Origin of the sequence: Collinsella sp. TM10-22, assembly GCF_003466125.1 — a bacterium.
Lineage (GTDB): Bacteria > Actinomycetota > Coriobacteriia > Coriobacteriales > Coriobacteriaceae > Collinsella.
In genome coordinates, this window is sequence record NZ_QSOC01000005.1 from 29,030 (window position 1) to 144,372 (window position 115,343).

94 protein-coding genes and 7 tRNA genes are annotated in these 115,343 nt (G+C 60.5%); 84 read left to right on the forward strand and 17 right to left on the reverse strand.

Annotation, left to right across the window (positions count from 1 at the left end):
- The 4 genes from mfd to DXD94_RS06155 all read left to right on the forward strand — a co-directional run.
- Window positions 1-2,201 (forward strand): transcription-repair coupling factor (gene mfd, locus DXD94_RS09825; RefSeq protein ID WP_233540331.1); only part of this gene is annotated, 2,201 nt, incomplete at its 5' end.
- A 154-nt stretch (window positions 2,202-2,355) separates the two neighbouring features.
- On the forward strand, window positions 2,356-3,219 hold the full coding sequence (locus tag DXD94_RS06145) for a phosphatase PAP2 family protein (RefSeq protein WP_117763536.1): 864 nt from the start codon (window positions 2,356-2,358) through the stop codon (window positions 3,217-3,219).
- Window positions 3,220-3,264: 45 nt separating this feature from the next.
- Window positions 3,265-4,290 (forward strand): low specificity L-threonine aldolase, encoded by a 1,026-nt coding sequence (locus DXD94_RS06150; protein ID WP_117763537.1) that lies wholly within the window; start codon window positions 3,265-3,267, stop codon window positions 4,288-4,290.
- Between the two features lie 78 nt (window positions 4,291-4,368).
- Window positions 4,369-4,971, forward strand: a complete 603-nt coding sequence (locus DXD94_RS06155; RefSeq protein WP_117763538.1) for a GNAT family N-acetyltransferase — start codon at window positions 4,369-4,371, stop codon at window positions 4,969-4,971.
- A 374-nt stretch (window positions 4,972-5,345) separates the two neighbouring features.
- On the opposite strand, the gene DXD94_RS06160 is transcribed toward DXD94_RS06155, so the two are convergent.
- Window positions 5,346-6,068 (reverse strand): GntR family transcriptional regulator, encoded by a 723-nt coding sequence (locus tag DXD94_RS06160; RefSeq protein ID WP_117763539.1) that lies wholly within the window; start codon window positions 6,066-6,068, stop codon window positions 5,346-5,348.
- Window positions 6,069-6,273: 205 nt separating this feature from the next.
- Here DXD94_RS06160 and DXD94_RS06165 point away from each other — a divergent pair, with 205 nt between their 5' ends.
- The 12 genes from DXD94_RS06165 (at window position 6,274) to DXD94_RS06220 (ending at window position 19,620) form a co-directional block, all read left to right on the forward strand.
- Window positions 6,274-7,266, forward strand: a complete 993-nt coding sequence (locus DXD94_RS06165; RefSeq protein ID WP_117648180.1) for an SIS domain-containing protein — start codon at window positions 6,274-6,276, stop codon at window positions 7,264-7,266.
- Between the two features lie 259 nt (window positions 7,267-7,525).
- Window positions 7,526-8,608, forward strand: coding sequence for a DMT family transporter (locus DXD94_RS06170; RefSeq protein ID WP_158550244.1), 1,083 nt, complete (start codon window positions 7,526-7,528; stop codon window positions 8,606-8,608).
- Between the two features lie 183 nt (window positions 8,609-8,791).
- Window positions 8,792-9,715 (forward strand): PTS mannose/fructose/sorbose transporter subunit IIAB, encoded by a 924-nt coding sequence (locus DXD94_RS06175; protein ID WP_117735437.1) that lies wholly within the window; start codon window positions 8,792-8,794, stop codon window positions 9,713-9,715.
- Between the two features lie 36 nt (window positions 9,716-9,751).
- A complete protein-coding gene (locus DXD94_RS06180) occupies window positions 9,752-10,546 on the forward strand; it encodes a PTS sugar transporter subunit IIC (protein WP_022095161.1) in 795 nt (264 codons plus the stop codon).
- Window positions 10,547-10,559: 13 nt separating this feature from the next.
- Window positions 10,560-11,393: a PTS system mannose/fructose/sorbose family transporter subunit IID gene (locus tag DXD94_RS06185; RefSeq protein WP_117763540.1), complete on the forward strand. Its 834-nt coding sequence runs from the start codon at window positions 10,560-10,562 to the stop codon at window positions 11,391-11,393.
- Window positions 11,394-11,592: 199 nt separating this feature from the next.
- Window positions 11,593-12,576 (forward strand): SIS domain-containing protein, encoded by a 984-nt coding sequence (locus tag DXD94_RS06190; RefSeq protein ID WP_233502247.1) that lies wholly within the window; start codon window positions 11,593-11,595, stop codon window positions 12,574-12,576.
- Window positions 12,577-12,736: 160 nt separating this feature from the next.
- Window positions 12,737-13,366, forward strand: a complete 630-nt coding sequence (locus DXD94_RS06195) for an HAD family phosphatase (protein WP_158553134.1) — start codon at window positions 12,737-12,739, stop codon at window positions 13,364-13,366.
- Between the two features lie 353 nt (window positions 13,367-13,719).
- Window positions 13,720-14,727 (forward strand): YitT family protein, encoded by a 1,008-nt coding sequence (locus DXD94_RS06200; protein ID WP_117763541.1) that lies wholly within the window; start codon window positions 13,720-13,722, stop codon window positions 14,725-14,727.
- Window positions 14,728-14,831: 104 nt separating this feature from the next.
- Entirely contained in the window at window positions 14,832-15,551 is a 720-nt protein-coding gene (locus DXD94_RS06205; RefSeq protein WP_117763542.1) for a GntR family transcriptional regulator, read from the forward strand.
- 206 nt (window positions 15,552-15,757) lie between these two features.
- Window positions 15,758-17,740, forward strand: a complete 1,983-nt coding sequence (locus DXD94_RS06210) for an ATP-dependent DNA helicase RecQ (RefSeq protein WP_117763543.1) — start codon at window positions 15,758-15,760, stop codon at window positions 17,738-17,740.
- Window positions 17,740-18,507 (forward strand): GntR family transcriptional regulator, encoded by a 768-nt coding sequence (locus tag DXD94_RS06215; protein ID WP_233540332.1) that lies wholly within the window; start codon window positions 17,740-17,742, stop codon window positions 18,505-18,507. The genes DXD94_RS06210 and DXD94_RS06215 overlap by 1 nt, the downstream gene beginning before the upstream one ends.
- Before the next feature lie 144 nt (window positions 18,508-18,651).
- Window positions 18,652-19,620: an SIS domain-containing protein gene (locus DXD94_RS06220; protein ID WP_117763544.1), complete on the forward strand. Its 969-nt coding sequence runs from the start codon at window positions 18,652-18,654 to the stop codon at window positions 19,618-19,620.
- 132 nt (window positions 19,621-19,752) lie between these two features.
- Here DXD94_RS06220 and DXD94_RS06225 read toward each other — a convergent pair whose 3' ends face one another.
- On the reverse strand, window positions 19,753-20,730 hold the full coding sequence (locus DXD94_RS06225; RefSeq protein ID WP_117735446.1) for an L-lactate dehydrogenase: 978 nt from the start codon (window positions 20,728-20,730) through the stop codon (window positions 19,753-19,755).
- A 211-nt stretch (window positions 20,731-20,941) separates the two neighbouring features.
- On the opposite strand from DXD94_RS06225, the gene metA reads away from it, so the two are divergent.
- Window positions 20,942-21,868, forward strand: a complete 927-nt coding sequence (gene metA, locus DXD94_RS06230) for a homoserine O-succinyltransferase (protein ID WP_117763545.1) — start codon at window positions 20,942-20,944, stop codon at window positions 21,866-21,868.
- A gap of 42 nt (window positions 21,869-21,910) precedes the next feature.
- Here metA and DXD94_RS06235 read toward each other — a convergent pair whose 3' ends face one another.
- The 4 genes from DXD94_RS06235 to DXD94_RS06250 all read right to left on the reverse strand — a co-directional run bounded on the left by DXD94_RS06235 (window position 21,911) and on the right by DXD94_RS06250 (window position 26,568).
- Entirely contained in the window at window positions 21,911-22,507 is a 597-nt protein-coding gene (locus DXD94_RS06235) for a 5-formyltetrahydrofolate cyclo-ligase (protein WP_117763546.1), read from the reverse strand.
- Between the two features lie 121 nt (window positions 22,508-22,628).
- The gene (locus DXD94_RS06240) at window positions 22,629-22,958 is read right to left on the reverse strand and encodes a type II toxin-antitoxin system HicB family antitoxin (RefSeq protein ID WP_022094981.1); all 330 of its coding nucleotides are present in this window, start codon (window positions 22,956-22,958) and stop codon (window positions 22,629-22,631) included.
- Complete coding sequence (locus tag DXD94_RS09965) at window positions 22,951-23,214, reverse strand: type II toxin-antitoxin system HicA family toxin (protein ID WP_117763547.1); 264 nt, start codon at window positions 23,212-23,214, stop codon at window positions 22,951-22,953. The genes DXD94_RS06240 and DXD94_RS09965 overlap by 8 nt, the downstream gene beginning before the upstream one ends.
- Window positions 23,215-23,529: 315 nt before the next feature.
- Window positions 23,530-26,568 carry an insulinase family protein gene (locus DXD94_RS06250; RefSeq protein WP_117763548.1) on the reverse strand — a complete coding sequence of 1,013 codons (3,039 nt, stop codon included), beginning with the start codon at window positions 26,566-26,568 and terminating at the stop codon, window positions 23,530-23,532.
- A 569-nt stretch (window positions 26,569-27,137) separates the two neighbouring features.
- Between DXD94_RS06250 and DXD94_RS06255 the strand changes: the two genes are divergently transcribed.
- Complete coding sequence (locus tag DXD94_RS06255) at window positions 27,138-28,604, forward strand: ATP-binding protein (RefSeq protein ID WP_117763549.1); 1,467 nt, start codon at window positions 27,138-27,140, stop codon at window positions 28,602-28,604.
- A gap of 100 nt (window positions 28,605-28,704) precedes the next feature.
- On the opposite strand, the gene DXD94_RS06260 is transcribed toward DXD94_RS06255, so the two are convergent.
- Window positions 28,705-29,196, reverse strand: a complete 492-nt coding sequence (locus DXD94_RS06260) for a hypothetical protein (protein ID WP_117763550.1) — start codon at window positions 29,194-29,196, stop codon at window positions 28,705-28,707.
- A 214-nt stretch (window positions 29,197-29,410) separates the two neighbouring features.
- On the opposite strand from DXD94_RS06260, the gene DXD94_RS06265 reads away from it, so the two are divergent.
- The gene (locus DXD94_RS06265) at window positions 29,411-30,493 is read left to right on the forward strand and encodes an HNH endonuclease (RefSeq protein WP_117763551.1); all 1,083 of its coding nucleotides are present in this window, start codon (window positions 29,411-29,413) and stop codon (window positions 30,491-30,493) included.
- 445 nt (window positions 30,494-30,938) lie between these two features.
- Here the strand turns inward: DXD94_RS06265 and DXD94_RS06275 are convergent, their stop codons facing one another.
- A complete protein-coding gene (locus DXD94_RS06275; RefSeq protein WP_117763553.1) occupies window positions 30,939-31,625 on the reverse strand; it encodes a DUF5710 domain-containing protein in 687 nt (228 codons plus the stop codon).
- Window positions 31,626-32,027: 402 nt separating this feature from the next.
- A tRNA-Val gene (locus tag DXD94_RS06280) sits at window positions 32,028-32,102 on the reverse strand.
- Between the two features lie 259 nt (window positions 32,103-32,361).
- Between DXD94_RS06280 and DXD94_RS06285 the strand changes: the two genes are divergently transcribed.
- The 7 genes from DXD94_RS06285 to glmM all read left to right on the forward strand — a co-directional run bounded on the left by DXD94_RS06285 (window position 32,362) and on the right by glmM (window position 41,968).
- Window positions 32,362-33,096, forward strand: coding sequence for a response regulator transcription factor (locus tag DXD94_RS06285; RefSeq protein ID WP_117763554.1), 735 nt, complete (start codon window positions 32,362-32,364; stop codon window positions 33,094-33,096).
- Window positions 33,093-34,880 carry a HAMP domain-containing sensor histidine kinase gene (locus DXD94_RS06290; protein WP_233540333.1) on the forward strand — a complete coding sequence of 596 codons (1,788 nt, stop codon included), beginning with the start codon at window positions 33,093-33,095 and terminating at the stop codon, window positions 34,878-34,880. The genes DXD94_RS06285 and DXD94_RS06290 overlap by 4 nt, the downstream gene beginning before the upstream one ends.
- Window positions 34,881-35,062: 182 nt before the next feature.
- The gene (locus DXD94_RS06295; RefSeq protein WP_233540334.1) at window positions 35,063-35,968 is read left to right on the forward strand and encodes a TVP38/TMEM64 family protein; all 906 of its coding nucleotides are present in this window, start codon (window positions 35,063-35,065) and stop codon (window positions 35,966-35,968) included.
- Window positions 35,969-36,419: 451 nt separating this feature from the next.
- Entirely contained in the window at window positions 36,420-36,626 is a 207-nt protein-coding gene (locus tag DXD94_RS06300) for a hypothetical protein (RefSeq protein ID WP_199568404.1), read from the forward strand.
- 442 nt (window positions 36,627-37,068) lie between these two features.
- On the forward strand, window positions 37,069-38,091 hold the full coding sequence (locus DXD94_RS06305) for a DMT family transporter (protein WP_199568405.1): 1,023 nt from the start codon (window positions 37,069-37,071) through the stop codon (window positions 38,089-38,091).
- A 149-nt stretch (window positions 38,092-38,240) separates the two neighbouring features.
- The gene (locus DXD94_RS06310) at window positions 38,241-40,553 is read left to right on the forward strand and encodes a DUF4012 domain-containing protein (protein WP_117763555.1); all 2,313 of its coding nucleotides are present in this window, start codon (window positions 38,241-38,243) and stop codon (window positions 40,551-40,553) included.
- A gap of 83 nt (window positions 40,554-40,636) precedes the next feature.
- Window positions 40,637-41,968, forward strand: a complete 1,332-nt coding sequence (glmM, locus tag DXD94_RS06315) for a phosphoglucosamine mutase (protein WP_117763556.1) — start codon at window positions 40,637-40,639, stop codon at window positions 41,966-41,968.
- A gap of 499 nt (window positions 41,969-42,467) precedes the next feature.
- On the opposite strand, the gene DXD94_RS06320 is transcribed toward glmM, so the two are convergent.
- On the reverse strand, window positions 42,468-44,042 hold the full coding sequence (locus DXD94_RS06320; RefSeq protein WP_117763557.1) for a carboxypeptidase M32: 1,575 nt from the start codon (window positions 44,040-44,042) through the stop codon (window positions 42,468-42,470).
- Between the two features lie 505 nt (window positions 44,043-44,547).
- Between DXD94_RS06320 and pheS the strand changes: the two genes are divergently transcribed.
- The 6 genes from pheS to DXD94_RS06350 all read left to right on the forward strand — a co-directional run bounded on the left by pheS (window position 44,548) and on the right by DXD94_RS06350 (window position 52,046).
- Window positions 44,548-45,624 carry a phenylalanine--tRNA ligase subunit alpha gene (pheS, locus tag DXD94_RS06325; protein ID WP_117763558.1) on the forward strand — a complete coding sequence of 359 codons (1,077 nt, stop codon included), beginning with the start codon at window positions 44,548-44,550 and terminating at the stop codon, window positions 45,622-45,624.
- Window positions 45,625-45,784: 160 nt separating this feature from the next.
- Window positions 45,785-48,238 carry a phenylalanine--tRNA ligase subunit beta gene (gene pheT, locus DXD94_RS06330; protein WP_117763559.1) on the forward strand — a complete coding sequence of 818 codons (2,454 nt, stop codon included), beginning with the start codon at window positions 45,785-45,787 and terminating at the stop codon, window positions 48,236-48,238.
- 167 nt (window positions 48,239-48,405) lie between these two features.
- Window positions 48,406-49,488 (forward strand): cobalt transporter CbiM, encoded by a 1,083-nt coding sequence (gene cbiM, locus DXD94_RS06335; RefSeq protein ID WP_117763560.1) that lies wholly within the window; start codon window positions 48,406-48,408, stop codon window positions 49,486-49,488.
- Window positions 49,466-50,302 carry an energy-coupling factor transporter transmembrane component T gene (locus tag DXD94_RS06340; RefSeq protein WP_117763561.1) on the forward strand — a complete coding sequence of 279 codons (837 nt, stop codon included), beginning with the start codon at window positions 49,466-49,468 and terminating at the stop codon, window positions 50,300-50,302. The genes cbiM and DXD94_RS06340 overlap by 23 nt, the downstream gene beginning before the upstream one ends.
- A gap of 44 nt (window positions 50,303-50,346) precedes the next feature.
- Entirely contained in the window at window positions 50,347-51,117 is a 771-nt protein-coding gene (locus tag DXD94_RS06345) for an energy-coupling factor ABC transporter ATP-binding protein (protein WP_117743142.1), read from the forward strand.
- Between the two features lie 80 nt (window positions 51,118-51,197).
- A complete protein-coding gene (locus DXD94_RS06350) occupies window positions 51,198-52,046 on the forward strand; it encodes a hypothetical protein (RefSeq protein WP_117763563.1) in 849 nt (282 codons plus the stop codon).
- Here the strand turns inward: DXD94_RS06350 and DXD94_RS06355 are convergent.
- Window positions 52,043-53,116 carry a hypothetical protein gene (locus DXD94_RS06355; protein WP_117743144.1) on the reverse strand — a complete coding sequence of 358 codons (1,074 nt, stop codon included), beginning with the start codon at window positions 53,114-53,116 and terminating at the stop codon, window positions 52,043-52,045. The two genes, DXD94_RS06350 and DXD94_RS06355, sit on opposite strands and share 4 nt — an antisense overlap.
- 420 nt (window positions 53,117-53,536) lie before the next feature.
- Complete coding sequence (gene pyk, locus DXD94_RS06360; RefSeq protein ID WP_089572705.1) at window positions 53,537-54,997, reverse strand: pyruvate kinase; 1,461 nt, start codon at window positions 54,995-54,997, stop codon at window positions 53,537-53,539.
- 441 nt (window positions 54,998-55,438) lie between these two features.
- Between pyk and DXD94_RS06365 the strand changes: the two genes are divergently transcribed.
- The 26 genes from DXD94_RS06365 (at window position 55,439) to proC (ending at window position 78,855) form a co-directional block, all read left to right on the forward strand.
- Complete coding sequence (locus DXD94_RS06365) at window positions 55,439-58,120, forward strand: cation-translocating P-type ATPase (RefSeq protein ID WP_117763564.1); 2,682 nt, start codon at window positions 55,439-55,441, stop codon at window positions 58,118-58,120.
- Window positions 58,121-58,591: 471 nt separating this feature from the next.
- Complete coding sequence (gene rsgA, locus DXD94_RS06370) at window positions 58,592-59,545, forward strand: ribosome small subunit-dependent GTPase A (protein WP_199568413.1); 954 nt, start codon at window positions 58,592-58,594, stop codon at window positions 59,543-59,545.
- A gap of 252 nt (window positions 59,546-59,797) precedes the next feature.
- Window positions 59,798-60,457: a Flp pilus assembly protein CpaB gene (cpaB, locus tag DXD94_RS06375; protein ID WP_022094089.1), complete on the forward strand. Its 660-nt coding sequence runs from the start codon at window positions 59,798-59,800 to the stop codon at window positions 60,455-60,457.
- Window positions 60,457-62,106: a P-loop NTPase gene (locus tag DXD94_RS06380; protein WP_117763565.1), complete on the forward strand. Its 1,650-nt coding sequence runs from the start codon at window positions 60,457-60,459 to the stop codon at window positions 62,104-62,106. The genes cpaB and DXD94_RS06380 overlap by 1 nt, the downstream gene beginning before the upstream one ends.
- A complete protein-coding gene (locus DXD94_RS06385) occupies window positions 62,103-63,431 on the forward strand; it encodes a CpaF family protein (protein ID WP_117763566.1) in 1,329 nt (442 codons plus the stop codon). Before DXD94_RS06380 ends, DXD94_RS06385 begins: the two co-directional genes overlap by 4 nt.
- Window positions 63,416-64,330 carry a type II secretion system F family protein gene (locus DXD94_RS06390; RefSeq protein WP_233540335.1) on the forward strand — a complete coding sequence of 305 codons (915 nt, stop codon included), beginning with the start codon at window positions 63,416-63,418 and terminating at the stop codon, window positions 64,328-64,330. The genes DXD94_RS06385 and DXD94_RS06390 overlap by 16 nt, the downstream gene beginning before the upstream one ends.
- On the forward strand, window positions 64,327-64,968 hold the full coding sequence (locus DXD94_RS06395) for a type II secretion system F family protein (RefSeq protein WP_117763568.1): 642 nt from the start codon (window positions 64,327-64,329) through the stop codon (window positions 64,966-64,968). The genes DXD94_RS06390 and DXD94_RS06395 overlap by 4 nt, the downstream gene beginning before the upstream one ends.
- Window positions 64,969-64,978: 10 nt before the next feature.
- The gene (locus DXD94_RS06400; protein ID WP_117734713.1) at window positions 64,979-65,212 is read left to right on the forward strand and encodes a hypothetical protein; all 234 of its coding nucleotides are present in this window, start codon (window positions 64,979-64,981) and stop codon (window positions 65,210-65,212) included.
- On the forward strand, window positions 65,176-65,739 hold the full coding sequence (locus tag DXD94_RS09570; RefSeq protein ID WP_147336106.1) for a hypothetical protein: 564 nt from the start codon (window positions 65,176-65,178) through the stop codon (window positions 65,737-65,739). Before DXD94_RS06400 ends, DXD94_RS09570 begins: the two co-directional genes overlap by 37 nt.
- A 1-nt stretch (window position 65,740) precedes the next feature.
- Window positions 65,741-65,959 carry a hypothetical protein gene (locus DXD94_RS09575; RefSeq protein WP_117734711.1) on the forward strand — a complete coding sequence of 73 codons (219 nt, stop codon included), beginning with the start codon at window positions 65,741-65,743 and terminating at the stop codon, window positions 65,957-65,959.
- On the forward strand, window positions 65,895-66,431 hold the full coding sequence (locus DXD94_RS06410; protein WP_117734710.1) for a TadE/TadG family type IV pilus assembly protein: 537 nt from the start codon (window positions 65,895-65,897) through the stop codon (window positions 66,429-66,431). Before DXD94_RS09575 ends, DXD94_RS06410 begins: the two co-directional genes overlap by 65 nt.
- Before the next feature lie 64 nt (window positions 66,432-66,495).
- Window positions 66,496-68,556 (forward strand): hypothetical protein, encoded by a 2,061-nt coding sequence (locus DXD94_RS06415; RefSeq protein ID WP_117734709.1) that lies wholly within the window; start codon window positions 66,496-66,498, stop codon window positions 68,554-68,556.
- On the forward strand, window positions 68,556-69,032 hold the full coding sequence (locus tag DXD94_RS06420) for a TadE/TadG family type IV pilus assembly protein (RefSeq protein ID WP_117734708.1): 477 nt from the start codon (window positions 68,556-68,558) through the stop codon (window positions 69,030-69,032). The genes DXD94_RS06415 and DXD94_RS06420 overlap by 1 nt, the downstream gene beginning before the upstream one ends.
- Window positions 69,008-69,388, forward strand: a complete 381-nt coding sequence (locus DXD94_RS06425) for a DUF192 domain-containing protein (RefSeq protein WP_117734707.1) — start codon at window positions 69,008-69,010, stop codon at window positions 69,386-69,388. The genes DXD94_RS06420 and DXD94_RS06425 overlap by 25 nt, the downstream gene beginning before the upstream one ends.
- Window positions 69,389-69,446: 58 nt before the next feature.
- A complete protein-coding gene (locus DXD94_RS06430; protein WP_117763569.1) occupies window positions 69,447-69,713 on the forward strand; it encodes a hypothetical protein in 267 nt (88 codons plus the stop codon).
- On the forward strand, window positions 69,713-69,997 hold the full coding sequence (locus DXD94_RS06435) for a CopG family transcriptional regulator (RefSeq protein ID WP_117763570.1): 285 nt from the start codon (window positions 69,713-69,715) through the stop codon (window positions 69,995-69,997). The genes DXD94_RS06430 and DXD94_RS06435 overlap by 1 nt, the downstream gene beginning before the upstream one ends.
- 123 nt (window positions 69,998-70,120) lie before the next feature.
- A tRNA-Phe gene (locus tag DXD94_RS06440) sits at window positions 70,121-70,193 on the forward strand.
- A 391-nt stretch (window positions 70,194-70,584) separates the two neighbouring features.
- The gene (locus tag DXD94_RS06445; protein ID WP_117763571.1) at window positions 70,585-71,646 is read left to right on the forward strand and encodes a glycoside hydrolase family 5 protein; all 1,062 of its coding nucleotides are present in this window, start codon (window positions 70,585-70,587) and stop codon (window positions 71,644-71,646) included.
- Between the two features lie 6 nt (window positions 71,647-71,652).
- Complete coding sequence (gene rsmI / locus DXD94_RS06450) at window positions 71,653-72,531, forward strand: 16S rRNA (cytidine(1402)-2'-O)-methyltransferase (protein ID WP_117634283.1); 879 nt, start codon at window positions 71,653-71,655, stop codon at window positions 72,529-72,531.
- A gap of 69 nt (window positions 72,532-72,600) precedes the next feature.
- Entirely contained in the window at window positions 72,601-74,202 is a 1,602-nt protein-coding gene (metG, locus tag DXD94_RS06455; RefSeq protein WP_117734704.1) for a methionine--tRNA ligase, read from the forward strand.
- A gap of 107 nt (window positions 74,203-74,309) precedes the next feature.
- Window positions 74,310-75,170: a 16S rRNA (adenine(1518)-N(6)/adenine(1519)-N(6))-dimethyltransferase RsmA gene (gene rsmA / locus DXD94_RS06460; RefSeq protein WP_117763572.1), complete on the forward strand. Its 861-nt coding sequence runs from the start codon at window positions 74,310-74,312 to the stop codon at window positions 75,168-75,170.
- Window positions 75,160-76,077, forward strand: a complete 918-nt coding sequence (locus tag DXD94_RS06465; RefSeq protein ID WP_117763573.1) for a TatD family hydrolase — start codon at window positions 75,160-75,162, stop codon at window positions 76,075-76,077. Before rsmA ends, DXD94_RS06465 begins: the two co-directional genes overlap by 11 nt.
- 43 nt (window positions 76,078-76,120) lie before the next feature.
- Window positions 76,121-76,207: transfer RNA gene (locus tag DXD94_RS06470), tRNA-Leu, on the forward strand.
- 388 nt (window positions 76,208-76,595) lie between these two features.
- A complete protein-coding gene (locus DXD94_RS06475) occupies window positions 76,596-77,534 on the forward strand; it encodes an SPFH domain-containing protein (RefSeq protein WP_117763574.1) in 939 nt (312 codons plus the stop codon).
- Between the two features lie 6 nt (window positions 77,535-77,540).
- Window positions 77,541-78,011, forward strand: coding sequence for a 23S rRNA (pseudouridine(1915)-N(3))-methyltransferase RlmH (rlmH, locus tag DXD94_RS06480; RefSeq protein ID WP_022094530.1), 471 nt, complete (start codon window positions 77,541-77,543; stop codon window positions 78,009-78,011).
- 73 nt (window positions 78,012-78,084) lie between these two features.
- Window positions 78,085-78,855 (forward strand): pyrroline-5-carboxylate reductase, encoded by a 771-nt coding sequence (gene proC / locus DXD94_RS06485; protein ID WP_117763575.1) that lies wholly within the window; start codon window positions 78,085-78,087, stop codon window positions 78,853-78,855.
- A 156-nt stretch (window positions 78,856-79,011) separates the two neighbouring features.
- On the opposite strand, the gene DXD94_RS09710 is transcribed toward proC, so the two are convergent.
- Window positions 79,012-79,185, reverse strand: a complete 174-nt coding sequence (locus DXD94_RS09710; RefSeq protein ID WP_171025133.1) for a DUF6724 family protein — start codon at window positions 79,183-79,185, stop codon at window positions 79,012-79,014.
- Window positions 79,186-79,296: 111 nt separating this feature from the next.
- On the opposite strand from DXD94_RS09710, the gene serS reads away from it, so the two are divergent.
- The 7 genes from serS (at window position 79,297) to DXD94_RS06520 (ending at window position 84,952) form a co-directional block, all read left to right on the forward strand.
- Entirely contained in the window at window positions 79,297-80,580 is a 1,284-nt protein-coding gene (serS, locus tag DXD94_RS06490; protein WP_117734698.1) for a serine--tRNA ligase, read from the forward strand.
- A 173-nt stretch (window positions 80,581-80,753) separates the two neighbouring features.
- The gene (locus DXD94_RS06495) at window positions 80,754-81,131 is read left to right on the forward strand and encodes a hypothetical protein (RefSeq protein WP_117763576.1); all 378 of its coding nucleotides are present in this window, start codon (window positions 80,754-80,756) and stop codon (window positions 81,129-81,131) included.
- 77 nt (window positions 81,132-81,208) lie between these two features.
- Window positions 81,209-81,285 (forward strand) — tRNA-Arg (locus tag DXD94_RS06500).
- A gap of 355 nt (window positions 81,286-81,640) precedes the next feature.
- Window positions 81,641-81,717, forward strand: a tRNA-Arg gene (locus DXD94_RS06505).
- A gap of 347 nt (window positions 81,718-82,064) precedes the next feature.
- A tRNA-Arg gene (locus DXD94_RS06510) sits at window positions 82,065-82,141 on the forward strand.
- A 186-nt stretch (window positions 82,142-82,327) separates the two neighbouring features.
- Window positions 82,328-84,769, forward strand: a complete 2,442-nt coding sequence (locus tag DXD94_RS06515) for a lipopolysaccharide assembly protein LapB (RefSeq protein ID WP_117763577.1) — start codon at window positions 82,328-82,330, stop codon at window positions 84,767-84,769.
- A gap of 92 nt (window positions 84,770-84,861) precedes the next feature.
- Window positions 84,862-84,952: transfer RNA gene (locus DXD94_RS06520), tRNA-Ser, on the forward strand.
- A gap of 322 nt (window positions 84,953-85,274) precedes the next feature.
- On the opposite strand, the gene DXD94_RS06525 is transcribed toward DXD94_RS06520, so the two are convergent.
- Window positions 85,275-86,615 carry a D-alanyl-D-alanine carboxypeptidase family protein gene (locus DXD94_RS06525; protein ID WP_117763578.1) on the reverse strand — a complete coding sequence of 447 codons (1,341 nt, stop codon included), beginning with the start codon at window positions 86,613-86,615 and terminating at the stop codon, window positions 85,275-85,277.
- Window positions 86,616-86,812: 197 nt separating this feature from the next.
- Between DXD94_RS06525 and DXD94_RS06530 the strand changes: the two genes are divergently transcribed.
- The 19 genes from DXD94_RS06530 (at window position 86,813) to larD (ending at window position 112,794) form a co-directional block, all read left to right on the forward strand.
- Window positions 86,813-87,508, forward strand: a complete 696-nt coding sequence (locus tag DXD94_RS06530) for a response regulator transcription factor (protein WP_117734694.1) — start codon at window positions 86,813-86,815, stop codon at window positions 87,506-87,508.
- 25 nt (window positions 87,509-87,533) lie between these two features.
- Window positions 87,534-88,772 carry a sensor histidine kinase KdpD gene (locus DXD94_RS06535; protein WP_117763579.1) on the forward strand — a complete coding sequence of 413 codons (1,239 nt, stop codon included), beginning with the start codon at window positions 87,534-87,536 and terminating at the stop codon, window positions 88,770-88,772.
- 103 nt (window positions 88,773-88,875) lie between these two features.
- Entirely contained in the window at window positions 88,876-89,751 is an 876-nt protein-coding gene (gene pstB / locus DXD94_RS06540) for a phosphate ABC transporter ATP-binding protein PstB (RefSeq protein ID WP_117734741.1), read from the forward strand.
- Between the two features lie 64 nt (window positions 89,752-89,815).
- Window positions 89,816-90,544 (forward strand): response regulator transcription factor, encoded by a 729-nt coding sequence (locus DXD94_RS06545; RefSeq protein ID WP_089572665.1) that lies wholly within the window; start codon window positions 89,816-89,818, stop codon window positions 90,542-90,544.
- A 3-nt stretch (window positions 90,545-90,547) separates the two neighbouring features.
- Window positions 90,548-91,972 carry a cell wall metabolism sensor histidine kinase WalK gene (locus DXD94_RS06550; RefSeq protein ID WP_117763580.1) on the forward strand — a complete coding sequence of 475 codons (1,425 nt, stop codon included), beginning with the start codon at window positions 90,548-90,550 and terminating at the stop codon, window positions 91,970-91,972.
- Window positions 91,973-92,167: 195 nt separating this feature from the next.
- Window positions 92,168-92,824 (forward strand): YveK family protein, encoded by a 657-nt coding sequence (locus DXD94_RS06555; protein WP_117763581.1) that lies wholly within the window; start codon window positions 92,168-92,170, stop codon window positions 92,822-92,824.
- 2 nt (window positions 92,825-92,826) lie between these two features.
- Window positions 92,827-93,564, forward strand: a complete 738-nt coding sequence (locus DXD94_RS06560) for a CpsD/CapB family tyrosine-protein kinase (RefSeq protein WP_117763582.1) — start codon at window positions 92,827-92,829, stop codon at window positions 93,562-93,564.
- Between the two features lie 17 nt (window positions 93,565-93,581).
- Window positions 93,582-94,232 (forward strand): tyrosine-protein phosphatase, encoded by a 651-nt coding sequence (locus DXD94_RS06565; protein WP_022094060.1) that lies wholly within the window; start codon window positions 93,582-93,584, stop codon window positions 94,230-94,232.
- A gap of 39 nt (window positions 94,233-94,271) precedes the next feature.
- Window positions 94,272-94,772: a GNAT family N-acetyltransferase gene (locus DXD94_RS06570; RefSeq protein WP_117743164.1), complete on the forward strand. Its 501-nt coding sequence runs from the start codon at window positions 94,272-94,274 to the stop codon at window positions 94,770-94,772.
- A gap of 202 nt (window positions 94,773-94,974) precedes the next feature.
- Window positions 94,975-96,999 carry a molecular chaperone HtpG gene (gene htpG, locus DXD94_RS06575; RefSeq protein ID WP_117763583.1) on the forward strand — a complete coding sequence of 675 codons (2,025 nt, stop codon included), beginning with the start codon at window positions 94,975-94,977 and terminating at the stop codon, window positions 96,997-96,999.
- Window positions 97,000-97,507: 508 nt separating this feature from the next.
- Window positions 97,508-100,273, forward strand: coding sequence for a YhgE/Pip domain-containing protein (locus tag DXD94_RS06580; RefSeq protein WP_233540336.1), 2,766 nt, complete (start codon window positions 97,508-97,510; stop codon window positions 100,271-100,273).
- Entirely contained in the window at window positions 100,274-102,463 is a 2,190-nt protein-coding gene (locus tag DXD94_RS06585; RefSeq protein ID WP_117763584.1) for a YhgE/Pip domain-containing protein, read from the forward strand. It begins immediately after the preceding gene.
- A 240-nt stretch (window positions 102,464-102,703) separates the two neighbouring features.
- Window positions 102,704-103,687: a DMT family transporter gene (locus tag DXD94_RS06590; RefSeq protein WP_117734685.1), complete on the forward strand. Its 984-nt coding sequence runs from the start codon at window positions 102,704-102,706 to the stop codon at window positions 103,685-103,687.
- A gap of 116 nt (window positions 103,688-103,803) precedes the next feature.
- Window positions 103,804-105,105, forward strand: a complete 1,302-nt coding sequence (locus tag DXD94_RS06595; RefSeq protein ID WP_199568406.1) for a M20 family metallopeptidase — start codon at window positions 103,804-103,806, stop codon at window positions 105,103-105,105.
- Between the two features lie 196 nt (window positions 105,106-105,301).
- The gene (locus tag DXD94_RS06600) at window positions 105,302-105,517 is read left to right on the forward strand and encodes a hypothetical protein (protein WP_117734683.1); all 216 of its coding nucleotides are present in this window, start codon (window positions 105,302-105,304) and stop codon (window positions 105,515-105,517) included.
- A 304-nt stretch (window positions 105,518-105,821) separates the two neighbouring features.
- On the forward strand, window positions 105,822-107,135 hold the full coding sequence (gene hisS / locus DXD94_RS06605) for a histidine--tRNA ligase (RefSeq protein WP_117763585.1): 1,314 nt from the start codon (window positions 105,822-105,824) through the stop codon (window positions 107,133-107,135).
- 258 nt (window positions 107,136-107,393) lie between these two features.
- Window positions 107,394-110,207 (forward strand): phosphoenolpyruvate carboxylase, encoded by a 2,814-nt coding sequence (locus DXD94_RS06610; RefSeq protein ID WP_370448124.1) that lies wholly within the window; start codon window positions 107,394-107,396, stop codon window positions 110,205-110,207.
- A 528-nt stretch (window positions 110,208-110,735) separates the two neighbouring features.
- Window positions 110,736-112,013 (forward strand): nickel-dependent lactate racemase, encoded by a 1,278-nt coding sequence (gene larA, locus DXD94_RS06615; RefSeq protein ID WP_117763587.1) that lies wholly within the window; start codon window positions 110,736-110,738, stop codon window positions 112,011-112,013.
- A 49-nt stretch (window positions 112,014-112,062) separates the two neighbouring features.
- Entirely contained in the window at window positions 112,063-112,794 is a 732-nt protein-coding gene (gene larD / locus DXD94_RS06620; RefSeq protein WP_117763588.1) for a D/L-lactic acid transporter LarD, read from the forward strand.
- Window positions 112,795-113,095: 301 nt separating this feature from the next.
- Here the strand turns inward: larD and DXD94_RS06625 are convergent, their stop codons facing one another.
- The 3 genes from DXD94_RS06625 to larB are packed head-to-tail and all read right to left on the reverse strand — an operon-like array spanning window position 113,096 to window position 115,333.
- Entirely contained in the window at window positions 113,096-113,635 is a 540-nt protein-coding gene (locus tag DXD94_RS06625; protein ID WP_117763589.1) for a TetR/AcrR family transcriptional regulator, read from the reverse strand.
- A 2-nt stretch (window positions 113,636-113,637) separates the two neighbouring features.
- Window positions 113,638-114,540: a LarC family nickel insertion protein gene (locus DXD94_RS06630; protein WP_117763590.1), complete on the reverse strand. Its 903-nt coding sequence runs from the start codon at window positions 114,538-114,540 to the stop codon at window positions 113,638-113,640.
- Window positions 114,541-114,550: 10 nt separating this feature from the next.
- Entirely contained in the window at window positions 114,551-115,333 is a 783-nt protein-coding gene (gene larB / locus DXD94_RS06635; protein WP_117734675.1) for a nickel pincer cofactor biosynthesis protein LarB, read from the reverse strand.
- Between the last annotated feature and the right edge of the window lie 10 nt (window positions 115,334-115,343).

Genomic DNA, 115,343 nt, shown 5'->3' on the forward strand with positions numbered 1-115,343 from the left:
CGCGCGGGCGCGTGACCTTTGTGGATGCCGCTCTGCCGCAGGGCGTGGTGGTGCCCGATGCCAATCTAGCCGTGTTCTCGATCGCCGACCTCAACGCCCGCATGGATGCCAACCGTGCCCGCAGCCGCCGCAAGGTCGACATTACGCAGATCACCTTCCCCTTTAAGCCGGGCGACTACGTGGTGCACGCAACGCATGGCATCGCGCTCTTTAGCGAGATTGCGCGCCAGGAAGTGGGCGGCAAGGAGCGCGACTACTTTTTGCTGGAATATGCCGATGGCGACAAGCTCTACGTGCCGCTCGAGCAGGTCGACCGCATCACGCGCTATGTTGGCCCCGACGGCGACAAGCCGCGCCTGACTAGGCTCAATACCGCCGACTGGACGCGTGCCACCAACAAGGCGCGCAAGAACGCCAAAAAGCTGGCGTTTGATCTGGTCGACCTGTATACGCGACGCTCCTCGATTGCCGGTGTCGCCTGCCCGCCCGATACGCCCGAGCAGATCGAGATGGAGGAGAGCTTTCCCTACGACGAGACGCGCGACCAGCTGGAGGCCATCGCCGACATTAAGGCCGACATGGAGGCACCCAAGCCCATGGACCGCCTGCTGTGCGGCGATGTGGGCTTTGGCAAGACCGAGGTCGCCCTGCGCGCGGCGTTTAAATGCGTGGACTCCGGCCGTCAGGTCATGGTGCTCTGCCCCACGACTATTTTGGCCCAGCAGCACTACGAGACGTTCTTTGAGCGCTTTGCCCCGTTTGGCCTTGAGGTCGAGGTGCTCAGCCGCTTCCGTACGCCGGCGCAGCAAAAGCGCGCGCTCAAGGCGTTTGCCGAGGGCACGATCGATGTGCTCATTGGCACGCATCGCCTGCTTTCGGCCGATGTGAACCCCAAGAACCTGGGCCTGGTGATCATCGACGAGGAGCAGCGCTTTGGCGTGCAGCACAAGGAGCAGCTCAAGAACTTGCGCGAGCAGATCGACGTGCTCACGCTTTCGGCAACGCCCATTCCGCGCACCATGCAGATGGCGACGAGCGGCGTGCGCGACATGAGCCTGATCACCACACCGCCGACCGGGCGCCGTCCCGTGATTGTGCACGTGGGGGAGTACGACCCCGACGTGGTGAGCGCGGCGATTCGCCTGGAGGTGGGCCGCGGCGGCCAGGTGTACTACGTGTCCAACCGCGTCAAGACCATTGACGACGCCGTGGCGCGCGTGCACGAGGCCGCGCCCGAGGCGCGCGTGGGCGTGGCGCACGGCAAGATGAGCCCGCGCGAGGTCGAGGACGTGATGATCGAGTTCGCGACCAAAAAGATCGACGTGCTCATTGCCACGACCATCGTGGAGAGCGGTATCGACAACGCGTGCGCCAACACGCTTATCATCGAGGATTCGCAGCGCCTGGGCCTGGCACAGCTCTACCAGCTCAAGGGCCGTGTGGGCCGCTCGGCTACGCAGGCCTACGCATACTTTATGTTCCCGGGCGAGCTGCCGCTTACCGAGGAGGCAACGGCGCGCCTGACCGCACTGTCCGAGTTCCAGGACCTGGGCAGCGGCATGCGCATCGCCATGCGCGACCTGGAGATTCGTGGCGCCGGCTCGCTTATGGGCGCCGAGCAGCACGGCAACCTGTCGAGCGTGGGCTTTGACCTGTTTACGCAGATGCTGGGCCAGGCCGTGGCCGAGGCGCGCGGCGACGACGATGCCGGCGTGGAGGCGGCGAACGTGGGCATTAACCTGCCGGCCGACTACTTCTTGTCCGAGGAGTACCTGCCGGCGGTGGATCAGCGCGTGCTCGTGTACCGTAAGCTCGCGGCGGCCGAGGACCTGGAGAGCATCGACGAGGTGCAGGAAGAGACTGAGGCCGCGCATGGCGAGCTGCCGTTGGCGGGACTCAACCTGTTCAACCGCGCGCGCATTCGTATTCGCGGCGAGCGCCTGGGGCTCGAGAGTGTCACGCTCAGCGGCGGGCGCATTACCTTCCTGGGCGTCGACGTGCCCAAGAAGGTGGCCTTTGAGTTCAAGACTCGCTATGGCGCGGTGAACTTCCCCAAGAGCCGCAAGCTATCGGTGCCCTACAAGGCGGGCGCCGGCGCAGGCAGCGGCCTGGGCCGCGGTCTCGACGCCAACGACGGCATCGGCCCCGTGGCGGCCGCACTCATGCTGCTGCAGCAGCTGGGTGCGAGCGACGACGACTAACAAGTAAGTCGGTGGGACAAAGTTATCAGTAGTTTTGTCCCAGGTGCGACAGTCGCATCGAGCCTGTCAACGCAAGCAACCCTGGGACAAAAACTACTGATAACTTTGTCCCACCACGTTGCGGGTCGACCCTTCGCCCCATCGAAAGGAAAGCATGTTCGGGTACATTTACAAGAAAGATGCCGCTGCTATCGCGGTTGTCCTGTGCCTTTGTCTGTGCGTGGGCAGCTTTTTCGATTATCAGATCTCGAGCGCGCTGTTTAACATCGCTAGCATGTACGGCCGCTTTATCGAGGCCGCCGGCGAGCTGCCGTTCGAGCTGACGGCGAGCATCGCGGGCGTTATGCTCGTGCGCGCGGTGCGTCCCGACTCCAGGGGGAGCAAATGGCTCGCCGTGCTCGGCATCCTTGTCAACGTCGGTCTGACTGGCTACGAGGTCGTTTCGTCCCTGCGGGTTGGCGGCAAACTTGTCGCAGCACAGTTGGTGCTGACGTTTGTGCTGGTCATCGCCGCCAACCTTATCGTCTACCGCCTCACGCGCGACACCGATCCCAAAGAGCTCACGCGCTGGGCGTTAATGGTGCTTGCCGTGTGGGTCGCCCAGGCCATCATCCTCAACGTGATCGTCAAGCCGCTGTGGTCGCGCCCGCGCATGCGCGTGATCGCGGTGACGCAGGGACTCGATTTTCAGCCGTGGTGGGTGATCGGTAACCCCGACAAGTGGGCCTATATCGCCGCCGGCGTGATCAAGGACGGCTTTAAGTCGTTTGCGAGCGGACACACGGCACACGCGGCGATCGGCCTTATGCTCGCCGGGCTTCCCGCGGCGACCTTTAAGGAAAAGCCGTCGCGCCGCCGCGTGGTCTTTTGGGTCGCCGCTGTGGTTGCGGCGCTCGTCGCCTTTGGTCGCATCGTGATTGGCGCGCACTTTTTGAGTGACGTGAGCTGCGGCTTTGCCCTGGTGCTGGCGCTCGAGTGCCTTGCCGCGCGCATTGCTTATCCGGGCGGCGTACAATAGCCCCATCTGAATCATCGGGCTCGTGCCCGGCTAGAGAGGATTATCATGCTCGCGTTCAACAACGACTATTCCCACGGCGCACATCCGGCGGTGCTGCAGGCGCTCGTCGACACCAATATGGAGCCGCAACCCGGCTACGGTACCGATGCACACACCGAGCGTGCCAAGCAGCTTATCCGCAAGGCCTGCCAGGCACCCGATGCCGACGTATTTTTCCTGGTAGGCGGCACGCAGGCCAACGCGACGGTGATCGATATGCTGCTCGCGCCGTACGAGGGCGTCGTTGCTGCCGAGACTGGCCACGTTGCCTGCCACGAGGCGGGCGCCATCGAGTTTGGCGGCCACAAGGTACTCACCATCCCCGGCTACGAGGGCAAGATGCATGCCGAGGATCTCGAAAACTATATCCAGGTGTTCTACGAAAACGAGAGCTACGAGCACACGGTATTCCCGGGCGCCGTGTATGTGAGCCTGTCGACCGAGTACGGCACGCTGTACTCCAAGGCCGAGCTCGCGGCGATTCATGCGGTGTGCCAGAAGCGCCAGATTCCGCTGTTTGTGGATGGCGCCCGCCTGGCCTATGCGCTGGCAGCCGATGAGTGCGACATTACCCTGCCCGAGCTGGCACAGCTGTGCGACGTGTTCTACATTGGCGGCACCAAGTGCGGCGCGCTTTGCGGCGAAGCCGTGGTGTTTTGCGGCATGCACGCTCCGGCACATCCCATTCCGCGCATTAAGCAGCACGGAGCGCTGCTTGCCAAGGGCCGCCTGACGGGCGTGCAGTTTGAGGCACTCTTTACCGATGGCCTGTATTTTGAGGTTGGTCGCCAGGCAATCGAGGCCGCGCAGGCGCTTCGTCGCGTGCTGCACGAGCGCGGCTACCAGTTCTTCTTGGAGACGCCGACCAACCAGCAGTTCGTGATTCTGCCCAACGAGGACATGGCCCGCATTCGCGAACATGCCTCGATCGAGTACTGGGAAAAGTACGACGAGGCCCACACCGTGGTACGTTTTTGCACCAGCTGGGCCACGACGCAGGAGGACATCGACGCGCTGGCGGCTGTCCTGTAGGTTGATGTAATGACGAGGGGCCGCCTTGCACCTGGGTTTGGCGCGGGGCGGCCTTTGCTTTTGAGAGGGAAGGGTTGTATGGCCGAGATGTCCGAGCCGACGATTCGCCTGGCGACGCCCGAAGACGCGCCGGCGTTGCTTGCCATCTATGAGCCGTATGTGCGCCAGACGGCGATTACCTGCGAATACGAGGTGCCGAGCGTTGAGGAGTTCGCCGGGCGCATCGAGCGTACACTCAAGCGCTATCCGTATCTGGTGATGGAGCTGGACGGGCGTCCGGTGGGTTATGCCTACGTGAGCCCGCTCAACAGCCGCGAGGCATACGACTGGTCGGTCGAGACGTCAATCTACCTGGCGCGCGATGTGCGCCATGGTGGGCTGGGTCGCAAGCTGCACGATGCGCTCAAGCAATGCCTGGTCGCGATGGGCATCACCAACATGTGCGCGCTCATCGCCGTACCGCACGACAAAGACGACGAGTATCTGACGCACAACAGCCAGGACTTCCATGCCCATATGGGGTATCGCCTGGTGGGCGCCTTCGACCGTTGCGCCCAAAAGTTCGGCCGCTGGTACGACATGTGCTGGATGGAGCTGGTCCTAGCCGAGCGCGTCCCCAACCAACCCAAACCAACCTGGTTCCCCGCACTTGTTGCCCAAGGTTTCAAACCTACCATTTAGGGACAGGTTTTTGGCTGTCTTGCGGTATCAAATTGCCGCAAGAAGCGCCGCGTTCGTACGCTTTTTTGACTCGAATCGTCCCGTCGAGACACCTTGCGAGCTAAGTGAGTAGACTTTTTGGCGCAAGGCGAGCACAAAGCGTATCTGCTTTAGTAAAACCGCAGGTCACGGAGGTGGCTGTTTTGGGTGTGCTTGGCAGGTCGCGAAAAGTCTACTCACTTAGGTTTACGGTGCTGGATATTCTGGGCAGGAACAGTTGAGCTTGGGCGGCGCGTATTGCCAGGCGATGTTGGCATTTGCGCCATGCCGGCTTGAGATTTAATAAAAACCGCAGGTAAAACGTTTATTAGGTACATTTTGCCTCGTTTGGTGCGCTAGCCGATGGGCTCGGTGTATTTGGCGCGGTCGGTGCGCTGGATACGCTTGGAGATGTGCAGCGGGCGGCCGTCGGTGTCGTAGACGTAGTCGGTGATCAGAATCAGCGCCTGCCCGCGCTCCACATTGAGCAAAAACGCCTCGTTTTGCGAGGCATAACACACCTCAAAGGTCTTGTGCCCCTGCGCCGGCGCGCGATGGAACTCCTGGCGCAGCGCGGTGTAGAGCGATCCGTTGATATCGCGATCGATGAGCGCCTCAAAACTTGGCGGCAGATAGGTGGTCTCCAAGCACAGCGGCGCATCGTCTAGATAGCGCAGACGGACGAGCTTGACGAGCTTGCTGCCCACGGCGGCATCGAAAAACTTGGCCACGTCGCCGGCAGCCTTGGCAAAGCCCGAGTCCACCGTGCGCGTGGTGGGCTTCATGCCCTGGCCCTGGATCTGCGCCGTGTAGCTCGAAAACACCAGGCTGTTCTCGTGGAGCGCCGGCGTGTCAGCCACAAAGGCGCCGCGCCCGCGCTCGGTGCGAACCAGGCTCTCGTCAACAAGCACCTTAAGGGCATGGCGCACAGTGCTGCGCGACAGTCCCGATTCGTCCATGAGCTCCATTTCGGACGGCAGCTTGTCTCCGCGTGCGTAGGTGCCGGCGGCGATACGGTCGCGAAGTGTGGCCGCCAGACGCTCGTATTGGGTCAGTTTCTTTTTAGATGAAGCGCTCATGCGATTAACCTGTATCTAACCTGTATGCTTGCCTAATCAAGCATGTATCCAATTCAACAACAAAACCGCTGGTAACGAGTATTTATATACCGTATCAGCAAAATATCTAAGACAAATATAGCATACAACTAGTCGACATCGCTAAAACATGTATGTAACTTGTATGCCATCAAGAGCATCAAATGAGAAGAAAGGCTGATGCACGATGACTACTCAGGAACAGGTTAAGGATGTCGTCTCCCAGGTTTTGGCTGACAAGGCAGACAAGGGCGGCATCAAGCGCGTTGTGTGGATTGGCGCCGGCGGATCCAACGGCGGCAACTATCCTGCCCAGTACTTTATGGAGCACGAGGCTACGCAGGTCGTGAGCTCCAGCTACACCAGCAACGAGTTCGTGCATGCCACCCCGGCCTACGTCAACGAGAACACCCTGGCCGTCGTCGTTTCCATGCGCGGCACCAAGGAGACCATTGTCGCCGCTCAGGTCGCTAAGGACCACGGCGCCAGCACCATCGCCATCTATGTTGACGAGTCCGCCCTCACCGAGGTCTGTGACTACAAGATTCAGTACGACAGCTTGGCCGTCGACGAGTCCTGCATGGGCCGCACCAACTCCGCCGTTGTGACCATGATCGCTATGGAGCTTACGCAGCAGACCGAGGGCTATGCCGAGTACGAGACCGCTATGGCAGCCTTCGACCTGGTCGATCCTATCTATCGCAAGGCCGTTGAGTACACCCGTCCGCTCGCTGCCAAGTGGGCCGAGCAGAACGCTGACAAGCCCTGCATCAACGTCATGGCTCAGGGTCCGCTCTTTGGTGCCGCCTATGTCTTTAGCATCTGCAACGTGCAGGAGATGCTGCAGATCGACTCCTGCACCATCAACACCTGCGACTTCTTCCACGGCCCCTTCGAGATCCTGGACAAGCGAACCTCGCTGTTCCAGCTCATCAGCGTCGGCCGCAGCCGCTGCAACGACGAGCGCGGCATCCGTTTCGTCAACCAGTACGGTGGCGAGCGCGTCTACCAGCTCGACGCCAAGGAGCTCGGCCTCAACGACATCAAGGACAGCGTGAGCGAGTACTTCAACCACCTGATCTTTGCCCCGATCCTCAACAACGTCTACATGCGTGCGCTCTCCGCCGTCACCCACAAGGACTACATGACGCGCCGTTACATGTGGAAGCTGGATTACTAAGGGATAGAGCGGCCTAACAGCCCAATACCCCTCATAAGTTGCGGTGGAATAGTTCCTGTTTGGGGGCGTGAAACCTCTGTTTGAGAACTATTTCACCGCAACTGCTAGAGCGGCACTTGGGGACGTTCCCTTTCTGCCGGCAGTTGGGGGCACTCCTTGTTTCAAAAGTTTCCCGTTCGCCGATTTCAGTCTTGATAAATGTATATAACGACTATAACGTAGCATGAAACATATTGGAAACAATACCGAGGAGGCTGCGTTGAAGAGGAGCAATCTGGGCTATGTGCTGGTGCTGATCGCCGCGCTAATGTGGGGCACCATCGGAATCTTTGTTAACGGAATATCGGCCCTGGGCGTTTCGTCTCAGAGCATGGCGGCCTTTCGCCTGTTGTCGGGTGCCGTCTTGATGGCTCCGGTCTTGGCATTTATGAGTTGCCAGGGAGGTGCTCGTGAGGGAAAAGCCTCGGGTCCGTTGGCCCTGTTCAAGGCAAGCCCTAAAGAGCTTGTTTCCTGCGCACTTGTCGGTATCGTCGGTTTAGCCGCCGCCAACACCTGCTATTACGAGTGCATGGGCGAGGTGGGCATGTCCACGGCCTCGGTGCTGCTCTATACCTCGCCGGTGTTTGGCGTCGCGCTCGGCCGCGTGCTTTATCGCGAGGACGTGACCCCCAACAAGCTCGTCGCCATCGTCTTTAACATAGTGGGTTGTGTGCTCGCGGTGACGAGCGGCGACCTGTCCGGTTTCCATTTCTCGGCCTGGGGCGTCGCGTCGGGTGTGATCGCCGGACTTTGCGGCGCGTTGCTGGCGGTGTTTAGCCGCATGGCCACCAAGACGCTGCATCCACTGGCGGTGACGTTTTGGGGCTTTGTCTTTGGCGGATGCTTTATGGCGGTGCTTTCGGCTCCGTGGTCCGATGTAGCCGCGGCAATGTCCCCGCAGCTCATTCTGCTGTTCGCGGGCTTTGGCTTTATTCCGACGGCTCTTGCGTACATCTTCTATATGCAGGGCCTTTCGATGGATCTTGAGACGTCGAAGGTGCCGGTCGTGGCTTCGTTCGAAACCGTGGCGACCGTTCTGGTCGGCATTGGTATCTATGCCGAGTCCGCCGGCGCGATCAAGGTCCTGGGCATTGCGCTGGTGCTCATGTCCATCCTGATCATGAACACCGACTTCTCCAAGCTGCGCAACAGCGTCATTGCCAAACGTATTGTCGAGAGCATGACCTTTAAGCCCAACGCGTGGTGGACGGAGAAATCGCAGGACATGGATCTGTTCCGCGAGCGCACCGGCATCGCGCTGGAGCCCACCGTGCAGGAAAGCCCCTGGTACTTCGTGCGATAGGGGATTGCGCGCGGCGTCCGACCTGGGGTTATCCAGCCAGCGCCGGCCTGCCCAGCCCCAACGTTTCAGGTACGTTAAACCCGTAAACGGTCGTTTTTCATCCGTGAACGGTTTATATACTAATCATCAATATCCGCAACGTATAAGACGTTATAATGACCATAACGAAAAGGAGGAGGCAAGATGAATCAGATCATTCTCGCATCTCATGGCGGCCTGGCCGCAGGCGCCAAAGACACGCTCGAGATGGTTCTCGGCGACGTGTCGAACGTCCACGTCGTGTCGCTTGCTCGTGACGACAAGGAGCCCATCACCAACAAGGTGGACGCCCTCATCGCCACGTTCAACGCGGACGACACCGTCTATGTGCTGACCGATATGCTCGGCAGCTCGGTCAACAACAGCATGGTCGAGCTTTCCCGCAACGGTGCGGCATTCACGGTGATCAGCGGTTTCAACATTCCGCTGGCACTGACGCTCGCTATGAGCCCCGTCCCCGTCACGGGCGCCGAGCTCGCGGCCCTCATCAACGAGGCCCGCACCGGTCTGACCAACCCCAACGCGCCGATCGAGGCTGCCGTGGCCCCCACTAAGAAGGCCAAGGCGCCCCGTCACAGCTCCGGTCCCGCCAAGATCGTCCTCGCACGTCTTGACTACCGTCTGCTGCACGGCCAGGTCGTCTTTACCTGGACCACCAAGGTTCAGGCCGAGCGCATCATCGTCGTCGACAACGCTGCCGCCAACGATGACATCAAGAAGGGTGCTCTTAAGCTGGCCAAGCCCCAGGGCGTGCGCCTGAACGTCTTCACCGTCGAGCGTGCCCTCGCCAAGATGGACAAGCTCAACACCCTCGGCGAGCGCGTCATGTTCGTCTTTGGCAACACGGCCGAGATGCTGCAGTTCTGCCAGGGTTACAAGCTCGACGCCATCAACCTGGGCGCCACCGCCAACCACGACGGTGCCGATCAGGTCGGCGGCAAGGACAGCTCCGTCTTCTTCGACGCCACCCAGAAGGCCGACGTCAACCAGCTGCTCGACATGGGCATCAAGCTCTACGTCCAGCAGACCCCCACGTATCAGAGCGTCGACATCGACGCCAAGCTGTAATCAACCAGGCTTTTGCCTGACTGAAAGGAGAAGGGTATGAATACGTTCATCAGTGCGGTGCTCGTCGGCCTCGTCGGCGTGTTCTGCATGTGGGACTCCCGCCTGCTCGGTCGTCTTAACTTCGAGCAGCCCCTCGTTGGCGCCACGCTCGTCGGTCTGCTGCTGGGCGATGTGCCCACCGGCCTTGCCGTCGGTGCCGCCGTCGAGCTCGTGTCCATGGGCCTGGTGCAGGTCGGCGCCGCCGTTCCGCCCGATATGGTCCTGGGCGGCATCGTGGCAGCTGCCTTCGCGTGCCTGACCGATGCTTCCGCCGAGACCGCCATGACGATCGCCATCCCGGTCGCCGTCCTGGGTCAGCTCCTCGGCATCGTGTTCCGTTCCATCATCGCCGCCCTCACCCATGTGGCCGATAGCGCGATCGATAACGGCAAGTTCAAGACCGCCTACCGCATGCACATCTGCGCCGGCTCCGGTCTGTACGCCATCATGTACTTCCTGCCGATCTTCCTGGCCGTCTTTGTCGGTACCGACCTGGTCCAGGCCATCGTCAACATGGTTCCCGAGTGGCTGTCTACTGGTCTGAACGTCTCGACCAAGATCATGACCGCCTACGGTCTGGCCCTGCTGCTCACCATGATGATCAAGAAGGGTATGACCCCGTTCCTGTTCATCGGTTTCCTGCTCGCCGCTTACCTCAACCTGTCCGTCATCGCGGTCGCTTTGATCGGTGTGTGCCTGGCTGTCGTCTTCATGGGCTTCAAGTTCAACGGTTCCCATGCAGCCGCCGGTGTCGATTCCGACTACGATCCGCTCGAAGACGACGAAGACTAAGGAGGAACACACTATGGCAACCACAACCAAGGACGTGTCCCTGAACAAGAAGGTCAGCCAGTTCTTCTGGCGCTCCTGGGCCATCCAGGCCTCTTGGAACTACGAGCGTCAGATGAACATGGGCTTCCTCTACGGCATGGTTCCCACGCTCGACCGCCTCTACCCCGACGAGTCTGACCCCAAGCAGCTCGCTGCTAAGAAAGAGGCCTACCATCGTCACATGGCGTTCTACAACTGCACCCCGCAGACGAGCGCTTTCGTCCTGGGCCTCGCCGCCTCCATGGAGGAGGAGTACGCCAAGGATCCCGAGAACTTCGACCCCGATTCGATCAACGCGGTCAAGACCTCCCTCATGGGCCCGCTTTCCGGTATCGGTGACTCCTTCTTCCAGGGCACCATCCGCGTCATCGCCTTTGGTCTGGGCGTCCAGCTGGCTCAGCAGGGCTCCATCATGGGCCCGATCCTGGCCATGCTCATCTCCATCGTGCCCTCCGTGCTGATCACTTGGTTCGCCGCCAAGATGGGCTACCAGGGTGGCCACGAGTACCTGGGCAAGCTCCAGGGCGGCGACCTCATGGAGAAGCTCATGTATGTCTGCGGCATCGTGGGTCTTATGTCCGTGGGCGGCATGATCGCTACGCTGATCGGCGCCACCACCCCGCTGCAGTTCGCTGAGGGTACCGTCGTTATCCAGGACATCCTGGACGGCATGATGCCCCAGATGATCTCCCTTGGCCTCACCGGCCTTATGTACTGGCTCATCAAGAAGAACGTCAACACCGGTTGGCTTCTCGTGATCGCCATCGTGGGCGGCATCGCCCTCTCCGCGGTCGGCATCCTGGCCTAGTCGCGACCCAGCGTCTAACCGCTTTCCCCCGGGGGCCTGCCTGGCATCCCATACCCCAGGCAGGCTTCCATCCCTAAATGTGTCAAAGGGACAGTCCCTTTGTCGCATCCTCAACGGGCCGGCGACTCGGTCCTAGCCACGGTAACCCTGCGAGCGTCCGGCAATGTGACGCCGCAAAAATACGAAAGGAATGTGTCAGATGTACGAGATCGACCTTAACCTCCCTAAGCAGATCGTCGCTGACGTCCTGTCCAACCACGAGATTCACAGCGTCGCCTTCGTCGGCTGCGGTGCTTCTATGTCCGATCTTTACCCCGCCAAGTACTTCCTGGCCAACAACACGGACAAGCTGAACGTTCAGATCTTCACCGCTAACGAGTTCAACTACGACACGCCTTCCTGGGTCAACGAGCACACCTTCGTGATCACCTGCTCCCTCGGTGGCTCCACGCCCGAGACCGTCGAGGCCAACAAGACCGCTAAGAAGCACAACTGCCCGGTCGTCTCCCTCACCAACAAGGCTGGCTCCGCTCTGACCGTCGACGCCGACCACGTCATCGTCCACGGCTTCCACGCCAACTACGCTGCCAAGTGCGAGAAGCCCGGCTATGCCATCGCCCTTGCTCTCGAGATCCTTCAGCAGACCGAGGGCTATGACCACTACGAGGACATGATCACCGGCCTCACCAACGTCTTTGAGCTCTGCGAGAACGCCGCTCAGTCCGCCAAGGGCCTCGCCAAGCAGTTCGCCCAGGACTTCAAGGACGACGAGATGATCTACTTCATGGCCTCCGGTGCCTCCGAGAAGATGGCTTATTCTCACGCCGCCTTCCTGTTCACCGAGATGCAGTGGATCGACGCCGCCGCCTACAACACCGGCGAGTACTTCCACGGCCCGTTCGAGGTTTCCACCGAGGGTAAGCCCTACGTCTTCTTCATGTCCGACGGTGCCACCCGTCCGATGGACGCTCGCGCCCTCACCTTCCTGCAGCGCATGGGCGCCAAGGTCGCTCTGATCGACTCCAAGGACTACGGTCTGGCCGACGCCGTGCCGGCAAGCGTCGTCACCTACTTCAACCCGCTGCTGCACCTCGCCGTTATGCGCGAGTACGGCAACCAGATCGCCGAGGCCCGTCAGCACCCGCTGACCATGCGTCGCTACATGTGGAAGCTTTCCTACTAATCACAAGTAAGTTAACCTTACGGGTTGATTGAGAGGGGATGGGGTTTTGCCCCGTCCCCTTTTTTGCTCTGGGGAGGGCGTGTGCGCACGCGCCGCAAAACCCCAGATAAAACCTACCAAAATAAACCTGTCCCTTTTTGGCAAGTGGGAGGAGATGCGTATGATCAAGGCAGTGCTGTTTGATATGGACGGCGTGCTGGTCGATACCGAGTGGTTCTACAACCGTCGCCGCGTGGCGTTTATGGAAGAGAAGGGGTTCCACTTTGACGAGATCCCCGATCTTTCGGGGTCTAACGAGCCCGCCATTTGGAAGTCGCTGGTGCCCGACGATGTTGAGCTGCGCGAGCGCCTGCGCGTGGAGTACAAGCAGGTCTACAGCCCGGTCCATCCCGTTCCGTATGCCGAGCTGCTCAACGAGCAGACGGAGCCGGTGATGCGTGAGCTGCACGAGCGCGGCGTGAAGTGTGCCATCGCGAGCTCGTCCTACCGTGAGCTCATCGACGAGCTGGTGGAGATTGCCGGTATCGCCGACGTGCTGGACTACACCATCAGCGGCCATGAGTGCAGTGCGTTTAAACCCGACCCCGAGATCTATTTGCGCGCCATGGAGGCGTTGGGTGTTGAGCCGGCCGAGTGCCTGGTTATCGAGGACTCGCCTATGGGCATTGAGGCCGGCAAGCGCTCCGGCGCCCGCGTCCTGGCGCTGCGTCCGCACGAGGGCGTCAACCTGGACCAGTCCGCCGCCGACACCATCATCGACAACCTGGCCGACATTTTGGCCGCTTTGTAGCGTCGATCCACCACGAGTAGTACAGATTCGCACGTCTTTTGCGGCGGATTGGCTTAATTTGGCTTGGATTTTGATTCGTTTGACTTCGACTCAGACTAAGTGAGTAGACTTTTTGGCACATGCCGAGCACAAAGCGTATCTGCTTTAGTAAAACCGCAGGTCACAGAGGTGGCAGTTTTTGGTGTGCTCGGCAGATCGTAAAAAGTCTACTCACTTAGAATTTGGCTCTTTGGTTGGGGAGCTGCTGGCTCGTTTTGGTTGTCGAGAGAGGGTTAATTGAAGCGCCCACTCGCGCTCCATGCTACAATCGCCGGCATGCCCCACGATTACATCTGCCTTCGAAAGGAGCCTACGTGGCGAACGCCATCGATCAGCTCACGGACCGCGTGCTCGTGCTCGGCCGCCTCACCATCGTCCGCCGCGCCATTACTGCCGTGGCGGTCACGATTTCCGCCATTCTTCAGACATTTCTGATCCAGGCGTTCATTCAGCCCGCCGACCTGCTACCGAGCGGTCTTACCGGCGTCGCCGTCTTACTCGATCGCGTCACCTCGCTCGGCGGCGTTCATATCGATATCTCGCTCGGCATGCTCGCGCTCAACATCCCCGTGGCGCTTCTGTGCTGGAGCGGCATTAGCAAGCGCTTCGTCATCTTCTCGATGATGCAGGTCGTGCTCTCGTCGTTGTTCCTCAATATCTTTCACTTCGCCCCGTTTTTGGGCGACAAGATCATGCTCATCATTTTTGGCGGCGTGGTCTCGGGCCTGGGCGCCGCCATTGCGCTTAAGTCCGGCGCGTCCACCGGCGGCACCGACTTTATCGCACTGTGGGTCTCCAACCACACGGGCAAGACCATATGGGGCGTCATCTTTGGCTTTAACTGCTTTATCCTGGCGATCTTCGGTTTCATGTTCGGCTGGGACAATGCGGCGTACTCCATCGTGTTCCAGTTTATTTCGACCAAGACCATCGACAGCTTCTACCGCCGCTACGACCGCGTGACGCTGCAGATCACGACGCGCAAGGCAGACGAGGTCATGACCGCCTATGTTGACCATTTTCAGCACGGCATTAGCTGCGCCGAGGTCGTTGGCGGATACAGCCGCGAAAAGATGTACCTGCTGCACGCCGTTGTCTCGACCTACGAGAGCCAGGACATCATCAAGTTGGTGTGCGACATTGATCCCGGCGCCGTGATCAATGTGTTCCACACGCTCAACTTTGTGGGCGGCTGGTGGGGCGGCCATGTCGACGAGCCCATGCCCACGGCCGTTCCTGATCCCGACAAGCCCGCGCGCATGGCCAGCAGGCAGGCCCGTCTGCACGATCAGGAAAGCTTGCAGCAGGACGACGGCAAGTAAAGATTTGCTGTATGCGGTGTATCGTTTTATCAAACTGAGGTAACATATAAAAAGACGTTATATACGTATTAGTTATTTCGATATTTTGATAAGAGTGAACAGTCATGCCAGCGCCCAAAAATGCACCGCTTTACCAGCAGATTTACGACGAGATCAAGGAAGCGATCGAGAAAGGTGTTTATACACCCAAGGAGCGCATCCCGTCCGAGCTTGAGCTTGCCGAGCAGTACGAGGTGAGTCGTATTACGGTGCGCCGCGCCGTCGAGGAGCTGTGCTCCGATGGCTATCTGGTTAAGCAGCAGGGTCGCGGCACGTTTGTCTCCACGCCGCACATCAACCGTCAGTTCCATGCTTCGACGCTGCAGACGTTTACCGCACTGTGTGCCGACAATGGGATGAAGGCCGGCGCGCACGTGGTCGATCGCCAGATTGTGCCGGCGCGTCAAAACGAGATGGAGTTCTTTGGCCTGCAGAAGGACGCGCTGCTGCTGCATATCAAGCGCGTGCGTACGGCCGATGGCGAGCCCATATTTGAGGAGAACATCTTTGTGCCGTTTGACGCCTACCGTGAGCTGTTGACGGCCGATCTTGAGGACAAGTCGATTTTTGCCGAGGTCGAGCGTGTTGGTGGAACGCCGATTGTCTCGGTTGGCTACCGCACGGTCGAGGCCGTTCGAGCTAACGTCGAGCAGGCGGCAGAGCTGGGCATTGCTCCGCACGATCCGCTGCTCAACCTGCGTGCCGGCTTTACCGGTCCCAACGGCGAGCCGGTCCTGATGGGTAAGCAGTACTACGTGGGATCGCGCTACGTTATGGTGATGTAGTTCGGGATAGAAAACGAGAGTGGATAATCTCCCGTTTTAGGTCCGGTGGCGGCCTTAAAGTGGGAGATTATCCACTCTCGTTCGTCGGGTGTCCAAAAATCCACTCTCGTCCTTTCGGAACGCGTTGCTCGTGGCTAGCGGCAGCTCGGCGCTGGTCCGCGTGGCGGCGTATAATCGGCGGCAGAGGATTCTGACGTTAGGAAACCATGACCGATAGCATGCAGCAGATGGCGCTCGACACGCTCGGCGCCTATTTTGGTTACACCTCGTTTCGCCCGGGGCAGGACCGCATGGTCGATGCGATCCTTGCCGGTCGCGATGCGCTGGGCGTTATGCCCACGGGCGCCGGCAAGTCCATTTGCTACCAGGTGCCAGCGCTCATGCTGCCTGGCATCACCTTTGTGGTGAGCCCGCTGCTATCGCTTATGGAGGACCAGACCCGCGCGCTGCTCGCGGCGGGTGCACGCCCCAGCTATCTCAACTCCAGCCTTACCCCGGCCCAGCAAAACACCGTGCTCAAGCGGGCGCGTGAGGGGCGCTACCAGCTTATGTACGTGGCGCCCGAGCGCCTGCTCGAGCCGCGCTTTTTAGCCTTTGCGCAGGAGGCCGCGGCGGACGGCGGCATCGGCGTGCCGCTCGTGGCCATTGACGAGGCCCACTGCGTAAGCCAATGGGGCCAGGATTTCCGCCCCGCCTACCTGCAGATTCGCGAGTTCATCGATTCCCTGCCGCAGCGCCCCATCGTGGCGGCCTTTACCGCTACGGCGACCGAGCGCGTGCGTGCTGACATTCAGCAGATGCTCGGCCTGCAAAACCCCGCGTGCGTGGTGACGGGCTTCGACCGCAAGAACCTCTACTTTGGCTGCGAGGAGATGGGCGACAAGGCTAAGGCCGCCTGGGTGCGCGACTACGTAATCGCGCATTCGAGCGAGAGCGGTATCGTGTATTGCTCGACCCGCAAGACAGTCGATGCGCTCGCGGGCGAGCTTGCCGAGGCGCTGGGCCCTAGCGGCATTCGCGTTGGTCGCTACCATGCCGGCATGGGCAACGACGCCCGTCGCCAAAGCCAGCGCGCCTTTATCGACGACGATATTCAGGTGATGGTCGCCACCAACGCCTTTGGCATGGGCATTGACAAGCCCAACGTGCGCTACGTCATCCATAACAACGTGCCCGAGAGCATCGAGGCCTACTATCAGGAGGCGGGCCGCGCCGGCCGCGATGGCGATCCTGCCAGCTGTCACCTGCTGTGGAATGGCAACGATTTTCGCATGCGGCGATTTTTGATCGACCGCGGCGATGCGGCCGACGAGGCGCTCGACGATGAGCAGCGCGCGTGGGCGCTCCAGAATCGATACCGCCTGCTCAGCCAGATGGAAGGCTACTGCAATACCACCGGCTGCCTGCGCGAATACATGCTGCGCTACTTTGGAGACGAGGCCGCGGCCGAGCATGCGACCGCAGCTGGTGCGGGTGGCGCCGCCACGGACGAGGCCGAGGGCTGCGGCAACTGCAGCAACTGCCTCACACGGTTCGAGGTCGAGGACGTCACCGATATGGCCCGCGCCGCCGTGCGCTATGTGGCCACGCGTCCCATGCGCTTTGGCAAGTCGCTGATCGCCGACGTGCTCCACGGCGGCAACACCGAGCGCATTCGCCAGATGCATCTGGACGAGGACCGCGGCTACGGTGAGCTGTCGAGCGAATCGGTCGGGCGCATCAAGGACATCATCGGCCAGCTGTGCGGCCGCGGTTATTTGGCAACCTCGCAGGGGCAGTACCCGGTCGTTGGGCTGGGCCCGCGTGCCGTCGAGGTCGAGGATGAGGCGTTCGCCTTTACCGTTAAACGTCGCGCGTCCAAGCGCAAGGCCTCGGCCCGTGCCCGCCGTGCGGTGGATCTGCTGCGCGAGGAGGCCGAGCTGGATCAGCGTCCGCGCGTGGGCGACGATGCCGAGCTGTTCGAGCGCCTGCGTGCGCTGCGCAAGGAGATCTCGACCGAGCTGGAGATGGCGCCGTACATGGTCTTTTCCGACAAGGCACTGCGCGGCCTGTGCCGCTTGCGCCCTCAGACACGCGAGGAGCTTATCCGGGTCAACGGTATCGGCGAGAAAAAGGCCGACGCCTTTGGCGAGCAGTTTATGGCGGCGATTGAAGAATTTGAGTCCGAGCATGCGCGGGATGGAGCGTAATGATGACAGCCGATAGCAAGACCGAACGTTCCGAGCGCGCCGAGGTGTCCGCCGTGCCGCTGTACCAGCAGGTTATGGACGACCTAAAGGGCGAGATCGCGCGCGGCGTGTACGCGGCCGGCTCGCGTATTCCTTCCGAGATGGAGCTCGCGAAGTCCTACGGCGTGGGACGCATCACCGTGCGCCGCGCCATCGAGGAGCTGTCGCGCGCGGGGTATCTCAGCCGCCAGCAGGGGAGGGGCACGTTTGTGTGTGCGCCCAAGCTCAAGCGCAAGATTCGCCAGAAGGGTGACGTCCAGAGTTTTACTGAGGGTTGTGCTGCCAACGATATGGTGGCCGGAGCGCGCCTGGTGTCGCGCACGGTGGTTGCGGCGACGCGCGAGGACGCGGCGTTTTTTGGCGTGGAGCCCGGCAGTGAGCTTATCGTGGTCGAGCGCGTGCGCACGGCCGACGGCATCCCCGTCATGCTCGAGAACAACGCCTTTGTGCTCGCCGACCATGCCTACCTGCAGACGCTTGCCGATAAAGACCTCGCCGATAACTCAATCTTTTCGCTCGTTGCCGAGCATTCGGGTCGCGCGCCGCTCAAGTCCGATCCCTGCACCGTGGAGATTGCGCTTGCCGATGCTCAGGCGGCCCCGCTGCTGGAGGTGCCGGTCGGCGAGCCGCTCTTCTATATGGAGGCGTACTTTACCGATGCGAACGAGCGGCCCCTACTGCTCGGTCGTCAAAAGATCGTTGGCTCGCGCTACGTCTTCGACATCTAACGTCCATAGATAGAACAACATAGAACAAATTTGCTGTAATGACTTCACCCGTGACAGTCGGCGTGCTATAAATAGGACAACATAGAACGATCGCAGGTACGAGCAGCCGTCGCCAAAAGCCACCACACAAGGAGGAGCATCAGCATGAACGCACATGATCTGATTCAGGAAATTATCGAGCGCAAGGGTAAGATCGAGAACGTCTTTTGGATCGCCTGTGGCGGTTCGATGATCGACCTGATGCCGGCCAACGAGCTGCTCAAGCGCGAGGCCACCACGTTTGCCTCGACGGTCTACACCGCGCGCGAGTTTTGCCTGATGGCCCCCAAGAGCCTGGGGCCGAAGTCGCTCGTCGTCGCCTGCAGCCACAGCGGCAACACGCAGGAGGTCGTCGACGGTTGCGAGATGGCGCTGGCTGCCGGTGCCGAGGTCGTGGCTATGACCGACTATGCGGGCTCCAAGATCGACAACGGCAAGTGGACCACCTGGGTCTATCCGTGGGGCAAGGGCGAGTCGCAGGCCGAGGTCCCGCAGGGTATCGGCGTTCTGATGGCTGCCGAGCTGCTCGACCAGCAGGAAGGCTACGAGGCGCTCGCCGACATGTATGCCGGCCTTAAGCAGATGGACACGCTGCTGCCCGCCGCCCGCGAGAAGGTCAACGCGGAGCTGGGCGACCGCTTTGCCGAGCTCTGCCAGCAGCACAAGTTCTTCTACATCCTGGGATCCGGCCCCAACTTTAGCCAGACCTACGCCATGGCGATCTGCTCGCTCATGGAGATGCAATGGCAGCACTGCTGCTACATCCACTCCGGCGAGTATTTCCACGGCCCGTTCGAGGCCACCGAGCCCGGCGTGTTCTACTTTATGCAGCTCGGATCGGGCGAGTGCCGTCCCATGGAGGAGCGCGCACTGGCGTTCCTCAACACGCACACCGACACGATCATGGTGCTCGATGCGCTCGAGTACGGCGTGGGCGAGGTGCCTGCCAGCGTGCGTTCGTTCCTGGAGCCGATCTTCTTCTACAACATGAGCTGCGAGCTGCGCGCCGCCCGCGGCAAGGTGTTTGACCACAGCCCCGAGGTTCGTCGCTACATGGGCATCGAGCAGTACTAGGTACCGGGAAAAGTATTCACCTTCGATTCGCAAGCGAACAGCGTGCGTAAATAGCGGGCCGCACCGGGGATTTCCGGCGCGGCCCGCTCTGCATTGCGTCCATGCGTGGGGGGTATCGCGTCAACCGACGACCTACTTGGCGTCGTAGGCCTCGGCATCCCACCAGTCGAGCTGGGCAATGTTGTCACGGATGTGCTGGCAGCTCTTGTGGAAGCCTTCGAGCTCGTGCTCGGAAAGGTCGAGCGTGTAGACCTCCTCGACGCCCTCGGCACCGATCACGCACGGCAGGGAGGTAAAGATGCCTTCCTCGCCATACTGGCCGGTCATAAGCGTAGAGGCCGAAAGCACGGCGTGCTCGTTGTGCAGAACGGCGGCGCAGACGCGCGCGGCGGAGTTGGCGACGGCGTACTCGGTGCACTGCTTGCCGGCGTAGGTCACATAGCCGCCCTTGCGCGCGAGCTCCTCGACCTCCATGTGGTCGAAGGCGTACTTGTCGGGGTTCTCGGCCTGAAGCTCGTTGAGGCTCTTGCCGGCGATGGTCGCGGCTTTAAAGGCGGCAAGCTGGCTAAAGCCGTGCTCGCCGATCATGTAGGCGTCGATGGACTTGGGGCTCACGCCGATCTTCTTGGAGATCTCGGTGCGCAGGCGGGCGGAGTCCAGACCGCAGCCCGAGCCGATGATCTTCTTGGGATCGTAGCCGGTCAGGTGCCACAGCTCGGTGCACACGACGTCGCAGGGGTTGGAGATGGAGACGAAGATGCCGTCAAAGCCGGCGTCGACGATGCGCTTGGCAAAGGTGCGCGCGGCGTCGGTGGTAAAGAACAGCTCGCCGTCGCGGCTGCCAGCGGCCAGCGCGACCTTGCCGGCGGCATTGACGATGACGTCGCAGCAGGCCAGCTCCTCGTAGTGGTCGTAGCAGTTGACGATCTTGGTGTTGTACGGGACAAACGAAAGGGAGTCGCGCAGGTCCTGGACCTCGGACGTCACCTTGGCCTCGTTGATATCGCACAGGTACAGCTCGTCGGCAATGCCCTGCATAAGCAGGCTGTTGGCGACATGTGCTCCTACGTGGCCCTGGCCGACCACACCGATCTTACGCGTCTGGTACATATACGTATCCTTCCGGCCGAGTTTTTCGCGTCGAACCATTGTAGCGTCCTGTTGCCACTTTGCTAGACTAAAGTGCAATAGATTTTTGGGACATGCCTTAATTTCTACTTTTGGAGTGATTTGGGCCGTCGACGGCATCGCTGGGCGATGTGCTCGCGCGGATGGGGTCGCTCGTTGTACCATAGCTGCAACTGACTCGTTAGGAGCTTCCATGCCCATTCGCATTCCCGACGCCCTCCCTGCCGCCGCGCAGCTCGAGAGTGAGAACATCTTTGTCATGACCGAGTACCGCGCGCTGCACCAGGACATCCGTCCGCTGCGCGTGCTCATCCTTAACCTCATGCCCACCAAGATCGCCACCGAGACGCAGATCATGCGCAAGCTCTCCAACACGCCGCTGCAGGTGGAGGTGGACCTGTTGCGCACCAAGACGCACGAGGCCACGCATGTGAGCGCCGGCCACTTGGAGACGTTCTACCGCACGTTCGACGACATCCGCGACATCCACTACGACGGCCTGATCATCACGGGCGCGCCGGTGGAGCAGATGCCGTTCGAAGAGGTCGACTACTGGCCCGAGCTCTGCCAGATCATGGACTGGTCCACCACACACGTGCACTCTACGCTGCACATTTGCTGGGGCGCGCAGGCGGGGCTCTACCATCATTACGGTATTCAGAAGTACGACCTGCCGGCAAAGGCGAGCGGCGTCTTTGAGCATTATCTGGTGAAGCCGCAGAGCCCGCTGGTCCGCGGTTTTGACGACCGTTTCTATGCCGTGCATTCGCGCAACACCGATGTGCGCCGCGAGGACGTGGACGCCGAGCCGCAGCTTGAGGTCGTGGCCGTGTCCGACGAGGTGGGCCTGTACATCGTCAAGTCGACCGACAGTCGCCGCTTCTTTGTATTTGGCCACCCCGAGTACGATACCGACACGCTGCGCCTGGAGTACAAGCGCGATGTGAAGCGCGGACTCAACCCTCAAGTGCCGGCGCATTACTTCCCGAACGACGACCCCACGACCGAGCCGCGCAACGTCTGGCGCAGCCAGGCTCAGCTGCTCTATACCAACTGGCTCAACTACTACGTCTACCAGACTACGCCCTACGACCTAGCCCGCGCCGGCGAGGAGCACTAGACTGCGATGGTACTGCTGTAGCCGTGGCTGATGTGGCGGCGATTAGGCGCTGATGATGTCGGGCAGCGGCAGGTCGTGGGCATCGGTGGGGACGTGGTTGATGCGTTGTTCGTCAAAGGCGATGCCGATGATTTGGCATGCGGGTGAGAGCATGGGCAGGTAGCGGTCGTAGCAACCGCCGCCGTAGCCCAGACGCGCGCCGGTTTGATCGAAGGCCACGAGCGGCACAACAATCATGTCGAGTGCTTCGGCAGGCACGATGGGGAAGCGGTCGCTGTCGATGTCCGTGGCCGCGAAGGCCCGCACGGGGTGGGCGGTAAACGGAGCCGCGAACGCATCGTCGGCGGCAACTGCTCGCATGCACATGCGCTGGCCACAAGCTGCGGTATCAATTGCCGAGAGCATGCACGGATAGGCCACGCGCCAGCCGCGCGCGGCGACCGCAGCGGCAAACGCGGCAGGATTGACCTCGGAACCCATCGCGGCATAGATGGCAACGGTGTGCGGCACCGCGGCATCCGAGCGATCCAACAGCTCAACCAGCCGCGTACAGATAACGGCGGACTTTGCCGCACGCACATCCAAATCAAGAGCATCGCGCCGGGAAATCACCGCCCGTCGCAACTCAGCCTTATCCATCCCAGCTCCCTCTCCCAAACCTACCAAAAAGGGACAGGTTTATTTTGGCAGGTTTTATCTGGGCAAACGTCGAAGCCGCCGCAAAGGCGCCCTTTGTGGCGGCTTCGACTCGACGTTGGCTTCACAGCGCCGCAGCGATCGCTTCAGTCACAAACTTATTGAGTGACTCACCCTTCTTTGCCGCCGCCAGCGCTGCTTGCTTGTGGAGCTCAGAGCCCGTTCTTACGTTGAACGAGCCCTTAAAAGCCCGCTCGGGTTCCTTGCCCTTCTCGGCGCAAAACTCAAGGTAATCGTCGACGGCGTCGTGGAAGCATTGCTCCACTTCTTCAGCCGTGGAGCCTTCAAATACGATTGCGTCCCTAATGCCGGCGACCATACCTGTTAGCACATGCTGTTCGGCATCGAACTCGACCGGGGCGAAATAACCCTTGTATGCCAAAACGTTACTCATGACTACCTCCGACATCTTGCAGAAAGCGAACGATGTTTCGAATGGTCCCCGCTGTCAATTCGTCAGATGGATGAGGCGTGTGCATTACGAACATCCTGCCATCTGATGGCCTGTAGAAGCGAACGCGCGATCCGGATGTCCTGCCTTTGCTGTCCATTTCAAAGCCATATGAAGCCATAACTTTAAGAAAGTCAGCGAATCTATACGTTGAAGGACAGCTAAGCAGCTGGGCGATGAGTTTATCGGATCGAGTCATCCCGCCTCACATTCTGCAACTATATTCTAGTTGCAATTTCAGTTTGATGCAAGCACCTCTACTATAGAACATGTGTGCGTATAGAACAAGTGTTCGAATCACAACTGAGGAAGGAGACAGGCACCTTTGTGGTGGTCTGTGCTGTGGAGTGGGCGTCTGCGGCGGTTTGTCTCAATCTGTAACAGTAACTCGGCAAAATTGGACCTAGATGTTACAGATTGAGACAAACCGCCGCGGTGGGCTGCGCCGCCCCGCTCAAACCGCAGAAAAAAGTAGATTTTCAGACATGTCCCAAAAATCTACCTTTGCCGTGCGTTAGCCCATCAGGTCGACGACGTTAAAGTCGGCGTTGCTCTTGGCGATGACGTCTCGGCCGCCAAAGACGCAGGTGGGCGACTCGGCTGCGATGCGCGTCACATCGGCGCCGAACGAGCGCAGCTCAGCGGGTGTGGCCGCGAGCATCTGGGCGCGACGTTCCTCGCGTGCGTGCGGATCGAGCCCGGCCAGGTAGGTCGTATTGCGGCGCTTGGTGAGCGCGTACGGCTTCACGGGCGCGTCCATGCCGCTCACGCAGCTCACGATAAAGCCCTCAAAGGCGGCCTCGTCGGGCTCAAAGCTGCCGAGCCATTCGCCCGCGCGTTCCATGCGCTCAACCGAAGGATCGACCGCCGGGTCGCGGTAGGTGTAGAACGCCGTCTGGCGCTCGCCGGCCGCGCGGAATCCGCATCCGTACGCACCGCCCTTCACGCGGATCTCGTTCCACAGGTAGTCGTAGGAGAGCGCGTTGGCGGCAACCGCCCAGGCGCCCGTCACGTTAATGTCCAGGCGACGCGGGTCACACGCGCTCGCCGCAAAGCAGATATCGCTGGGGATGACAAAGGCCTCGTGACGGTCGCGCGGCTCCGGCACCACGAGCGTGCCGCTGCCAGCGCCGTCGCCCACGCCAAGCCCCAGGTCGCCCGCGGTGGCCCAGTACGTGTCAAAGTCCTCGTCGCTGCCGGTAAAGCTCGCCATGCAGCCATCGGCCACAAAGATGCGGTTTGCCAGCTCGGCAAGCTTGGCGCGCAGGCTATCCAAGCGCTCGTCAAAGTGCTCGAGCAGATGGCGCAGGAACAGGTAGAAGTCCACGCCCGAAAGCTGCTCGCGCACCATGGCCGAAGGCGAGCTGTAGCTCATCGCGCGACCCAGCGCCGCCGAGTGTCCGTTGTTGATAAAGCCCTGTTCAAGCCCAATGCGAACCTGCGTGAGCACGTCGCGAACGCGGTCGGCGTCAGCATCGAGCAACAGCGTGCTCGACCACACCTCGCGCGGCAGGCTCGCCAGCGCGTCGATCTTTTCGGACAGGGCGCCGGCGCTCACCAGCAGGTAGGGGCGCACGCCGTCCACGTCGGGCTGCGTCATGACCTCGGTCGTAAAGCTCAAAAAGCCCAGCTTGCCGGCGAGCAGGTTGTCGAGTTCCTCGGCCGAGTGCTCGCGTGTGGGCAGCTGTTTGAGCAGGCGGCAGAGCAGCGTCACGTAGGGCAGGTCCTCAAATGCGACGCAGCTCAGGTCGAAATACTGCATGGCGTAGGCAAGACGGTTGGTGGGGATGCCGTGGCGCAGGCAGGGGATAGGCGCGGTCGTGTCCACGACCAGCGGCGGCTCGGGGCGCGCCTCGCCAATGTCGGACACACGCAGGCGCGGCAGCGTGGCCTTGTCCTCGGGCGTGTCATCCGCCTCCTGCGCGGCACGCAGCACAGCCGTGCGCTCGACCACGTCGGTCAGCTCGGCATCGGTCATGGCGTCCCGCTTGGCTGCCAGCTCGGCGGCCTCGGCGCTCTCCGCGCCCTCGGCGGCGTCCACCGGCACCAGTTCGACCAGCGCCATGTGGTCGTTTTCCAGCACCAGCTCGCGCAGCAGGTCCTCAAAGTAGCTGCCGTCCAGCTCGCCGCGCAGCTCCTCGTACACCGGGCCGTACTTGAGTGCTAACGTCGCGGCGTCGTCATCGTAGAGCCAGGTGCTCAGCGCGTCGCACGCAATAGCCACGCCGTCGGCGATACCGTAGTCGCGCTGGCGAAGGTCGTATTCGTTGCTGCTGATGATGGCCTCTAGGCGCTCGCGCGGAACGCCGTGTTCACACAGGTCGCGGCAGGCGTCCTGGAACACGCGACGCAGCTCGCGCGCCACGCCGGGCTGCGCGTTTTGCAGCATGATGAGCTCGTAGGGCTGCAGGCTCTCGGCCGCGGTGTAGCTCACCACGTTGCCGCCCAGGCCGGCGGCCAGAATGGCCTTCTTAACTGGTGCCTCGTTGGAGCCCAGCAGCGCCTCGAACAGGATGTCCGCCGCGATCGTGCGCTTGCGGTCGAGCGCGCTGCCCAGCACAAGACCCAGGCCCACCAGGGCGTTCTCGGGCGTGGTAGCCATCTCGATGCGCTTGTACTCGCAGGTCACAGGCGCCTGTACGCCCAGCGGATTGGGCGCCAGCGCGGACGGGTCCTCGCCGGCGGCAACGGCTGCGTCCATGCGGCGGCTCGCGGCACTCGGCTGCGACAGATAGCGCTCGTCCAAAAAGGCCAGGGCGCGGTCCACGTCCAGGTCGCCGTAGAGCGTGATGTAGGAGTTGGAAGGATTGTAGTGGCGCGCGTGCGTGTCCAGGAACTGCTCGTAGGTGAGTGCGGGAATCGCGCGCGGGTCGCCACCGCTCTCGTGCGCGTAGGCGGTGTCAGGATAGAGCGCGGCGTTGACGGCGTCGTCCAGCACGCTCATGGGGTCGGACAGCGCGCCCTTCATCTCGTTGAACACCACGCCGTTATAGCGTAGCGTGCCCTCGCGCAGGCTGGCGGGGCTGTCGCCGCCTTCGCCCTCGACACTCTCCGGCAGGTCCAGCTCGTAGTGCCAGCCTTCCTGCTCAAAAATGGTGGGCTTGGTATAGATGGCCGGGTTGAACACCGCGTCCAGGTACACGTCCATCAGGTTGTACAAATCCTGCTCGTTGGTGGTGGCAACGGGGTAGATGGTCTTGTCGGGGTAGGTCATGGCGTTGAGGAACGTCTGCATGGAGCTCTTGATCAGGTCGACAAACGGCTCCTTGACGGGAAACTTGGCCGACCCGCACAGCACCGAGTGCTCAAGAATATGGAACACACCGGTGGAATCGGCCGGCGGCGTCTTAAAGCCAATGGCAAAAGCCTTGTTTTCGTCGTCGCACGCCAGGTACAGCAGGCGAGCGCCCGAGGCGGTGTGGCGAAGCACGTAGGCATCCGAGTCGAGCTCGGGCACGGTCTCGCAGCGCTCGACGGCAAAACCGTGGCAGGTGGTACCGGGTGCCAGCAGCGCGGCGGCAGCGGCGCGCGAGTCGGTTGAGGTGGTGGGCATATGCAGCCTCCTTTGACGCCCCAGCGGGGGCGAATCGAGTCGAATCCTCGAGAGTATACCCATATGGGGCCGCGGTTCTGCAGCGAACTGAAGGCGATACCGGCGGATTGGGTAAAGGCCCCGCGTGACCGCCGCGCGAGCGTGGAAATTTGGACGCCTATCGAATGAGAGTGGATTTTCGGACGGAATCAGCCTCAAAACGCCCAAAAACCGTCCAAATACCCACCCTCATTTCCCGATCGTCCAAAATCCACGCTCATCCGCCGCCCACACATCTCTCATATCTCATTCGTCTCTAATACGAGAGATAACAGAAAGGTGAGAGATAAATATGAGAGATAACTGAGCAGCAAAGAGACAGGCAATCATGGTATTGTCTCAATACCGATTGTTCTACCAGCAAAAATATGTATAAATGAAGCAAATGGTAGACATTTCATCTCTATCTATCTCTTATCTCTAAGCCGAGAGATAGAGAGATAAATGAGAGATAATTACGAGAGATAACTGAGAGACGAGGGAAATCTATCCGCGGCATTCTCCGCAGGACCGAGCGAAAGGACGTGCAGATGAACGAAAACGAGCTGACCGGTCTGCTTGAGTCTTTAAGGCGTATGGGCTCGGATGATCTTAACGTCGAAGTGAAGGAGAGCGCCACGACGCTTTCCCGCGACGTGTGGGAAACGGTGAGCGCATTCGCGAACACTGCCGGCGGAATCATCGTGCTCGGAGTGAGTGAGCGCGCAGGTTTTGTCCCGGTTGAGAACTTCGAGACCGAGAAAGTGCTCAACCAATTTGTGTCAGGCATGGGTGATGCGGGCGGTCGAGGAAAGCTGGCCAATCCGCCCAAATACACGATCGAGCGAGTGGAGCTTCAGGGCGTCATCGTTCTCGTCATTACGATTGAGGAGCTCGATCCGTCGAGCAAGCCCTGCTATGTCATAGAGCGGGGCGCCCAGGGCGGCAGCTACAAGCGCATCGATGACAAAGATGTGCCGCTTTCATCGACCGAGGTGCTCGCATTGGCGTCATACGGTCGAGCGACTCCGAGCGATCGCGACGCGGTGGCGGGTGCGGGCGCGGACGATCTCGACGAGACGCTGGTCGACCGTACGATAGATCGGGCTTTCTCGTTGACGCCCCGGGCAATGCGCGGCGCGCCGGACAAACAAACGAAGCTGGAGCGCCTAAATATCCTTGATTCCCAGGGCAATGTCACCAAGGCTGGACTCCTAGTTGTGGGCACCTACCCTCAGCAGTTCTATCCCAAGCTCTTCGTTGACGTGGCTGTCCATGCGGGAACTCAGAAGGGCATGGCGGGGTCGCTGAGGTTCATGGACCGCACAATCTGTGAGGGAACGTTGGGCGAGATGATCTCGGATGCCGTCGCAGCCGTCGCCAAGAATTTGCGGCGAACCTCGACCGTCCAAGGCGTCTCGCGTGTCGACTCGCTTGAGATTCCCGAGGAGGTTCTGCGCGAGGCAATCGCCAACGCCGTAATCCATCGAGAATACGGGGATCGGTTCTGTGGACAATCGATTGCCGTCGACGTCTTTGATGATCGTGTCGAGGTGACGAATCCTGGCGGCCTTTACGGGGGAAAGACTCGCGAGAACTTGTTTGACGGCAGCTCCCGATGCCGTAACGCGACGCTTGTGAAGCTCATGTCGATTGTCCCGCTGCCGGATGGCGCAGGTTCGCCGGCTGAGGGCAATGGCTCGGGCATCCCGATGATGATCGATGCCATGCGCGCGCATGGTCTGGCCGAGCCCCTGTTCTGCCCGGGATTCGATCGGTTCAAGGTCGTACTTTACCGTTCAAAGATCGAGCCGGTCGATCATGGCGGGGGCTTAATTGTGACGGCACTCAAACACTACGGCGAGCTGGGGACGCGCGAGCTGGCAGAGCACACAGGGCTCACAATTTCCCAGGTTAGGTCGCGCGTCAACGCGCTCATTGCTCAAGGCGAGCTTGAGCCCACGGCGCCGGCGACGAGCCGCAACCGCAAGTATCGACTGTCGGAGCGCGTGGGATAGATGCGTTAGTGGACGAGGCGACCCAATAATCGACTCTCGATTGGCGTCCATTAAGGTAAAGCGGTTGTTGCCCAGTCGACGGTGATGCTAAAGACTCGGCTTACGCCGGCATGGCCCCGAACCCGTCCATCAAGAACAGCCTAAGAACCAGCTTGATGACATATCCCGGTTTGACTTCAGCCGTGCCAAAGACGCTGCGCTCGGCGAGCTCGCTGCAGTATGCATAGATGTCGCGGATAAGGTCCGCGCCCGAAAGCGTAAACATGTAGCCTGCGTCCGAAAGCGCATTGGGTGCGGCGGGCAATTTGGTCATGCGACAAAAGGTCAACAGGTCGGGCGCCATAGCGTCCTGGTAGCCAAGATGGCTGCCGTCTTCTTGTGCGACGAGTTCCAGCTGGCGTACTCGATCCAGCGCCGCTGCCAGCACAAAGCTCGGTGTGGGAGCATTGACGTCCTCCGTGCTCGCCACGAGTCTGCCTGCTGCCTGCGTGACAAGCCAGGCGACCTCGCGCTGGCAGCGCACGGCCTTGCGTGTAACCGGCTTGATGGACGAAGAAGAAACGCTCCCCTTAGGCGGATTCGAAGCAGCCATAAGACCCTCCCATGAACAATTCGGCCCAACAAGCCGGATGAAACACGTGCTACATCAGTATACAGGGGAGTGGGACAGCGGGGTACAAGCGCGCCAGCGGCAAACCGAGAGCATCAACGACGTGCCGATCGCGGAATGAGACCTCGTAATAATTGACTCTCGGCCATATTATTGAGGGGCATGATTCGCGTTCGTATGGTTGTAGGTGCTGGCGATGAACGACATTGACCTTGCTGTTCCGTTGATGGATGGACCAAGCTATGACCGCGCCTGCAGTCTCGTGCCTTCCGAATACGTTGAGGCATGGGAGTGGTTTCTGGGTGAGGAACAGCGCGGCGGCGTTTGGACCAGCCTTCCGCACCACACCAAGGAAGATAGCCCTCAGTATCAGTATCGTTTGAGAATTGGCTCGGACTTCTTTCCCGTAACGCGGGATTCAGGGATCTTCTGGCCGGGCCAGGATCGGGTGAAGCAAGATCCCGATAAGATCTTTGCGCTCTCGGTTCATAACTCTAAAAAGAGTTTCTATACCGATGTTCCTCCGCTCTATTTGGATGACGGCACGTGGGTCATTAAGTATTCGGTTCAAGCGCCGGGCACCGTTGGTTCTCGAGACCAAGACTATAACCGGAAAATGCTCAACTGCATGGAATGTGGCGTTCCAGTTGGAGTCATATTTGCAACTGAGGTGGGCTATAAGGTGCTTGGCCTTGCGTTTGTTGAACGGTTCGAGCCCGAAAACGGCTGGTTTGTTCTGCATGGTCCCGTTCATAAAGGCGGGCCTGACCCTCGTTTTGCGTCCGACATGAGCTATCTGAAGCACATGCCAGTCGACATTGAGTTTGCCGGACGGGATGCGACCGATGACGAAAAAGTTCGCTATGCGTTAAGGCGCGAGCGACTGGGGCAACAATGGTTCCGCAAGCAGCTCGTTGCCGCCTATGACGGCCGTTGCGCGGTGTCGGACTGCGGCGTCAGCGAAGCTCTGGAGGCTGCACATATCGAGAATTACTCGGGCCCTAAATCGCAAGTTGCCAGCAATGGCATTCTGCTTCGGCGCGACTTACATTCCCTATTTGATGCTCATCTGATTTCGTTTGAGCCTGTTTGCGGTGAATATCGGCTGTGCGGATCGTACCTGCTGGATAAGACCGACTACGCTTCCTTTGCAGGTGCGACGCTAAGGCAGCCGAATGAGCGTCAGTGGCGACCCAATACGGCGTTTCTTGAGGCCCATCGCATTGAGTTCGATCGCTCGGAAAAGAAGCGTGAAAAGGCGGGGATTCTGCCGTATTAGCGTATTTGGCTTTGGTGGTCTTTTAAGATCGTGTTGTTTGATCGGATCGCGTGGCGATGCAATTTCGCGCGCACTTGCTGGTGCATGCTCTTCCTGGTTTCAATTACGGGAAGGGAGCGAGCGTGAGCTGGCGAGGCGATGTCGTGATGGGGAAGTACGGAAAACTGCCGCGTGCCCTTATCGACAACAATATGTTTCCGAGCGTAGAAGTTGATTGCGGGTCGTTTGTCGTCGCCTGTCCTTGTTGCGGCTCGCAAATACCGTGTCTCGACATTCGGTTCATCGATGCGCGCGACAGACTCAGCGACGAAGTGAGAAAACGGACAGGCGTTCATATGCCGGTGTACCCGGAGAAATGCCCTGTTTGTGGCCTCGATATCGTGTACGACGCCGGCGACGAGGGATAGGTGATGCGGAGGAGCTGGCTGTGAAGGCCTCTCCGTCCCTACAAATAAATCCCCTCACCGAGTTGCTTGTGGAACTCGGCGTGATGGTCACGTGCCCAGGTAAAGAGCGCCTGGTCAAAGTCAGTGCGCGTAGCCGGGACGCCAAAGACGCCGGCAACTTCGACGCGCACAAACTCCAGTGCCGGCAGCTTGTTGATGGCAGTGAGGGCAAACGGGGATGAGGGCTCCTCGAACAGATAGCGGCTGCCTTGCAGCGCATCGCAACTGGTGCACGTGTTGCCGAGCGACGGGGCTTTGGAGGCTCGCGCGCCCACGGGCTTGTAGCCGCAGCGCTTATGAAGGTAGTCGCGGATCTCGCCCGGCGCGCAGCCAAGAGCGGGCACGATGGCGAGTGCGTTGGCGTTGGCCGTGTCGATGACAATGTGCCCGGCTTCGTTGGGCGCGTGTGCGATGGCGATGCTCTTGTCGTTATCGGTTCGATAGGGAATGCCGAAGGCCGCGACCGAGGTCTCTTTGTGACACTTCCAGCACTCGCGCTTGCCCAGTACTAGATATATATACGGCGCTGAGGGGTCGGATCGGTCAACACCGGGCAGCCACTCGGCAAAGGGCTCGGGGTTGACGCCGCTGGGTACATACCAGATCTTCTTGGTCCGGTCCCATTTGGCGCCCAGCGCCTTGGCTTCTTCTTTGTGCGAAAAGGGAACATCGAGCTCGGTGCGCATGGCGGCTCCTTGGTGCTGCAGGTGCAAGTGGCTCAAGGATACCGCAGAGCGCAGACATCGCGGCGTTTTGCTGAGAAGTTGCGGTTCGGATGGGTTCGAGACGCGTTGGTCTCGGCCTCGGTGGCTATTGGGGCGGTTTTGATTGACTGCGGAGTCAGCCGGGATAGGCACTTGGGTTGCTGACGCGGTTTTGTGCATGGGCAGGGTGGTTGTTTGAGCGGTTGGAGCAGTTTGCGGCGCAGTTTTGTGCCTGGCTATTGTTGATGTTGGGGTATTGAATTTATTTGGCAGCCATTCGTCAGGTGAATTGATGCTACGTTGCGATGATGGTTGGAGCTGCCAGCGGATTTGGCGACATAAAACAAAACAGCCCAGAGACATAGCCTCTGAGCTGTGAACATTTGGTGGGCGTTAGAAGATTTGAACTTCTGACCTCTTCCGTGTCAGGGAAGCGCTCTCCCCCTGAGCTAAACGCCCGATCAAGGGTGCGCAAGTGCGCAAGGGATAATATAACGGAGCCTGAACTCGGTGGCAAGAACATTTTTAAAAATCGCTTGCATTGTGGTCTGGTGAGAAAAAGCCGCTCGCCGCCTGCAGGTGACCGTTTGCGGTCAAATTATCGACAAAGCGTAGACAGGTTTGTGGCAAGGTTTCAGGGAAATATGTGCTGGCTTCGCCGTCTTGCGCACGATTGCACGAGGCGTGTGCCGTTGTTTGAGTAGTATGGGGGCCGACAATGAACATGCTGGTCGTAGATGATGAGGCTGATATCGCAAATATGCTCGCGGAGTTTTTCCGCATGGAGGGCTACGAGGTTTCGGTTGCCCATGACGGGCCGTCGGCCCTGGCGGCGGCTTCTTCTGGCCCCGCCCCCGATATCATGCTGCTCGATGTAAACATGCCGGGGATGGACGGCTTCGAGGTCTGCCGCCGCGTGCGGAAACATGTGAGCTGCCCGATCATCTTTCTAACGGCGCGCGTTGAGGATATGGACCAGCTTGATGGTTTTGCGGCGGGCGCCGATGACTACGTGCTCAAGCCTTTTTCTCTCGAGGTTCTGGGTCGTCGCGTGGCGGCGCACATGGCGCGCGAGGGAAGGACTCGCGATCGGCAAAGTGACGGCGCCGTCCGCTTTTTTGGCGAGATGACCATCGATTACGCTCAACGCATCGTTGAGGTTCACGGTGCGGGTGGTAATCGGGATTCGTCCGCCGGGGGCGATTCGAACGCGGTGACCGTCGACTTGACCAAGCTCGAGTTCGACATCATCGCCCTGTTGAGCAAGCGCCCTGGCCAGGTGTTTGACCGCGATGTGATTTACGAGCGCGTGTGGGGATGGGACGCCGCGGGTGACCCGTCGCAGGTGCGCGAGCACATTCGCCGCATTCGCAACAAGTTTACGTCGGCGGGGATCGCGGACGATCCGATCGCAACGGTATGGGGCGTGGGCTACAAGTGGGTGGCAAAGTGACAGGTTTTGGTAAGGGCCCACGCGGGCGCCATGCGCCTCACGAAGACGGCCGAGTTGTCGCTTGCGAGGACGGTTGTCGGGACAATGGCGGTTCTGTCCGCAGGCGCGACCGCCGCGCAGCTCGCCGCGCCGAGCGACGCGCGGCCCGCGAGCTTGAGCGCGAACAGCTGAAACGTCTGCCGCGAAAAGAGCGCCTGCGTACCTGGTGGAGCCTGCGGCCGTTGGGCGTGATCTTCACGGCGTATCTGGTCGCCTATCTTGTTGTGGCCACGGTGCTTGCGCTGAGTGCCATCGAGGTGCTCGCGGCTTGGAATAATGGATATTACGAACTTGAGGTGACGCTCGATAACGGTTTGACCGAGCACGGCGTGATCGATTCGGGCCCATACATCTACGACCCCACCTCTCAGCAGCTGCTTCCCGCATCCGAGCTCAACTTGCCAGGCGATGGGCCGTACGCGGTCTTCATTGCGACGGGCGATTGGGGGACTGGTAGCGATTACGTGCCGGAGGGCGGGCGCACCATCAGCACGCTGTACGCGACCGTCGACATGGTTCGTAGCGGCCAGGTGCACCTCTACGACTGGGGGCTCAATTACAACGAGGGTTATCCGCAGGAGGAGATCCTCGAGGTGAACAGCACGATTCCGGCGGAGAACCTCGCCCGCTATGACGCGTTGAGCCGCGCGGGCCGCGCGCAGAGCGTGGAGCTGTTTGAAAACATGACGGGAGCCGATCTTGAGGAGACGTTTGGCGAAGGGCTCGTCTCGAACACTGCCTATTATGCGGCTTCACCGCCTCCCGATGGTCCGATGCCTTGGGTCCTCACGCTTGCGACGGGGCTTGTGCCCGTTTTGGCGTACGGCGGCCTGGGTTGGCTCACGTTCAAGCACTTCTACCGCGTTCACATCGCCGGGCCCTTGGGGGAGCTGGCGAGCGCCGCGGGGCGCATCGCCGGTCAGGATTTGGATTTCTCGATCGAGCGCGTGCGGGGCAAAGAACTTGGTCGCCTGTCCGAGACGCTGGAGAATATGAGGGCGTCGCTGCTCGATGCCCAGCGCGAGCTGTGGCGCACCGCCGAAGGGCGGCGTCAGCTCAATGCGGCGTTTGCGCACGACCTCCGAACGCCGATCACGGTGCTCAAGGGGACGGTCGAGATGGCGCAGATGCGCCTGCGTCGCGGCGATGAGCTCGATGTTGGTTCGTTGGATGCCCTGTCGGCCCAGGTGGTGCGTTTGGAGCGGTACGCAACGGAGATGGGAGGGCTGAGCAAGCTCGAAGATCGACCTGTAGACCGCAAGCCGCTGACGCCGCGGTCCCTTGTGGATGAGCTCGAGTCGCATGCGAACGAGGTTGTTGCGGCGCGCGGGGAAGGGCTCGCGTTGAGGGTTGCAATCGACGAGGGTGAAGATGGCGCCCGCGCCGACATGACCCACATCGATCTACCCCTGGTCGAAGAGGTTCTCGACAACCTCTTGAGCAATGCGTGCGGCCATGCGAAGGGCGTCATCGAGGTTGAGATTTCTGTTCGCGAGGGCAGGTTGGCTCTGAGCGTTGCCGATGATGGTCCGGGCTTTACGCCCGAAGCCCTGCGGCGCGGGTGCGATCCGTTCTTTAGCGAGAACAAATCTGCCGAGCATTTTGGGCTGGGCTTGAATGTGTCGAGCATTTTGTGCGGTTTACACGGGGGAGCGCTTGAGTTAGGGAATGGTTCGACCGGCGGGGCACGTGTGACGGCGACGTTTAGCACGGGCGGCGATGGGGACGAAACGGGGGAGTTGTGACGAGGGCGCGCGCTGCGCGGGCGTCGCCGGGCTCATCGAGCCGTCGGCGAACCAGTTACCTGCTATTACCTTAAGAATGGCTTACCTTAACGTAAGGCTTACTGAATTGTCATTGCTGGTAGACAAAACATAGACACCAAGTTGCGAAACTGTCCTTGTCAGGTACACAAGGAGGTAACGCGATGATGAGGATGCAGCCCGAAGCCGAAGGGTATTCCGGTCAGGTTTCTTGCGGGGGCGCCGCTCGCCGTCTTGACGTAAGCGCCTTGAGCGAGCTTCGCAATCGAGTCGCGGGCGCTCATGACGCGCTGGACGACGCCTCTTCTGCCGGCGCGCGGACCGCAAACGCCCCCTCATTCGCGACCGCTGCGGCAATGTCGGCCGAGGCCGTCGCAGAGGACGATGGTCTCGATGCCCGCCGTCGAATCCTGCGCCGTCGCGTGCTTTTGGCGCTTGCAGCCTCGGTCGCGATCCTCGCGACTGCATGCTGGGAATACCTTCCGGGGATCTTGGCATGGCTTGCAGACCCTCAGGCGGTTCGGTCGTTCGTCGCCGACCACAGCGTGATAAGTCGTCTCGTCATGCTTGGAATCAACGTCACTCAGATCTTCTTGGCCTTTTTGCCCGGCGAGCCTGTGGAGCTGGCGAGTGGTTACGCGTTTGGCTTCTGGGAGGGGACGGCGCTGTGTCTCGTCGCCTCGGGGCTGGCGACGTCGGCGATTTATTGGGCGACGCGTCGATGGGGCTGGAGCCTGGTTGGCCTCTTCTTCGACCGCAGCCTTCTCGACCGGTTTTCGTGGCTCAATAATGCGAAGCGACTCGAGCTGGTCATGCTGGTGATTTTCTTGATCCCGGGAACCCCGAAGGACTTCTTGACGTATTTCGCCGGCCTCACCAAGATGCGCTGCGCCCCCGTGGTGCTCATCGCAACGTTTGGGCGCATTCCCTCCATTGTGACTTCGACGGCCGCGGCATCCGCTGCGGGCAGCGGAAACTGGTTGGTGGTTGGTGTCGTCGCTGCCGTGTCACTGCTGTGCGTGGCGTTGGGCGGCTTGCTGTATCGTCGCCTGTGTGCCAAGGCGAACTGAGGCGGCCGACGAGGATGTACGGCGGCTGATGGGCCTTTTGCGGCCACATCGGACCGCCGGTCGCCACAGCAATCCAAAACCTCCCCAACATGTGCATTCTGAAATCGAAATCTTGCGGAAACGCGAGCAAAATGCACATGCTGGGGGAGGTTTCGAGGGTTTACGCGCTTGCGACCCCGCTATGCGCTCCGATTGATGAAAAAATCGGCCATGGAGCAGAGCAGGTCAGCGGCGTTGTGCGAAATGACACCGGCCTCGGCGAGCGCGCGGCTGGTGTCTTGCGCCTCTTGTGCGAGTTTGAGTGCGAGATCACGGCACGCGTCGATGCCGCCGCCGATCTCGATGAGTTCGACGGCGCGCGCGAGGTCCGCGGGGTCGCTCGTTTTTGCTTCGAGCAGCCCCCAAGGGCCGCGGCCTCAGGTTCGACCGGCTGGCCCCGGCGGACCTGTCGTTGGCGATGTCGCACGTGAACTCCGAGCCGCGCGGCGCGCTCGGCTTCGCGACGCCCGCCCGCGCCTTCCGGGCGATGCTCGGCGGCGACGCGGCGGCGCTGCTGGAGGCGTACGGCATCGAGGACGTGCCCGTCGGCGAGCTCGACCTGACGCCGGGGCTCATCGCGCGGGCGCGCGAGGAAAGGGGCGATGCCCCGCTGTCCTAGCCTGAAAGGGAAAAACGGAATAGACGGAACCGACCGTTCGGCTGAGTCTGGGAAGAGGTGCCGGGCGGCGGGCGGAGCATGGCCACCGGACCCATCGAAACACATCTCCACCGTTCCTTCAACTGGGAAAACGGCGCCCCCGGGCCCCGGGAGGGGCCGCGGGGGCGTTCGGCTAGGTGCGGGAATGGCCTATTTGCTCAATGTGTTCGGCTGAGATCGGAAATCAACCCTTGCATTGTGGAATTCGGGGGCTTTGTCATATCCATTTCAAAAGAGCCTGCTGCCGCGATTTGGCTGTCGCATAATGCAAGGCCATTGCGGTACCGAGCTATGGAAAGACGCCTGCGGAATTGTCCTACCGATAAGCGGACAAGCCTCCGGCTGGTGCCTTCGCCGTGGTAAGGTAAGCCGAATTGTTTCCAGGCTGTTTCGGGGGAGTGGTATGAGCAAAGAGTGCGTCGAGCAGGTCGAAGGCGCAGGAGCTTCGGTGCCGATGACCGATATATCGAACATTGATGTGCCCGAGGGCACCGACGAGCTCAGCCGCAGCACCCGCCGTGCATGGCGCGACCGCCTGAACAGCGCTTCGACGCGCAAGTTGATCATGGGCGTCTTGGCTACGCTGGTGGGCGGTTCGTTTTGGGGCTTCTCGGGCACCAGCGCGAGTTTTCTGTTCGATACCTATCACGTCGACACCTTGTGGCTTATGAGCGTGCGTCAGATTCTCGCCGGTCTACTCTTTATGGCCGTGGTTGTTACGCGCGACCGCGAGCGCCTGATTAAGCTCTGGACCACAGCCGCCGATCGCAAGCAGCTGCTGCTCTTTACCGCCTTTGGCCTGCTGTTCAATCAGTTTTGCTATCTTTCGGCCGTGCGTCTGACGAACGCCGGAACCGCGACGGTGCTCCAGTGCCTGCAGCTCGTTATCATCATGGGCTACACCTGCGTGACCGATCGCCGCATGCCGCGTACTCGCGAAGTCATCGGCATCGGTCTGGCTCTGGGTGGCACCTTTTTAATCGCCACCGGTGGCGACCCCACCAGCCTGAATATCTCGCCGCTCGGCCTGATCGCGGGTCTCATGTGTGCGGTCAGCGCTACATGCATGGCGGTGATTCCCGCCAAGATCCTGCCCGAATACGGCAGCCCCATCGTCACGGGCTCGGCAATGCTCACGGCGGGCGTGGTCTCGTGTGTCTTCGTGCAGCCTTGGGCGCATATGCCGGCGCTCGACGCTGCCGGCGTCGAGGCGCTCGCGGTGTTCGTGGTTATCGGCTCGTTTTTTGCTTACATGCTCTATATGCAGGGCGTTAAGGACATCGGCTCGGTACGTGCGAGCCTCATCGGAACTGTGGAGCCGGTTTCGGCGACCATCACCAGCGCCGTTATGCTGGGCACGGTGTTTTTGCCGACCGACCTTATCGGCTTTGCCATGATCATCGTGATGATGTTCCTCACGGTGTAGCTGGCGCCGCCGCCAAGACAGAAAAGGTGTTGTGCCACATTTTCGCCAATTGATGTCCGTGTCTGGAGTTTAGCTGTCGATGCCCAAAATGCCATAAACTAGCAACGTTATGGACTTTTTCATTGCGACTCAATTGCGAGGATTTCTTTATGGCTGGTAATCACTTTAAGGGCAGCGATAGCGGCCGTCCTGCAGTTCCGCCGCGTCCGAACGGGGCTGGTAAGGCCGGCACGCCGGGCGGCGCTGGACAGGGCGGTTCTGGTAAGCGCGTGTCCCCGGGCGAGACGGCGATGTTTACCGCTCTGTACGAGCAGTCTCAAAAGGCAAAAAAGACCGGCCGTGCAAGAGGGAATGTCTTTGCGGGCGGTGCAACCTCCACGTCGCAGCCGAGCGGGGCTCCTTCGGCACCTGCGAACAACGCAGGTGCTGTCAACGCCGCGAATACCGACGGCAACGTTAATGCCGGCAGGGCCGCCAACAATACTCCCTCTTCCGGTGGCGTGGGGCTTACGGGTAACCTTGGCACGATTTACACCGGCGCCTCCGAGACTGGCACGTTCGCCCGCCTGGATGATAGCGGTGTCGAGTTTGCGGGCTCGGGTTCCAAGGAAGATTATTACGATTTTGGCTTGAACTACGGTGGCGACGCTTCGTCGAGTTCGACCTCTGACGGTCTGGTCCGTCATCGCCATCGCAAGGGCGAGCGCAAAAAGCGTCACACTGGCGCCATTATTGCCGCTGTAGTCGCGGTGCTTCTCGTTGCGCTTGGCGCAAGCGGCTTTATGCTGCTTAACTCGGCAAAGACCGTAAAGAGCGAAGCGAAGGAGGCTGTCGAGATCGTCGGTGGCCTTAAGGACAAGGTCACGTCGGGCGATTTTTCGACGCTGCCTGACGACGCGAAGAAGATCGATGAGCTCTGCGACAGCATGAAGGCGGAGACCTCGAGCCCGCTGTGGACGGCGGCTTCATTTATCCCGGTGTATGGCAGCGATATCAATGCGGCCCGCACCATGATCGACGCCCTGTCCGATGTCTCGAGCAACGCGCTGGTTCCCATGGCCGATAACCTTTCGCAGGCCACGCCCGGCAAGCTGTTCCAGGATGGGACCATCAACGTGTCCGCACTGCAGGCGGTCGCCGATTCGCTCTCCGATAGCTCGAAGGTGTTCAAGAGCGTCAACGAGAAGATCCAGGGCATTGGCGATACTCATATTTCCCAGGTGACCGAGTTGGTCGATAAGGCCAAGGACGGCTTTGCCACCCTCAACGGCGCGGTTGACGCGGCGGAGAAGGTCGCCCCCGTCCTTCCCCAGATGCTCGGCGCCAACGGCCAGACGCGCAACTACCTTGTGTACGCCATGAACAACGTCGAGATTCGTGCCTGCGGCGGCTTTGGCGGTTCGCAAGGTTTGATTTCGGTCACCGACGGCCAGATGTCGATTGGCGAGTTTGTTCCCCGCATTGGACTCAGCGAGGATGAGGCAGTCGAGAGCGTCGACGAAGAGGATGAGGCGCTGTTCGGCAACCACAGTAACCTGTACAACTCGGGCAATACCTATTCGCCTGATTGGCCCCGCAACTCGCAACGTGTCGCCGCGCTGTGGAAGTCCCAGTATGGGCAGGACGTTGATGGCGTCGTCGGCATCGATCCTGTGTTCTTGCAGTACCTGCTGGGCCTTGTCGGTAATGTCTCGCTGCCCGATGGTACGGTCGTCGACGGTACCAACGCGGCGAAGGTTCTCATGCACGATGTGTATTGGAACTATCCGGTCGAGGAATCGGATGGCATCTTTGCGGCTGTTGCCAGCGCCGCCTTCGACAAGATTCTCGGTGGCATCGGTGATGTCGACGTTACAAAGCTTGTCGGTGCATTCGAGCGCGGTGCCGAAGAGGGCCGTCTGATTGCTTGGATGAGAAACGATGATGAGCAGAATGCCATCAAAGAGACGGGCATTGACGCTTCGCTGCCCGATCCGGATGATCCGAGTGCCGATCCCGTTGCCGGCGTTTACTTTAACAACCTGAGCTTCTCCAAGCTCGACTGGTATCTGAACGCCGACACGCAGATTGGCCAGGGCGTCAAGAACGGCGACGACACGTGCTCGTATCGCATCACCGTTACCCTGACGAACATCATGACGCAGGAGGAGGCAGGCAAGCTGCCCGATTACGTCGCGGCGAGCGCGCCCGATGCCGCGCGCGACGACGAGCGTCTGAATGTCTCACTGTTTGCCCCGACGGGCGGCAACATTACTGATCTGACCGTCGAGGGCGCCCAGTTTGGTCTTGGCGCCGCTACGTGGCATGGAATTCCCTTCTATTCGGGCACCGTTGACCTGCATGCTGGCGAGACGACGACGATCACGTATACGCTGACCACGTCGGCCGAGGCGGGGGACAAGCCGCTTACGCTGCGTCAGACTCCTACATGCCAGGCGGCTCGCGACAGCGCGTCGGCGTAGGGTTTTTCTGGTAGCGCAGATAATCGAGTACCATTTTGGGGCGGACAGGCAATCTGTCCGCCCCTATTTTGTAAGGAGAGCGCATGAAGTACTTTGGCACCGACGGCTTTCGCGGTGAGGCCAACGTTGGGCTGACGGTAGAGCACGCTTATAAGATTGGCCGTTTTGTGGGCTGGTATTACGGCGCCAACCGCGAGCGCAAGGCGCGTGTGATCGTGGGCAAGGACACCCGTCGCTCGAGCTATATGTTCGAGGCGGCGCTGGTGAGCGGCCTGGTCGCGAGCGGTGCGGACGCCTATATGCTGCACGTGATCCCCACGCCGGGCGTAGCGCATCAGACCGTGGAAGGCTGCTTCGATTGCGGCATCATGATCAGTGCGAGCCACAACCCGTTTTGCGATAACGGCATTAAGCTCGTCAATAGCGACGGTTTTAAGATGGACGAGGACGTACTGGAGCTCATCGAGGACTACATCGATGGTAAGAGCGAAGTACCGCTGGCCACGGGCAACCACATCGGCGCCACGGTGGACTACATGCAGGGCCGCAACCGCTACATTGCTTCGCTCATCGCCAGCGCGAACTTTTCGTTGCAGGGCGTCAAGATCGGTATCGACTGCGCCAACGGCTCGGCTTCCTCGGTGGCCAAGCCGGTGTTTGACGCGCTCGGTGCCGACGTGCGCGTGATCAACGCCGCGCCCGATGGCTTTAACATCAACGTCGACTGCGGCTCCACGCATATAGAGCGCCTGCAGCGTCATGTGGTGGAGCAGGGCCTGGACGTGGGCTTTGCCTATGACGGCGATGCCGATCGCTGCTTGGCCGTGGACGAGCGCGGTCGCGTGGTAGACGGCGACCAGATCCTGTACGTGTGTGGCGTGTATCTGAACAAGCACGGTCGCCTTTCGGGCGGTACCGTGGTGCCGACGATTGCCAGCAACTTTGGCCTGGTCAAGTCGCTGGAGCTTGCCGGCCTAAGTGCCGTGACCAGCGGTGTGGGCGACCGTCACGTGTATGCCAAGATGCGCGAGGGCGGCTACAGCCTGGGCGGCGAGCAGACGGGCCATACGATCTTTGGCGATATCGAGCGCACGGGCGACGGCATTATGACCTCGCTGCGCGTGATGGAAGTGATTCGCGCCGAGCGCGAGACCCTCTCGCAGCTCACGGCTCCGTGCAAGCTGCTGCCGCAGGCGCAGGTGGCCGTGCACGTGGCGGACAAGGACGCCGCGCTGGGCAACATGGGTGTGCAGGCCGCCATCGCCGAGGCCGAGGCATCGCTGGCGGGCGAGGGACGCGTGCTCGTGCGCAAGAGCGGAACCGAGTCGGTGATTCGCATTTTGGCCGAAGCCCCCGACCAGGCATCCGCCGATGCCGCCATGAAGCGCATCGTCAACGCACTCGAGGCTCTATAGGGCGCCTTTTGGGCTGTCTGACAGGGGGTTATAAAAGGATGTGGCCAAAAAAGCAAAAATGAGTACTGTCACTAAATAAGCAACAGCAAATTTTGCCTCAAAAGGCCGTTTCGGCATTGCCTGAGCGTTATATCGACAGACATTGCTCCTCATATGTCCAATAAACAGGGTCGCGGATGAGATTAAATCTCATCCGCGACCCTGTTTTAGCCCGAAATAAATGCTATCAACCTGACAACAGTACTCATTTTTGCCGTTTTTGACCACAGCCTCTCCGGAGCAGTCACCCAGCACTTGGGGACGTTCCCTTTCTGCCGGCACTTGGGGACGTTCCTTATCTGCCGGCAGTTTAGGAACGTCCCCAAGTGCCGGGTTGTTGGCTGGCGAAGAGTGTCCCAAACGACTAGTCATTAAAGAGCGGCCCCAATGACTAAGTGAAAGGGGGCGCTGCGAATTGATTCCGCGGCGCTCCCCTTTGCGTTGGCGTGTCGGTTATGCCTTACAGCTCGTACAGCGTGGTGAACTTGTCCTGCAGGTAGCTGCAGTAGTAGCGGGCATCGAACGCCATGCCGCAGGCGCCCTTGATGAGCTCCGGCGCGTCCTTGGCGCGGCCCCACTGCCAAATGCGCTCGCCCAGCCAGGCGCGGACGGGCGCCAGGTCGCCGCTCGCACAGGCGCCGTTAAGGTCGACACCGTCGCGGCACATGGCCGGCACAAACATGGCGTCGTAGGCGCTACCCAGTGCATACGTGGGGAAGTAGCCAAACGAGCCGCCGCTCCAGTGCGTATCCTGCAGGCAGCCGTGCGTGTCGTCGGGAACGGGAATGCCCAGGTACTCGTTCATAAAGCGGTTCCAAAGCGCGGGGATGTCCTTGGCCGTGGCCTCGCCGGCAAACAGCATGCGCTCGATCTGGTAGCGCACCATAATATGCAGCGGATAGGTGAGCTCGTCGGCCTCGGTGCGGATCAACGACGGCTGCGCGATGTTCACGGCGCGGTAGAGCGTGTCCTCGTCGACGTCGCCGTAGACCTCGGGTGCGTGGCGGCGCAGCACCTCGAGCAGCGGTCCCATAAAGGCGCGGCTGCGACCCACGGTGTTCTCGAAGAAGCGGCTCTGGCTCTCGTGGATGCCCATGGAGGTGCCACCCTCAAGACAGGTGCGCGCATAGGCAGGATTGACGCCCAGCTCATACATGGCGTGTCCCGCCTCGTGGATGATGCTGTAGACATTGGAGATACAATCGTCCTCGTAGATGTGCGTCGCGATGCGCGCGTCACCCACGGCAAAACCCTCGCTAAACGGGTGCTCGGTAAAGGCAAGCGTGGTGTCGTCCAGATTCAGGCCGACAAGCTTCATCAGGTCGAAGCTCATGGCACGCTGAGCAGCCTCGGGCACGTGGGCGTGCAAAAAGTCGGCGGCCGGCTGCTGGCCGCGCTCGCCGATGGCGTGCACGAGCGGCACGACCGTGGCCTTGACCTCGTCACAAAACGCATCGAAGCTCTTGGCGGAAAGGCCGCGCTCGTACTGGTCGAGCCAAACGTCGTATGGGTCGCGCTTGGGGTCCATAAGCTCGGCCTGATGCTTGAGCTGGCCCACAATCTTGTCCACATAGGGCTCAAAGCTCGCCCAGTCATTGGCCGTCTTGGCCTTGTGCCACACGGCGTCGGCCTCGCAGGTGAGCCTGGTCCAGGCCTCGGCCTCCTCGGTAGGGACAACGCTCGCTTCGCGCTGGTCGCGGCCGAGCACGCGGATCTCGTCGAGCAGCTGCGGGTCGTCTACATGTCCGCCTGCAACCGTCTCGCGCGCTAACGAGCGTACGAGCTCAACGGATTTCTCGCTGGTCAGCAGCTTGTGATGCTCGCCGGCAAGCGTACCCATGGCGTCGGCACGGGCGGCAGCGCCGTTGGCGGGAGCAATCGTCGCTCCATCGAACTCGGCAATCTTGAGCAGGTACTCGCGAGTCCACAGCTTGCCTTCGAGTTTGCGGAACTTTTTGACGGCCTTGTCGACCTTCATGCCTTTAGGCGTCTTGCCCGCTGCGGGCTTGGCCTTCTTATCGAGTTTCTTTCCCATATCGTATCCTTAATCTCGCAGGCCGAGCACCGCAGGCGGGTGCACGGCCAGTTTGCACAGCTACCTGCTTTGTACCCAGCGCGAACAAAACGGAACGCGGCGATATGCTTGCAGAATGTGTTATCCTATAGCCCAATGCGTTGACGGAGAGGGTTTTGCCCGCCGCGTCGCCGGCAAGAGAGGGAAGGTCATGGGCTGCAAGCCTTCCTGCGGTGGCAAGGGCCAAGCGTTCACTCCCGAGCAGCGACCTCAACGGGCACGCGGCCAGCGGCGGCGATGTCCCCAGTAGGGAAGCCGTGAGCCTCGCGATAAGGGGCGCAGAGTGGGCACGGCGGGCCAGACATCCGCCGCGTCAAACAAGGTGGTACCGCGGAATTCAACCGTCCTTGGGCAATGTACATGCCCGAGGGCGGTTTTTTGTTACCGAACCGGGCCGCGTTTTCACAACGCCAGGCGGCGGCAGTCGTCCCGGCGAGCGGGGAGCGCGAGAGACGAAAGGGAAGACATGAGTCTGATTGATGATCTGGTCAAACTCGAGGAAGAGGCCAAGGAGCTCGTCGCAGGCGCCGACGACGCCGCAAAGCTCGAGGCTGCGCGCGTTGAGCTGCTCGGCCGCAAGGGCCGCATCACCGGCCTGATGCGTATGATGGGCAAGCTCGCCCCCGAGGATCGTCCTGTCATGGGCAAGCGCGCCAACGAGATGCGCCAGCTGATTGAGGGCATGCTCGACGAGCGCAACACCGAGATGAAGGCCGCCGCCCTCAAGCGCGCACTGGAGCACGACGCCGTCGACATCACGCTGCCGGGCATCCGTCCGCAGATCGGCCACCAGCACCTGATCAAGCAGATTATCGAGGAGGCCGAGGACATCTTCTGCGGTATCGGCTACACCGTCGAGTCCGGCCCCATGGTCGACACCTCCTACTACAACTTCACCGCGCTCAACGCCCCCATGGATCACCCGAGCCGCTCGGCCCGCGATACCTTCTACGTGGTCGACAACAACCCCGGCAGCGTCGCGCACCCCGAGGCCCACGCCCATGGCGAGTCCGACGTGCTCCTGCGCACCCAGACCTCGGGTGTGCAGATCCACACCATGGAGTCGCAAAAGCCGCCCATCTACATGATCTGCCCGGGCACCGTCTATCGTCCCGATACGGCCGACGCCTGCCACCTGCCGCAGTTCAACCAGATCGAGGGCCTGGTCGTCGACGAGGACATCACCTTTGGCGACCTCAAGGGCACGCTCGACTACTTTGTTAAGTGCATGTTTGGCGAGGACCGCAAGACGCGCTACCGCCCGCACTTCTTCCCCTTCACCGAGCCTTCCTGCGAGGTGGACGTGAGCTGCCACGTGTGCGGCGGCAAGGGCTGCAACTTCTGCAAGCACAGCGGCTGGATCGAGATCCTGGGCTGCGGCATGGTCGATCCCAACGTGCTCATCAACTGCGGCATCGACCCCGAGAAGTACACCGGCTTCGCCTTTGGCATTGGTGCCGAGCGCGTCGCGGCCCTGCGCTACGACCTGCCCGACCTGCGAACGCTCATGACGGGCGATATGCGCTTCTTAAATCAGTTCTAGGCCCGGCGGCTTTCCCAAGCACCGCACCTTGCCTTTCAATCGTCGGTTGCGTACCTAAGTACGCGGCCCTCCTCTTTCAAGGCAATCTGCGGCACTTGGAAAACCCGTCTCCGTTGCAGTTTTTGGCTCAAAGCCGCATTTATGAAAGGAGACCAGTTAGATGCGCGTTTCTTACGACTGGCTCAAGACCATGATTGATATTCCGGAAGATCCTAAGACCCTTTCGGACGAGTATATCCGCACCGGCACCGAGGTTGAGGCGATTGACACCGTGGGCGAGTCCTTCGACCACGTGGTGACCGCCAAGGTGCTCACCAAGACCCCGCACCCCGATAGCGACCATATGTATGTGTGCTCGGTCGACGTGGGTGACAAGAACCTCGACGCCGACGGCAACCCCGCCCCGCTGCAGATTGTCTGCGGCGCGCAGAACTTCGAGGCCGGCGACCACATCGTCACGGCCATGATCGGCGCAGTTCTGCCCGGCGACGTCAAGATCAAGAAGAGCAAGCTTCGCGGCGTCGTGTCCATGGGCATGAACTGCTCCGCGCGCGAGCTCGGTCTGGGCGGCGACCACTCCGGCATCATGATTCTGCCTGAGGATACGCCCTGCGGCATGCCGTTTGCCGAGTATGTGGGCTCGAGCGATACCGTGCTCGACTGCGAGATCACGCCCAACCGCCCCGACTGCCTGTCCATGATCGGTATGGCCCGCGAGACCGGCGCCATTTTCGATCGCGATTTCCACGTGGAGCTGCCCGCCATCAAGGCAGAGACCGGCCGCGCGACCGACGACGAGCTTTCGGTCGAGATTGCCGACGAGGGCCTGTGCGACCGCTATGTCGCCCGCATCGTGCGCAACGTGAAGGTCGGCCCGTCGCCCGACTGGATGGTCAAGCGCCTCAACGCCCTGGGCGTGCGTCCGCACAACAACATCGTCGATATCACCAACTACGTGATGATGCTCACTGGTCAGCCGCTGCACGCCTTTGACCTGTCAACCTTTGCCGAGCGCGAGGGCCATCGCCGCGTGGTGGTTCGCGCCGCCCAGCAGGACGAGAAGTTCACGACCCTCGACGGCGAGGAGCGCACGCTCGACGCCGGCATGGGCCTCATCACCGACGGCGAGCGTCCCGTGGCGCTGGCCGGCGTTATGGGCGGCATGGATTCCGAGATCGAGGACGACACCGTCGACGTGATGGTCGAGAGCGCCTGCTTCAACGCCGGCCGCACCTCGCACACCAGCCGCGACCTGTCGCTGATCTCCGATGCCTCCATCCGCTTTGAGCGCCAGGTCGACGAGACCGGCTGCGTGGATGTCGCCAACGTTACCTGCGCGCTCATCGAGCAGATCGCCGGCGGCGAGGTTGCTCCCGGCTACGTCGACGTTTTCCCCGCGCCCAAGACCATCGACAGAATTAAGCTGCGCCTGGCCCGCGTGCACGCCATCTGCGGCGCCGACATCGAGCCCGACTTTATCGAGCGCTCGCTCACCCGCTTGGGCTGCACCGTCGAGCGCGACGGCGAGGACTTTAAGGTTACCCCGCCGAGCTTCCGCCCTGACCTGCCGCGCGAGATCGACCTGATCGAGGAGGTCCTGCGCCTGTGGGGCATGGGCCGCGTGACGGCGACCATCCCGGCTGCCAAGAACCACATCGGCGGTCTGACGCGCGAGCAGAAGCTTACCCGCAAGGTCGGCGAGATCCTGCGCGCCTGTGGCCTCAACGAGACCACGACTTTTGGCTTTGCCGCCCCGGGCGACCTGGAGAAGATTGGAATGTCCACCGAGGGCCGCGGCTGCCCCGTGGTGCTCATGAACCCGCTGGTGGCCGAGCAGACCGAGATGCGCCGCTCGCTGCTGCCGGGTCTGCTGCAGTCTGTGGCCTACAACGAGGCCCACGGCACGCCCAACGTGCACCTGTACGAGGTCGGCAGCCTGTTCCACGGTCGCGAGAACGCCAGCCTGCCCAAGGAGACCAAGTCCGTGGCGGGTGTGCTCTCGGGCCAGTGGAGCGAGCAGTCCTGGAACATGAAGTACCGCAAGCTGCGCTTCTTCTTTGGTAAGGGCATTGTCGAGGAGCTGCTCGCCCAGCTGCGCATCGAGAAGGTTCGCTTCCGTCCCGCCGTGGGCGAGGGCTACGCCTTCTTGCAGCCGGGCCGTGCCGCCGAGGTTCTGTCTGGCGGTACCGTGCTGGGCTGGGTCGGCGAGATCCACCCCGAGGCGCGCGAGGCCTGCGGCATAGATGAGGTCGTCGTTGCCTTTGAGCTCGACCTGGACAAGCTGATCAAGGGTGCCCGCAACCAGGATAACTACCGCGAGTTCTCGCAGTACCCGGCTGTTGAGCACGACCTGGCAATTGTGGTCGACAACGCTGTGACCTGCGAGGATCTTGAGCGCCGCATTACCAGTGCCGGCGGTAAGCTGCTCGAGGGCGTGCGCCTGTTCGACGTCTACCGCGATCCGGTTCGCATCGGCAAGGGCAAAAAGTCCATGGCCTTTGCGCTTACGTATCGCTCCGACGACCACACGCTCACCAGCGAAGAGGTCGAGAAGGCGCACCAGAAGATCGTCACCAAGGTGTGCAAGGGCGTAAACGGCGAGGTTCGCGGATAGGATCGCTTGCGTCTGTGACAAATGTATTGCAAAACGGCGCACTGCTTTGTTGGCAGTGCGCCGTTTGCTATGATAGCCGGCGGCGTGTTACGAATCTATCAATACGTAACACTATCAAGGTGATTCAAACGGCGCTGCGATTGCGTGCCGACAATCGGGAGGCATACATGCACATTCCAGATAATTATCTGTCCCCGCAGACCGATGCCGTCATGGCGGTGGCGATGGTGCCCGTTTGGGTTCGCTGCATCAAGAAGGTGCGCGCCACGCTCGATCGCGAGCACATGGCTTTTCTGGGCATCTGCGCCGCGTTCTCCTTTTTGCTCATGATGTTCAACGTGCCGCTGCCCGGCGGCACCACGGGTCACGCCGTCGGCGGTGCGCTCATCGCACTGCTGCTGGGTCCCGAGGCCGCTGCCATCGCGGTTTCGGTCGCGCTGGCGCTGCAGGCGCTGCTGTTTGGCGACGGCGGCGTTCTGTCGTTTGGCGCCAACTGCTTTAACATGGCCTTTGTGCTGCCGTTTGTCGCTGCTATCGTGTTCGGTGCGCTCAACAGTCGTCTGCACGACAAGAGCTGGGGCACCTCGGTTTCTGCCGTCGTGAGCGGTTGGGTCGGCCTGTGCCTGGCGGCCCTGTGCGCGGCAATCGAGTTTGGTATTCAGCCGATGCTCTTTACCAACGTTTCGGGCGCGCCGCTGTACTGCCCCTTCCCACTGTCCGTGGCTATTCCGGCCATGTTGATTCCGCATATGCTGGTTGCCGGCGTGATCGAGGGCGTGGCGACGGCCGCCATCTACGGTTTCATTAAGAAGACGGCGCCGAGCATTATCGTCGGGCCCGAGGCCGTCGATGGCCAGCTTGCCGCCGATGGTACCGCCAAGAAGGCTTCCCTAATCCCCACGCTTATCCTGGTCGCCGTGCTTATCGTGGCCACGCCGCTGGGCCTTTTGGCCACGGGTGACGCTTGGGGCGAGTGGGACGCTGAGGGCGCCGCGACCGCCGTTCAGGAGGCTGGTGACGACAGCCTGCAGGCTTCGGTCGGCCTCGATGCTCCGACCTTTGCCGATGCGCTGCCCACGGGCGACTACCTGCAGGTCTATTCCGAGGAGCAGGGCCTTGGCTTTGCCGGCCAGGCCGCGATGTATATCCTTTCGGGCGTGATTGGCGTGGCGGTGCTTACCATCGCATTCCGCCTGGTCTCGCTGACGGTCAAGGAAAGCGGTGCTCATGGCAATAGCCGAGCTGCCTAGCTGGCTTGCGGCCGAGGAGCGATATGAGCCCGTGGGGGCTCGGCATCGCGTGATGCAAAAGAACGTCCTGCACCTGGCGAGCCTGCTTGAGCGGGTTCGCCTGGGTGGAGGCGCGCACGAGGGCGGGTCGATGGTCGACCGCGCCTTTTCTTGCGTTTCGGCTCCGGTGCGCCTGGTGGGGATGTTCGTTTGCGTCCTGTGCGTGTGTCTGACGCAAAGCCCGCTGTATCTCATGTTGATGGCGGCTATCGCGCTGGTGCTCGTTGCCGCGCGCCCTGTACGCGGGCTGCGCGCGACCTTTGTGCCGGCGCTCGGCGCCGCGGGACTCGCAGTGGTTCTGGCGCTGCCTGCTCTGCTGCTGGGCGCTTCTGCCACGGGCGCCATGCTCAAGATCGCGCTCAAGACCTTCATTAATGTGTCGCTGGTACTGGGCGTTTCGTGGACGCTTACCTGGAGCCGCATGTCGGCGGCGTTCAAGATGCTGCATCTGCCCGACGAAGTTATCTTTACGTTTGATATGGCGCTCAAGCATATCGAGGTGCTGGGACGCACAGCGCACGATCTGTGCGAATCGGTCATGCTGCGCAGCGTCGGATCCGCGCCTGCGGGTTTTTCGCGCACCGACTCGCTGGCGGGTATCATGGGCATGACGTTTATCAAGGCGATGGAATGCAGCCGCGCGATGGACGAGGCTATGCTTTGTCGCGGCTTTGCCGGTGCGTATCCGGCGCCCGCGCGCGCCGGGTTTGGCTGGCACGATGCCGTTTACGCGGCCGTTGTGGCGTTGCTCGTCGTGTTGTGCGCGGTGTTGTAGCGCGGACGGTCGAACTGTCGATGTGAGTAGGGAAGGGCGGCGTTTTGGCAAACGATACGAATAACGCGATGGGTGCGAGCGGTGCTGCCGGCACCGAGATCACGCCGCTCATCGAGTTTCGCGACGTGGTGTTTTCCTATGCGGGTCATACGGTGGTCGACGGCGTTTCATTGCGGGTGAACCGTGGGGAGCTCGTTGCTCTGCTTGGTCCTAACGGCTGCGGCAAGACGACGGTCATGCGTCTTATCAACGGCCTTGAGCTTGCGGACGCGGGTGCGTACCTGTTCGACGGGCATGTGGTCGATGCGGCATATCTCAAGGATTCCGCGACGGCCCAGCGGTTCCATCAGCGCGTGGGCTTTGTGTTCCAGAATGCCGATGCGCAGCTCTTTTGCGCCACGGTCGGCGAGGAGGTCGCGTTTGGCCCCGCCCAGATGGGGCTGCCGGCAGACGAGCTCGAGCGCCGCGTGCGCGATGCCATGGGGCTGTTCCAGGTTGCCGACCTTGCCGACGCCTCTCCCTATCAGCTCTCGGGCGGGCAAAAGAAGCGCGTTGCGCTGGCTGCGGTGGTGTCGATGAACCCGGATATCTTGGTCCTCGATGAACCTACCAATGGACTCGACGAAGATTCATGCGACATCGTGGTCAACTTCTTGCTGGCCTACGTCGCGGCGGGTAAGACGGTTTTGATGAGTACGCATCACCAGGATCTGGTGCGACGCCTGGGTGCCCGCGCCATCTATATCGATCGATATCACCATGTGGTCGAGGCGTCTTCGCCGTCGTATGGAACCGAAAGCGGTGCTACGGACTAGTTGCTGCGTAAAGCGTGCGTAGCCGCCTGCGCGGCTTTGCCGTGATGGTATAGTTATCCAGGTTTTTTATGGGGGTGGCTATGCCAAGCTGGAACATTCATATCGCTCAGACGGAGCGTTTGCTGGATCGCACCAGTGTGCTTGCCGATAGTGTGCGCGACCGCAATGCCTTTTTGTTTGGCTGCGTGGTTCCGGATATCTTCGTGGGCTATATGGTTCCTGGCATTGCCGATCCCATTCCGTATAGCATTACACATTTTGCCAAGCCCGAGCCTATCCCCAAGCCGCGTGAGCAGGAGTTTTGGGACACTTATGTGGCGCCGCTGCTCAAGGGTATGCCGATAGGTGCGCCGGCTGCGGCGACGTCGATTGTCGAGGAACGCGAGCGACTGAACCGCGTGCACTATCCCCAGCGCTACAAGTATGCCGAGCCGGTTGCCGGTCCCGGCGCTAGTGAGTTCTCGCTTGCGTCCGAAGATGTGGCGCAGTCGCTGCTCGATTTAACGCTGGGCGTCTGGTCGCATCTGGTGGCCGACACGGTATGGAACACGCGTGTGAACCAGTATCTGGAGGCGCACGGCGGCAAGCCGTGTGAGGAGTTCCGCATTAAAAAGCAAGGCGACTTTGACTGGTTTGGCAAGACGCTGGGCATTGTTTCGATTCCGCGTGCGACCAATCGCCTGTATACCGCGGCGACGCGTTTTGGGCAGTATCCCATCCATAAGGAGTATGTGCTCAAGACTATCGGCGTCATGCACGAGATTGTACGCGAAAACCCCGGTGAGCCCGATCATCCGCCGTATCGCCTGCTAACCGAGGAATTTTTCGATGCAACGTTTACCGAGGTCATCGAGCTAACCGAGGCAGGCTTTGCCGAGCGCGTAGCCGCTCCCGGCACACCCGCACTGCCCCTGATTGCTAGCTGCTAGCTGGCCGGCCCGGTAGTGAACAGCTCGTCCCAATCGACAAATAGCTTTTGCCGCAGGGCATCTTCGGCGTCGCACTCCTGTTTGGTCTTTGGGGTGTAGGGAAGCCCAGCCTTTTTATGGATGAGCTCGGCTATGTGGTCGAAGCTCTTCTTATCCTTAATCTGGTCATAGGTAAGTTGGATGACGTCGTAGCCCATGCTTGTGAGTGCGGTGGCGCGCTCGGCATCGGAGAGGCTCGCGGCTTCGCTGTCATGAGCGGAGCGGCCTTGGCATTCCAGAATGACACCCATGCTGTCGGTGAAACTTTCGATGAGGATGTCGGCGTAACAGCAGGTTTTGTCATACAGCGAACGTGCGGCTTCGCTGAGCGGGATGCGCGCGTTATTGGTGATGTCTATGCCCAGGCCGCCTTCGTCGCGGGGGAGTGAGATGAGCATGGATGTTTGGACCTCGAAGGGTGAGGCAGTCTGTCCTGTCATGCGTTTGGCGGCCCAACGGAGTTGCTTGACGCCGCGCAGGCCTGCGGCCTGCTTGGCGAACGCGGCGATATCCGCCGCGCTGAGGAGCGGCGCGCGTTTCCACAAATTGGTGCCATTGCCCTTGGTGTCAACAACGCGCTCCCAGCCACAGTCGGGTGGAATGAGCTTAAGGGATATTGCCTCATCAAGTTGCTTTTGCGCACGCTCGCAGGGCGTAAATACTGCAAATGAGCTGCACATCTCATAACACGCCATGAGCAGCTGGTTGCGTGAGACCTGCGTAGCAAGGTTGAGCAGTGTGAACTCGGGCGATGTGACATCAAATCCATGTTCAGTTTGCCTAAACGACCCGGGAGGTGGTTCCTGGGTCAGCAGGCGGCTGCGAAAAAGCTTGCCGTTCGCGCGGCGACCCTTTTCGCCCACGAATCTCCAGACCGGCTTGTCGAGTAGATCCTCAAATACTGGCTGTTTTGAGTAATGCACCAAGCGATGGTCATGGTCGGGCGGCAGGATTGCCGGATAGAGTCCCAGTATCTGGGGCGGGATGCGATAGTACTGGAAAGCCGAGGGTCCGCAAGCGAGAAATGACATAGCAATCCGATCGTTTGAGCGTTGTTTGGGCTAGAAAGGCTATCGGTTTCGGAAGTGCGGGGAAAAAGAGAAGCAGGCAAAGCACAAGGAGTATTTGAGCCAACTTTATCAGGGGTTTTGTTGAAATAAAAGGGCTTGTGCTTGGGGGTGAGCAATTTTTCCCCGCACTTCCGAAAACATAGTCATTTTTGACCTTGCTAAAACGATTTAGCAGCGTCGGTTAAGGTGTGGGTTTGCCACCGGGCGAACACTTTTAGCGCTTGGGACTTTATTATTTGGGCCCTGAAGGGTGGATTTCGCGCTTTTGGTAAAGAAATGAGTGCGTGTTTTGCCGTGTGCAGGTATTGGCACACAGAAAAAGGGCCCGGAAGGCGAAGCCTTCCGGGCCCTTTGCAATGCAAATCTGCTTGCAAGTGCGATTTAGCGCACCTGAGCGACGTAAGCGACGTTGGTCGAGGAAACCTTGTCCTCGAGCTGGACGCTCATGCGGGGATCGCCGGCGGTGGCGACGGTCAGATCGCCGGCCTCGACGTAGCCGAGCTCCTTGGCGGTCTCGATCGCCTTGACGATCGTGCCGTTGACGGTGCCCTGGGTAATCTCTGCCTGGTGCGGGATGACGCCCCAGTACATGATCATCTGCTGGACGGCCCACTCGTGGCGGGAGAACGCGCAGATCGGCATGTTGGGACGGAAGTGTGAGATCAGGCGAGCGGTACGACCGGTGGTCGTCGGCACGGTGATGCACTTGGCGCCAACGGTGGTGGCCATGTTCACAGCGGACATACCCACAACGTTGTTGACGACGCGGGTGCCGTGAGCGTCAGCCGGAACCTCGAGCGGAGCGTGGGCCGGGAGGTACTTCTCGGTCTCGAGAGCGATGCTGGCCTGCATCTTAACGGCCTCGACCGGGTACTTACCGGCAGCGGACTCGCCGGACAGCATGACGGCGTCGGTGCCGTCGTAAATGGCGTTAGCAACGTCGGCAACCTCGGCGCGCGTCGGGCGCGGGTTCTGCTGCATGGAGTCGAGCATCTGCGTAGCGGTGATGACGGGCTTGTAGGCCGCGTTGCACTTGGCGATGATCTCCTTCTGGATGTGGGGAACGAGCTCGGGCTTGATCTCGATGCCCAGGTCGCCACGGGCGACCATGATGCCGTCGGAAGCCTCGAGGATCTCGTCGAAGTTCTCGACGCCAAGGGCGCACTCGATCTTCGGGAAGATCGTCACGTGCTCGCCACCGTTCTCGCGGCAAAGCTTGCGGATGCCACGGACGGACTCGCCGTCACGGATGAAGGAAGCGGCGATGTAGTCGATGTTCTCGGTCAGGCCAAAGAGGATGTCCTGACGATCGCGCTCGGTGATGGCGGGCAGCGAGATGTTGACGTTGGGCATGTTGACGCCCTTGCGCTCGCCGATCAGGCCGTCATTCTTGACGACGCAGGTCATGTCCTGGCCGTCGACGGACTCGACCTCGAGGGCAACCAGGCCGTCATCGATCAGGATGAGGGAGCCCTTCTCGACCTCGGAGGGCAGAGCCAGGTAGTCGAGGGAGATGTGCTCAGCGGTGCCGTGGAAATCCTCGGACGTGGGCTGAGCGGTGACGACGATCTTATCGCCGGTCTTGACGGCGACCTTCTTGCCGTCGACCAGAAGGCCGGTGCGGACCTCGGGGCCCTTGGTGTCGAGCAGGATGCCGACGGGCAAACCGAGCTCCTTGGAAATACGACGGACGCGCTCGATGCGACCGTGGTGCTCGTCGTAGGATCCGTGCGAGAAGTTGAAACGGGCGACGTTCATGCCCGCCTTGATCATCTCGCGGATGGTCTCGTCGCTATCGCAGGCGGGACCCATGGTGCATACAATCTTAGTGCGCTTGTACATTCAGACCTCCATCTGACATCGTCTTGCGCTGATAGATAAAGCATAAGAAATAAAACTGAGTTGATTATAACGAAATGACGACCGAATACCCCAAAAAATCGACCGTACGCCGATTTAGAAGTTCATTCTTTAGTCAAAAAAGACTAAAGAAAAACTTTTACCAAGCGGTCTTACCGCTGCTATCTGGGCGATATTTCAGTTTGCCGATGCGCTGAAGAAAAAACGTTTTATCAATCTCGAGCATCACACTGTCTGCACCGTTGCGCCTGTGCCGTGTTTCCAGATGGAATGTTTTGGCTAGACGCGTCGCTTTGGGGTACCATAGCTCCACTATCAACTGCCGCTCAGCACGGCAGCCTTGATGAGCCCTTGCCCTTCTCCTGGGAATTATGATCGGGCATCAATCTGCTGAGTGGCCCGAATCCCAGGAGGGGACTCTATATGCAAAAGGAATACCTGTCCGCCGCGGCGGAGGTGCTCAGCGACCAAGGTGTCGATGAGAACCTCGGCCTGAGCAACGGCGAGGCGTCGTCGCGTCTTGCCAAGACAGGCCCTAACAAGCTTGAGGAAGCCGAGAAAACGCCGCTTTGGAAGCGTTTCTTTGAGCAGATGGCCGACCCCATGGTCATCATGTTGATCGCGGCCGCGGTTATCAGCGCGCTCACGGGCATGGTCAAGGGCGAGCCCGACTTTGCTGATGTCGCCATCATCATGTTCGTCGTTATCGTCAACTCGGTGCTGGGCGTAGTCCAAGAGGCCAAGAGCGAGGAGGCCCTCGAAGCCCTGCAAGAGATGAGCGCGGCGCAGTCCAAGGTACTGCGCGACGGCAAGCTCGTGCACCTGCCGAGCGCCGAGCTCGTGCCCGGTGACGTGATCATGCTCGAGGCGGGCGACTCCGTCCCGGCCGACTGCCGCGTGCTCGAGAGCGCCACGATGAAGATCGAAGAGGCCGCACTCACCGGCGAGTCCGTGCCGGTCGAGAAGCACGCCAACGTGATCGAGCTTGCTGCGGGCACCGATGACGTGCCGCTCGGCGACCGCAAGAACATGTGCTACATGGGCTCCACCGTTGTGTACGGCCGTGGCCGCGCCGTCGTGGTCGGCACCGGTATGAACACCGAGATGGGCAAGATTGCCGGCGCCCTGGCCGAGGCTAAGGAAGAGCTCACGCCGCTGCAGGTGAAGCTCGCCGAGCTCAGCCGCATCCTTACCATCATGGTTATCGTCATCTGCGTCGTCATCTTTGGCGTCGATATCCTCCGCCACGGCGTGGGCAACGTCCTTACCGACCCGACCGCTTTGCTCGACACCTTTATGGTCGCCGTCTCGCTCGCCGTCGCTGCCATCCCCGAGGGCCTGGTCGCCGTTGTGACCATCGTGCTGTCGCTTGGCGTGACCAAGATGGCCAAGCGCCAGGCGATTATCCGCAAGCTTTCTGCCGTCGAGACCCTCGGCTGCACGCAGACCATCTGCTCCGACAAGACCGGTACCCTTACTCAAAACAAGATGACCGTCGTCAAGCACGAGCTTGCTGCGCCTAAGGAGAAGTTCCTGGCCGGTATGGCGCTGTGCTCCGATGCCCAGTGGGACGAGGATTTAGGCGAGGCCGTGGGCGAGCCGACCGAGTGCGCGCTTGTCAACGACGCCGGCAAAGCGGGCCTCACCGGCCTGACTGCCGAGCATCCGCGTGTGGGCGAGGCCCCGTTCGACTCGGGTCGTAAGATGATGTCCGTGGTCGTCGAGACCCTGGACGGCGAGTATGAGCAGTACACCAAGGGCGCGCCCGACGTGGTGATCGGCCTGTGCACCCACATCTACGAGGGCGATAAGGTCGTCCCCCTGACCGAGGAGCGTCGTGCCGAGCTCGTGGCGGCCAACAAAGCCATGGCCGACGAGGCCCTGCGCGTGCTGGCGCTGGCGAGCCGCACCTACACCGAGGTTCCCGCCGACTGCAGTCCCGCTGCGCTCGAGCATGACCTGGTCTTCTGCGGCCTGTCCGGCATGATTGACCCTGTCCGCCCCGAGGTCGCCGACGCCATCCGCGAGGCCCACGATGCCGGTATTCGCACCGTGATGATCACGGGCGACCATATCGATACCGCCGTGGCCATTGCCAAGCAGCTGGGAATCGTCACCGATCGCAGCCATGCCATCACCGGTGCCGACCTCGATCGCATGAGCGACGAGGAGCTCGACGCGCATATCGAGGACTACGGCGTGTACGCCCGCGTCCAGCCCGAGCACAAGACCCGTATCGTAGAGGCTTGGAAGTCGCGCGACCAGATCGTGGCCATGACGGGCGACGGCGTCAACGATGCCCCGTCCATCAAACGCGCCGACATCGGCGTTGGCATGGGCATCACCGGCACCGACGTTACCAAGAACGTTGCCGACATGGTGCTTGCCGACGACAACTTCGCCACCATCATCGGTGCCTGCGAAGAGGGCCGTCGTATCTACGACAACATCCGCAAGGTCATCCAGTTCCTGCTTTCGGCCAACCTTGCCGAGGTCTTCTCGGTGTTCATCGCCACGCTCATCGGCTTTACCATCTTTCAGCCGGTGCAGCTGCTGTGGGTGAACCTGGTCACCGACTGCTTCCCCGCGCTCGCGCTGGGCATGGAGGACGCCGAGGGCGACATCATGAAGCGCAAGCCGCGCAACGCCAAGGACGGCGTCTTTGCCGGACATATGGGTCTGGACTGCGTGGTCCAGGGCCTGATCATCACCGTGCTGGTGCTGGCGAGCTTCTTTGTGGGCGTGTACTTTGACATGGGCTACATCCACATCGCCGATATGATCGCCGGCGCCGCCGACGAAGAAGGCGTGATGATGGCCTTCATCACGCTCAACATGGTCGAGATCTTCCACTGCTTTAACATGCGCAGCCGTCGCACGTCGCTGTTTAAGATGAAGAAGCAGAACAAGTGGCTGTGGGCTTCGGCCGCGCTGGCGCTGGTGCTGACGGTGATCGTAACCGTGCAGCCGACGCTTGCCGAGATGTTCTTTGGCCCTGTGACGCTTGAGCTTAAGGGCGTTATCGCCGCGCTGTGCCTTGCCTTCCTGATCATTCCGCTGATGGAGATCTACAAGGCGATCATGCGCGCCGTGGAGAAGGAGTAGGTCGAAAGGCTATCCTTCCCACCGGCCCGACCGCCTGCGGGGTTTCCACGGGCACGTCCTCGCCGCTTTGCGGCTGCGGGATGTGCCCTTGGGAAACCCCTCCCGGCGGGCGGGCCTTCGGATAACCTCTCAGGACCATAAGCTGAGGGAAAGTTTGTGAGCTGGTCGGGCTTTGCCCGGCCAGCTCTTTTTGTTTTAAAATACCTGCTCAGTTGTGTGGTTTTGTGCTGGGAGGCATCTGTGGGCAAAGCTAAGGCTAAAGCGAAGAAAAAGACGACGGGGGCGCGGGCTAAGCGCGATCGTCGCCGCAAGCTCGCGACCGAGGCTCCCGCATCTGCTGAGGAGCTGCTGGCAAGCGTGCCGGGACTCGACGCGCTGCAGGACGTTCCGGCGTTTGATGACCTGCCGGTCGATGAAGCCCAGCAGACTGCCTTTGATGATTTCTGCGCACATGCCGAGGAGCCCGAGCAGATGCAGCTTGGCGCCGTGGTGCGCTTGGATCGCGGGTTTCCGCTGGTGGCTACTGCCGACGACACCTTTCGCGCCGAGCATGCCGTGGGGTTTGCCAAGTCGCGCGGCGAGGACGAGGTCCTGCTGCCTGCCGTGGGCGACCGTGTGGCGGTGCGCCGCGCTCCCGGGCACGATATGGGCGTGATTGAGTGCGTGCTGCCGCGCCATACGAGCTTTGAACGTTGGCGCGGCCGTGCCCGCGGAGAGCGCCAGGTGCTCTGCTCCAACGTGGATAGTGTGCTAATCGTGCAGGCGCTCGGTGCTGGCGAGGTGCTGCTCGACCGCGTGGCGCGCTCGCTGGTGTTGGCGCTCGACTGCGATGCCGAGCCGGTGGTGGTGCTCACCAAAGCTGACCGCTGCGATGCCGAGGAGCTCGAGCGCGATCTGGACCGCGTGCGCCGCCTGGTGGGTCCGGACGTGCGCGTGATCGTGACGTCCTCTGCCGAGGGCCGCGGCCTGGACGAGGTCCGTTCCTGCGTGCCCGCTGGGAGCTGCGCCATGATTCTGGGCGAGTCGGGTGCCGGCAAGTCGACGCTGCTCAATGCACTGCTGGGCCACGATACGTTGGCGACCGGCGGTGTGCGCGAACGCGACGATCAGGGCCGCCACACTACCGTTGCGCGCGTGATGGTGGCGCTGCCGGGCGACGCCGGCGTGATCGCCGATGCCCCGGGCCTGCGCAGCCTACCGCTCGTGGGTCACGAGCGGGGTCTGGCGCGCGCCTTCCCCGAGATTGTCGAGGCATCGCGAGCGTGCCGGTTTGGCGATTGCACACATACCCATGAGCCGGGTTGCGCCGTTCGCGAGGCCGAGGACGCCGGGCAGATCGACGGCCTGCGTCTGGAAACGTTCCAAAACCTGGCGTCATCCATGCGCGTGAGCGCTCAAATGCTCGATCCCGATGTCCATTTGTAATTGATTTTTCCTATGACAGCCGTCTCCCAACTGTTCGGGAGACGGCTTTTTTGCTGTGGAAAAGCCTCGAAACATGCAGTTTGCTGACGTGCTGACCAAAACCTTGCCACGAGCTTGACGGGCTGGTCAGTTTTTGGTCAGCGATTGGTTTGACATCGAAAACCAAGATCGCGATTGCGCCGCTTTGCACTCTGACCGCCCAGACAATGGTGGTACGGGCATTCGCCCGGCACTGCCATGAGAGGAGCGGCCGTGAACAAGAGCAAGCGCATCGCCATCAGTCTGGTCGCAGGCGTGCTCGCTGCTCTGCTCTGCATGGTTTACGGCTCGTCGATCCGCTCGCAAGCCGAACAGGTCCAGGCTGAGACCTTGGCCAAGTACGGGGGCGATCGCGTCGAGGTATGCGTTGCGGCGCGCGATATCGATGTGGGCGAGACCCTCGATGAGACCAATGTCATAACCCAGGAATGGCTGACGAGCCTGCTGCCGCGTGACGCAGCGACCGAGCTGCGCCAGGTGCGCGGCGACGTGACGACTTCGCGTATTCCCAAAAACGCCGTGATCTGCAATGTCTACACCAAGGCCGAGAGCCACAAGCTCGAGGTGCCTAAGGGCAAGGTCGCCGTTTCGGTGGCGGTCGATGCCGAGCACTCGGTCGGCGGCGCCACGGGCGTGGGCAGCTACGTGGATGTGTATGTGCAAAAAGACGGCGTAACCGATCGGCTGTGCGGCGCGTACGTGATCGATACCAGTGAGGATTCCGGTGCCACGCGCGAGGGCAAGATCGAATGGGTGACGCTGGCGGCTGACCCCGAAGACGTCAAGGAACTGCTGGGCGCCTCGGGCAAGGGAACGGTCAGCTTGACGATTCCCGCCACGGCTCGCGGCAAAAAGAGCGGAGGCGACGAGTGATGAAGGCGATCTGGCTTGCGTGCTGCGCGTGCGGCGATTACGGGCTGTTGCAGCGGGAAGTCGAGGGCCGTGATGCGGGTGCACAGGTGCTTCGCGTGGGTGACCTGGACGGGCTGGTTTCCATGGCGCGGGCGTTTCCGTCGCGCCGCGGGGCTGCCATCATCGCGGCGTCTCTGTTTGATACCGAAGATGTGCGCAAGACTGTTGCGCGCCTGACGGCCGAAGGCCGCGTGAGTCGCGTGGTCGTGTTGATAGAAGCGCTCGATCCGTCGGATATCGAGGGGCTGTTTCGCGCGGGGGCGACCGAGGTCATCGCTGCGCACAGTATATGTGGCAACGGGCGCGCGGGCGAGGGAGCGGTTGATTCCGATCGGCGCATGACGATTGAGCCCGATGCTTTTGTTGATAGGGAACCCGGGGCGCCTCGCGCTACAAGAGGCCCGCGTGTTGATGATTATGGAAAAGCGGAAGCCGAGCATGGTCGGCGCCCCCGGAACCCCCTTGTATACGATGACGCTGGAGGGCCGGCACAGCATGCTGGCGACTCCCCGGCTGTAGATATGGGATACGTGCACGGCGTGAATCTGGCGGATGAACTGGACGAAGTTGAGGGCTTTGCCGGGTGCGGCGAGTTGTCGCCGATGCAGCATGAGCAGATTGCACAGAACGAGCCTGCCTCGCAGACCGAACAAGCTGCCATGCCGGCTTGGACGCAGCGTGTGGTTGCGGCGGGGGAGACGGGGACGCTGTCACCGACGCCCGCCCCGCCGCTTCAGATGCCGCCGGCAGACGCCGCCGCTCCGCCGCATCGAGCTCCGGTCATCTGCGCCATTTCGGGTTCGGGCGGTTGCGGCAAGTCGACGATTGTTGCCACCATGGCACACACATCGTCGCTGTTGGGCTTGCGTGCCGCCGTGCTCGACCTGGACCTGATGTTTGGAAACCTTTACGACTTGTTAGGCGTCGATGCTCCGCGCGATATAGCGGCACTTATCGAGCCGTCGGCGGCGGGCGCGCTCGCCGAGCCGGATATCGTAGCCGCATCGATGCGCGTGGCGCCGGGCGTTACGCTCTGGGGTCCCGTCGCGGCGCCCGAGCAAGCCGAGCTCATGGCACGTCCGGTGGAGCTATTGCTTGATGTTCTGCGTCGCGAATCCGACGTGGTCTTTATCGATACCTCGGTCTTTTGGGGCGACGCCGTGGCGGCTGCGGTGGCGGCGAGCGACCGTTGTCTGGTCGTTGGCGATGCGGCGGTGTCGTCCGCGACATCGGCGTCGCGCGTCATTGAACTGGCAAGTCGAGTAGGTGTGCCGCGCACGCGCATGAGCGCTGTGTTCAACCGGTTCGGTGCGCGCGGGGCAGACGAGGACGTCGCCATGCGCTTTGAGATTGCCTGTGCGTTGAGCTCCAAGATTCGTATCGCCGATGGCGGACAGGATCTCGCCGCGCTCATGGCGTTTGGGCGCGCTGACGAGGCAGTGGGGCAGACCAGCGCTTTTGCGACCAGTGTGCGCGAGGCCACGCGCGAGATGCTCGTGGAACTGGGGTGCGCCGTCGGCCCTTGGAGCGATATGGTCGCCGACCGTGCAACACGCACCGAACGCCCGCGTATTCGCCTTCCCTGGTCGCGCGAGGGTGATCAGCGATGAGCCTGCAAACGAGGATTAAGGCTGCCGGCGCTGCAGCGACGGCAGCGCCTGTAGATGCAGGGCGTCGCCGCGCGGTGAAACGACGCACCAAGCGCGCCGTAATGGACCGCATGGGTTACGACGAAGTGGCGCGTATCAGCGCCTATATCGACCCGGCGCTTGCCCGCTCGGAATTGCGTCCCGCGGTGGAGGCGGCGCTCAATGTTGAGGAGCCGACCGATCTCGCGACGCCCGAGCGCGAGACCATCATCGACGAGATTTTGGATGATGTGGTGGGCTTGGGGCCGTTGCAGCCGCTCATCGAGGACGACACCGTTACCGAGATCATGATCAACGGCTGCCGCTCGGCTTTCTTTGAACGCGGCGGCGTTTTGTATCCCATCGAGCACGCGTTTGAGGACGACGAACAGATCCGTGTGCTAATCGACCGCATCATCTCGCCACTTGGCCGCCGTATCGACGAGCGCAGCCCCATTGTCAACGCCCGCCTCAAAACGGGCTATCGCGTCAACGCGGTGATTCCGCCTGTGGCGATTGACGGACCGATTCTCACCATCCGAAAGTTCTCGGACCGTATCTGCTCTCTGGACGAGCTCGTGGGGTTGGGATCGCTGCCGCTTTGGTATGCGCAGCTGCTGTCGTGCGCGGTGTCGCTGCGACAGGACCTGGCGGTTGCGGGGGGCACGGGATCTGGTAAGACCACCCTGCTCAACGCGTTGTCATGCGAGATTTCCACCGGCGAGCGCATCGTGACGATCGAGGACTCTGCCGAGCTCAAGTTTGCGCATCATCCGCACGTGGTGCGCCTAGAGGCGCGCGAGGCTTCAATTGAGGGTGAGGGCGCGGTGACGATCCGCGACCTGGTAACTAATGCCCTGCGCATGCGCCCCGACCGCATCGTGGTGGGCGAGGTGCGCGGTGCCGAGTGCTGCGACATGTTGCAGGCCATGAACACGGGCCACGACGGGTCGCTCACCACACTTCATGCGGGTTCAGAACAGGAGACCGTGGTGCGCCTGACGTTGCTTGCACGTTATGGCATCGATCTGCCGAGCGAGCTCATCGAGGAGCAGATTGCCATGGCGCTCGACGGCATCGTGATGTCCGAGCGCCACGCCGATGGCAGGCGCTTTGTGGCCTCATATTCGGGGGTTCGCCGCGGCGTGTCGGGCGGTGTTGAGCTCGAACGCTACGTGACTTTCGATGCCGCCGAGTGCACCTGGACGCTCGACCGCGAGCCGCCGTTTATCGCAGAAGGCCTGCGGTCGGGGACGCTTACACAAGAGGAGGTGGACGAATGGAGATCGCTATGCCCCTCGTCGTAGGGGGCTTGGCAGGGCTTTCTGTCGCGACGGCGTGTGGGGCAGAGCCTCGTGTGCCGCAGGTACCGCCGGCGGAGCTGGCACGTCAGGCGCTCGAGACGGTGGCAGAGAAGCTGCCGCGTGAGCTGGTGGAAAACGATCTGCTGAAAAAGATCGCCCGTTCGTGGGCATCGTTGGTCCCCACAGATCGCTTTGGGCTTGCTATTGAGGATAACGCGACTCGCCTGGCATTTCTGCTGCTATCGAGCGGTGTCTGCTGCGTTTTGCTAACGATGGTGTCGTTATCGCCCCTCGGATTTGCCTTGGGACTTGTTGCCCCGTTTGTCGTTGGCGCCGCCCGGGATGGCTTTGAGAGTCGGCGCGAGCAACACGATGTGGAGGAGGCCATGCCCGAGGCGTTTACCGCACTTTCCATGTCGCTTGCCTCGGGACATTCGCTGGCCCAGGGCATGCGCTTTGTGGGCGCTCATGCGCAAGAGCCGGTGCATACCGAGTTTTTGCGGGTGGCGGCGGCGATCGATTGCGGCATCTCGGCGACCGATGCGCTCGACGACCTGCTTCTCCGCATCGACGCCCCCGGGCTTTCGCTTGTCGCGTTGGCGCTCAAGGTGTCGCAGCGAACCGGTGCCCCGCTTGCCGACCTGCTGGCCGAGGCGTCGAGCATGGTGGGGGAGCGCATTGAGCTCAAGCGCCGCCTGGATGTCAAGACGTCGCAGGCCCGCATGTCGGCGCATATGGTCGCGGCGATGCCGGCGGGCATGTGCGCGGTGTTGGCGCTGCTTTCGGCAGATTTTCGTCGCGGTCTTGTGACGCCTGCCGGTGCGGGCGCTGTGGTGCTGGGTCTTGCCCTCAACGCCGTTGCCCTGGTGGTTATCCGGCGCATTATGAGGGTGGAGCTATGAGCGCCCTGGTTGCAGTTGCGGCTTGCCTGTGCGCTCTGAGTGTATTTGTCGCGACGGGTTTGGATCGGGCGGATGCACGCAAGATCGCAGGTACCTGCAAGCGCGAGGCAGTGCTGGTCGCTGCTGCGGGTCGCTCGGTGGCCGATGCCCTGACCGCGCGAGTGAAGGGCGCGGTTGGGGCGGGCGGCCCGGCGCGAGCGTCGCTCGGCGAAGTGTCCGAGATGATCGATGTTGTTCGCTTGGGTCTTTCGGCCGGTCTTTCGTTTGATGCGGCGCTTGAGATTTTCTGCGCCAACCGCCGGTCAGTGCTGGCTCTTCGCCTTGAGCGGGCCCGCATGGCGTGGCAGGTGGGCGTGGGCACGCGTGAGGACGAGTTGTTGGCCGCCGCGCGCGACCTGGACGTGCGAGCGCTCGAGACCTTTGCCATCACGGTGGGGCAGGCGCTCGCCCTGGGTGCCCCACTTGCCGAGACGCTGGCCGCTCAAAGTCGCGAGATCCGTGCAGCTCATCGCGCCGCGGTTGAGCGCGAGATCGAGCGTGCGCCCGTCAAGCTGCTGATTCCCACCGGCACGCTCATCTTGCCGGCGTTGCTTCTGTCCATATTGGGCCCGCTGCTGGGAGCAGGCGGGATGATGTAGGGAGGAATACATGAACACGATGGTCGAAGTTGCTGACAAGGCTTGGAACTGGGCTTTTTGCCGGGCGATCCGCGCTCGCCAGCATGCCAAGGAACTGTTGCAGGAGGAGAGCGCGCAGGGTACCACCGAGTACGCCATTTTGGTGGGCGTGCTTGTGGTGATCGCGATTATTGCCATCGTTGCATTTAAAGGCAAGGTTAAAGAGCTATGGGATGCGATCAGCGAGGGCATCAACAGCCTGTAGAGGGCGAGCGCCCCATCGGGGTGCTGCTGGTGTTTGCTTGCCTGATCGTGGCGATAGCGGCGGTGCTTTGGGGGCTTAACTCCGCGCGGCAGCAGCGTCCTGGGGCCGCCTTCGACTCGGGCTCAGATTCGGCGGTGGCGTCTCAAAAAGATGAGACGCGAGATGCGGACGATTCGGATGTCGCTGTCACGGCGCAAACCTTTCTGCGGACGCTCGACAAGCGGTCTGCCACTGCGACGGATTCGCCTGAGGGCAACGCGATTGCGGTCCGGCTTGCATGGTCCGAGGACCGACCGATGACCGAGGCAGCGGCGGATATGTTACGCGCCTACCGCGAGGTGCCAACGGCCCAGCTCGCCCTGAGCGGCTATCTCGATATTAAGGGCAACGTATGGGGCGCCATCGTGCGCGATGGACGCGGCTGGGTCGATATGGTGACGGTTGCTGCGGATGTCGGCGATGCTTCGTGCCGCCTGCGCGTGATCCGCCTGAGCCCGCAGGCATCGAACTCAAAGGAGGGGTCGTGAAATGCATGACGTCCTGCGCGAGGAATCTGCCCAGGCGACGGTCGAATACGCCATCGTCACGGTGGCGCTGCTTTCCATCGTGCTGGCGATCGCGGGACTTTGGCGTGCTGGCACCGATGGGCGCTTGGCGGCGCTGGTCGAGCGGGCGGCATCCCATGGCGTTGCCTCGACGTCGGTTATCGACGCCGCTGCGGGCGCTAAGGACATCGCGTTGTATTGATATCGCGCGTGAGGACCGGGCGCAGTCTACGGTCGAGGCCGCTTTTTTGCTGCCGACGTTTCTGACGCTCATCCTTCTCGCACTGCAACCGGTGTGCCTGCTCTATACGCGCGCGGTCATGGAGTCTGCCGCCGCCGAGACCGCGCGGCTCATGACCACGACGACGGCGGAGGACGATGATCTTAAGGAGTTCACCCGCCGCCGGCTTGCCGCAGTGCCCAACGTTTCGATCTTTCATGCCGGCGGGCCGTTGTCGTGGGATATCGAGCTTGGCCGGGCCGGTGCGGGTGGCGTCTCGTCCGTGTCCGTTTCCGGCGAGGTCAAGCCGTTGCCTGTGATCGGTGCGTTTGCGCAGGCTATGGGTGGTACCGCCGAGGGCGACTACGTTGAGCTCAAGGTCAATGTCTCGTATCAATCGCGTCCCGAATGGCTGGAGGGAGATTATGATTCGTGGATTGCTGCATGGGATTAAGCGTTTCTGGTCTAGGCGCGTTTTGACGCGCCGTCCGAGCTGCCATCGCAAACGAGGAGGCTTTATGGGTCGAGCCGGTATCGACCTGTTTATCGAAGACGGTGCCTACACCACGCTTTCCTCTGCCGTGGTCATCCTAGTGGTGCTTACGTTGTTGTTTTCGTCAACCGCGGCGATATGGAGCATGTCGCGTGCCGGGGATACCCAGGTGGCGGCCGATAGCGGCGCGCTGGCGGGTGCCAACGTAGTGTCGTCCTATCACACGGCTGCCACGGTGGTTGATGCGAGCATCTTGAGTCTGGGGCTGGCGGGGTTTGCCACGATCGGGACGGGCCTGGTCGCCATCCTCATCCCGGGTGCCGAGCCGGTTGCCGGCAATATGGTCGACACCGGGATTGGGATCATTAAAACGCGCAACAAGTTTGCCAAAAGCGCATCGGAAGGCTTACAGAAAATCGAGACGGCTCTGCCGTATCTGGTTGCCGCGCGAGCTACACAGGCGGTGTCGGCGCAGGATACCGATAGCGTGAGCTATACCGGTACGGCGCTTGCCGTGCCCAGGACGTCCGAGTCCGATTTCGTTGCGCTCGAGGGGTCCGAGATCTCGCCCGATGCTATTAAAGACACGTCAGATGATTTAGAGCTCGCAGCCAAAAAGTTGAAGGAGGCTTCTGAGGATACGGCGAAAGCAAAAGAGCGCGCCTGGCTTGCGGACTGCGGCGGGTCGGACAAGGGCACGATTGGTAGCCGTTCGTGCATGTGGGAGCGCGCGAAGAAGCTGGCGTCGCTGCCGGGCGAGCTCAACCCACATTACGCATCGAGCGTCACGTGGGAGCCCCAGGTGGCGCTTGACCGAGCGAGAACATATTACCGTCAGCGCCTGGCTAACGAAAAGCCGCTTGGAAGCGGTGTCGAGATGCAGGCGGAGTCTGCCGCTCGAAAGGCGTTCTATCGGTATGCCGGTGAAGAGCTCGGGCGTGCCTCCATCGTGGACGACGGCACGAGCGTCGTCGCGGACCTGCCGCTGCTGCCGCGCAATGCGGACGAGGTCAGGGCGAGCGATCTTTATACCGATGCCGCGTGGCCGACGAGCAGCAATGACGGCAAGACGTACATCCATTATGGAACTGGCTGCCCAAACTATAAAAAGGGAGCGCCGGGAGGACTGTCATCGGTTGCTGACTTTGACGGGAGAGAAGCATGCGACCGCTGCCATTTTGGAGTCAAGACACTGGGTGCCGTCGCCGCTCCTTCTACATCGATCGAAAACGGCTTCGAGTATCACTTTGACAAGTTCAAAGACGCCATGGAAGACTACGCCGAATGCCGCAACAAAGAGCTTGAGCTCGAGCGACAGACCGAAGGCGAGGCAGATCGCGCGGGAAGCGCATTCGATCAGGCCATTCAAGCGCTTTCGGGTGAGCGTCCGCGTATCGCGCCGCCCGGTCGCAACGGCGTGGTCGCCCTTGCGGTTTCGGGCGATATGACCAGCCCCGATCAACTTAACTCCTCGTTTAACACGGCGGTTGAGCTTGGCAGTCGCGGTGCCATCTCTGCCGCGGTGCTGGCGCCCGATGAGGCGACGGCGCAAAACAACGTGCTTTCGCGATTTTTCTCGACATTGAAGGAACGCTCGGGCGGCGTTGCCGGCGTGCTCGACGGCGTCATGGATGTTTGGGGACGGCTGCTCGTAGGATACGGTGATATCCAAGGTTCGGCCGACGAACTTATGGACGAGATGATTAAAGACCTAGGAGGGGGCGGCGGCGCGTTGGGCTCCATCGCATCGTGGCTCGGCGATACCGTTTCGGCGTCCGTGGCGGCGCTGGGTTTGGAACCGTGCGACTTGCGCCTGCGAAAGCCGGTGCTGACCGATTCCGCCAACGTCATTAAGAGTCCGGGGTCTGACATTGCTGGTTTCTCTCAAGCGCAAGACAAGCTGCGAGGTATTCCGTTGGGCGTGACCGATCCCAAGGCGCTTTGCGAGGCGTTGGAATATCAAGTCGAACGCACCATTGGCGGTACGGTGTTCACGCTTGCGGAGATTCCTCTGCCCGGCGGCGGCTCCATCCCACTCACCGTCGATGTCGCCACGCTGGTTGGCGCTCTGGGCGGTGGGTCGTAATGAGTATCCGCATGCGTCTGCGCGAGGAGCGCGCCCAAGCGACGGTGGAGATGGCAGTGGTTACGCCCGTTTTGCTGGTGCTGGCACTCATCGTGTACAACGTCATGATCTTTGCCAGCGCTGTCGCGCGCTTCGACCGCGTGGTGCCCGACATCGTGTTGGCGCACGCCGTGGCGTCGGAGGGGGAGGGCGGCGAAAGCTCTGCCGATGCCTCGGCGACGGTTCAGACTCAAATTCTGAATGCCATGGAAGGCTATGACTTGCAGATCGAAGTGTCGAGCGAGCAAGGCGCGGAGGCATCGGATGGTGGCCTGCTCTCCCTATCCGGTACGTTTAGGACCTACACCTGCACCATGCACTATGAGCCGTGGCCGACTTCTCTCAGCATCGCTGGCGTTCCGCTGGGGGCGCCGACAACGTTGTCGCACGAGCGCGCGGTGACGGTCGATCCATGGCGTCCGGGGGTGGTTATGTGACCGCGGTCTCGTCCTACATCGCTTACGCGCGGGCACTCAACAGGCTGGGTTGGACGCCGGCCGAGTTTGCGGTGGCGGAGTCGTTCGTCGTGCGCCTGCTCGGCATGCTGGGACGGCGTCCGGTTGCCGCCAACGGCCTGCCGCTCGTCATGGCGTTTCCGCACTGTTCCTCGGTCCACACGTGTTTTATGGCCTATCCCATCGATATCGCCTTTATCGACCGCAACGGCAACATCCTCGCACGCTATGAAAACGTCCGTCCGTGGCGCATGTGCTCTCACCCGTGCGCCTGGGCCGTACTGGAACGTCCCTCAATCCTCGCCTCGCTCCCTGCCCTCCAACAAGTGCCGGCGTAAGAATTGGCGATAGCGGACTTTCGTCATACGAAATTGGGTAAGATGGAGGAGAAGATGCATGGATGTTGAGATCCATCCCAACGCTAAAAAGCACCTGACGGAAAAGCAGGTGCTTAGCGCCTGGCTTGCGGTTACTGAGTGCATTCGTCGCGAGTCGAAGGACGAGCCGCCGAGATGGCTTGCGATTGGATGGCTCCCAGACGGACGAAGCGTGGAGCTTGTCGCGGTCGAGCTTGTCCGTGGGTGGCTTATCATTCATGTCTTGTCTCCAGTCCAGAAGAAATTTTGGCAGAAGATTGAACAGACTCGGCAAAGGGGTCGATGATGGGCAAGACGTATACGGCCGCTAATGGTCAGGTTGTAACGGATGAAATGATTGACGCGTGGTGCAAGTCGTACGAGCGTGGAGAGTTTCCGGATGGCGAACACACCGTTGGTGGGATTGTGCATGGACGGCCCCCACTCTCAGGTGAGGGGACGGCAACGCTGTCGGTCAAGATTCCCCTGGGAATGAAGGAGGCCATTCGTCGACGGGCGGCTGTCGAGGGGATGACGCCAAGTGAGTTTGCCCGTGTGGCTCTGAGTGAAAAACTTCTTGCTTCCGGCTGATGCCTCTGACGTGCCGATTTATAGAACCAAGGCTGTGCTCAAAAACTTTTTTAAAATTCTCGGTTGACCGGAACGCGTCCTTGGTTATACTAATCAAGCCTTGAAACAAGGCACACCTCAAATGGCTGGGTAGCTCAGTTGGTAGAGCAGAGGACTGAAAATCCTCGTGTCAGGGGTTCGATTCCCTTCCCCGCCACCTTGAATTGACTAGGACCTCTGCAAAGGGGTCCTTTTCTTTTATGCAGACCCCACATGGAATCGAACCCCGTGAGGGCGCGGAGCTGAGTAAACGCGTAAGCGTTTGCCAGCGCAGCTCGCAAGGCGCGCAAGCGCCGCAGCGGTCCGTCCGCGCAGCGCGCGGACGCGATTCCCTTCCCCGCCACCTTGAATTGACTAGGACCTCTGCAAAGGGGTCCTTTTCTTTTATGTAGTCCCCTGCGGAAAGCGCATCCCAGACATTCCTCCCGCTTTTGCGTCACTTTTCAGACCATTCGGTCGCCTGCCCGCACGCGCGGGTATACTCAAAACGATACTTTTCCTATGCAATACGATGCGGGCTCGACCTGCACGATCCGAAGGGGGCAGTGATGGAGAAGATACTCGGCGTTAATCTCTCTGGCTGGTTTATTCCCGAGCCTTGGGTGACCCCGTCGCTGTACGCGGCGACCGGTGCATCCAACGCGGCCGAGCTGCAGGAGGCCATGGGCACCGCCGCCTATAACGAGCGCATGCGTCGTCATTACGAGACGTTTGTGAGCGAGGATGATTTTCGCCGTATGGCGCAGATCGGCCTCAACGCCGTGCGCCTGCCGGTGCCTTGGTATGCCTTTGGCTCACAGGAGTCCGATGCCTCCTACATCTCGGTTGTCGACTACATCGACCGCGCGATTGAGTGGGCTGCCAAGTACAACATTCGCGTGCTGCTTGACCTGGCAACTGTGCCCGGTGGCCAGGGCGATTCCAACGATTCGCCCACCACGCCGGAGGCTGTTGCCGAGTGGCATTCGTCCACTAACGGCCGCCATGTCGCACTCGACGTGCTCGAGCGTTTGGCCGATCGCTACGGTGAGGCCGAGAGCCTGCTGGGCATTGAGCTGCTTGACACGCCGCAGATGAGCGTCCGCAAGAGCCTCTTTACCATGACGGATGGCATTCCTGCTCACTACCTGCGCAACTTCTATCGCGATGCTTACGAGCTCGTCCGTTCGTATATGCCCGAGGATAAAATCGTCGTCTTCTCGTCTTCGGGGTATCCCAGCGAGTGGAAGCATTTTATGCGCGGCACCAAGTACAAGAACGTCTACATGGACCTTCACCTGTACCATTACCGTGACGAGTATGCACTCGACATCACGAGCCCCCGCGGGCTGACGACGGCGATTTCGCGTAACAAGCGCGAGCTTAAAGAAGCGATTTCGACGGGGTTCCCCGTGCTGGTGGGCGAATGGTCGGGTGCGGCGATCTTTGCCAACTCGTCGGTTACGCCCGAGGGCCGCAATGCCTACGAGCGCGTGTTCATCGCCAATCAGCTGGCATCGTTTGCGCCGGCTGCCGGTTGGTTCTTCCAAACGTGGAAGACCGAGAAGCGTATTGCGGCATGGGATGCCCGCGCGGCGCTCGGTACGCTCGAGCGCGGCATGATTGAATAGGTTGATATGACGCAAAACAGCGCCCATACGGGCAAACTCTATGTGGTCGGCACACCCATCGGCAACTTGGGAGACCTGTCCCCGCGCGTTGGCGAGGCGTTTGCCGCCGCCGATGCCATCTGCTGCGAAGACACGCGTGTGACGTCAAAGCTGCTAATGCACCTGGGTATCTCCAAGCCGCTTGTCCGCTGCGACGAGAATGTGATCGCCAGCCGCGCCGCCGGCCTGGTCGACCGTCTGCTGGCGGGGGAAACCCTCGCCTTTGCCTCGGACGCCGGCATGCCGAGCGTGTCCGATCCCGGCCAGGCGCTGGTCGAGGCAGCGCGTGAGGCCGATGTACCCGTCGAAGTTATCCCCGGGCCCTCTGCTTGCGTCACGGCGCTCGTTTCGTCCGGCATTCCCTGCGAGCAATTTTTCTTCGAGGGCTTTTTGGGCCGCAAGCACGGTGACCGCGTGCGCCGTCTGCAGCGCCTTGCCGTGGTGCCCGGCGCGCTCATCTTCTACGAGTCTCCACATCGCATCGTGGCGACGCTCGAGGCTGTGGCCGAGGTCTTTCCCCAGCGTGAGGTTGCCGTCTGCCGCGAACTCACCAAGCTACATGAGGAGGTCTTGCGTGGGCCCGCCGCCCAGCTTGCCGAGGAGCTGCGTGCTCGTGGCGAGGTAAAGGGCGAGATTGCGCTGGTCATCGCGCCGCCGAGTGAGGACGAGGAGGCCGGCATCGTGCCGGCTGGCGCTGCGGCGGCAGATCCCGACGAGGCCCTGCGCGAGGATATCCGCGCCGCGCTCGAGGAGGGGGAGCCCGCTTCTGCGGTGGCCAAGCGCCTGTCTCAGAAGTATTCGCGCCGCAAGCGCGATGTCTATGCCATGGTGCTCGATATGCAATAGATGGAGGATATCCAGCCCTTGCGCTAGAATCATCCCCTGTATGCAACGTTTTTCTGGAGGACTAACCCCATGGATCAAAGCAAGCCTTCGTTCTTTATCACGACGCCCATCTACTACGTCAACGCCGATCCGCACCTGGGCACGGCTTATTCCACCATCATCGCCGACGTCCAGGCTCGTTATCGCCGCTCTGCCGGCTACAACGTCAAGTTCCTGACCGGCATGGACGAGCATGGCGAGAAGGTCGCCGAGGCCGCAGCCAAGCACAACATGACGCCGCAGGAGTGGACCGACAGCCAGGCTCCGCACTTCAAGGAGTTGTGGAGCAAGCTCGAGATCTCCAACGACGACTTCATCCGCACCACCGAGCCGCGCCAGCATCATGCTGTACAGTACCTGTGGGAGCGCATGAAGGAGTCCGGCTACCTGTATAAGGGCAGCTATGATGGTTGGTATTGCGTGCCCGACGAGACCTACTTCACCGATACGCAGGTCCAGAAGGGTGACGAGGAGTACGGCAGCGTCGGTCAGCACCTGTGCCCCGATTGCCACCGTCCGCTTGAGCGCGTGCAGGAGGAGTCTTACTTCTTTAAGCTTTCCGCCTTCCAGGACAAGCTGCTCAAGCTCTATGACGAGCACCCCGACTTTGTTGAGCCTGCGTTCCGCATGAACGAGGTGCGCAGCTTTGTCGAGGGCGGCCTCAACGATCTTTCCGTGAGCCGCACGAGCTTTGACTGGGGCATTCAGGTTCCGTTTGATGAGGGCCACGTGACCTACGTGTGGTTCGACGCCCTGCTCAACTATATGACGGCTGTCGGCTACGGTGTCGACACCGACGAGGCCCGTGCCGAGCTGGCCTATCGCTGGCCCGCGCAGTTCCACATCGTGGGCAAGGACATCATCCGCTTCCACTGCGTCATTTGGCCCGCCATGCTCATGGCCATCGGCGAGGCCCTGCCCGAGCATGTCTTTGCCCACGGCTTCCTGACCGTGCGCAACGCCGAGACCGGCAAGGCCGAGAAGATGTCCAAGAGCCGCGGCAACGCCATCGCTCCGCAGGACGTCATCGACATGCTGGGTGTCGAGGGCTATCGCTATTACTTCATGACCGACGTGGTGCCCGGCACCGACGGCGCCATCAGCTTCGATCGCATGGAGCAGGTCTACAACGCCGACCTGGCCAACAGCTGGGGCAACCTTATCTCGCGTTCGCTCAACATGAGCGGCAAGTACTTTGACGGCTGCGCGCCCGCCAAGCCCGCATCGTTCGATGCGTTCGACAGTCCGCTGGCAAAGATTGCCGATGGCCTGGTCGAGCGCTATATGGCCAAGATGGACGTGCTCGATTACGGTGGAGCCAAGGACGAGGTCATGGAGCTCGTCCATGCCGCCAACCATTACATCGAGGACTCCGAGCCTTGGGCGCTTGCCAAGGACGAGGCCAAGGCTGACGAGCTCGCGTTTGTGATCTACAGCCTGCTCGAAGCCATCCGCATCGCCGCCCACCTGCTGATGCCGCTCATGCCTCAGACTTCTGCCGAGGCTCTGCGCCGTCTGTCCTGCGAGGACGAGGCCGCAAGTGACGATCTCAAGGGTATTTGCGCTTGGGGTCTGCTTGCCGGCGGCGCTCCCGTCGAGAAGGGCGAGCCGCTGTTCCCGCGTCTGGGTTAAGACGCCGCGCGCCATATCGGCAATTCGCAGTTTAGGTGTAAGGGCATGGCCGCAACGGTCCATGCCCTTTTGTTTCAAGACGTCGCCACCATGCTAAGGAGGCAACTATGACAACTTCGCCTTTGGCAAACCCCACGGCAACAAGGGAGCTGCTGGAGGAGTTTGGCCTTGCGACCAAGCATCGCCTGGGCCAGAACTTTCTAATCGACAACCATGTGATTGAGCGTATCTGCGAGCTTGCCGAGCTTGCAGGTGACGAGCGCGTACTCGAGGTGGGTCCGGGTGTTGGCACGCTCACGCTTGCGCTGCTGCAGGAGGCTGCGTGCGTCACGTCGATCGAGGCCGATCCCGAGCTCGAGCCGGTGCTCGATGCCCATGCTGCCGACTATGCCAACTTCCGCTTTATTATGGGCGATGCGCTCAAGGTGGACCCGGAGCAGATTGAGCAGGCTGCTGGCGGCGAGCCCACGGTATTTGTCGCGAACTTGCCCTATAACGTGGCAGCGACGATCATTCTGCAGTTTTTCCAGACGATGCCCGCGCTCAAGCGTGCCGTCGTCATGGTGCAAAAGGAGGTTGCCGATCGCATTGCCGCGACGCCGGGCAACAAGACCTATGGCGGCTATACGGCAAAGCTCGGCCTGTATACGCAGGTGACGGGTCGCTTTGAGGTGCCGCCGCGCTGCTTTATGCCGGCGCCGCATGTGGACTCAGCCGTCGTGCGCATCGACCGCGTTGAAGGCGTGGTGCCCGAAGGACTCGATCGCGAGTTTGTAGCCCGTGTGATTGACGCCGCATTTGCTCAGCGTCGCAAGACTATCCGCAATTCCATGAGTGCTAACGGCTTTGCCAAGGACGTGCTCGATGCCGCCTTTGAGGTTTGCGGTATCGCGCCGACCACGCGAGCCGAGACACTCGATGTTGCCGACTTTGTCCGTCTGGCCCAGGAGCTCATCCATGATGCCTAATGCCGAACGTGTGACGTTTACCAAGAAAAAGAAAACGGTCGCCTGTCCGGAGCCCTTGGCGCCGCTTGCCGACACGCACGCGCATCTGCTTTCGTTCTGGGGCAAGGATGTGCCCGAGACGCTCATGCGTGCCAAAGCGGCGGGCGTCGACCTGTTGGTGACGGTCTTCGACCCTATTGCCGATAAGCGCAGCGTGACGGACTATAGCGACTGGCTGACGCGCGAGATTCTGCCGATGCAGGATATCCCGCAGATCAAGTATCTTGCCGGCGTGCATCCGTATGGCGCGCCGGACTATACCGACGATGTTCACGCACAGGTCGTTGCCGCACTCGATGACCCCTTATGCGCCGGTATTGGCGAAATCGGCCTGGACTACCACATGGACTATGACGACGATATCGCGCCGGCGCCCCATAACGTGCAGATTGACTGTATGGCGCGCCAGCTCGAGCTTGCCGTGTGCCGTAACGTGCCGGTGGAGCTGCATCTGCGTCACGAGGACACGGACCCGGAGCGTACCTCGCACGTGGACGCCTACAACGTGCTTCGTGAGGTGGGCGTGCCCCAGGCCGGTTGTGTGCTGCACTGCTTTGGCGAGGACCGCGCCACGATGGAGCGCTTTGTGGAGCTGGGCTGCTATATCGCCTATGGTGGTGCGGCCACCTTTAAGCGCAACGACGACGTGCGCGAGGCATTTGCGGCGACCCCGCTCGACCGCATTTTGTTCGAGACGGATTGCCCGTATATGGCGCCGGAGCCCATTCGAGGTCTTGAGTGCGAGCCGGCAATGATTTCAATCACGGCAAACACGCTGGTCAACGACCGTGTCGATCGCACTGGTGAGGACGCCGAAACAATCGCGCAAGCCGCTTGGGAAAATGCTTGCAAACTTTTTCAAAAATAGTTCTTGCGTTCACGGTGGCGCTCCGTTATTCTAATTCCTGCACGCGGGCGTGGCGGAATTGGCAGACGCGTACGGTTCAGGTCCGTATGGGGGCAACCCCATGAAGGTTCAAGTCCTTTCGCCCGCACCATTGAATGAAAGAGCTCCCAGCAATGGGAGCTTTTTTGTTACGGGCCGTTTTTGGCAGATTTGACCTATCGATTTCGCGCGGTAGATGCCCCTGCGGTCAAAAAGTGGCAAATATGAGTACTGGCACGAAAATAGAGACATTTCACGAAGCCATTTTTGCTCATTTTACGCAACAGATGTACGCTAATTTGACTCAATCATGAGACGAAATGAAGTAATTTCGATAGACTTCGGGTTCAAAGAGGCGATTTTGACCCAAATACGCTGTTACTAAACTGGTAACAGTACTCATATTTGGTCTTTTTTGACCACGGGTCCTCTTGTTGGTGTCACACAGCTGCTTCGTGCGGGTATCCTAGTCCCAACGTGTGCCTATCAGAGGAGAGACCATGCTGTTTTCCGGTATCATCGCCGCCCTTACCAGCCTTTTGATTCCCATCATCATCCTGTTGCTGCTGCTGCCCAGCGCCTGCTATGTCGTTGAACAGCAGCATGCTGTGATCATCGAACGCTTAGGCAAGTTCAACCGCATCGTCAACGCGGGCTTCCACATGAAGGTGCCCGTAGTCGACCGTAAAGCTGCCACGGTGAGCCTGCGCACGATGAAAAACGGTTTTGGTATCGACGTTAAGACTCAGGACAATGTGACTATCGGCCTCGAGATCTCGGCTCAATATCACGTGAGCTATGACATGGGTGCTGGCCCGGCGGATTCGGGCATCTACAAGAGCTACTATATGCTGCAGGAGCCCGTCGACCAGATGCGTGACTTCATCACCGACGCCCTGCGCTCTTCGATTCCCGTCTACACACTCGATGAGGTCTTTGCCAAGAAGGATGACATCGCCAAGGATGTTAACGCTACCGTTTCCGAGCAGATGGCTGCCTACGGCTTCACCCTCGTGTCGACGCTCATTACCAAGATCGCACTGCCGACTGAGGTCGAGAACTCTATGAACGACATCAACGCCGCCCAGCGCAAGCGCGCTGCGGCACAGGAGCTCGCCGAGGCCGACCGCATCAAGCGCGTCACCGAGGCGACCGCCGAAGCCGAGGCCATGGAAAAGGCGGGCGAGGGCATCGCCAACCAGCGCAAGGCGATCGCTCTGGGCATTAAGGACTCGCTCGAGATTATCCAGGAGACAGGTGTTGGCAACGATGAGGCCAACCAACTGTTCATGTTTACGCAGTGGTCCGAGATGATGACGGAGTTTGCTCGCATGGGTAAAACCTCGACGGTCGTGCTGCCGAGCGACTTCTCGCAGTCGGCCTCTATGTTCGAGCAGATGCTGACCGCCGGCAAAGTTCAAAACGGTTCGAAGGAGTAGGCACGCGTGAAATACACCGTCGTTTGTGTTGGCAAGCTCAAAGAGCGCTTTTGGAAGGACGCGTGTGCCGAGTACACCAAGCGCCTGGGCGCCTATGCCAAGGTGGATATCCGCGAGGTGGCCGATATCGACCCTGCCAAGGCGGGCGGCGTGGATGCCGCGCGTGACAAGGAGGGGGCGGCGATTCTTGCTGCCTTGCCGTCTCGAGCGCATGTGATCCTGCTGGCTATCGAGGGCAAGGAGCGTTCGAGTGAGGAGCTCTCGGCGAGGCTCGACGATCTTATGCTGCGAGGCAGTAGCGACATTGCCTTTGTAATCGGCGGTTCGGACGGCGTGAGCGATGACGTGCGCGCACGAGCCGACGAGATGCTCAGCTTTGGACGTATTACCTTGCCGCATAACCTGGCGCGTGTAGTGCTGCTAGAGCAGATTTACCGTGCCTGCAAGATCAGCCGTGGCGAGCCGTATCACAAATAGGTCGGCAATACGAAACAGTGACGTGGGACAATACCTTTCGTTTTGAGGAATGTGTCTGAGAGGACTATGTGATATGAAGATCGGATTTGTCGGTTTTGGCAATATGGCGAGCGCCATGGCCGATGGCTGGATTGCCGCCGGTGTGACTGCGAGCGACATGTGCGCCTGCGCGGGCCGCTACGACGCCTTGGTTGAGCGCTGCGAGGCGCGTGGGATGGTCGCCTGCCATGATGCGGCGGAGGTTGTCGCCGCATCTGATATCGTGGTTGCTGCGGTCAAGCCGTACATGATCGAGAAGGTCTTCGCTCCGCTCAAGGACATTCTTGCCGACAAGGTTGTCCTTTCGGTCGCCTGGACTTGGGACAGCGCCAAGTGGGAACAGGTCCTGCCGGGTGTCGCGCACATCTCGACGGTGCCCAACACGCCGGTTTCAGTGGGCGAGGGCGTTATCGCCTGCGAGAAGTCCTCTACGCTCAACGACGAGCAACGTGCTGTTGTGCTCGACCTGCTCGGTAGGCTTGGCGCCGTCGTCGAGCTCGACACGAGCCTGCTGTTTGTGGGCGGTACCGTGGGCGGTTGCGCACCGGCATTTGTCGCCATGGCGATTGAGGCCTTGGGCGATGCGGCCGTCAAGCACGGTATCCCGCGCGCCGATGCCTACCGCATCGTGAGCCAGATGGTGCTGGGTACGGCAAAACTGCAGCTTGTAGGCGGCCAGCATCCTGCGGCGATGAAGGATGCCGTATGCTCGCCCGGCGGCGCCACCATCAAGGGCGTCGTCGCGCTCGAGGACGCCGGCATGCGCAGCGCCCTGGTCAAGGCCATCGACGCCACCCTCCAGTAAACCTGCCATTTAGGGACAGGTTTATTTTGGCAGGTTTTTCCTGCGGTTTTGTCCTTTTAGCGAAAAGCGCCCCGCAACTGGCTCAATTCCAGTTGCGGGGCGCTTGCGTTTGCCCAGATAAAACCGACCATAATAAACCTGTCCCTTTTTGGTCGGTTAGTCCCAGAAGCCGTCTTCTTCGTCCTCGGATTTGGGGCCGCGGTCGACATACATCTTATGGGTGCGCTTCTCCATTACAAAGGCAAGAATCGCAAACAGCAGGATGCCGCCGGCGAAAAGGATGGCAAAACCGGTGCGGGTGCCAAACAAAAAGGAAAAAACTGCGTCCATTGGGTGCCTTCTTGCGTAGTTGAGTTGGGTCGTAAACGCTCATAAGTATATACTTGCCCATACATGTACAAGGTTGCAACCTAAATGGAATGTATATCGCCGGAGGATCTAATGCTTGATATCAAGTTTGTTCGCGAGAACCCCGATGCCATCGATGTCGCCATGGCTAACCGCCAGACATCTTGGGATCGCGAGAAGTTCTTTGAGCTCGACGACGAGCGCCGTGCCGTCATCACCGAGGTCGAGGAGCTCCAGGCTACGCGCAACGCCGAGTCCAAGAAGATCGGCGCCCTGATGAAGGAGGGCAAGAAGGACGAGGCAGAGGCCGCCAAGGAGGCCGTGCGCGCCGTCAACGAGAAGATTGACGGTCTGGCCGAGCGCCGAGGCGCTCTCGAGCAGGAGCAGTATGACTTCATGGCTCACCTGCCCAACATCCCTTGTGAGGCCACGCCGTACGGCAAGGACGAGGACGAGAACATTGAGCGCCGTCGTTGGGGCACCCCGCGCGAGTTCGACTTCGACTTTAAGCCGCACTGGGATCTGGGCACCGATCTGGACATCCTCGACTTCGAGCGCGGCAACAAGCTCTCCGGCAGCCGTTTTACCGTTCTCGGTGGCGCCGGCGCCCGTCTTGAGCGCGCCCTCATCAACTTCTTCTTGGACACGCACACGAGTCGTGGCTTCAAGGAGTGGTGGCCGCCCATCGTCGTCAAGCGTCAGACCATGTTCGGTACGGGGCAGCTGCCCAAGTTCGAGGACGACGCTTATCACGTCTCGGGCGACAACTTCCTGATCCCTACCGCCGAGGTTGTGCTCACCAACCTGCACGCCGGCGAGGTGCTCGACGCCGACACCCTGCCGCGCCGCTACACCGCCTTCACCCCCTGCTTTCGCGAGGAGGCCGGTTCCGCCGGTCGCGACACCCGCGGCATCATCCGTCAGCACGAGTTCGACAAGGTCGAGATGGTCAAGTTCGCTAAGCCGGAGGAGTCCGACGAGGAGCTCGAGAGCATGACCGCCGAGGCCGAGTACCTGCTGCAGCAGCTGGGCCTTCCGTATCGCGTGATTAGCCTGTGCACCGGCGACTTGGGCTTCTCTGCCCGTCAGACCTACGACGTCGAGGTCTGGCTGCCGAGCTACAACGCCTACAAGGAGATCAGCTCCTGCTCCAACTGCGGTGACTTCCAGGCTCGCCGCGCCAATATCAAGTATCGTGACCCCGAGAACTTCAAGGGTTCGCGCTACCTGCACACTCTCAACGGTTCCGGCCTGCCGGCCGGCCGCACCATGGCCGCCATTCTGGAGAACTACCAGAACGCCGACGGCACCATTACGATCCCCGAGGTTCTGCGTCCTTACATGGGCGGTCTCGAGAAGATCGAGCCGGTCGCGTAACTTGGCTGCATAGGGGATATGCAAGGGCGCTCCTTCGGGGGCGCCCTATTTCGTGCGCAGGTCCATACCATGCCGTGCGGACAGCTCAATAGAAAACACACGAACAACTGTTCTGTATACAGCCATCTACCTGCTATGCTTTTGCTAAATAAGAGCGAGAGAAAGGGGACGCGATGGAGCTGTTTGATGATCGGGTGGTTTTGTTTGAGAGCGACGAGGGCGGGGAGTACCTGCTTGTAACGTGTGAGCCGTCTGGCATGGGTGGCCTGGTGGTTCGACAGACGAGCGAGGGTCCGTTGACCCAATGGTGCTTTGAGGAGTCGCCGCATGTGGTCGAGATCTTTGTGACGCATGAGGGACTTGTGGCCCTGGAGCATTTCTATGGGGTCCGGACATCTAACCAGGTTGCGCGCATGCTGAGCATCTCGTTTGCCGATTATGATTGTGCCCAGCGGGTGAGATCGCTCCTGAGGGAACTTGATGCTAAGTTTGACGTGATCGAAAAGCCAATCGATCGTACGGGGAACGGTGGTATATGCGGAGCAGCGTGACAAAACTGCGTTCCACAAAAAAGTTTGAGATTGTGCTTGACTCCAATAAGCTAAAGTGGTTTTATATGTCTTGCGCTGCGGCGTTACCTCAGCTGGATAGAGGGTCTGACTACGAATCAGAACGTCATAGGTTCGAATCCTATACGCCGCACCAATTGAAATTGAAAGCCTCCGGTGACGGGGGCTTTTCTTTTATGCCGCCACCGCATGGATTCGAACCTCGGTCGAGGCGCGAGCGTGAAGCGGACGCGGAGCGTCCGTAGCGAGCGGGCGAGTCCGCCGGCAGGCGGGCGAAGCCGGTGCGGATCCGCGCAGCGGATGCGCGGAATCCTATACGCCGCACCAATTGAAATTGAAAGCCTCCGGTGACGGGGGCTTTTCTTTTAGGCGGACGCCGCATGGATTCGAACCTCGGTCGAGGCGCGAGCGTCTTAATCATCATTTCGTAAAATTTTTCCAAATTGTCGCTTGACCCATCGAGGGGTCACGTGCATAATAATCCGTGCGTTGCGGCGTTACCTCAGCTGGATAGAGGGTCTGACTACGAATCAGAACGTCATAGGTTCGAATCCTATACGCCGCACCAATTGACTTTAAAGCTCCCGGCAACGGGGGCTTTTCCTTTACGGGGGCATTGCGGAGATTCGAACCTCGGTCGAGGCGCGAGCGTTAAGAAAACGCGGAGCGTTTTTAGCGAGCGGGCGAGTCCGCCGGCAGGTGGGCGAAGCCGGTGCGGATCCGCGCAGCGGATGCGCGGAATCCTATACGCCGCACCAATTGACTTTAAAGCTCCCGGCAACGGGAGCTTTTCTTATATCGCGATGCGTCGAAGATCGCATCAAGGGGTCAAAATGAGTAAAAATCAAATTCAATAACTTTTTTCGAAAATTGCTTGACCTTTATTCAGTCGATGTGCATAATAATCAACAAGTCGCGGCGTTACCTCAGCTGGATAGAGGGTCTGACTACGAATCAGAACGTCATAGGTTCGAATCCTATACGCCGCACCAATTGAAATTGAAAGCCTCCGGTGACGGGGGCTTTTCTTTTAGGCGGACGCCGCATGGATTCGAACCTCGGTCGAGGCGCGGGCGTGAAGCGGACGATTTCTTATCGACTCGTGTAAGATTCCGAGTAGGTATCGCGGCCTATCCGCGACCGCTCCTTCTCTAGACGACCGATCAGGGTGATATTTCGTGGCAGAGCGTCCGACATACAAGCTCAGGTTTCTCGATCCCAAGAAGCGCTTTCCGGCGATGCCCGAGCAGCCTGCGGGACGCTCATATGGCGTGGTCTGGAAACTCTTTGGCGAGGATCAGCATGAATCTTGTTATGTCGTCGAGTTCGTTGGCAAAAGTCATGTGTCGCTTTTGGGCTACGTAAGCGTTTCGGGTGAGGTGTACAAGGTGGACCGCCCCGTCAGCGAGGCTCCGCTGCCCAACGATCCCGACATGGAACTGGTCCTTGACGAGTCGGATTCCAGTATTGGTGAGATTATGGTAAGGAAAGCCAACGGTGCAATGCGCGCGTGTGCGCAAACTGCCGGATCTCCCGAAGGCCCCATGCGCGAGCAGTCCGACCACGAGACATGGAATTCGACCCGCGCCCTTCCTTACGGTGAGTTCATGGCCTCGATGTTCTTGCGCTACGTGATATTTGCCAACTCCGAAAGCGCTATTGTGAACACGGCGGACGCCGGCGGACTCGACGAGGGTATGCAAAACGTTGTCGACAAGATCAAGCTCGTAAAGTTGCCCGAGCCGGTCGAGGTGTTTTTGGGCTTTAACACGGCACCGCTCCCCGATGCTATCGAGACGCTGCTTTACCGCGTTGACCATGCCGAGAATCCGAGCGGTATCGAGCGCTATGCCGCCGCCCTTATGAGCGAAATTGACTTGCCCCGCCTGCGCACCATTGCCGCCAAGTCAGAAATGAGCCTAGCGCGCATCGACCGCTCAAAGCTTTTCTATCTCAATTTTGATCGCAGTCTTCTCGATCAGGCCGAGATCGATGCCCTGCTTGCCATCGAGTGCCGTCTCAACCGCCTCTCTGGCATCCTTGAGCGCATCGGGGCCGGATTAGGCCCCGTCGCGTCCTCGCCGAGCTTTGAGGGCTGTGCGCTTTTTGATTCGTGGCATATCGCCAAGACGACCAACGATGTCCCCCGTCTGCTCGATACGGCCTCAAGCGATAACCCGTGGGGCAAACCGGGTACGGTGGCTTGCCAGCCGGGCGGTGAGTGGGACGTTCGCACCCGCTTTGCACGTATCGTAGAAGCGCTCAACGTGGTCACACGGCTCGACTATACCTATCGAGTAAATGTTGCCGAGGGGATTATGCTCGTTCGGTTTGGGCGCTCTGTCGTGGATGCCATGCCGCAACGTGAATACGACGCTCAAGATGACGCCTGGCGCGAGCTGGAAGAGGACACGCGTGCGATCTGGGCTGCGGAGCACGATGCGCGCGTGGCGCTCACGCTTGCGGCGGCGTGTTTTGCCGCGGGCACCTGCATCACGCGCTGCTATGTGCAGATTGCTGCTCCCGACAGTGAGCAGGGCGAGCGCGTTGTCGCAACGTATTTCTTTGGGCGCGCGGCCTATCTGGCCGATTGCGTGCCTGTCGCCAAGGATCTTGAGAGCATGGACATGGACGATATGCCGTGCAAGCGTGTGCTTGAGGCCTATGAGTCAACTGCTCCGGAGACGATTGAACCTGCGGAGGTTCATGCTCGTCCGCGTGATGACCATCGCACGCTGCCGCCGGCGCTGCGCGATCTGCTGCTTGCCGATAAGGCTGACGAGTTGGAGGTCATGGAAGAGGACGATGACCCATACGTGGCCCGTGTTGTTGAATTGCGCGAGCAGGCAAAAGTCGACCGTACAGGTGCTTTTGAAGGTTTTTCCCGTCTTGTCGAGGAGTTGGAGGCTAAGTGCGCCGTCGCCGAGCTTTTGGCGACGGGTCCGGTTCAAACGCAGTTTTGTGATAACCAGCTGGTGCGCATGGTGCTACCGGTGTTGGAAGAAGACCGCTCTGTGCGAATCCTTCGTGCGCCCGATGCGCTGTACTTTGCCCAGCACGAGATCTGCAGCTTTTACGCCGAGCAAGAGGACTTTGAACGAGCACTGCCCGAGGTGCGCCATCTTTACGATCTGGCGCGCTCGTCCATGCAGTCTCACTTCGCGCTCATCAACGTGTTGGCACGTCTGGAGCGCTTTGACGAGATTATCGAGGTAGCGCGCCATGGCCTGCGCATTGCAAGCGACCGTACTTCAATCGGTTACCTGTTTTATCGCCTGGCGTTTGCCTATTGGAACTGCGACCAGCTCGAGCTCGCGTTGGCGTGCTACCGCCTGGTGCCGCGCGGCGAGGAGTCGGGCAGCAGCGCGCTGGAAGAAATGCAGGGCCTTATGAACGAGATGGGCGTCAGCGAGCCTCCGACGTTCGAGGAAGCGGTCGAGACCATCCGCAAGGCTGGACTCGAGCTGCCGCCAGTGTCCGCCGTGACGAATCAGCTTGCAGATGCCGCTGTGCAACTGGTCGACAACGGTTTCATTTTCCTGGCACGCGGTTGTATCTTCCAAATGTGGCGCACCATGGGCAACGACGAGCTCGGCTCCCTCAACCGCTCGCTGGGGTAGGCGAAGCTTTCAAGGAGGAAAGGCTGCTAGGCAATTAGAAAATTTCCTCTTGCCCAACTTCGGCTGTTTGGTTACTATAGAACGGCTGTTACGGAGAGCTGACCGAGAGGCCGAAGGTGCTCGCCTGCTAAGCGAGTATGCCCCAAAAGGGCATCTGGGGTTCGAATCCCCAGCTCTCCGCCAGTAAGACTTTAAAGAAGGGTTCCGAAAGGGACCCTTTTTTAGTTGAACCACGTTAGCTGGGGATTCGAACCCGAGAGGGCACGGGCGTTAAGCAAACGCGAAAGCGTTTGTAGCCCGTGGGCGAAAAGCCGCCAGGCTTTGAAGCCGGAGGGCATGCGTAGCATGCCCGGACATCCCCAGCTCTCCGCCAGTATGAATTGAAAGAAGGGTCCCATTTGGGGCCCTTTTTTATTATCAAGAATGGCGGCTGGGGATTCGAACCCTCAAAAAAGGAGGCATCCTTTCGGATGCCTCCTTTTAATGAGCTTATTATTATTGCGTCCTACACCTCGGGCGCCTTGGCGACGGTCTCGCTTTCTGCCGTGAGTGGGCGGTTGTCGATGCGACGGCCCAGGCGGTCGAGCTTCACGAGTAGCCACTCAATGGGATTCGGCCCCGAGCCTTCCTCGTCGGCAACCAAATCCATGACGGCGATCTTGGTACCGTCCTGCTTGAGCGTAATGCTGCCCACCTTGTCGCCCACATGCACCGTGCCCGAAAGATCGTCGTAGCTAACCTTTTCGGTCACCTCGCCGGCAAGGGAAAACACGGTCGCTTGCGCCGTAGGATCGGCGAGTGTGGCGTCGATCGTCTTATCAGTCCAGTCGGTTTGACCAATGCGCGCCATAAGCGGGTTGCCGTTGGCGGTCTTTTCCTGCGTGTTGGCGATCGCGACCGTCACCTTGTGACCGTAGTACCAATTGGCAAGGGTTGCGGTATCGGTAAAGCGCTGGTCGGTGGTGGTGGAGTTCAAAACGACGGTGTAGATCTCGTCGCCATCGCGGTTGTAGGCACCCGTAAAGCAATAGCCTGCATCGTCGGTAGTGCCGGTCTTGCCACCGATGTTGCCATCTTGGCCCAGCAAATAGTTATGCGTGTCCATGGAATGCGAATGGTCGGTGCCGTCGGCGCCCGTGACCTCGATCCAGGAATCCTCGCTCGCTACGACCTCGCGGATCGTGTCGTTTTTCATGGCCTCCTGCATCATCAGCGCTACGTCGTGTGCGGTTGAGTGCATATCGCCAGCCCACTCATCAAAGTCCAGACCATGCGGGTTTTCAAAAAGCGTACCGGTGCAGCCGAGCTTCTTAGCGCGCTCGTTCATGGCCTTCACAAATGTGGCCTCGGCGTCTTTGGTCTTAGGGTCGATCTTCTTGCCCACATATTCGGCGAGCACGATGGCGGCGTCGTTGCCCGAGGGAATCATCAGGCCGCGCAGCGCCTGCTCCACGGTAAGCTCGTCGCCTTCGAGCAGGCCGGCAGTCGAGTTGCCTACGGTGGCGGCAGCGTTGCTCACCGTGACCTTCTCGTCCATCTTGCAGTTTTCGACGGTCAGGATTGCGGTCATGACCTTGGTGATCGAGGCAATCTTGACCTGCTCATCGGCGCCGCGTCCATAGTAGACGGTGCCGTCCTTGCCCATAACAAGGGCATTAGTTGCCTCGATATCGGGCAGGTTTTCTGTCGTGATGCCGCGGACGTCGGCGGTCTTGCCGCAGACGTCGTCGGTCGTGAGCACTTGGGCGCCGGCGACGGTGGGCACGCCAGCGGTAAGGGCGATGGCGCAGGCAAAGCCGGCGGCAAGCTGGGCGGAGCGTTTTGCAAAAGAGGTGAGGGACTTCACAGATTTCGCTTTCGACGGGATGGTCTCTTCTGGCACTAGAGTATATCGTTTGCCGGCGACGACGATCGTTGCGTGCGCGCATGGCCCGCATTCGTGCTCGAATGGGCGCAAGGGTGCTTAAGGTCGACTTAATCGCCCACGCTTGTTGTGTGTGGCGGGCGCCGCCTCGGGCATAATGGAGCGCGAGAGGAGCACGCATGAACGAGCGCATACTGGTAGTTGATGACGAGAAGGCCATCGCCGACCTGGTTGGTATCTACCTTACAAAAGAGGGCTTTGACGTCCAGATCGCCTACAGCGGGGCCGATGCGGCCAAGGCAATTCTGGAACAAAAGTTTGACCTGGCACTGCTCGATGTCATGCTGCCCGACATCGATGGCTTTGAGCTGCTGCGTACCATCCGTGTCAGCCATACCTATCCCGTAATTATGTTGACGGCACGCGATGCCCAGCAGGATAAGATCGAAGGCCTTTCGCTTGGCGCGGACGATTACGTGGTCAAGCCGTTCCGCCCGCTGGAGCTCATCGCGCGCGTTCATGCTCAGTTGCGTCGCTATACCAGCTACGGCAGCCGCGCGCAGGCGACCGAGTTGCCGACCCTCCAGCTCGACGGCCTCGAGATCAACCGTGACGCTCGCTCCGTGACGGTGGACGGTGCGCCGGTGCGCCTCACGCCCATCGAGTATTCCATCTTGCTGTATCTGGCCGAGCATCGCGGCAGCGTAGTGCCCGTGGAGGACCTGTTCCGCGCGGTGTGGAACGAGGACTTTATGCCCGGCTCCAACAATACGGTGATGGTGCACATTCGCCATCTGCGCGAAAAGATTGGCGACGATGCCCAGAAGCCGCGCTTTATCAAAAACGTCTGGGGCGTCGGCTACATAATCGAATAACGCCTTTGATGGTGGGGGAGTAGATATGACAAAAGACGATAGGCGGGCATTCGAGGTGCCCGATCGACTCTTTGAATACGTAAGGGCGGTCGTTGACAACCGTGCGTTAGCGACGGTGCTGCTCTTTTTGCTGAGTCTGCTGCTCATCGGCATTGACAATATCGTTGGCATCCTGGCAGTTCTACTCATTGGCATTTTGCTGATTGATCGATTCGAAATCGTTCGCCGCTGTGTGGTGATCGGCGGCGCCGCGTGGACAATTACGTTGGCGATCGGGTCCATGGCGCTTGGCGGTATTGGCGAGCCCGTATTCTTTGACGCCGGCTTTGTGTTCAACATGCTTGGATTTGTGCTGGCGCTTGCCGTGTGCGTCCTGTTCTTCTGCGGACGCGCCCTGTACTACCAGGGTTACGAGCAGGGCGAGCTGCACGCAGACCGCGTGATTGCCGCCCGCATTCAGGACCGTCTGATCGATAACCCCGACACATGGGACAACATTGACGGCGACTTCCTCGAGGCCGAGGGTGCGCTCAACCGGGCGCGCGATTGCGAGCGTAGGGTTCAACAAGCCCTGCGTGACGAATCCCACCGCAAAGATGACCTGGTGACGTACCTGGCGCACGACCTGCGCACGCCGCTCGCCAGCGTGGTGGGCTACCTTTCGCTCTTGCAGGAGGCCCCCGATTTGCCGCTTGAGCAGCGCGCGCGTTTTACGGGCGTGGCAATCGACAAGGCCCACCGGCTCGATGCGCTCATCGAGGAGTTCTTCGACATCACGCGTTTTGATTTCCACGATATCGTGCTCACCCGCAGCTACGTCGATTTGGGGCTCTTACTGGCACAGGTGGCCGACGAGTTCTATCCCATTCTCAACGAACAGCATAAAGAAGCCCAGGTTGATATCTGCGAGGATCTGACGGTGCTCGTGGACGGCGACAAGATGGCTCGCGTATTCAACAACATCATGAAAAACGCTGTTGCCTATAGCTATGAAGGCTCGATGATCACGATTGAGGCCAGACGTTTGGGTAACGGCGGCGTGCGCGTACGATTTATAAACCAAGGCGATCCGATCCCTGAGCCAAAGCTCAAGGTGATCTTTGAGAAGTTCTATCGCCTGGATGCGGCGCGTGCGACCAATCGCGGCGGCGCTGGGCTGGGTCTCGCCATCGCCAAGGAGATTGTATGCGCGCATGGCGGTACCATCGCGTGCGAATCGACGCCCGAGCATACCGTTTTTACCATCGAGCTGCCCGCCGCGTAGCGTAGGAGCCCTTACAAACACTTGACAATGCGATCACGTGCGTATGAGCCGCGATTCCTACTATCGATACTGCTGGATTGATATCGATATGGAGGTATGCGGTATGACGGCTGCTGCGGCTGTGGAGCCCACGGAGCTTGAAGAACTCATGGAAGCGCGAGCCGAGGCTGCGCACGAGCGCGAAGTCGGAGACGCGACGCGCCCCACGGCGCAGGACCTTGCCGCCTCGCCGACGCGCATCGACGTCGAGGGCCTCGATTTGTTCTATGGCGACCACCGCGCACTCAAGGACGTGTCCATCAAGATCCGCGACAAGCAGATCACCTCGTTTATCGGTCCTTCGGGCTGCGGCAAGTCGACGCTGCTACGTTGTTTTAACCGCATGAACGACGGCATCAAGGACTGTCGCATCGAGGGCAAGATCGCGCTCGATGGCCAGGATATCCTGGGCGACTACGACATCTGCCGTCTGCGCCAGCGCGTGGGCATGGTGTTCCAGCGCCCTAACCCGTTTCCCATGAGTATTTACGACAACGTCGCGTACGGCCCCCGTGGCATGGGCGTGCGCGATCGCGCCGTGCTGGATGAGCTGGTCGAGGATTCTCTTCGTCGAGCCGCTCTGTGGGATGAGGTCAAGGACAAGCTCAAGGAGTCGGGGCTGGGCCTTTCGGGCGGACAGCAGCAGCGCCTGTGCATCGCCCGTGCGCTTGCCGTGCAACCCGACATCTTGCTGATGGACGAGCCCACGAGCGCCCTCGATCCCGTGTCGACGCTGGTGGTGGAGCAGCTTGCCTGCGAGCTCAAGGAGACCTGCACGTTGGTGGTCGTTACGCACAATATGCAGCAGGCGGCGCGCATCTCCGACTCGGTCGCGTTTTTCTTGCTGGGCGAGCTGGTGGAGCACGCGCCCACCGCTCAGCTCTTCAAAAATCCGACCGATCCGCGCACAGCGGATTATTTGACGGGACGTTTTGGCTGATACCATCTCGTAAAGGTACCTTTAGGGTTAAGATGCGGTCATGCCGGCCGCAAAGGGGTTCAACATGATCTATTACGTCGAGGACGATGACAACATCAGGGATTTGACGGTCTATGCGCTGCGCAAGCAGGGGATCGAGGCCGAGGGCTTTTCGTGCGATGGCGAGTTTAAAGCTGCCGTGGCGCGACGGGTGCCCGATGCTGTCCTGCTCGACATCATGCTGCCCGATACCGATGGCCTGGCAATTATGCGTCGCCTGCGTGCCGACCGCCTGACGGCGACGGTGCCCATCATGATGCTTACCGCCAAGGACACCGAGCTCGACAAGGTGATGGCGCTCGATGGCGGTGCCGACGATTACCTGACTAAGCCGTTTTCGCTCATGGAGCTTGCGAGCCGTTGCCGCGCACTGCTGCGTCGCGGCGGCATGGTCAAGCAGGCGAGCGATGTGCTCAGTGTGGGCGACATCGTGCTCTCGCCCAGCCATCGCGAGGTGACCGTTGCCGGCGAGCCGCTTAAGCTCACCCTGCGCGAGTTCGACCTGCTCGAGTACCTCATGCGCAAGCCTGGCGTGGTCTTTACCCGCGAGTCGTTGCTGCAGAGCGTGTGGGGCTGGGACTTCGACGGCGGTTCGCGCACCGTTGACGTGCACGTGCAGACGCTTCGCCAAAAACTGGGCGAGCATGCCAGCGCCATCGAGACCGTGCGCGGCGTGGGCTACCGCTTGGCCGAGCCTTCTGCCGGTGATGGTGCCGAAGGTGACGACACCGCGGCCACCGCATCGGAGGAGTAACCCGTGGTCTTCGCCCCCCAGGGAAAACAAACGCTGTCGCACCGCGTTTTTGTGACGATCTTTGTCTGCGCCATGGCGGTTATCGTGGCGTTTACGGTGCTGGGTGCGTTTTTTTTGCAAAACACCTTGGCGGATGCCACGAGTGCCAATCTAGCGCAGGAAACCGAGCTCATTGCTGCCGCCCTCGACGAGCAGCAGGAGCCCATCCCGTTCTTGCGTAGCCTCGATCGCGAGGACTTGCGCATCACGCTGATTAACAAGGATGGATCGGTTGCCTACGACAACGAGGCATCGCCTTCCACACTGCCCAACCATGGCGATCGCCCCGAGGTCATCGAGGCCTTTGAGAGTGGTTTGGGTTCCGCGGAGCGCGCAAGCTCTACGCTCGACGAGATTATGCTGTATCGCGCCGTCGCCCTTGATAACGGCCAGGTTGTCCGCTTGGCGCAGGCCCAGCCTGGCGTTGCGGCGATTTTGCTGTCGATGGTGGCGCCGATGCTGCTTATCGCAGCAGCGGGTGCGGTACTCTCGTTTTTCATGGCGCGCCGCGAGTCCCGTGCCATCATCGCGCCGTTGCAAGAGGTGGATTTGGACCACCCGCGCCGTAGCTATGAGCACGCCTATGCCGAGATGGTCCCCATGCTTGAGCGTATCGAGTCGCAGCGCCAGGAACTCAAGCGCCAAATGGCGGTGCTAGCGGACAACGACCGTATGCGCCGCGAATTCACGGCGAATATCACCCATGAGCTCAAGACGCCGCTTACGGCGATTTCGGGCTATGCCGAGCTCATCGCAAACGGCATGGTCGAGGGCGAGGACGACCTGCGCAACTTTGGCGGTCGCATCTATCGTGAGGCGGGCCGCTTGGCAGCGCTTGTCAACGACATCCTTACGCTGTCTAACTTGGACGAGGCCGAGCGTGCAACTGAGGGCGAGGCGGTGCCCATTGGGTCCACGGAGCCTATTGAGCTCTCGCGTGCCATCTACGCGGTTGAGCAGCGTCTTGAACAGGTCGCCCGTCAGGCGAATGTGACGATAAGTCATGAGACCAAGCCCGTGGTCGTCGAAGGCGTGTCGCGCTTGATTGACGAGCTCATCTATAATCTGGCAAGCAACGCCATCCGCTACAATCGACCCGGCGGTACGGTTACGCTGCAGTGCGGCACCAACGACGAAGGCCATCCGTTCCTCGCGGTCGTCGACACGGGAATCGGTATCGCGCCTGAAGAACAGGGCAAGGTATTTGAGCGGTTCTATCGCGTGGACAAGAGTAGGTCCAAGGCACGCGGCGGAACCGGTCTGGGGCTTGCCATTGTCAAGCATGCGGCCCTGTATCATCACGCCACGCTCGATCTGTCGAGCGCGTTGGGCGTGGGAACCACCATTACGGTGACGTTTCCCATACAGCAGGACGAGCCATTCGCATAGCGATACAACATAGATATTGATGTAGACGCCGCATTTGACTTTCGGGTGCGGCGTTGTTGTGCAATTTTACGATTGCTTCCGACATTTTTACAGGAGAGCCTGTTTCTTATGTATAGAGTTTGGTCTCGGTAAAAAGATGCGATAACATACGGACAGTTTTGTCAATCCGAACTGGGGAAATGAAAGGCAAGCTGCATGACCCTTCTCGAACTGTTCCAGCTGCTCAAAAAGCACCTTCAGCTGGTCATCGCCCTTCCGGTGGTCTGCGCGATCGCCATGGGCATCGTGTCCTTCGCCGCGATGGACAACACCTACACCGCGACGACGAGCATGTACATTCTCGCCAAGACCGACGATAGCGGTCAGATGAGCTACAACGATCTCTCGGCGAGCCAGATGCTTTCCAACGATATCGCCACGCTGCTGGATAGCGATAGCGTTAAGAGCGGCGCAGCCAATGAACTGGGCCTCACCGATCTGGATGACTACAAGGTGTCTGTTTCCTCCGAGACCACCACGCGTGTCATTACGCTTTCGGTTACCGGCACCGATGCCAAGGAGACGGCTAAGGTCGCAAAGGCCATGGCCAGCTCGGTGAGTACGGTCGCTCAGAACGTCGGCGCTGCCCAGAGCATCAACGTTATCGACGAGGCTAAGACCCCCGAAGCCCCCAGTGGCCCCAAGCGCGCGCTGTATATTGCCGTCGCGTTCCTCGCCGGTATCTTTATCGCAGTTGCCTATGTCGTTTTGGCAGACATGCTCAACACCCGCATCCGCGGTGCCGAAGAGGCAGAAGAGCTCCTGGGCATTCCCGTTGTTGGCCGAATTCCGGCTATGAAAGGTGGTAAATAGGCATGGCTAAGGCAAAGAACACCGATAAGCTCGTTGTACAGAATGCCGCCAAGACCCTTCTGGCCAACATCCGCTTTGCGAGCGTGGACGACCCCATTCGCACCATCACCGTTACCTCCTCGATTCCCAACGAGGGCAAGTCTACGGTTTCCATCAACCTTGCCCAGGCTATCGCCACCAGCGGCAAGAGCGTCCTGCTGGTCGAGGCCGATATGCGCCGCAGGTCCCTTGCCGATATGCTCGGCGTCCGCTCCCGCGGCGGACTCTATGCAGTCCTTTCCGAGCAGGTTTCTATTGACCAGGCGATTGTCGAGACGGGTCAGAAGAACTTCTACTTCCTCGATGCCGAGCCGCATATTCCCAATCCTGCCGACATCATCGTCTCTCACCGCTTTGCCAAGCTGGTAAAGGCACTGTCCTCCAAGTTCCAGTACGTCATCTTTGATGCTCCCCCGGTCGGCACCTTCATCGATGCTGCCGAGATCGCAAGTCTGACCGACGGTGCGCTTTTTGTCGTGCGTGAGGATTTCACCAAGCGCGAGGAGGCGCTCAACGCCATCGGTCAGCTTAAGAAGTCCGAGAAGGTCAAGCTCATCGGTACCGTTATGAACTACTGCGAGACCGAGACCAGCGAGTACTACTACTCCTACTACACCAAGGACGGTAAGAAGGTGAAGAAGGGCTCCGACGATCAGGGGACTTCCAAAAAGGGCATCTTCACCAACCGAGCAAACGTTTAGTTGATTAAGGCTGACCTATGCGTGACATTCATTGCCATATCTTGCCGGGTGTAGACGACGGCGCCGCCGATCTCGATGAGAGCTTGGCGATGCTCGAGGCTGCCAAGCGGGCCGGTGTAACCAGAATCGTTTGCACTCCTCACTGCCGTGATCCCTATTTTGATTACGACAAGATGTGGGATGCCTTTGAGCTGCTGCGTGATAACGCTGACGGTTTTCCGCTCCAGATGGGCTTCGAGGTCAACCATCGAAAGCTCGTTGAGCTTGGTATCGATGCCGCGGAGCACTTGCATTTCGATGGGACCAACGAGTTTCTGCTCGAACTTTCGACGCATGCCGATGCGTATGCGTTTAGAGAGTACGAGAACACGATTTACGATTTGCAGTGCCGTGGCTACCAGGTGATCATCGCTCATCCTGAGCGCTATCGTGCGGTTCAAAAGGATGTAAGCGTGGCGGAGCGTCTGGTCGATATGGGCTGCAAGCTGCAGGCTTCGGCGGACTTTATTGCCGGCGGTCGCTTTGGTCGCGAGAAAAAGCCGGCACAGCGCCTGTTCGATCAGAACCTGTACAGCTTCATCGCGAGCGATGCCCATAACGTGGGTCATTACGACTGCCTGGCGAAGGCTCGCGCGAAGTTTAGTGTGCGCGGAGCTCATTTTCGCTAATATCTGTCCCTAACGTTCGCATTGAATAAAAGGGCAGCCATGGATATCCAACTTAAGACGGGATGCTTTGATGACGCGGCGTTGGTGCGCCGCGTCGTTTTTATGGACGAGCAGGGCTACGAGAATGAGTTCGACGCTATCGACGAGGATCAGAACTGCATTCATGTGACGCTCTATGTAGACGGCGAGCTTGCCGGTTGCTCGCGCGTGTTTCCCGAAGAGCTTGAGCGCGTGGCTGACGCAGAGGCCCCGGTGTTGCCGGCATGCGACATGGACGAAGGCGTTTCGGCGGGGGAGACCTACATTATGGGGCGCGTCGCCGTGCTGCCGGCTATGCGTCGTCGCGGACTGGCGAGTGCGATCGTCGAGGCCAGTGCTTCGTGTGCACGCGATGCCGGCGCTAAGCTTATTAAGCTGCATGCGCAGGAATACGTGTTGCCGCTCTATGCAAAGGCGGGCTACACGCAAATTGTCCCGGTAGATTACGAAGACGAGGGCCAGCCCCATGTCTGGATGGCCAAGCGCGTAGATGGCAGATAGGGACGTTCCTTTTCTGCCGGCAGTTGGGGACACTCCTTGGCAATTGGCGCATTGGAACGCTCGGACATACAGTTTTTCGATACCGTGTGTATATATGCGCGCTAATGGGTTATAAAATCTAAGTCTGAACATAGCAGGTCTGCGATGCGGCTCGGGCAACCGGGCCGTTTTTGCGGACGGGGGTAGCGCGAAAGGACTGCACATGCGTCAATTTAAGACCGAGAGCAAAAAACTGCTCGACCTCATGATCAACTCCATCTACACCAATAAGGAAATCTTCCTGCGCGAGCTTATCTCTAACGCGAGCGACGCCGTTGACAAGCTCAACTTTAAGAGCCTGCAGGATCCGAGCGTCAAGCTCGACCAGGGCGACTTGGCTATTCGCGTCTCCTTTGATAAAGATGCCCGCACCATTACCATCTCGGATAACGGCATTGGCATGACCGCCGAGGAGCTCGAGCGCAATCTGGGCACCATCGCCCATTCCGGCTCCGAGGAGTTTAAGACCGAGAACGCCGAGCAGCAGGGCTCCGATGTCGATATCATCGGTCAGTTTGGCGTGGGCTTCTACTCTGCCTTTATGGTTGCCAGCCATGTGAAGGTGGTCAGCCGCGCCTATGGCGAGGACACCGCTCACGTGTGGGAGTCTGATGGTCTTGAGGGTTACACCATCGAAGACGGCGAGCGCGCCGAGCACGGTACCGATGTCGTCCTGACGCTGCGCGAGAACGAGAAGCTCGACGCCGACGGCGAGGCCGAGACCTACGATCGCTTCCTGACCGAGTGGGGCCTCAAGAGCCTGATTCAGCAGTACAGCAACTATGTGCGTTACCCGATCCAGATGATGGTGTCCAAGAGCCGCCAGAAGCCCAAGCCCGAGGATGCTGGCGACGATTATAAGCCCGAGTACGAGGACTACCAGGAGCTCGAGACCGTCAACTCCATGACGCCGATCTGGAAAAAGCGCAGCCCCGACGTTGAGCAGAAGGATTACAACGAGTTCTACAAGTCCACGTTCCACGACTTTGACGATCCGGCACGCACTATCAGCTTCCATGCCGAGGGTACGCTCGAGTACGACGCCCTGCTGTTTGTGCCGGGCCGCGCCCCGTTCGATCTGTACAGCAAGGACTACGAGAAGGGCCTGGCGCTCTACAGCTCCAACGTGCTGATTATGGAGAAGTGCGACGACCTGCTGCCCGACTACTACAACTTTGTCCGTGGCGTTGTGGATTCTGCCGACGTGTCGCTCAACATCTCGCGTGAGACACTGCAGCAGAACCGTCAACTCAAGGCCATCGCCAAGCGTGTCGAGAAGAAGATCACCGCCGACCTTGAGGATATGCGCGACAACGACCGCGAGGCCTACGAGAAGTTCTTCGAAAACTTTGGCCGCGGTCTTAAGTACGGCATCTACTCGAGCTATGGCATGAAGGCCGATGAGCTCGCCGACCTGTTGCTGTTCTGGTCTGCCAAGGAACAGAAGATGATTACCCTGGCCGAGTATGCCAAGGGCATGCCCGAGGATCAGAAGGCCATCTACTACGCCGCCGGCGACTCGCGTGAGCGCTTGGCCAAGATGCCCGTGGTAAAGGGCGTGCTCGACCGCGGCTATGACGTGCTGCTGCTGACGCAGGATGTGGACGAGTTCACGTTCCAGGCCATGCGTGAGTACGTGGCGCGCGATATGCCCAAGATCTATGAGGACGATGCTGCTCGCGAGGCTGCCGAGAAGGCCGTTGCCGACGGTGCCGAGCCCGAGGTCGAGGATCGTCACCTGGAGCTCAAGAACGTCGCTACCGGCGATCTTGACTTGGCAACCGAGGATGAGAAGAAGGAGGCCGAGGACGCTACCAAGGAGAACGAGGACCTCTTTGGCGCTATGAAGGAGGCACTCGGCGACAAGGTCGAGAAGGTTGCCGTTTCTGCGCGCCTGACCGATGCCCCCGCGTGCATCACCACCGAGGGCCCGCTTTCGCTCGAGATGGAGAAGGTGCTCCAGAAGGGTCCCGAGGGCGCGCCCGACGGCATGCCCAAGAGCCAGCGCGTGCTCGAGCTCAACGCCAAGCACCCGGTCTTTGCCAAGCTCGTTGCTGCTCAGAAGGCAGGCGATGCCGACAAGATCAAGCAGTACTCCGGTCTGCTCTACGATCAGGCCCTGCTGGTCGAGGGCATTCTGCCCGAGGACCCCGTGGCCTTCGCCGCAGCTGTCTGCGACCTGATGTAACTTAGTTACGCCGTTCTACCGAACGGCGTAACGGCTCGACGCTGCCCTTCGTTCCGCCGTTCTAACGAACGGCGGACCAGCCGACGCTGCGCGGGCACCAGAGCGACAACTTGTCATTCAAAGAGGACGGCATGACCAGAAGGTCTATGCCGTCCTCTTTTCATGCCAATTTGTTCGCTCTGGTGCTCGCTCGCTGGCATTACCAAAACATCGGCGGTCCAATAATGATCCCTTGGGGACGGAGGAAAAAGCGGTCATTGGGGACGTTTTTGTTTGACTAGTCGTTTAAGAACGTCCCCAATGACTAGTTGGGTTGCTAATTTGTGCGGGTTGTGGTTTTGTGACCTGCTGAAATTAAAGATACTGTACAACTGTACGTTAACTCATCTTCGTAGTATATTGCTACCCGCAAAACTCAATACCATTGTGCATCGAGACGTTAAAACGCCTTCGTACAATGGTTATCGATAGTACGATTCGATTCAACGACAGGATGGATGGTCCAAGCGTGAGTCTCGGCAGCAAACTATCCGATGCAAAGGTTTCCTTTGCAATCTTTAAACGCGACATCAAGCGATTGATCGTGAACCCCGTCGCCCTGGTGGTTACCCTGGGCGTGTGCGTCATTCCCTCGCTGTATGCCTGGTACAACATCATTGCCAACTGGGATCCGTACGGAAATACCCAAGGCATTAAAATCGCCATCGCCAACAACGATCAGGGCACCCAGAACGACCTAGTGGGCGAGCTCAACGCAGGCGATAAGGTGGTCGACCAGCTCAAGAAGAACGACCAGCTTGGCTGGACCTTCGTCGACTCGGCGGCAGATGCCAAAGAGGGCGTCGAAAGTGGCGAATACTATGCTGCCATCGTGATTCCCAAGAACTTCTCTGACAATCTCGTCTCGATGCTCGACGGCAATTACCATCAGCCGAAGCTCACCTATTACGTCAACGAGAAAAAGAGCGCCATTGCGCCCAAGGTTACCGATACCGGTGCCAACACCATCGAGGAGCAGATAAACTCGGAATTTGTCTCTACGGTGGGCGAGACCGTTGCCGGCATTGCCAAAGATGCCGGAGTCGATCTAAAGGACAAGGCAACCCAGACGCAGGATTCGCTGGCAAGCTCGGTGTCCGAGGCATCCGATACCTTGGGCGAGGTACGCGATTCCATCGGCGACATGAACACCGCCATCGACAAGACGAGCAGCTCGATTGCTTCGGCCGATGCTGCGCTGGCGGGCCTGCAGGGACAGGCGCCTTCGCTAACGCAGGCAATCGCTCAGGGTAATGATCTGCTGGTCGAAGCTCGTACCACGGCTGGCAAGTCCATCACCTCGCTCTCCAAGGCACTTTCGGAGGGCAGCCTTGCGCTAACCAAGACGTCGGCTTCTGCGAATGTTGCCATCGGCAAGTTGACGGGCACGGTCACATCTACGACCACCCGCATCTACAACTCGCTCGAGTCTCTCCAGGCAACGATCGATCACAACACCGCAGTTATCGGCCACCTGCAGATTCTTGCCGGCGATACCTCGACGGGATCGGACCAGATCGACGCACTGATCGCCTCGACGATCGATACGCTCAAGAAGCAGAACGACCAGCTGCAGAGTATCAAGAACAGTCTGTCCGCGCAGTCGAGCGCCATGGCAAATGATGCCGCGGCTGTCTCGGGTGCCAGCGACGCTATCAATAACGCAATTCAGACCGGGGCGACCAACCTTGGCCAGGCCCAGGCAGATCTGGGTCAAAACGCGCTGCCGAAGGCTTCGAGCGCGCTTGACTCCTTTGCCGCCGTTTCGGGCGATTTGACCGGCATTGTGTCGGGTATGACCCCCACGATAGCGAGCGCGCGCGGCACGCTGGCGCAGCTCGACGCCACGCTCAAGCAGGCAAAGACCACGCTGTCCCAAACCGACGCCTCCCTTGCCAAGGTTCAGGACAAGCTCGCGACCGCCGCCAATGACATTGCGGCGCTGCAGGCCTCCGAGTCTATGGGCGACCTGGCAGACCTGATGGGCGTCGACGTCGATGACGTTGCCGACTTTATGGCATCTCCGGTTGAGTTGACGTCCAAGTCGATCTATCCGGTCAAGAGCTTTGGTTCGGGCATCGCCCCCTTCTACACTAATCTGGCGCTTTGGGTGGGCGGCTACGTGCTCATCGCCATCTACAAGCTCGAGGTCGACCGCGAAGGCATCGGCAGCTTTACCGCGCGTCAGGGCTACTTTGGTCGCTGGCTACTGATGGTGATCCTGGGCGCGTTGCAGGCCATCATCGTTACGGTGGGTGATCTGGTCATTGGCGTACAGTGCGTTAACCCGCTGCTGTTCGTGCTGGGCGGCATTGCCATCTCGTTTACGTACGTCAACATCATTTACGCGCTGTCCACTACGTTTAAGCACATCGGCAAGGCAATCGGCGTCATTCTGGTTATCGTGCAGATTCCGGGTTCGTCGGGCATGTATCCCATCGAGATGATGCCCGGCTTCTTCCAGTGGCTGCACCCGCTGCTGCCCTTTACCTACGGCATCAATCTGCTGCGTGAGACGGTCGGCGGCATGTACTCGTTCAACTACCTGTTTAACCTGTGCATTCTAGGCGTGTTCTTGATCGTGGCGCTCTTTATCGGCCTGCAACTGCGTCCGTTGCTGCTTAATCTCAACCTGCTCTTCGATAAGCAGCTTTCCACGACGGGTCTGATGATCTGCGAGTCCAATGACCTGCCTCGCCAGCGCTACTCGCTGCGCACGGCCATGCGCGTCATGCTCGATTCCGATTCGTACCGTCGCGAACTGCTCGATCATGCGGTCGCCTTTGAACATCGCTACCCGTACTACATCAAGGGCGGTTTCGCCGCTGTAGTCGGCGTGCAGGTGCTGCTCTTCGTTCTGTCGACGGTTCTCGATATCGACAACAATGGCAAGATCATTCTGCTGGTCATCTGGATTATCTCGGTCATTGCCATCTGCGGCTGGCTCATCAACATCGAGTACATCCGCGCGAGCCTCAACACCCAGATGCGCATCTCGGCGCTTTCGGATGAGGACCTGCGCCGCGAGATGCGCGAGCACACGGCCGCCATTCCGGCCGCTCGTCACATGTTCGGCTTGAATGCGAGCGAGCAGGGGTCTGAACCCAAGACTCAGCCTGTCAGCCAATGTGGTCATCGCGATGCGGTCCATGTGCCCGAGAACGGGGATGACACGTTTGTGATGAATGAAAATAACGCCCCGCTCGGCAAGCACTCCAAAGGAGGTGAGGCATAAATGAAGAACATCCTGCATCTGTTTAAGCGCGATGTCCAAAACGTGTCTCGCTCCGTAATCGGCTTGGTTGTCGTGATGGGCCTCGTTATCGTACCGTGCCTGTACGCGTGGTTTAATATCGCCGGCAGCTGGGATCCGTACGGCAACACCGGCAATCTTAAGATCGCCGTGGTCAACACCGATGAGGGTTACGAGAGCGATCTGATCCCCGTCGAGGTCAACGTGGGCGAAAACGTGACCGCCACCCTGCGCGGCAACGAGAGCTTCGATTGGGTTGTACTCAACAATCGAGAAAAGGCCATCGAGGGCGTCAAATCGGGCGCATACTATGCGGCTGTCGTTATCCCTAAGACGTTTAGCGCCGACATGATGACGCTTTTCTCGACCGAGGTGAAGCACGCCGATATCGAGTTCTACGAGAACCAGAAGGCCAACGCCATCGCACAGATCGTGACTGAAAAGGGCTCGAGCGCCGTCCAGAGTCAGGTCAACGAGACCTTTACCAAGACCATCACGACCATCGGCCTTAAGACCGTGTCCAGCCTGCTCGACTATATGAGCACCGATCAGGTGAGCAACTTTATCGCCAATCTTTCCTCTACGCTGGGCGATTCGGTCGAGGACCTGCAGGACGTTCAGGCCAATGCTTCGTCGCTGGCGGGCATTTTGAGCTCGACCTCCGATTCGTTGACGTCGGCGAGCGGTATGCTCCAGCAGACGGGTAAGGTCGATGAATCTACCAAGCAGTTGATGGAGCACGCCGAGAGCGGCATTAGTGATTCCAAGGAAGCACTCAAGGCCGCCAACGACGCCATCAACGCCGCGATTGACGGAAGTGCGGGCTCGTTTGACAACGTGTCCGCCGAGCTTGCGAAGGCATTCGATGCCGCGAACCAGCATGTCAACGTTACGGTGACCCAGCTCAACGAAGCCGCGTCGGCACTCGAATCGCGTGCCAAGGAAATCGACGACACGGCCGACCAGCTCCGCAGCTTTGCCGATCAGGTGAGTGACGAAAAGCTCCGGGACAGCCTCAAGTCTGTGGCTACATCGCTGGGCAGGATCGCGACGGAGTATCGTAACAATGCCAACGACCTGAGGGCAACCGCAAAGTCCCTTTCCGACAGCATGGCAGAGGTCAACAGCACACGTGCCGAGGTCGACCAGGCCATCGCCGATGCCAAGGCGGGCATCTCGGGCGCTAAGTCTGACTACGATTCCACGTTCTCGGTCAAGGCCAAGGAGCTCAAGAAAACTATTTCGGGCGTGTTGGATTCACTCGACGGCATCTCGGGCGACCTGGATAGCGCTGTTGCCGGCCTGACCGACGCATCCGGTTCGCTGGCAAAGGGCCTCTCCAAGGCCGCAAAGCTGGTCAACAAGGCTTCCGATCAGCTGGGCGAGGCGTCGGACAAGATCAGCGCGTTCAAGGACGAGCTCGACGGCGCCCTGATGTCGGGTGACCTGGCGACGATCAAGACGATGATCGGCAACGACCCCGAGGGCCTGGCCGTGTCGCTTTCCGGCCCCGTCGCGCTCGACCGCAAGCCGGTCTATCCGATTCGCAATTACGGCTCTGCCATGGCGCCGTTCTACACGATTCTGTCGCTCTGGGTCGGCTCGATCGTACTGGCGGCCATGATGAAGGTCTCGGTCGACGACGAGCTCATCAACGAGCTGATCCCCGTGCGCCTGCACGAGATCTATCTGGGCCGTTACCTGTTCTTTGGCGGTTTGGCCCTGCTGCAGGCAACGCTCGTGTGCGCGGGCGACATTCTGTTCTTTGGCATTCAGTGCGACAACCCGCTGCAGTTTGTGCTGGCGGGCTGGGTCGCGAGTCTCGTGTTCTCCAATATCGTCTACACGCTTACGGTTTCGTTTGGCGATATCGGCAAGGCGCTCGCTGTCGTGCTGTTGGTCATGCAGGTCGGCGGTTCGGGCGGCACGTTCCCCATCGAGATGACCGGCCCCGTGTTCCAGGCGATCTATCCGTTCCTGCCGTTTACTCACGGCATCAACGCTATGCATGCCGCCATGGCTGGCGCCTACCATATGGAGTACTGGGTTGAGCTGGGTATTCTGGCGAGCTATCTGATTCCGTCGCTGGCCCTGGGCGTCGTCTTCCGCCGTCCGGTCATCAAAGCCAACGACTGGATTATCGAAAAGCTGGAATCAACAAAGCTTATCTAGTACAGCAACGTTAACGCCGATGCAGCGTGAATGCGGCTCGCGCAGCGTCGGCCGGTCCGCCGTTCGGTAGAACGGCGGAACAAAACGCTTTATTATGCTGGATTGCGATGCAACGCTGGTTGTTGCTACAGTAGCGGGGCGTACCGGGGGTCCGGTGCGCCCCGTTTTTATTTGACCATGAGGCGGCACGCGGTCACGCGCGTGCGGACACCACGCCCAGACTGAGCGCGAGGATGCCCTATGGCCCAGAATGCCGTTGATGAAATCGAAAACATGCCCGATAGCCCTGTCGCACGGGAGGACCTGGGCGCCGGCGGCACCTCCCGTGGCGCCGGAGCGCGTTCTCCGTTCTTCTGGAAGGCCTTGCTGTTTTCGGTGGCGGTCATCTGGGGCTATTCCTTTACCACCATGAAAGATGCGCTCGATACCGTTCCGGTGTTCGAGCTGGTCTACGTTCGCTTTCTCCCGGCATCACTGGTTATGTTTGCCATTTTCCACAAACGAATCATCGCGCACTTTAATGCTCGCAACCTTATCGTCGGGCTTGGTATGGGCGCACTTATGTGGGGCGCGTACGGTTTGCAGACGATTGGCCTGGCACAGACCACGGCGGGCAAGAGTGCATTTTTGACGGGTACCTATTGCATCCTCGTGCCGTTTGCGAGCTATGTCCTGGGCGGAGAAAAGCTTACCCGTTACAACTTGGGCGCCGCATTGCTGTGCCTGGCGGGCATTGGCCTGGTGGCACTCGATAGCGTCGAGTTCAATGCCGGAGATGTCATCACGTTGGGCGGCGCGGTCTTCTTTGCTATCCAGATGGCGGTGACCGCCAAGTATGGCCGCAAGATGGATATCAACGTCATCACGTTTTGGATGTTTGTGGGCAATGGCGTTTTGAGCTTAATCACGTCGCTACTATTCGAGACTCAGGCGCCTCTGTCCGTGTGGACGCCGAGCTTTATCGGCGTGGTGGCCTTTCTCTCGGTGGGTTGTACGTGCGTGGCCCTGCTCGTCCAAAACGTCGGTCTGGCGCATGTCCCCGCCTCGACGGGCTCGCTGCTTCTTTCGATGGAGTCCCCCTCGGGCGTGCTGTTCTCGGTGCTGCTGATGGGGGAGGCGCTCACCTCGCGCCTGCTTGCCGGCTTTGCGCTCATCTTTTTGTCGATTATCTTGAGCGAGACGCATTTCGATTTCTTGCGCCGAAAATCTCGCCCGCAATTGTAAACAACTTGTTGCGCCGCCCTTCCAGGGCGGCATTTTTTGTGTCATGCCCTTACAGTTGTGCCTTGCACTTTATGCTGTCAAAGTGCGTGCTGCAAAAACGTTACTGGAGGGCATCTATGGCACCAGCTCTGTCCGATCTTCAACCGCAACCAGCGCCTCAGGCTACCACAGCGGCGCAGACCGCTATCGACGATGGCCTGGTCAAAGAAGCCCAGGCATTTGCCGGTGAGCTTGCCGCATGGCGCCACGATCTCCATCAGATGCCCGAGCTCGGTAACAATCTTCCGCAGACGTCTGCCTATATCCAGGCACGTCTGGACGAGATGGACATTCCCTATACCACGCTTGTCGACGGCTCCTGTGTTGTTGGCCTGATCGGTGCCGGTGCGGCCGCGGCTGCTCAGGGTAATGGTGCGTGCGCGGACGGGCAGTCCGGTACGGTTATCATGCTTCGCGGCGACATGGATGCCCTGCCCGTTGCCGAGGAATCGGGCGAGCCTTTCGCTTCCACCAACGGCTGCATGCACGCTTGTGGCCACGATATGCACGCGACGGCGCTGCTTGGTGCGGCGCGCCTGCTCAAGGCCCGCGAGGCAGAGCTTGTTGATGCCAACGCCACGGTTAAGTTGCTGTTCCAGCCGGGCGAGGAGACCTTTGAGGGCGCCCGTGCTGCCATCGCCGATGGCCTGCTGCAGAACCCGCGTCCTCAGGCGGCCTTTGCCATGCACGTTAACAGCCAGTCGCCGCTTGGCCTGGTGCTCTATGGCAGCCCTGCACTTTCGGGTGTATACGGTTTTCGCATCACGCTCCAGGGCAAGGGTGGTCACGGCTCGAGCCCCGAGATTTGCATCGACCCCATCACGGCGGGCGTGCATGTGCACCTGGCGCTCCAGGAGCTTATCTCCCGCGAGGTGCCGGCGGCCAAGGAGGTCGCACTTACCGTGGGTAAGTTCGCCGGCGGTCAGGCTGCCAACGTCATCCCAGATACCTGCGTGCTGGAAGGCACGCTGCGCGGCTTCGACGTTGAGCTCATAGAGCACCTCAAGACCCGCATCGCCGAGGTCGTCAACGGCGTTGCCGCAACATATCGTACGCCGGCGACTATCGAGACACTCTCGGATGTTCCCCCGCTCGTACTCGACAGCGATATGACTCAGGCGTCGCTTGGTTACGTGGGCGCAGTGCTGCCCAAGGCCGCCTTCTTGCCGCTGTTCCATGCCATGGCGAGTGAGGACTTCGCGCTTATCTCGAGCGAGATCCCAAGTGCGTACTTTACGGTGGGCGCGGCCGTAACCGACACGGACGAGCATTTTGCCCAGCATCATCCCAAGGCGCGCTTTAACGATGCCGAGCTTCCCCTCGGCGCCGCGGCTTATGCCGCCGTCGCTCTCGGATACATTGCGGACCACAAGGAGTAATCCATGTCTCAGCAACGTAAATTCTTCCCTGGCTGGCTCGTGGTGGCCTCCGGCTTTGTGATCATGGCCACGTGCTACACAATTTTCGTCAACTGCATGAGCCTGTTCCAGCCGCTCATCGTCAGCGACCTGGGCATTTCCCTTGCGCAGTACACCATCTCCAACGCCCACGATCGCCGCGTCCAAGCAGTCTGGCATGGCCGACCTCGGCAAGGTCACGGGCACCATTACCTCGCTCGAGATGGTCGGCGGCACCGTAGGCGCTATCGTCTCGGGTGTGCTGTTCGATGCCACGGGCTCCTTTGCGAGCACCTGGATCGTGTGCCTGGTGTGTTCTGTGGTCATGCTCGTATTCCTGCTGGCCTCGGAGCCTATCGCCGCCAAGCTGCGCGCAAGCGTGGCGGGGGAGTAGACGTCCGTCGTTCTTTTCTGTTCGCCCCGTTCTGCCCGTGGCTGCCTTGGAAGCCGAATGGAAGCTCGTACCATCATTCGCTTTCCAAGGCGGCTACGGGCCTACGAAATGATCCCTTTTCCTCCGTCCCCAAGGGATCACGTGACCCGAAGGGGACGGAGGAAAAGGGATCACAAACAGCGACGGCGCGTCTGGCCGAACGAGCCCCCATACCCTCGTTCGGCCAGACGCGCCGTCGCTGTTTGCGTTTGTGCCGTATAATGACCGTTACCTATGACGCGATACAAAAGAAAGGTGTTTGCCCATGCAGGCACAGAAGGCGGAGGGAACCCGCGACCTTATCGGCGCCGAGATGCGCGCCTGGCAAAAGATGCAGCAGATTGCGGCCGGCGTGTTCGAGCCGTTTGGTTTTAAACCCATCGAGACGCCCGCGATCGAGCAGGTGGATGTGTTTGTCCACGGTATCGGCCAGTCGACCGACGTCGTGCGCAAGGAGATGTTCCGCGTGTTCAGCGGTGCCAACCTGGAGCGCGTCTTTACCGAGGGCACCGACACCAAACTCAAGCCCAAGCAGCGCCTGGCACTTCGCCCCGAGGGCACGGCCGGCGTGGTGCGCGCCGTCGTCGAGAACAATCTGGTGCCCCAGGGCTCCACGCCGTTTAAGGCGTACTACGCCGAGGCCATGTTCCGTGGCGAGCGTCCCCAGAAGGGCCGCCTGCGCCAGTTCCACCAGGTGGGCATCGAGTGGCTCGGCGCTCCCGATCCGGCGGCAGACGCCGAGTGCATCATCATGCTCATGGAGTTCTACAAGCGCCTGGGCTTCGATCTTTCCAAGCTTCGTCTGCTTATCAACTCGATGGGTGACGCCCAGTGCCGTCCGGCTTACCGCGAGCAGGTTAAGCAGTTCATCCTCGATCACGCCGACGAGATGTGCGATGAGTGCCGTGAGCGCGCCGAGCTCAACCCGCTGCGTGCCTTCGACTGCAAGAACGACCATTGCCGCGAGATCATGGCCGAGGCCCCGCTGATGGGTGACAACCTGTGCGACGAGTGCCGCGAGCACTACGAGCAGGTCAAGCGCTATCTGGATGCCGCCGGTATCGAGTATGTCGAGGATCCCACCTTGGTGCGCGGCCTGGACTACTACACCCGTACCGTCTTTGAGGTCGAGGCTCCTGGCGCCGGCGTCGGCTCCATCGGCGGCGGCGGCCGCTACGACGGCCTGGTCGAGCTCGAGGGCGGCAAGCCTACGGCCGGCGTCGGCTTCGCCGTCGGTTTTGAGCGCGCCCTGCTGGCCTTGCAGGCCTTTGGCAGCGACCTGGGTGCCGATGAGGCCCCGTGCGTTTATGTCGCCAACGCCGGCAAGGAGCTGCGCCAGAACGTCTTTGCCATTACGCAGGAGCTTCGCGCCGCAGGCATCGTGACCGAGGCCGACTATCAGGGCCGTTCGCTCAAGGCCCAGTTTAAGCAGGCCGATAAGGTGGGCGCCAAGCTCATCCTGGTCCTGGGCGGCGACGAGCTTGCCGCCGGCAAGGTCAAGGTGCGCGACATGCAGAGTCACGACGAGGTTCTCGTCGATTTGGCCAACGTGGTCGAGGCGGTTCGCGAGCGCCTGTAGCGCATGTTTTTTGAGCTGCGGGCCTGCTAACGTGCCCTGCTCATGGAGAGCGATTGTTACGGGGGTGTTTCGCATTTATGCGGAATGCCCCCGTTTGTGTATGCCGTCCACCGAGAAATACGACCATTTAGGGCAAAAACCCTTGCAATGCAGAAAATACTTTTGTGTGGTAAAGCGCAATCAGTGTCGAAAGTATTTCTCAAGCGCCTATAATGAATACCGCATGTTACGTGCATAGAAGGAGGAATGGGAGGAAACGTGGCTGAGAACCTAAGCAACCAGTCTGTACCCGAAGCCGCGGCGCGCGTCGCTGCCGTGGTCAACCGCCTCGTTAACCGAATCGGCTCGAATGCCGAGTCCAGGGAGCGTCTCGCCGAGATCGAGATCCCCGAGGAGCTGCGCGACAATCTGGCGTTGTTCCTACGCCTGGAGCGTCGTGTGCTTAGCGAGTATGATCCCGAGATCGCGGACCTGTTCGACAAAATCCTGTCGGCCGAGATTGTGGCCAATGCCGGCAACCCCGGTACCCGCGCTGCCGACGAGGCCGTCGACGAGCAGGGCGTGCCCACCGCCGACGAGCCCACCGCCGTGGCGTTTCGCGAGGTCGTCGATCTGATCGACAGTCTGCCGCTCGATAAGCAGCAGGTCATCGTTCGCGCCTTTACGAGCTTCTTCCACTTGGCAAACCTGTCGGAGGAGAACTACCGTGTGGCGCAGCTGCGCGAGCGCGAGGCCGGTGCGTCGACCGATACCGAGGTCGATCCCGCCAACGAGCTCACCGTCGCCTATCACCAGCTGGTGAATGAGCTGGGCGTCGAGGGCGCCAACGAGCTGCTCGGCAAGCTTGAGTTCCATCCCGTCTTTACCGCGCATCCCACCGAGGCCCGTCGCAAGGCCGTCGAGGGCAAGATTCGCCGTATCTCCAACCTGCTGGAGGAGCGTCCGCGTCTGGGCGGCTCCGACCTGGTGGAGAACGAGCGCCATATGCTGCAGGAGATCGACGCCCTGGTGCGTACGAGCCCCATCGCGCTCAAGAAGCCCACGCCGGTCGAGGAAGCCGATACCATCATCGACATCTTCGATAACACGCTGTTCGACGTCATCCCCGTCATCTATCGTCGCTTTGACGACTGGGTGCTGGGCGACAAAGCCGGTACCGTGCCGCCGCTGTGCCCGGCGTTCTTCCATCCCGGCAGCTGGATTGGTTCCGACCGCGACGGTAACCCCAACGTCACCGCCAAGGTGAGCCGTGAGGTCGCCGCCAAGTACTTCACCCACATGGTGCTCAAGCTCGAGGACAAGTGCCGCCGCATCGGCCGCAACCTCACGCTCGAGGCCACCTACAGCAAGCCGTCTGCCGAGCTCATCAACCTGTGGAACCATCAGGTCGAGATGAGCGCCCAGTACACCGCACGTGCTGAACTGATCTCCGAGCACGAGCCGCATCGCGCCGTCATGCTCGTCATGGCCGACCGTCTGAACGCCACCGTGCGTCGCATCACCGACACCATGTACCACAGCGCCGATGAGTTCCTGGAGGACCTGCGCGTCGTCCAGCGCTCGCTGGCCGCTTGCGGTGCCGTCCGTGCTGCCTACGGTCCGGTCCAGACCATCATCTGGCAGGTCGAGTCCTTCGGCTTCCATATGGTCGAGATGGAGTTCCGTCAGCACTCCGTGGTGCACGCCCGCGCCCTCAAGGATATCCACGAGAACGGTATCCATGGCGACCTGCAGCCCATGACGCGCGAGGTCATCGATACCTTCCGCGCTATCGGCTCCATCCAGAAGCGCTACGGCAAGAAGATGGCGCATCGCTACATCATCTCGTTCACCAAGAGCGCCCAGCATGTGGCCGACGTCTTTGAGCTTGCCCACCTGTCCTTTGCACACGAGGAGGATGTCCCCGAGCTCGACGTGATCCCGCTGTTCGAGCAGCTCGAGGACCTCGAGGGCTGTGTTGACGTGCTCGATCAGATGCTCACGCTGCCCGTGGTGCAAAAGCGCCTTGCCCAGACCAACCGCCGCATGGAGGTCATGCTGGGCTATTCCGACTCCTCCAAGGATGCCGGTCCTACCACGGCCATGCTCGCGCTGCACTCCGCGCAGGAGCGCATCGCCAAGTGGGCCGAGAAGAACGATATCGACCTGGTGCTCATGCACGGTCGCGGCGGTGCCGTGGGCCGTGGCGGCGGCCCGGCCAACAAGGCCGTGCTGGCGCAGCCCAAGGGTTCGGTCAACTGCTTCTTTAAGCTCACCGAGCAGGGCGAAGTCATCTTTGCCCGTTACGGCAACCGCACGCTGGCTCAGCGCCATGTTGAGTCCGTTGCTGCCGCAACGCTTTTGCAGTCGGCCCCGAGTGTCGAGAAGACCAACACCGAGACCACGCAGAAGTTCTGGAATATGGCCGAGAAACTCAACGCAGTAAGCCATGAGCGCTATCTTGACCTGCTGAACACCGAGGACTTTACACCGTGGTTCTCGACCGTGACGCCGCTGACCGAGGTCGGTCTGCTGCCGATCGGCTCGCGTCCCGCCAAGCGCGGCTTGGGTGCCAAGTCGCTTGACGACCTGCGTACCATTCCGTGGATCTTTAGCTGGAGCCAGGCGCGCATCAATCTGGCCGCTTGGTACGGCCTGGGCACCGCCTGCGAGCAGCTGGGCGACCTTGACCAGCTTAAGGCTGCCTACCAGGAGTGGCCGTTCTTCCGCACCTTTATCGACAACATCGAGATGTCGATCGCCAAGACCGACCAGCGCATCGCCAAGATGTATCTGCACCTGGGCGATCGCCGGGATCTGTCCGAGAAGGTCTTTACCGAGATGCAGCTCACCCGTAAGTGGGTCCTTGCCATCGTCGGTGACGAGTGGCCGCTGCAGCGTCGTCGCGTGCTCGGCTGCGCCGTTCGCGTGCGCAACCCCTATGTTGATGCCCTGTCCATCGCCCAGGTCCGCGCCCTTCGCGAGGTGCGTATGAACCAGGACGAGATGGCCGAGGAGAAGAAGGCCGAGTACATGAGCCTGATTCTTTCGACTGTGACCGGCGTCTCGGCAGGACTCCAAAACACGGGGTAATCGATAGCCCTGTAGTCGTCCGGGCCCGCCATTAGTTTACTTTTAGGCACGTCCTCGGACATGCAAGAAGCCCTCGCTGCGCACTTCGTGCGGCGAGGGCTTCTCGCGTCCTGCGGAGTGTGCCTAAAAGTAAACTAATGGCGGGCCCTACGATGTCCGGTCTTCGGCGGATTACTGCTGGGGAAAAGATAGCGCGCTTCGCGCACTTTGATGGGGTTTCGTGCTGCGGAATGCATTCAGAGGGAAACCCATCGGGTCCCTTCGTCCTCGGTCTTCGGGGATTACAGCTGAGGGGAGAATGGCGCGCTTCGCGCGTTTTGGATGGGGTCTATCCTGGTGGCGCATTTGGCGCTTCTCGCCTTACGACTGTTCCGGCCGCGGTCCTTTTTGGGATCGAGGCCGTTTTGTTGTAGGTCAAATATGAACGTTGTGTTAATGAGTCGGTGGACGGTGGTGTTTATCGGTGAACGGCGTATCCTTCCAACGGTTTGACTAGTGTGTCAGTTGAAAGGAAGAGGGCGCTCGTCAATGTTTGAATGTGAACTGCCGTTTGACCACAAGACGTTGCATCTGGAGCTCGAGGACAAGAACTTCGCGGGTGTGATGGAAGGTCATCAAAACGAGTTTAAGACTACGAAATCGCAGGAAAAACTGGTAGAGGAGTCGCTTGCCAACCCTTATGGCTCACCTTCGCTCGAGGAGCTTTGTGCTGGTAAAAAGAACATCGTCATCATCAGCTCCGACCATACGCGTCCCGTTCCCTCGCGTGCGACGATGCCTATTCTGCTGCATCACATTCATGCCGCTGCGCCCGAGGCTCGTGTGCGTATTTTGGTTGCTACGGGTATGCACCGTCCGTCGACGCACGAGGAGCTCGTCAACAAGTATGGCGAGGACATCGTTGCCAACGAGGAAATCGTTATGCATGTCGCAACCGACGACAGCATGATGAAGAAGATCGGCACCCTGCCTTCTGGTGGCGAGTGCATCATCAACAAGATCGCTGCCGATTGCGACCTGCTTCTTGCCGAGGGCTTCATTGAGCCGCACTTCTTTGCCGGCTTCTCTGGCAGCCGAAAGTCTGTCCTGCCCGGCATCGCCAGCTATAAGACCATCATGTACAACCACAACGGTCAGTTTGTGAACGACTCCCATTCGCGTGCCGGCAACCTGTGCCACAACCACGTGAGCGAGGATATGTTCGCCGCTGCCGAGATGGCTCACCTTGCCTTTGTGCTTAACGTGGTGCTCAACGGCAAGCACGAGATCATTGGCTCCTTTGCCGGTGACATCCACAAGGCACACGAGGCTGGCTGCGAGTTCGTGAAGAGCCTTGCCGGCGTTGAGCCCGTCGAGTGCGAGATTGCCATCACCACCAACGGTGGTTACCCGCTCGACCAGAACATCTACCAGGCCGTGAAGGGCATGTGCGCTGCCGAGGCCACGCTTCCCGAGGGCGGCGTGATCATCGATGTCGCCGGCTGCGCCGACGGTCACGGCGGCGAGGGCTTCTATCACAACATCGCCGACAACGATCCGGCGGAGTTTGAGCGTGCCTGCATCGATCGCCCCAAGGACGAGACTCTGCCCGATCAGTGGACGAGCCAGATTTTTGCTCGCATCCTGGCACATCACCCTGTGATCATGGTTACCGACCTGTGCGACCACCAGATGCTCAAGGATATGCACATGACGCCGGTTAACACCCTCGAGGAGGCGCTCAAGCTCGCCTTTGAGATGAAGGGTGCCGACGCCAAGGTCGCCGTCATCCCCGATGGCCTGGGTGTTGTCGTCGCCCAGCACTAGTGCGCGGCTTAAACGAATCGTTTGTAACCAATAAGAAAGATAAGGTTTTATGCTTACCAAACTCCTCTGCGAATTCGGCGCGACGGCCCTCATGATCGTCTTTGGCGTGGGCGTGCACTGCGATACCGTGCTCAAAGGCACCAAGTATCAGGGCTCTGGCCATATGTTTGCCATCACCACTTGGTCTTTTGGCATCTCGGTCTGCCTGTTTGTCTTTGGCGGCGCCGTGTGCATGAACCCCGCTATGGTGCTTGCCCAGTGCATCGTCGGTCTGGTGCCGTGGGGCAACTGCATCCCCTTCATGCTTGCCGATATGCTCGGCGGCTTTGTGGGTGCTGTGATCGCTTGGTTTATGTATGCCGATGAGTTCAAGGCTTCCGAAGGCGTCGTCGATCCCATTGCTCAGCGCAACATCTTCTCGACCAACCCCACCACCGAGGGTACGAACTATGCCCGCAACTTCTTCTGCGAGGCCATCTGCACCTTTGTGTTCATTAGCGCCATCCTTGCTGCTGCTAGCCGTGCTGGTGAGGACGTTCTGATGCTCGCTATCTGCGTCGGCCTGATCGTTTGGGCCGTTGGCATGGGCATGGGCGGCATCACCGGCTTCGCCATGAACCAGGCACGTGACCTTGGTCCTCGCATGGCCTATCAGTTGCTGCCGATTAAGAACAAGGCTGACAACAACTGGAAGTATGGCCTGCTTGTTCCTGGCATCGCTCCGTTTGTCGGTGCTGCTGTGGCCGCGCTGTTTGTGCATGGTTTCTTGGGCATGTTCTAGCCCAAGGCTACATAGTTGTCCGCTGGCCGCATGGGGCAACTTCCCAGCGCGTCCTCGGACATGCAAAAAGGCTCGCTGCGCACTTCGTGCGGCGAGCCTTTTTGCGTCCTGCGGAATGCGCTGGGAAGTTGCCCCATGCGGCCAGCTGCGGGATCTTAGTCGCGTTGGAACAAGCAACCCAACATATATATCTGAATTTGGATGGGAGGGGCTTATTGCTGATAAGGGCGTTGGGCTGATGTTGGCGCTTTGGGATGGGTTGTGCTTTTGGTTGGGCGGGGCATTGGGATGAGGGTTCTGTCTAGCCGAAGAGGGGCTTGATGGCTGATAGGTAGTCTTTGGCTACGTCCTCTTTTGGGGCTTCGAAGTTGTGCCAGGCCCACCATTGGACCATTCCTACGAAGCTTGAGGCTATGTGGTGCAGTAGGAAGCTTCGGTCCATGGCGGCGGCGGGGCCGTTTGGGTCGGTGGGGACGGTTTCGGCTGCTCGTGACATGATGGTCTTGCGTAAGCAGTCGGCGAAGACGCGTGAGCCGGCGCCGGCTACGAGGGCTCGTACGCCCTGGCGGCGCTCCCAGAGGTTGTTGAGGATATGCTCGACTTGTACGAGCGGATCATCGAGCGGTGTGCCATCGTCGTCGAGGGCGTGGGTGCAGATGTCGCTCACGAGTTCGGACAGTAGGTCATCCTTGCTCTTGAAGAGGCCGTAGAATGTCGCGCGGCCTACGTGAGCGCGCGCGATGATGTCGCCGACGGTGATCTTGCCGTAGTCCTCCTCGCGAAGGAGCTCGGAAAACGCCGTGACAATAGCGGCGCGGCTTTTGGTTTTGCGGGCATCCATGGCTATGCATCCACATGAACAAGCAGGCAACGGAGCGTGCCGGAGCAGCCCTCGTAGGGGCGCTTACCGGCGCCGTAGCCGACGGCCTCGATGCGGTAGCGGGCCGGCAGGTGCTCGGACGTGCGCAGTGCGGCGACGATGGCGGCACCCGTGGGCGTCACGAGCTCGCCGGCGACCGGTGCGGGCGTGAGGGCGATATTGCCCGCCTGGCACAGGTTGACGACAGCGGGGACGGGAATGGGCATGAGACCGTGGGCACAGCGGATGGTACCGTGACCCTCAGAGAGCGACTCGACCACGATGTCCTCAATACCCAGGTCATCGAGGCAGATGGCGACAGAGCAGACGTCGACGATGGAGTCGACGGCGCCCACCTCGTGGAACTTGACGGTCTCGGGCGTTTTGCCGTGGGCCTTGGCCTCGGCGGCGGCGAGCGCGGTAAAGATGGCGAGCGCGCGACGCTTGGCGCCATCGCTTAGCTGCGAGCCATCGATGATGGCGGTGACGTCAGCCAAAGAACGGTGGTGATGGTGGTGGGCGTGATGGTGGCCCTCGTGGTCGTGGTCATGCTCGTGGCAGTGCTCGTGTTCGTGCTCGCCATGATCATAATGGTGGTGCTCATGCTCGTGCGTGTGCTCGGCAGCTGCTTCGTTGCCGTAGAGCCAGGCCATATCGTGATCGTGGTTCTCGAGCTCCTCTGCAAGCTGGACGTCGAAATCGCAGGCGTCGATGCCATGCTTGTTTACGCGCGTCACGGCGATCGTAAAGCCGTCGACCGGCAGCGTGGCGAGCTGTTCGCGCAGGTGCTCCTCGCTGGCGCCCAGGTCGAGCAGAGCCGCGACGGTCATATCGCCGCTGATGCCCGAGGTTCCGTCGATGATAAGCGTGTGCTGGTGGTTGGACATGGAATGCTCCTTAGCGGGCGCAGGGCGTGCCGGCGCTCAGATGATTGATAAGACTTGCCTGATAGGCGGCGCCAAAGCCGTTGTCGATATTGACGACCGAGACGCCGCTGGCGCAGGAGTTGAGCATGGCGAGCAGCGCGGCCACGCCACCAAAGTTCGCGCCGTAGCCCACGCTGGTGGGAACGGCGATGACCGGGCAACTCACCAGGCCGCCGATGACGCTTGCCAGGGCGCCTTCCATGCCGGCGATGGCGATGACCACCTGCGCCTGGGCAAGTTCCTCAGCATGAGCGAGCAGGCGGTGCAAGCCGGCGACACCTACGTCGTAGAGGCGATCGACTTCATTGCCGTAGAACTCGGCCGTCAGTGCCGCCTCTTCGGCGACGGGCAGGTCGCTCGTACCGGCGCAGGCGACGACGATGCGTCCGTTGCCGGTGGGGGAGGGCTTGCCGCCTACGAGGGCGAGCTGTGCGTCCGGGACATATCCCAGGTCGATGCCGTTGCCGAGAAATTCCGAGGTACGGGCGGCCTTTTTGGCGTCCAAGCGCGTGACCAGGATGCGCTCCTGGCCTGCATCGCGCAGCGCTTCGATAATGGCGGCAATCTGCCCGGCGGTTTTACCGGCGCCGTAGATAACCTCGCCGGCTCCCTGGCGTACCCCGCGTGAAAGATCGAGCTGCGCAAAACCCAGATCGGCGGTCGGAGCCGTCTGGATGCGCGTGAGGGCGTCGGCAGGGGTGACTGCCCCGCCGGCAACATCGCTCAGCAATTGCTCAAGATCTCGCTTATCCATATATATGTTC

Coding starts and splice junctions, on each gene's coding strand:
- DXD94_RS06145 (WP_117763536.1), top strand. CDS start 2,356: ATGTTCGGGTACATTTACAAGAAAGATGCCGCTGCTATCGCGGTTGTC.
- DXD94_RS06150 (WP_117763537.1), top strand. CDS start 3,265: ATGCTCGCGTTCAACAACGACTATTCCCACGGCGCACATCCGGCGGTG.
- DXD94_RS06155 (WP_117763538.1), top strand. CDS start 4,369: ATGGCCGAGATGTCCGAGCCGACGATTCGCCTGGCGACGCCCGAAGAC.
- DXD94_RS06160 (WP_117763539.1), bottom strand. CDS start 6,068: ATGAGCGCTTCATCTAAAAAGAAACTGACCCAATACGAGCGTCTGGCG.
- DXD94_RS06165 (WP_117648180.1), top strand. CDS start 6,274: ATGACTACTCAGGAACAGGTTAAGGATGTCGTCTCCCAGGTTTTGGCT.
- DXD94_RS06175 (WP_117735437.1), top strand. CDS start 8,792: ATGAATCAGATCATTCTCGCATCTCATGGCGGCCTGGCCGCAGGCGCC.
- DXD94_RS06180 (WP_022095161.1), top strand. CDS start 9,752: ATGAATACGTTCATCAGTGCGGTGCTCGTCGGCCTCGTCGGCGTGTTC.
- DXD94_RS06185 (WP_117763540.1), top strand. CDS start 10,560: ATGGCAACCACAACCAAGGACGTGTCCCTGAACAAGAAGGTCAGCCAG.
- DXD94_RS06190 (WP_233502247.1), top strand. CDS start 11,593: ATGTACGAGATCGACCTTAACCTCCCTAAGCAGATCGTCGCTGACGTC.
- DXD94_RS06195 (WP_158553134.1), top strand. CDS start 12,737: ATGATCAAGGCAGTGCTGTTTGATATGGACGGCGTGCTGGTCGATACC.
- DXD94_RS06205 (WP_117763542.1), top strand. CDS start 14,832: ATGCCAGCGCCCAAAAATGCACCGCTTTACCAGCAGATTTACGACGAG.
- DXD94_RS06210 (WP_117763543.1), top strand. CDS start 15,758: ATGACCGATAGCATGCAGCAGATGGCGCTCGACACGCTCGGCGCCTAT.
- DXD94_RS06215 (WP_233540332.1), top strand. CDS start 17,740: ATGATGACAGCCGATAGCAAGACCGAACGTTCCGAGCGCGCCGAGGTG.
- DXD94_RS06220 (WP_117763544.1), top strand. CDS start 18,652: ATGAACGCACATGATCTGATTCAGGAAATTATCGAGCGCAAGGGTAAG.
- DXD94_RS06225 (WP_117735446.1), bottom strand. CDS start 20,730: ATGTACCAGACGCGTAAGATCGGTGTGGTCGGCCAGGGCCACGTAGGA.
- metA (WP_117763545.1), top strand. CDS start 20,942: ATGCCCATTCGCATTCCCGACGCCCTCCCTGCCGCCGCGCAGCTCGAG.
- DXD94_RS06235 (WP_117763546.1), bottom strand. CDS start 22,507: ATGGATAAGGCTGAGTTGCGACGGGCGGTGATTTCCCGGCGCGATGCT.
- DXD94_RS06240 (WP_022094981.1), bottom strand. CDS start 22,958: ATGAGTAACGTTTTGGCATACAAGGGTTATTTCGCCCCGGTCGAGTTC.
- DXD94_RS09965 (WP_117763547.1), bottom strand. CDS start 23,214: ATGACTCGATCCGATAAACTCATCGCCCAGCTGCTTAGCTGTCCTTCA.
- DXD94_RS06250 (WP_117763548.1), bottom strand. CDS start 26,568: ATGCCCACCACCTCAACCGACTCGCGCGCCGCTGCCGCCGCGCTGCTG.
- DXD94_RS06255 (WP_117763549.1), top strand. CDS start 27,138: ATGAACGAAAACGAGCTGACCGGTCTGCTTGAGTCTTTAAGGCGTATG.
- DXD94_RS06260 (WP_117763550.1), bottom strand. CDS start 29,196: ATGGCTGCTTCGAATCCGCCTAAGGGGAGCGTTTCTTCTTCGTCCATC.
- DXD94_RS06265 (WP_117763551.1), top strand. CDS start 29,411: ATGAACGACATTGACCTTGCTGTTCCGTTGATGGATGGACCAAGCTAT.
- DXD94_RS06275 (WP_117763553.1), bottom strand. CDS start 31,625: ATGCGCACCGAGCTCGATGTTCCCTTTTCGCACAAAGAAGAAGCCAAG.
- DXD94_RS06285 (WP_117763554.1), top strand. CDS start 32,362: ATGAACATGCTGGTCGTAGATGATGAGGCTGATATCGCAAATATGCTC.
- DXD94_RS06295 (WP_233540334.1), top strand. CDS start 35,063: ATGATGAGGATGCAGCCCGAAGCCGAAGGGTATTCCGGTCAGGTTTCT.
- DXD94_RS06305 (WP_199568405.1), top strand. CDS start 37,069: ATGAGCAAAGAGTGCGTCGAGCAGGTCGAAGGCGCAGGAGCTTCGGTG.
- DXD94_RS06310 (WP_117763555.1), top strand. CDS start 38,241: ATGGCTGGTAATCACTTTAAGGGCAGCGATAGCGGCCGTCCTGCAGTT.
- glmM (WP_117763556.1), top strand. CDS start 40,637: ATGAAGTACTTTGGCACCGACGGCTTTCGCGGTGAGGCCAACGTTGGG.
- DXD94_RS06320 (WP_117763557.1), bottom strand. CDS start 44,042: ATGGGAAAGAAACTCGATAAGAAGGCCAAGCCCGCAGCGGGCAAGACG.
- pheS (WP_117763558.1), top strand. CDS start 44,548: ATGAGTCTGATTGATGATCTGGTCAAACTCGAGGAAGAGGCCAAGGAG.
- pheT (WP_117763559.1), top strand. CDS start 45,785: ATGCGCGTTTCTTACGACTGGCTCAAGACCATGATTGATATTCCGGAA.
- cbiM (WP_117763560.1), top strand. CDS start 48,406: ATGCACATTCCAGATAATTATCTGTCCCCGCAGACCGATGCCGTCATG.
- DXD94_RS06340 (WP_117763561.1), top strand. CDS start 49,466: ATGGCAATAGCCGAGCTGCCTAGCTGGCTTGCGGCCGAGGAGCGATAT.
- DXD94_RS06350 (WP_117763563.1), top strand. CDS start 51,198: ATGCCAAGCTGGAACATTCATATCGCTCAGACGGAGCGTTTGCTGGAT.
- DXD94_RS06355 (WP_117743144.1), bottom strand. CDS start 53,116: ATGTCATTTCTCGCTTGCGGACCCTCGGCTTTCCAGTACTATCGCATC.
- pyk (WP_089572705.1), bottom strand. CDS start 54,997: ATGTACAAGCGCACTAAGATTGTATGCACCATGGGTCCCGCCTGCGAT.
- DXD94_RS06365 (WP_117763564.1), top strand. CDS start 55,439: ATGCAAAAGGAATACCTGTCCGCCGCGGCGGAGGTGCTCAGCGACCAA.
- rsgA (WP_199568413.1), top strand. CDS start 58,592: ATGCAGCTTGGCGCCGTGGTGCGCTTGGATCGCGGGTTTCCGCTGGTG.
- DXD94_RS06380 (WP_117763565.1), top strand. CDS start 60,457: ATGAAGGCGATCTGGCTTGCGTGCTGCGCGTGCGGCGATTACGGGCTG.
- DXD94_RS06385 (WP_117763566.1), top strand. CDS start 62,103: ATGAGCCTGCAAACGAGGATTAAGGCTGCCGGCGCTGCAGCGACGGCA.
- DXD94_RS06390 (WP_233540335.1), top strand. CDS start 63,416: ATGCCCCTCGTCGTAGGGGGCTTGGCAGGGCTTTCTGTCGCGACGGCG.
- DXD94_RS06395 (WP_117763568.1), top strand. CDS start 64,327: ATGAGCGCCCTGGTTGCAGTTGCGGCTTGCCTGTGCGCTCTGAGTGTA.
- DXD94_RS06400 (WP_117734713.1), top strand. CDS start 64,979: ATGAACACGATGGTCGAAGTTGCTGACAAGGCTTGGAACTGGGCTTTT.
- DXD94_RS09570 (WP_147336106.1), top strand. CDS start 65,176: ATGGGATGCGATCAGCGAGGGCATCAACAGCCTGTAGAGGGCGAGCGC.
- DXD94_RS09575 (WP_117734711.1), top strand. CDS start 65,741: ATGCATGACGTCCTGCGCGAGGAATCTGCCCAGGCGACGGTCGAATAC.
- DXD94_RS06410 (WP_117734710.1), top strand. CDS start 65,895: ATGGCGTTGCCTCGACGTCGGTTATCGACGCCGCTGCGGGCGCTAAGG.
- DXD94_RS06415 (WP_117734709.1), top strand. CDS start 66,496: ATGGGTCGAGCCGGTATCGACCTGTTTATCGAAGACGGTGCCTACACC.
- DXD94_RS06420 (WP_117734708.1), top strand. CDS start 68,556: ATGAGTATCCGCATGCGTCTGCGCGAGGAGCGCGCCCAAGCGACGGTG.
- DXD94_RS06425 (WP_117734707.1), top strand. CDS start 69,008: ATGGCGTCCGGGGGTGGTTATGTGACCGCGGTCTCGTCCTACATCGCT.
- DXD94_RS06430 (WP_117763569.1), top strand. CDS start 69,447: ATGGATGTTGAGATCCATCCCAACGCTAAAAAGCACCTGACGGAAAAG.
- DXD94_RS06435 (WP_117763570.1), top strand. CDS start 69,713: ATGGGCAAGACGTATACGGCCGCTAATGGTCAGGTTGTAACGGATGAA.
- DXD94_RS06445 (WP_117763571.1), top strand. CDS start 70,585: ATGGAGAAGATACTCGGCGTTAATCTCTCTGGCTGGTTTATTCCCGAG.
- rsmI (WP_117634283.1), top strand. CDS start 71,653: ATGACGCAAAACAGCGCCCATACGGGCAAACTCTATGTGGTCGGCACA.
- metG (WP_117734704.1), top strand. CDS start 72,601: ATGGATCAAAGCAAGCCTTCGTTCTTTATCACGACGCCCATCTACTAC.
- rsmA (WP_117763572.1), top strand. CDS start 74,310: ATGACAACTTCGCCTTTGGCAAACCCCACGGCAACAAGGGAGCTGCTG.
- DXD94_RS06465 (WP_117763573.1), top strand. CDS start 75,160: ATGATGCCTAATGCCGAACGTGTGACGTTTACCAAGAAAAAGAAAACG.
- DXD94_RS06475 (WP_117763574.1), top strand. CDS start 76,596: ATGCTGTTTTCCGGTATCATCGCCGCCCTTACCAGCCTTTTGATTCCC.
- proC (WP_117763575.1), top strand. CDS start 78,085: ATGAAGATCGGATTTGTCGGTTTTGGCAATATGGCGAGCGCCATGGCC.
- DXD94_RS09710 (WP_171025133.1), bottom strand. CDS start 79,185: ATGGACGCAGTTTTTTCCTTTTTGTTTGGCACCCGCACCGGTTTTGCC.
- serS (WP_117734698.1), top strand. CDS start 79,297: ATGCTTGATATCAAGTTTGTTCGCGAGAACCCCGATGCCATCGATGTC.
- DXD94_RS06495 (WP_117763576.1), top strand. CDS start 80,754: ATGGAGCTGTTTGATGATCGGGTGGTTTTGTTTGAGAGCGACGAGGGC.
- DXD94_RS06530 (WP_117734694.1), top strand. CDS start 86,813: ATGAACGAGCGCATACTGGTAGTTGATGACGAGAAGGCCATCGCCGAC.
- DXD94_RS06535 (WP_117763579.1), top strand. CDS start 87,534: ATGACAAAAGACGATAGGCGGGCATTCGAGGTGCCCGATCGACTCTTT.
- pstB (WP_117734741.1), top strand. CDS start 88,876: ATGACGGCTGCTGCGGCTGTGGAGCCCACGGAGCTTGAAGAACTCATG.
- DXD94_RS06545 (WP_089572665.1), top strand. CDS start 89,816: ATGATCTATTACGTCGAGGACGATGACAACATCAGGGATTTGACGGTC.
- DXD94_RS06555 (WP_117763581.1), top strand. CDS start 92,168: ATGACCCTTCTCGAACTGTTCCAGCTGCTCAAAAAGCACCTTCAGCTG.
- DXD94_RS06560 (WP_117763582.1), top strand. CDS start 92,827: ATGGCTAAGGCAAAGAACACCGATAAGCTCGTTGTACAGAATGCCGCC.
- DXD94_RS06565 (WP_022094060.1), top strand. CDS start 93,582: ATGCGTGACATTCATTGCCATATCTTGCCGGGTGTAGACGACGGCGCC.
- DXD94_RS06570 (WP_117743164.1), top strand. CDS start 94,272: ATGGATATCCAACTTAAGACGGGATGCTTTGATGACGCGGCGTTGGTG.
- htpG (WP_117763583.1), top strand. CDS start 94,975: ATGCGTCAATTTAAGACCGAGAGCAAAAAACTGCTCGACCTCATGATC.
- DXD94_RS06585 (WP_117763584.1), top strand. CDS start 100,274: ATGAAGAACATCCTGCATCTGTTTAAGCGCGATGTCCAAAACGTGTCT.
- DXD94_RS06590 (WP_117734685.1), top strand. CDS start 102,704: ATGGCCCAGAATGCCGTTGATGAAATCGAAAACATGCCCGATAGCCCT.
- DXD94_RS06595 (WP_199568406.1), top strand. CDS start 103,804: ATGGCACCAGCTCTGTCCGATCTTCAACCGCAACCAGCGCCTCAGGCT.
- DXD94_RS06600 (WP_117734683.1), top strand. CDS start 105,302: ATGGCCGACCTCGGCAAGGTCACGGGCACCATTACCTCGCTCGAGATG.
- hisS (WP_117763585.1), top strand. CDS start 105,822: ATGCAGGCACAGAAGGCGGAGGGAACCCGCGACCTTATCGGCGCCGAG.
- larA (WP_117763587.1), top strand. CDS start 110,736: ATGTTTGAATGTGAACTGCCGTTTGACCACAAGACGTTGCATCTGGAG.
- larD (WP_117763588.1), top strand. CDS start 112,063: ATGCTTACCAAACTCCTCTGCGAATTCGGCGCGACGGCCCTCATGATC.
- DXD94_RS06625 (WP_117763589.1), bottom strand. CDS start 113,635: ATGGATGCCCGCAAAACCAAAAGCCGCGCCGCTATTGTCACGGCGTTT.
- DXD94_RS06630 (WP_117763590.1), bottom strand. CDS start 114,540: ATGTCCAACCACCAGCACACGCTTATCATCGACGGAACCTCGGGCATC.
- larB (WP_117734675.1), bottom strand. CDS start 115,333: ATGGATAAGCGAGATCTTGAGCAATTGCTGAGCGATGTTGCCGGCGGG.